The organism is Nocardia sp. NPDC006982 (genome assembly GCF_042869435.1).
Classification (GTDB): Bacteria; Actinomycetota; Actinomycetes; order Mycobacteriales; family Mycobacteriaceae; genus Nocardia.
The window spans coordinates 204,661-317,157 of record NZ_JBIAFV010000002.1 but is presented as its reverse complement, the minus strand read 5'-3'; the positions used below and the strand labels follow the sequence as shown (position 1 = coordinate 317,157).

Here is a 112,497-nt window from a genome sequence, read left to right as displayed (position 1 = left end):
CCGGGGTGGGCACCGGCGAGCAGGTGATAGGTGCCGGGCACCCGGACCGAACGTTCGTCGCTCCACATGGCCCGGATGACCGCGATGCCCTCGGCCAGCGCCTGGACCGATTCGCCCGCGCTCAGGTGGTAACCGCCCATGGCGGCGATGGCGGCCCAGAACGCGCCCGCGCCGAGTCCGAGATGGATCCGGCCGCCGGTCATGATGTCGAGGGAGGCAACGGATTTCGCGAGTACGGCGGGATTGCGCAGGGGCAGGTTGGCGACATCGGGGAAGAAGGTGAGTCGCTCGGTCCGCATGGCCAAGCCGGTGATCAGGGTCCAGGTGTCGAGGAAGCGTCGCTGGTAGGGATGGTCCTGGACGCCGATCAGGTCGAGTCCGGCGCTTTCGGCATATGTCGTCAGCTCGGTGAGCTGCTGGTAGTTGTCGGCCTCCGGAATCAGGAAGAGGCCGAATTCGGGTGGGCGCGAGCCCTTTTTGCGGGCGCTCACGCCTCCGCCTCGCTGGCGCTCGGCTTCGCTGTGCCAGCCAAGGCGGCTGTGTCTTCGGCTCGCTCGCTCACGCGCGACCTCACATGGCAAGCACGGTTTTGCCCCGCGCCCCCGTCGCGCCGATGACCGAGGGGCCCAGGTCCAGTGGGACGGTCGCGTCGATCGGCACGACCACATCGCCTGCCGCGACCCGATCGAGCAGGCGGGTCAGTTCCGGTCCGCGCCCGGAGGATTCGATATTTCCGCCTTTGATGCCTCGATCGCGCAGAGCGTCCGGATCGGCGGACCAGATGGTGGAGTAGACGGTGCCGCCGTCGCGGACCAGTGCGGTCAGTTCGGCCAGCACCTCGGGTGGACTCACCAGATCGAACAGTGCGTCGACGCCGTCGGGATGCGCGGCGGCGACCTGTTCGGCGACCGGACCGCGGGTGTAATCGATGGTCTCGGCAGCGCCGAGCCTGGTCATCTGATCGGCGACCGATCCGCGCGCCGTCGCGATGACGTGCGCTCCGGCGATATTCGCCAGCTGCACCAGGAAGGAGCCGACGCCGCCGGTGGCGCCGACGATCAATACCGTCTGGTCCGGTTCGATCTTGGTGGCGTCCACGATGTCCTGCGCCGTGATGCCCGCGGTCGGCAGGGCGGCCGCCGCGACGGTCGGCACCCGGTCGGGGATCGGGACCAGGGTGGCGTCCTGGGGCAGTACCGAGTACTCCGCGAAGCTGCCGTGGCCCGCGGGCGGGACCAGGAATTTGCCGACGACGCGGTCGCCGACGCCGAATTTGGTGACGCCGGGTCCGACCGAGGTCACCGTGCCCGCGCCGTCGACGCCGAGGATCATCGGGAAATCGTGCGGCAACTTGCCATCCAGAATGCCGCCTGCCATCTTCTGGTCGAAGGGGTTGACACCGGCCGCCTCGACCTGGATTCTGACCGCACCCGCGCCGGGTTCGGGGGTCGGCATTTCGGCCAGTTCGGGTGTTGCTCCGAAGCTTCGTACCACGATCGCGCGCATCCATCGCTCCTCGAGTCGGGCTGGATTTGATGCATCAACCAACGGCCAAGGCCATCGTAGGCATCGCGGTGTCGAAGGCCCGGTGATTGATGCCATTCGGCAGTGTCGCGGCGTAGCGTTCGAACCGAGACTGTTCGGGTGTCGAGCGATTCGCTCGAGAAATCAAAGTTGAGTGGAACAGACTCAACCTTTCGGGCGTTGGATAGTGCGAATCGACTAGTAGGAAGGTGACTTGTGGACTCGTTCAATCCCACCACCAAGACCCAGGCGGCCCTGACCGCCGCCCTGCAGGCCGCCTCGGCCGCGGGCAATCCGGAGATTCGTCCGGCGCACTTGCTGGTGGCGTTGCTGGATCAAACCGATGGCATCGCCGCCCCCTTGCTCAAGGCCGTCGCGGTAGATCCGGCGACCATTCGACGCGAGGCACAGGACATCGTGGATAAGCTGCCGCGAGCGACCGGTGCGACCACCACACCCCAACTCGGCCGCGAGGCATTGGCCGCGATCACCGCCGCACAGCGCCTGGCCACCGAACTCGGCGACGAATACGTCTCCACCGAACACGTCATGGTCGGCTTGGCCGAGGGCGATTCGGATGTGACCATGCTGCTGAAGAAGTACGGCGCGACCCCCGATGCGCTGCGCGAGGCATTCACCACCGTACGCGGCAGCGCGCGCGTCACCAGTGCCGATCCGGAGGGCAGTTATCAAGCGCTGGAGAAGTATTCGACCGATCTCACCGCGGCCGCCCGTGCAGGCAAACTCGACCCGGTCATCGGGCGTGATACCGAAATCCGCCGTGTCGTACAGGTTTTGAGCCGTCGCACCAAGAACAATCCGGTGCTGATCGGTGAACCAGGCGTCGGCAAGACCGCGATCGTCGAGGGCCTTGCCCAGCGCATCGTGGCCGGTGACGTGCCGGAGTCGTTGCGCGGCAAGTCCGTCGTCTCGCTCGATCTGGGCGCGATGGTGGCCGGCGCGAAGTACCGCGGTGAATTCGAGGAGCGGCTCAAGGCCGTACTCGAAGAGATCAAAAACAGTGCGGGACAGATCATCACGTTCATCGACGAGCTGCACACCATTGTCGGCGCGGGCGCGACCGGCGAATCGGCGATGGATGCGGGAAATATGATCAAGCCGATGCTCGCCCGGGGAGAGCTGCGCCTGGTCGGCGCCACCACGCTGGAGGAATACCGCAAGTTCATCGAGAAGGACGCCGCCCTGGAACGCCGCTTCCAGCAGGTGCTGGTCGGCGAGCCGTCGGTGGAGGACACCATCGGCATCCTGCGCGGTATCAAGGACCGCTACGAGGTGCACCACGGTGTGCGCATCACCGACTCCGCACTGGTCGCCGCCGCCACGCTCAGCGACCGCTACATCACCTCCCGGTTCCTACCGGATAAGGCGATCGACCTGGTCGACGAGTCGGCGTCGCGGCTGCGCATGGAAATCGACTCGCGCCCAGTGGAAATCGACGAGGTCGAGCGGGCGGTGCGCAGGCTGGAGATCGAAGAGGTCGCGCTGGAGAAGGAGACCGACGCGGCATCCAAGCAGCGCCTGGACAAGTTGCGCCAGGAACTCGCCGACGACCGCGAGAAGCTCAACCAGCTGATGACCCGCTGGCAGAACGAGAAGAGCGCCATCGACCAGGTCCGCGTCCTCAAGGAGGAATTGGAATCCCTGCGCGGTGAATCCGAACGCGCCGAGCGCGACGGTGATCTGGGCAAGGCCGCGGAACTGCGCTACGGACGCATTCCAGCGCTGGAGAAGCAGCTCGCCGAGGCCGAAAAGGCTTCCGCGACAGCCGCTGACGGCGAAGTGATGCTCAAGGAGGAGGTCGGCCCCGACGATATCGCCGAGGTGGTCTCGTCCTGGACCGGTATTCCGGTCGGCCGGATGATGGAGGGCGAAACCCAGAAGCTGCTGCGGATGGAGCAGGAGCTGGGCAAGCGCGTGGTCGGCCAGACCGAGGCGGTGCAGGCGGTTTCCGATGCGGTGCGCCGGGCGCGCGCAGGCGTCGCGGATCCGAACCGGCCGACGGGTTCGTTCATGTTCGTCGGCCCGACCGGTGTCGGCAAGACCGAGCTGGCAAAGGCGTTGGCGGACTTCCTGTTCGACGACGAACGCGCCATGGTCCGCATCGATATGAGCGAGTACAGCGAGAAGCACTCGGTCGCTCGGCTCGTCGGCGCCCCGCCCGGCTATGTCGGTTACGACCAGGGCGGTCAGCTGACCGAGGCGGTCCGGCGGCGGCCCTACACCGTCGTGCTCTTCGACGAGATCGAGAAGGCGCATCCGGATGTCTTCGACATCCTGCTCGCTGTGCTCGACGAGGGTCGCCTGACCGACGGCCAGGGCCGCACGGTCGACTTCCGCAACACCATCCTCATACTGACCTCGAATCTGGGTGCGGGTGGCGATCCGGAGTTCGTCATGAACGCGGTGCGCTCGGCCTTCAAACCGGAGTTCCTGAACCGCCTCGACGATGTGGTGATGTTCCACGCCCTCGATGAGGAGCAGCTGGAATCCATCGTCGATATCCAGCTCGACCAGCTGCAGAAGCGGCTGTCGCAGCGCAGGCTGAAGCTGGACGTCCGCGATTCGGCCCGGTTCTGGCTCGCCGTGCGCGGCTACGACCCGGTCTACGGTGCCCGCCCACTGCGCAGGCTGATCCAGCAGGCCATCGGCGATACCCTCGCCAAGGAACTGCTCGCCGGTGAGGTCACCGACGGCGACACCGTCGTCGTCAACGTGAGCCCGAACGGCGAAAGTCTCATCGTCGGACGGCCCTGACCGAGGTGGCCCAGCTTGCGATCAACCCGCAGCTGGGCGTCCCCGGTGACCGTAACGGAGCGAGTTTTACGAGCGACCGTTCGTGGCCCGTCTCGTGTTCGAGTCGTCGAAGCGCATGCGCCGCAGGTGACTGGGCGTCCGCGGTGACCGTAACGGAGCGAGTTTTACGAGCGACCGTTCGTGGCCCGTCTCGTGTTCGAGTCGTCGAAGCGCATGCGCCGCAGGCGCGAGTCTCGACGGCTCGGACGCGAGACACCAGGGGGCCGCGAACACGCCGCGCCGAAGGCGCGGCCAAAGACACAGAGCCTACGCTGGAGGCCATGAGTAGTCCCAACGATCCCTGGGCACAGCGACCGGAGGATGCGCCGACGGAACATATCGGGCCGTCGGGCAAGTCGGGATTTCAGCCTTCGTCGCCTACGACGGAATACACCGAGGCGTTCGGCCACGGCGATGCGACCTCGGTCTATCCATCGACCGAACAATACGAGCCGTGGGGGCCGCCGCCGGTCAATGCCACCAAGGAGTTCCCGCCGTACGAGAGCCAGGTCCAATGGGGCGGGCAGGAAAGTGGCGCGTGGCAGGAGCCGACCCAGGTCGGTGCATACGGCCAGCCCGGCGCGCAGTATCCGCCCGGCCCGCCGGGTGGATCCCTACCCCCGGATCAGCAACCGCCGCGCAAGCGGAATACCGGCCTGTGGATCGCCCTCGGAGTCGGTGTGATTCTGCTGATCGGCGCGGTCGGAGTGCTCGCGGGCGTGCTGACGGGCGGTAAGGACACCTCGTCGAGCTCCGCCGCGAGCACCTCGGCCTTCCCGACCGCGGGCCGATCCACCGGACCCTCGGGCGGTCCATCGTCCACCCAGGTCCTGCCGAGCATTCCGGGACTCGGCGGCATCGATAACCTCGGCGCGACCATGGGCACCATCAAAGCCAATGCCGGTGGCCAATTGACCCTCGACACCATCGGCGGATCCGCCGTGACGGTGCGCACCACCGACAAGACCCAGGTGATCTCGTTGACCGGGTCCAAGGCATCCGATCTTCCGGTCGGCGACATGGTCGTGGTGCAGGGCGATAAGGCCGCGGACGGTTCGATCGACGCGAAGATCATCATCAGTACCGCACTGCCCGGGGGCACGCGGTGAAATATCAGCGGGCAGTGATGCGCAATAGCCCTGTCGACTCTATAGGGTAGGCGACGATGACGGCAATGTGGTTCGGGTTGGCGGCGATCGCGCTCGTTGGTGCGATCGTGCTGCTGTATTTCGATCGGGTCCAGCGACAGCGGACCGGTCATGCGCGCCAGGTGTGGGCGAAGGCGCAGGGCTATACGTATGTGTCGGTGGAACCGGCGCTGGCGTCCACCTGGCGCCGCGGTGCGTTGGCCAAGCTCGGCTACCTGTCCGCGGTGGATGTGGTGTCCGGCATCCGCAAGGGCGAGAAATTCGTCCTCTTCGATCTGGAGGACGCGGCGACACTGGTCGCGGTGCGCAGGCAGATCGGCTCCGATATCGATGTGGATATGCGGCTCAAGACCGCGTCCCCGCCGAAGGACGCCGATCTGGAACTGCTCGGCGCGATCGGCGATCGGGTGGTATTCGCGACCAATCCGGAAATCGCCAGGCACGCGGTCGACCAGCGCATGGTCGCCTTCATCGAATCGCTGCCCGACAGCGTGCAGATGCTGTGGAGTGAGGGCAACTGGACCCTCGGCATGCTGAATGTCGGGACGGTGGCCAAGGATTGGGAGACCGCCATCGATGCGGTGCTTCGCCTGTCCGGTCTGTTGCATGTGCTGCCGCCGGTCAGCGATGCGCGCGGGGTGGATTCCGGTGGGCACGATCCGGGACGGCCGCACCCGCGCAAGCGGGCGGATGACCGGGAAGAGGCGGTCAGTCCGGTGGCCGCGCGGGTCGCGTCGGCGGATCTGCGCAAGGGCGAGGATTTCGACGACGACTACGAGGCCTCCGCCTACGACGAATCGTCTTATGACGAAGACGATTTCGACCGGCCGAAGTACCGCGAGTACTCCGACGACGACTATTACGACGACGAACCGGCCGCCGAACCGGTGACCCCTGAGCCGCCCCGCCGCCCCAGTCTCGCTGTCGTCCCCGACTCTCGCTCGCGGGCCCGCGACGAGCGCTGGGCAGCGGAACCGGAGGACGACTGGTCGCCGGAGGACCGCCCCGCCCAGCGCAAACCCGCCAAGTCCGAGCCCGCCCGGTCCGACCCGGATGCGGACGATTGGAAGTCGGCCGAGCACACACCGGAACCGCCAGGCGGTCCGTTCCACCCGGGATTCCGCCCGTATCAGGGACCCGTGCCGCAGTGAGCGGGCATGACGCCCTCTCGACACCGATTGTCCAACATGTGCGTCTGCCCGGTGCCACCCGCCCGGTCGCGCTGATCACCGGACCGACCTCCGGCATCGGGCGCGGATTCGCCGTGCGTTTGGCCACACTCGGTTATGACCTTGTGCTCGTCGCCCGCGACAAGGACCGACTGAACGCACTCGCCGCGGAATTCGAGCGGAAATTCGCGACCCGTTCGGAGGTGCTCGTCGCCGATCTGGCCAAGGCCGACGATCGGGATCGGGTGCTGGCCCGCGCCGCCGACGGTATCGAATTCCTGGTCAACAATGCCGGATTCGGTCAGTCGGGGGAGTTCTGGACGCAGCCGCCCGCCGAGGTTCAAGCCCAACTCGATGTCAATGTCACCGCGGTGGTGCAGCTCACCAGGGCCGCGCTGCCGTCGATGATCGCGGCCGCGAAGGGTTCGATCGTCAATGTGGCCAGCGTCGCGGGTCTGATCCCCGGACGCGGCTCGACCTATTCGGCTTCCAAGGCCTACGTCGTATCCTTCACGGAAGGGCTGGCGGGTGGACTGGCTGGAACGGGAGTCCGGGTCCAAGCCCTGTGCCCCGGATTCGTGCACACCGAATTCCACGAGCGGGCCGGTATCGAGATGTCCTCGCTGCCGAAAAAGCTGTGGCTGAGCGTCGACCAGGTGGTTGCCGGTTCGCTACGTGATCTGGAGAAGGACCGGGTGCTCAGCGTGCCCGGTGTGCAGTACAAAGTGCTCACCACCGCCGCCGGGATGATCCCGCGAGCCCTGGCGGCCCGACTGAATCGCGGCATGTTCAACGCACGCGGAAGGACTTGACAGACATGATCGACCAGGCGAACAAGGCCACCGTTTCGACAGACGACCGAGATAGATTGGCCGCACTCGTGCGCGAGCTCGCCGTCGTGCACGGCCGCGTCACGCTGTCCTCGGGCAAAGAGGCCGACTACTACGTCGACCTGCGCCGCGCCACCCTGCACCACGGTGCCGGACCGCTGATCGGCAAGCTGCTGCGCGAACTGGTGGCGGACTGGGATTTCGAGGCCGTCGGCGGGCTCACCATGGGCGCGGATCCGGTCGCGCTGGCCGTCATGCACGCACCCGGCCGTCCGATCGACGCCTTCGTGGTGCGTAAAGCCGCCAAGACCCACGGCATGCAGCGCCAGATCGAGGGCCCGGACATCGTAGGCAAGCGGGTGCTCGTCGTCGAGGACACCACGACCACCGGAAACTCGCCGCTGACCGCCGTGCGCGCACTGCGCGAGGCCGGTGCGACCGTCGTCGGCGTCGCGACCGTGGTGGACCGGGAGACCGGTGCCGATCAGGTAATCGCCGCCGAGGGCCTGGAGTACCGGTCCATCCTGGGATTGAAGGATCTGGCCCTCGGTTAAGCTGCGAATGCGGTCCTGGGTCGCAATCGCTGGTGATCGGCGCTTGGTCTTGCGCTGAAACGCCGACAGCGGTGCGACCCGATAACAGGACGTATACGTCGAGCGCGTCGAGGCGTTCGAGACAGTGAAGGGTCGTGGAGTTACCTGTGGTGAGCATTGCAGTCAATAAGAGCCGTGCGAATGTCGCGATGCTCGGCATCGGTGCTTACCGTCCGAAACGCCTGGTCAGCAATGAAGAGGTGTGCGAGGTTCTCGACTCGACCCCGGAGTGGATCTATGAGCGCACCGGTGTGCGCAACCGTCGGTGGATCAGCGGTGACGAAACGCTGCAGTCGATATCGGCGGCCGCCGGTGAGCGGGCGATCGTCAACAGCGGCATCGACCGCTCCAAGATCGGTGCGCTGATTCTGGCCACCTCGAGCTGGTTGACGCTGACCCCGCACGGCGCCCCCAAGGTCGCCAACGACCTGGGGATGAACGGGATCGCGGCCTTCGATCTAACCTCCGGCTGCGGCGGTTTCGGCTACGGCCTCGGCGTCGCCGCCGACCTGATCCGCTCCGGATCGGCCGAATATGTTCTGCTCATCGGTGCCGAGACGATGACGGTCGGACTCGATCCGACCGATCGCGGTACCGCGATGATATTCGGCGACGGTGCGGGTGCGGTGGTGGTCGGCCCGAGCGAGGAGAACGGCATCTCCCCGACGGTGTGGGGCAGCGACGGCGAGAATGCCTCGGCGATCGAGCAGGACGTCAACTTCCTCGAATACATGGAGAAGGCACAGCGGCTGCAGGGCATCGATCCGGCCGTCGAGCCCATCGGCCGGATGTCGCTGCGGATGGAGGGCCCGCGGGTATTCCGTTGGGCGGCGGTCACTTTGCCGCGCGCGCTGGCCTCGGCGCTCGAGGTCTCCGGTGTCTCCAAGGAAGATATCGAGGTCTTCATTCCGCATCAGGCCAATGCGCGCATCAACGAGCTGATGAAGAAGAACCTCGGGCTGGCCGATGACATCCCGGTGGCCAATGACATCGAGAACACCGGCAATACCTCCGCCGCCTCCATCCCGCTGGCGATGGAGGAAATGCTGGTGACCGGCAAGGCCAAGGGGGGCCAGGTGGCGCTGCTGCTCGGTTTCGGTGCGGGTCTGAGCTATGCGGGCCAGGTCGTCACGCTGCCGCCCGCCCCGAAAGAGCCGAGCTTTTGATGCGTCCGTTCCGAGCCGCATTTCTGGCGGCAGCGGCGGCGACCGTGTACGGCGCGGTCACCGGCCGTGAGAAGGTGCAGTGGGTGGCGAAGCCGCTGCTGATGCCGCTGTTGGCGGCGGATGTGGCGACCGATCAGGCGGTGTTGGAGCCGGTTGATCGGACGGTTCTGCTGGGTTCCCTCGGTGCCGCGACCATCGGTGATGTGCTGTTGATCGAGCCGGACAATGACCGGCGGCTGATCGCGGGCGCGTCTTCGTTCGCGGTGATGCAGACCGGATATTCGGTGCTGTGGTGGCGGCGCGGTGGGCGTCCGCGTCCGGAGATCGCGGTGCCACGGGTGCTGGCCTGGCTCGGTGCCGCACTGCTGATGCGGGCCAAGGCGCCTACCGTTGCGGCTCCGCTGACGGCCTACGGTGCGACACTGGGCAGTGCGGCGGTGCTCGCCTCCGATACCGGATTGGCTCCGGGCGCGAAAAATGTTGCCGGACTGAATATTCCGAGTGCCGATCCGCGTAGTCGGCTCGGCCTGGGTGCACTGCTGTTCACCGTTTCCGATGGTTTGATCGTGCTGCGCAGGCTGTTCGCGCGGAGCGAGCGTTCCCGGCGGGTCACCGAGGGCGTCATCCTGGCTACCTATGCGGCCGCGCAATATCTGCTCGCGGACCCGCGAGCGCACGCGCGGGACTGACCTCGCGCCCGTCGATCCGGGAGCGTGCAGTTGGTCGAGAGTTATTGCCCCAGAACGAGAATGATCCGATCGCGATTTTGCGGATCGACCCGGATGGAGATGGTCTCGCCGACCGCGAGCCGCGGCTTATCGGCCGGGGTGACATCGAAAACGATGGTGCCACGGTAACTTTCGGACCCCGGCACAACGAGCTCCAGATCGAGTTCGGTCAGTTCGGTGTGATGATCGGTGCGCTGCAGCGTATGCGCGCCCTCGATGGTCGCCCACCCCTCCAGCCCGTGCCGCCACAACTGCCGATCCGCGCGCGATGGCCGAGCCGCCAATAGCATTCCGACGCCCACGCATGATCCGAACAGCCCGACCAGCGCGACGATCTGAAATGGCTCGGTCCCCGGCGGCGTATGCGGTAGTAGCCAGCCCAGCCAGAATCCGAGCACGATCAAATACCCGGTGGTCACCCCGAGCACTGTGCGGAGAACGCGTGCGTGATCCATGCCAGCCTCCACCCGACTGCCCTGCACCTCCAGAATAGGACCGCTCACCCCACCGTGAACCCGCCTTGACCACAACCGTGACCTGCCCGTCCCACCGCGTCCCAACAGTGCATGCCGCATGATGGGCAACCGAATGGGTCGGCGAGCCCGGAATGCTTCTCGGTCGGTTCGGTCTCCCCTCGCAGTCTTGCGCGCAGCGGTGCCGTCGAACCCTCACGGTTGTGCCGAACACCCGGTACTGCCGCTGATCAATTGTCTGGCAATGCTTTTGATCATCTGATCGATACGGCAGGGGCAGGCTTATGCCTACAGCCCGGCGGCGCTGACCTGGTAGGCCGCCTCCATCAGCAGCCAACCCGACAGTTGCACCGACATATCGCGTTCGGGCACCCGTGAGGAGGTCACCGAACCGCCCGCGGTGAAATGTCCGGCACCGGACCGGCCGCCGGGTAACTGGGCGGGTTTGTTCCAGTCGTGCCCGAACAGCGGCTCGCCCTCGACCTGGAGCCGGTTCGCCCAGGCGGCCGCGGCGCTGGCGCGCACAATGGCCGCCGCGGTCCGCCGGTCGGCCACCTGTTCGCGCTCGTCGCCGGGCAGCATCAGCGCGACCACCGCGAGATAGCGGGCCAGGATTCCGTTGAACAGTCCGCCGTCGCCGCCACCGCCGCCATTGATCACCCCATCGGTGGTCATCTGCTCCTCGACCGCGGTGAGCAGCCGGTGCACCCGTTCACTGTGCCGCGGCTCGCCGGTGTGCACCGCGAGTTCGGCCTCCAGGCCGAGCACCACGCCCTGGCAATAGGTGAAGGTCGGGCTCTCGATCTCGCCGGAGGGCAGGTGGATGCCGTCCAGGATCAGGCCGGATTCCTTGTCGCACAACGTCGCGTCGATCCAGTCCGCCATTTCCTGTGCACGGACGTGGCGGCCGAGGCGCAGCAGCGCGATCGCGGCCGGTCCGTTGGCGGGAGCATTGAAATAGTCCGCGCCGACCCGCCACGGCACACCGCCGCCACGCGCCGGATCCCACGCGCCGTACAGCTCCTTCTCGAGTGCGATCAGACCGCCGCGCACCTCGGTGACGCCCTGGGTTCGCTCGGCACGCTCCAAAGCGATTGCCAGCCAAGCCATATCGTCGTAGTAGCTATTGGTCCAGCCGGTGATATTGCGCAGCCGATGCGCCCGCGCGATCGCGGCGATGCGGTTGCGTCGCGTCGGCGTCGGCACCCGGTTGGCGGCATCGACCGCACAGTCGATCAGATGGGCCTGCCACCAGTAGTGCCAGGATGCGAAGGCCCGCTCACGACGGGTCGCCGGCCAACCGACGACACCCAATTCGGTTCCCGGCACGGCCCATAGCGCGCGTAGGTGCCGAGAGACGATCGCGGATTCGGCCATATCCGCGCGCTCGGACCACAGCACGGGCGTGGGGGCAGCATCGCGCCCGGTTTCCGGGCTCCGCGAGGTCATGGGTCAATGGTGCCAGCTTCGAGCCGATCAATACCGATCTTTTCGTTACCAAGCTGACGTCAAATCGGCATGTTGCCGGATCCATGCGTGCATTGCGATGCCGGCCGCGACTCCGGCATTGATACTACGGGTCGAACCGAACTGCGCGATCGAAACCGTCAGTGCCGCCGCGCCCTTGGCATGTTCGGTGACACCCGGCCCTTCCTGCCCGAAAAGCAGCAGGCAGCGGCGCGGCAACTCGACGGTTTCCAGCGGAACCGACCCGGGCACGTTGTCCACGGCGACCACGGTCAGGTTTTCCCGTTCGGCGAAGGCGAGTAGCTCGCCGATATCGGTGTGATGTTCGATGTGCTGATAGCGGTCGGTGACCATGGCGCCGCGGCGATTCCAGCGCCGCCTGCCGACGATGTGCACGGCGGCCGCGGCGAAGGCGTTGGCGGTGCGCACCACGGTGCCGATATTCGCATCGTGGCCGAAGTTCTCGATGGCGACGTGGAACGGATGCCTGCGGCGGTCGATATCGGCGATGATCGCCTCGCGCTTCCAATAGCGGTAGGCATCGACGACATTGCGGCGGTCACCGCCGGCAAGCAGCTCCGGATCGTAATGCGGATCCTCCGGCGGGGCTTCCCCATGTTCCTGCGCCCATGGTCCGACACCGTGCGGGTGCTCGCCCCATTCGGTGGGTCCTGGCTGCTCGGCCGTATCCGGCGCGGGGTGGTTCACCCCGACGATGCTAATTCCGGCCGTTCCGACGGCACGATTCAGTACGTCGAGGACGAAGAGCCCAGGACGCCGACAGCGGCGAGGACCACCATCAGGATGACGAACAGAATGGTCAGGATCAGCAGTATCGAGGCGATCATGCCGCAGATATATCCGGCCTGGACGCTGCCGCGACCACCGATGGCGCCGCCGGACGCATCGATCTCGTTGAGCGCCTTCTTGCCCATCACCCACGCGACCGGGCCGAGGAACTGGCACAGCAGCAGGCCGAGAATGCCGAGGATCATGATCGTGATGGCTTGCGGATGATCCTGCGGCGGGCCATAGGCTGGGTAGCCGTACGGCGAACCGTACTGCGGTGGCGGCGGATAGTTCATGCGCAGGATGGTAGTTGGTGGTGTGGCTGGCCACACCTCCGTTTCGCCGGTCAGCTCGATCGAATGCCGCCGTGCCCGCGACAACCATGGAGTCCATGACCGAGACACAAACCCTCGTGCTCGACGCGCCCACCGGCAAGACCGGTCCGGACGCGCGAGAGGTGCTGCGCGCGGTACTGCGGGCGCCGATCCAGGCCCGGACCTGGAAGCAACTCGTCTATGTATTCACGGTTTTCGTGATCGGCATGCTCGCCGTCTGCTACCTGTTCTTCGGTTTCGGCGGCGGTTTGTACGCCTCGATCTTCCTGATCGGCATCCCGATCCTGGCACTGGTGATGCTGGGCGCGCGGCTGTGGGCGAAGGTGTATCGCGCGCTGGCCAGGGATCTGCTGGATACGCCTGTCGACGCGCCGCCGCCGTATGTTTCGCAGCGAGGCTTTTTCGGATTTCTGAAGAGCGCGTTCACCGATCGCGCGAGTTGGCGGGCCATTCTGTTCCTGTTCGCGCAGGCCGTACTCGGTGTGGTCGGCGGTTATCTCGTGCTGATCGTGGTGGCCGTGACGGTATTCACAGCACTCTCGCCCATCCCGTGGGTGCTGTTCAATCCGACGAATATCGACGACAACGGCGTAGAGCACCATTCGCTGGCCCAGTTCGGATCCTTCTATATCGACACTTGGCCAAGGGTTTTGCTGATGTCCGCGGTCGGCATCATCTGCTGCTTCGCACTGCCGTGGCTGCTGCGCGCGGTGTGCTGGGTGCACGAACTGCTCACCATCGCCTTGCTGTCGGCGACGGCGCGGGACCGGCAATTGGTCGAGTTGCGTGCGAGTCGGCGTGCGGCAGTTGAGGATTCGGCGGCGACGCTGCGTCGGGTGGAGCGCGATCTGCACGATGGCACGCAAGCGCGCTTGGTCACCATCGCCATGGCCCTTGGCCGGGCCGAGGAGCGGATATCTCACGGTGGTGACGCTCGCGACCTGATCGCCGACGCACACGCCAATGCCAAGGAGGCGCTGACCGAATTGCGGGAAATGGTGCGCGGAATCCACCCGCCCGCACTCGAATTGGGGCTCGAGCCGGCACTGGAAACACTGGCTTCGCGGTGTGCCGTTCCGGTGGAGCTGCGAGTCCATCTGCCGCAGCGGCCGAATCCCGCGATCGAGGCGATTGCCTACTTCTCGGTCGCCGAACTGCTCACCAATGTGGTCAAACATGCGAATGCCACCGGTGCGTGGGTGTCGGTCGTGCCGACCGATGCGCACACCATCGCGGTTTCCGTGCGCGACAACGGAATCGGTGGTGTACTGCAGCCGATGGACGGAGAACACGTCGCGGGCAGCGGACTTTCCGGACTGGCCGCGCGGGCGGGTGCGGTGGACGGCACGCTGACTGTACAGAGTCCGACCGGGGGGCCGACCGTGGTGACCATTCTGCTGCCGACGGCCGGGCCACGATGAGTACGCCGTTGCGGGTGGTCATCGCCGAGGACAATGCGATCCTGCGCGACGGACTGGCCGGGCTGCTGACCGAGCGCGGCCACGAGGTGGTCGCCATCGTCGGCGACGCCACCACCTTGAGCGATGTGGTCGGCACCCAATACCCCGACGTGGCCGTGGTCGATGTGCGGATGCCGCCGACCTTCACCGACGAGGGGCTGCTCGCGGCAATCGAGTTGCGCCGCAAATATCCGCTCACCGGCGTGCTGGTGTTCTCGCAGTGGATCGAAACTCGCTATGCCACCGAACTTCTCGCCGGTGGCGCGAACGGCGTCGGCTATCTGCTCAAGGATCGGGTGGCCGACGTCCGCGACTTCGTCGACGCCCTGGACCGCGTCGCCACCGGCGGTACCGCACTCGACCCGGAGGTGGTGAGTCAGTTGATGGGCGCCGCACGCCAACAGGATTCGCTCGCCCGGCTCACACCCCGCGAGCGTGAGGTCCTCGAACTGATGGCACAGGGACTGTCGAACAATGCGATCGCGACCGCACTCACGGTCACCGAGCGCGCGGTCGAAAAGCACATCGGCAATATCTTCACCAAACTGGATCTGCCACCCTCCGACACCCACCACCGCAGAGTCCTCGCAGTTCTGCGCCTGAAGGGCTGAACCGGCTCATCCGCGCTGATCGTAGATCGTCGGGCAGCGAGCGATGCTCTTGCGCGCGCAGACGTTAGGTGAACCGTGGTCTCGGAACCTCGGCGACGGCGTGCGGGAACTGCGATTCCACCTGCACCCACGGGAGATGCGCATCACCTACTGGCTTGCACCAGCCCGACGCTTCCCGGCTCGAGTCCGGCGGCGGCACACCCACCATCGGCATGCTGGACCGGTTGGCGCACGCACTCGAACTGCGGTTCGTCGCCCGGTTCGAGAAAACCGATGCCGCCTGATCCAGCACGGGGACGCGGGCAGTTGCGCCGGTCAGCGAGTCAAAGCGAGGCTGTTTTCGTATCGTCGCCAGCGGTTTCGAAATCGAAATCCTCGGCGGGTTTGGCGATCTCCTGGCGGTAGTGCCGGATGCCGATGGCGGTTCCGATGATCAGCCCGACCACCAGGGTGCCGATGACACCTGGCATCAGCCACGGCACCCGGTCCAGGAAACTGCCCGCGTAGTAGCCGATGAGCAGCAGCACCGGCGCCCAGATAATGGCGCCGACGGTGCTGGCGACGGTGTATTTGCGGTGATCCATCCGCGCCGCGCCCGCGACCATCGGGCACAGCGTGCGCACCCACGGGATCCAGCGCGAAATGAGTACCGCGAGGAAACCGTGCCGCTGTAGCAGTTCGGTGACCCGCTGCAGGTTGCGGGTGTTGATGTAGCGGCCGTTCTTCCTGGCCACCAGATGGTGGCCGGTGCGATGCCCGATGACATAGCCGACCTGGTTGCCCGCGATGGCCGCGACCATCGCGCCGATGGACAACGCCCAGACATGGGCTTCGCCCGCGGCGTTGGAGGCCATCACGATGCCCGCGGTGATGAGCATCGAATCCCCCGGCAGGAACAACCCGATGATCAACGCGCATTCGAGGAAGACGAAGGTCAGTACCACCGTCCAGACGAGCGCGGGCCCCGCCGAGGTCAGCGGATCGAAACTGCCCACTGCTAGGGGCAACTGCGCCGTGGACACCGGCTCAGTGGGTCGGCTCGTTCGTCGAGGCGGTCAGCGCGGCGTCGTCGTGCTGAGCGGCCTCGTCCGCACCGCGGTTGAGCACCTTCTTGGCCACCGCGATGATGCCGGGCAGGATCGAGATAAGGACGATGAGCAGGAAGATCGGCTCGATGTTCTTGCGAATGAATTCGATATTGCCGAGGAAGTAGCCGAGCACCGTGACACCGCCGCCCCACAGGACGGCGCCGACGATGTCGAAGGTGACGAATTTGCGGTAATCCATCTTGGACACACCCGCCAGCACCGGCATGAACGTGCGCACGATCGGCACGAATCGGGCCAGGATGATCGTCTTCGGTCCGTGCTTTTCGAAGAAGGCATGCGTCTGGGTGACGTAGTGCTTCTTGAACAACCGGGTGTCTTCCTTGTGGAACAGTGCGGGCCCGATGGCCCGGCCGATCCAATACGCGCATTGATCACCGGCGAAGGCGGTCACCATGACGGCGGGCAACAGGATCCAGATGGATACCGGCGGATTATCCGTCGCGGACAGCAGGCCGCCGGTGAACAGCAGCGAATCGCCCGGGAGGATCGGGAAGAGCAGACCGGTCTCGATGAAGACGATCACCAGGATCGCCGGGAGCACCGCGTTCTTGAGCCACGTCTCCGTAAGCAGGTGCATCGGGTCCAGCAACTGGGTCAATGCGACGTTGCTCGTCACCGATTCTGTCGCTGCCAGCAGAATCACGCGGCCTCCTGTCCCGGGTACGGCTGGCCTGCATTGCTTGCCACCGCATCGGAAGCTGCCAGCGCAATTACGCGGCCAACAGTACCTGTGTTTGATTTGCCGCGCCTGCGGCACGGCGAACGTCGCTCGTAAGACTCGCTCCGTGCGTGGCAGGTCGGGCACGGGCCTTGCGACTTAGTGCCTGGCCGTCAAACACGGCAAAAAGGCGCTGGCCTAGTCTGTGGACTGACAGAATTGTCTTTTGCCGCACAACACGGAGGTCTTCACAGTGCCCATCGCGACTCCGGAGGTCTACGCCGAGATGCTCGGTCGGGCCAAAGCGAACTCCTTTGCCTTCCCGGCCATCAACTGCACCTCCTCGGAAACCGTCAACGCGGCCATCAAAGGCTTCGCCGACGCGGGCAGCGACGGCATCATCCAGTTCTCCACCGGCGGCGCGGAGTTCGGTTCGGGCCAGGGTGTGAAGGATATGGTCGTCGGCGCGGTCGCACTGGCCGAATTCGCGCATGTGATCGCCGCGCGCTACGACGTGACCATCGCGCTGCACACCGACCACTGCCCCAAGGACAAGCTGGACACCTTCGTGCGTCCGCTGATCGCCGTCTCCCAGGAGCGGGTGAACGCGGGCAAGAACCCGCTGTTCCAGTCGCATATGTGGGACGGCTCGGCGATCCCGATCGACGAGAACCTGGAGATCGCCAAGGAGCTGCTCAAGGCGACCAACGCCGCGAACATCATCCTCGAGGTCGAGATCGGCGTCGTCGGCGGTGAAGAGGACGGTGTCGAGGCCGAGATCAACGAGAAGCTCTACACCTCGCCCGAGGACTTCCAGAAGACCATCGACGCGCTCGGCGCGGGCGAGAACGGCAAGTACCTGCTCGCCGCGACCTTCGGCAATGTGCACGGCGTGTACAAGCCGGGCAATGTGGTGCTCAAGCCCGAGGTGCTGGCCGAGGGGCAGCGCGTCGCCGCGGCCAAGCTGGGTCTGGCGGCGGACGCGCAGCCGTTCGATTTCGTCTTCCACGGCGGTTCGGGCTCGCTGAAGTCGGAGATCGAGGATTCGCTGCGCTTCGGTGTGGTGAAGATGAACGTCGACACCGACACCCAGTACGCGTTCACCCGGCCGGTGGCAGCGCACATGTTCAGCAACTACGACGGTGTGCTCAAGATCGACGGCGAGGTCGGCAACAAGAAGGCCTACGATCCGCGCAGCTACCTGAAGAAGGCCGAATCGGCCATGGCGGCACGTGTCGTCGAGGCGTGCAATGATCTGAAGTCCGCGGGTCGCTCGATCAGCGCCTGACCCTATTTACCCTTCGGGGGGCATTGAGCACATGGTTCTGGATGTGCGCGTGCTCGGGCCCGTTCGACTGCTCGTCGGTGGTGAACCGGTGGCGGTCGGCGGGCCCAAGCCGCGAGCGTTGCTCGCCGCGCTGACCGTCAATCGACGGCGTGCGGTGGCTTCGGCTGCGCTGGCCGATATGGTCTGGAACGAGGATCCGCCCGATTCCTACGCCGCCAGCCTGCAGGTATTCGTCTCGAATATCCGTAAGGCACTGCGTAACTCGGGTGTGGATCCGGCCATGGTGCTGCGCACCGAATCATCCGGTTATCGACTCGAGATCCCGGAGGATGCCTGCGATCTCGGCCGCTTCGAGGCGGCCAGGGATGCGGGCACGCGCGCCGCCGAGGTCGGCGACCATGTGGGCGCGTCGCAACTGTTCGGAACCGCGTTGCGCGAATGGAGCGGTCGGGCACTGGCTGATCTGGCCGGACTGCAGTTCGCCGACGGTTTCGCCACCGCGATGGACGAGGAGCGGCTGCAGGCCGCCTCGGCTCGTATCGATGCCGAAATCGCCTGTGGGCGTGCGTCATCGGTGATCGGCGAGTTGGTCTCGATGACCAATGAACATCCGCTGCGCGAACCGCTGTGGGGTCAGCTGATCACCGCGCTGTACCTATCCGGCCGACAGGCCGATGCGCTGGACGCGTGCCGTCGGGTGCGTACGGTGCTCGCGGACGAACTCGGTATCGATCCGGGCCCGGTCCTGGTCGATCTCGAACAGCGGGTGCTGCGGCAGGAACCGCTGAGCACGATGGAACTCAAGCGCACCGAGCGGCTGGCCGCGGCGATGACCGAGACGGTCACCGAGATGCCGCGTGCGGTCCGCAGTGGTCAACTGCGCATGCCGGACGGCCGGGTCACGGCAATCGCGCAGGGCGGCATGCGAATCGGCCGGATGACCGACAACGATCTGGTCCTCGACGATCCGAAGGCCAGTCGCTACCACGCGCACATCATGCCGAGCCGGGCCGGGTTGCTGATCAAGGATCTGCATTCGGCCAACGGCGTGTATGTCAACGACGAGGCGATCGAGAGCGGTGCGCTGCTCGCCGACGGCGACAATATCCGCATCGGCGCAACGGTTCTGGTGTTCCAGGCCGTGCAGTAATCGCTCAGTCGCAGGCGATGCCGTCCCCATCCGGATCCAGATACGGGTTGTACCCGGGCTGACCGCGATAGAGCGGCAACTTCCCCTCGGCCCGAACCTGATCGCAATCGGTGTAGTACCCAGGCGACTCCTCCTCCTTCGACTTCTCCGGCGGCGGCACATTCGACCCCTTCGGCCCCGGCCGATAGGACGGCACCGGAAGCGAACTATCGGGCCCGGCAACGAATTGGACGGCAGAGGAATCGGCGGTGGCGATCGGCGACGCGATCGCTATACCGCCGACCACCAGACAGGCGGCGCCGAACGCGGGTACAGCACGGCGATAGATCAGTGAAGCGTTCACATTCTCCATCCTGCTCCGCTTTCCACGCCGATGTCAGTGCGGTCGAATGAGAACCACCGGAGGCCCTTTGCTCCCCCGGTGGACGGCCACTCACCCCGACTCGAGTTGTCGTGTCGTGGACGCTAGCAGGCGGTTGGGCTGCGGTCCCGAAAATGGAGTAGGAGTTTCCTGTTAATTGTGGATGTCCGTGCGGCGCATGGGTTATTCGGTCGGTAAGTCGGGCGGGGCGAAGCGGGCAAAACGGGTAGGGTCGGGCGCTGGTGCACAACATCGCGCAGAGCATTGATGCGGCGGGTGTCCAATTTTGCGCGAGATATCAAGGGGTTGCGGATGGCTCGGCGGTGGGTTGCGGTGTTCGGTGTGGTCGTATATGCGGCCGGGGCGTTGACGTGCGCGGCACGAGCCGGTGCCGTGCCGGAGGAGGCGGGGCCGGTGGCCGGGCCGTGTGTGACGGATCCGCCCGCGACGCATGAAGGCTTGATACCCAAGACGCTCGACGTGCCGGTTCCGTATCCGGTGATCACCGTGCTGCCGCCGGATCGGCCCGAACCCGCGCCGGTTCGGACGCAGATGCAGTTGCCGCCGGATCCGTGCACGAATCCGTGCCCGGATCTGACCGACTTACCTTCGCTGCCGCCGAGTCCGGCGAGCCAACTCGGCATTCCGGAAATTCTGTTGAGCCCCAAGCCTTTCCACTTCGCGATTCCGGGACCGGGACCGGACCCCGGTCAGGTGCCACCGCCTCCGCCGCGGGTGGATCCATCGACCGAGCCCGCCCCTTTGGCCGCGGCTCGGCCGACGCCACGGGTCGGCGCGGTCACCGAGGTGGCCAAGCAGACCGGCGCGAATTCGGTCAATCGGACCGATAAGCGCTGGCAGGTCGATGGCACCGATCTCGGCATCATGTGGGAGAGCGCGCCGGGGGAGATCGCGACCGCCTTCGGTGACACCGTTGGACGCGGCTTCCACCCGCCGGGCGGAATGGGATCGGATTGGCGCAGCAATGTGCTCGCATTCAGCACCGATCGCGATCTCACCGACGGCATGACCTACGACCGGATGGTGACCGACGACCGCTGCCACGCGGCCGAGGTGCTTTCCAGCCGCAAACTCGACAATGTCGAGGTCACCACGATTCCGACCTCCGGATTCGCACTCGGTGCGCGGCAGTACCTGAGCTACATGTCGATTCGCACCTGGAACAGCATTCCGGGCACGTTCTTCACCAATTACGGCGGCATCGCCTATTCCGATGATCACGGTCAGACCTGGACCAAGGATCCCTACGCGCGTTGGGACAACATCTTCGGCCTCGCGAATTTCCAAGTGAGCGCGATGGTTCCGCATGACGACTACGTGTACATGTTCGGCACACCCAATACCCGCCTCGGCTCGGTCGGCCTTGCGCGAGTGCCGAAGGATCAGCTCCTCAACACCACCGCCTACCAGTACTGGCGAGACGGAAACTGGACTCCGGTAGGCGGATTCGGCTCCGCGAGCCCGATCGTCGACGCGCCCGTCGGTGAGTTGTCGGTGCGCTTCGACGCCTCCCGAAACGTCTGGCAGATGAGCTATTTGGATACCGCGAAAGCGGCACTGGTCGTCCGCGAAGCGAATTCACCGCAGGGCGTGTGGTCCGATGGCGCACCGACGGTGACGGTGCGCGAATATCCCGAGTTGTACGGCGGATTCATCCACCCCTGGTCCTCGGGTTCGGACCTGTACCTCAATATTTCGACCTGGAGCGACTACAACGTCTATCTCGTGCACGCGACCATCGAATGAGGTTGCGTCGCTAGGCGAAGCGAACCTCGGCGATGGCCCGGCCGAAGAGTTTGCGGCCCTCCGAATTACCCGCGAGCACAATGGTCGCGGTCCGTCGGCGCGGATCGAGCGATTTGATCTTCCCGCTGAATTCGACGGCGCTCGGCGCCTCGGCGGTCACCGGAACGAATCCGGCGAACCGCACGCTGAACTTTTCGATGGCCGTCGGATCACCGAGCCAGGAGGTCAGATAATCACCGGCCAGACTCATGGTCAGCATGCCGTGCGCCACCACTGTCGGCAGTCCGGCCAACTGGGCCGCGCGCTCGCTGAAGTGAATCGGGTTCGGATCGCCGGAAACGCCCGCATAGTTGGTCAGATCGCCGCGCGTCACATACGCGGTCTCGGCCGGGAGTTGATCGCCGACGGCCAGCCGGTCGAAGTCCGGGAGCGAGCGCACGGATGCGCTGCGCACCGCGGGCTGTCCGGGGGGCGGGGCATCCGCGGGTAAGGCGACCAGCGGGCCGCTGTCCGGCACCGTGATATCACCGACGGTGACCGGGCGCGCGTGCATCATGATGTTCTCGACGGCGGCCGCGATATTCGGATCCACTTCGACACCGCGGCGCGCCACGATGGTGGTCGAACCCGATACCACGATCTCGTCGTGCTGGTTGGTCAGCGAGAAGGTCACCAGGATGAAGTCGTTATCGCCGAACTGACGGATCGAGTCGATCACGATCTCGGTGCTGAGCCGGTCGCCCGCCAGGATCGGGCGGGTGAGCTCGAAGACCTGGTCGGTCTGCAGGATCTGGGACAGGTCGTATTCGGTGAGCACCGTGTCCAGTAGGACCCTGGTCGCATTGATGCCGATGACCGAGGCGAAGGTCGGCGGCGCGATGATCCCGTCGTAACCGAGCTCGAGCGCATCGGGTTCGGAGTAGTGCGCACCGTGGCGACTCTGCGTCGCGCGGGCGAACTCACGGACCTTCTCCCGGCCTACCGAATAGTGTTCGCGAACCCGGAACCGGCTTCCCGCCAGCGTGGCTGTCTGCTCGACCACTTCGACTTCCGGCTTTTCGATTGTCTGCTCCCTGACCATGATCCGGGCCATGCTACTGGCGAACCGGTCTGATGACCAGGTAAGTGTGACGTTCGCAACCGGTTAGAGGGCTTACCTTTTGGATATGCCCTGCTGGACTCGGCGTCACCGTTCGGCTAGGGCGTCCCGGCACTCGGCGGGTCACAGACCTTCCAGCCGTCGGCGGTCTGCTCCAGATCGAAAGTCCGCGCCGAGCGCTTCGTCGGATCGGCGTCGGTGTACACGGTGGCCTGCGCGATCGCCGTCTTGTCTGTGATCTTGATCGCATCGACGCTCGCCACCACGGGAATGTTCTTGCGATCCATCGACAGCTGGTGCACGCCCGCGAACTGGTCCGCCGCAATGCCCTGATAGAAGTCGTGCAACTGTCCGCAGGTGGTGTTGCGCAGCGCCGCGAGATCGCCGGATTTCAGCGCCTGGGTGTAATCGGTGATGGTGGCGCGCACTTTGGCCTCCGGGGAGTTGTCGCCCCGGCTCCCGATGAGCGCGACCGCGAGCGCGATCACCGCGATGAGCGCCACCGCGGCCGCACCGAGGAACAACCAGCGCTTCGAGCGCTCGGCCGGTGCCTCGCCGGCCGCCGGTTGCTGACCGGGCGGCGTGATCCGCTGCGGCTGGGCCATCGGTCGCGATCCGGTGACCGGCTGCGCGGGTCGAGTCAGCTGGGTGTCCGCAGGTGACGGGGCCGACGCGACCTGACGCGGCCGCCCTGGCCCGCGCGGCGCCGAGGGTGCGGTCTCCTCGACCCCCGGCCCACTTTGCGAAGGCCCTTGCGCCCCAGCCTGTTTCGGACCCGCCGCCGGACGTGGTGTGCTCGGCGGCTTGCTGATGGGACCGGGCCGCGCCGCGGGCGCAACGACGCGGTCGGTACCGGGCTTGGTCCCGGCATCGGTCCGCATTCGCTGCGTGGCGTCCTTGTCGGCCGGCTTCTGAATCGGCAGTGCGACGGTCTGCTCGGCATCCAGCTTCGAAACCACCGGCATGGCGACTGTCTTGTCGTCCGCGCCCGCCAAATCCGGCTCATCCTGCGCCGGAGCAGCAGTCGCTGCCTCGGCGGTCGACTTCGCCTTCGGATCGATCCGGCGCATCACCATGGTCGCCGCATCCGCACCCGCGGTATCGTCGACCTTGTCGGCCGCTGTCGCAGACTTGGCCGCAGCCGAATCCCGCTGAATTACAGCGGTTTCGGCAGCGGATCCCGTCGCCGATACTGGGGCGTCACCTGGTGACGGGGTTTCAGACGGTGGCTCAGCTCCCGTCGGAGTGGTCGATTTGGCGGCACTTGATGCGGTCGCCCCCGCGGTGGATGCCGCGGGCTCGTCTCCTACCGCGGCCTCAGCATCGGATCCTGCGGTGGCCGCAGCGGCAGTTCCACCGGCCGCAGCAGCAGCCGCGGCGGACCTCGCCGCACCACCAGCGGACTGAGCGGCGGGACCACCTCGTTTGATCACGACGGTCGGCGCATTCGGCCCGGAGCCAGTATCGGTTGCTCCCCCGGAGCCGCCAACCGGCGTCGCCGCACCCGGCGCCTTCGTGGAAGCCGTCTTGCCCTCGACGCCACTACGCGAGATCTCCGTGGTCTTCACCTCGGAGTTCGCGGCGTCACCGCCGGACCGTGTGGAATCGGCAGCTGCGCCCGGTTCCGCGGAACCGGGCGCAGACGACGCCGCGCCGCGATCTCGTTGACCCGCGCCACCCGGGTTGGTTCCGCCGCCCGGCGCTGCCGGTGAGGCTGTGCCGCTGTCTCGTCGGCCGACACCACCCGGCCCGGTTGCGCCGCCCTGCGCAGGTCCAGATGGAGCCGCGCCGCGCTCTCGCTGGCTTGTGCTGCCGGGCGCGGGAGCCGGTGAGGTGCCACCTTGCTGGGCCGCGCCGCCGGGGTTGGCGCTGCCGGGCGTTGGAGCTGGTGGGACTGTGCCGTTATCTCGTTGGCCTGCGCCGCCGGGCGTTGGAGCATGTGAGGCGTTGCCGCTATCTCGCTGGCCTGTGCTGCCGGGCGCGGGAGCCGGTGAGCTGCCACCTCGCTGGGCCGCGCCGCCGGGGTTGGCGCTGCCGGGCGTTGGAGCATGTGAGGCTGTGCCGCTGTCTCGCTGGCCTGCACCGCCTGGCTTGGTTGCGTTACCCGGTGTGGGAGCAAAAGGGGTAGCGCCGCCACTGCGTTGGCCTGCGCCGCCGGAGTTGGCTGCGCCGCCCAGCCTGGTTGTGTCGCCCAGCCTGGTTGTGTCGCCCAGCCTGGTTGTGTCGCCCAGCCTGGTTGTGTCGCCCAGCCTGGTTGTGTCGCCCAGCCTGGTTGTGTCGCCTGGCCTGGTTGCGTTGCCCGGCGTGGGAGCAGATGGGCTGCCGCCACCTCGCTGGGCCGTGCTGCCGAGGTTGGCAGCGCCGCCCGGCGCGGGAGTCGACGAGGCTGTGCCGCTATCTCGCCGGCTTGCGCCGCCCGGCCTCGATACGCCGCTCGGTGTTTGAACGGATGGTGTTGCGCTGCCACCTTGTTGGTCCCCGCCGCCCGGCTTGGCTGTGTTTTCCGGCGCAGAGGCAGGGGAGGCGCTGCCGCTGTCTCGTCGGCCCGCGCCGCCTGCGGCGGTTGCGTTGCCTGGCCTGGTTGCGTTACCCCGCGCGGGAGGCGAGGCTGCACCGGCATCGCGCTGGCCCGCGTTGCCCGACCGTGTTACGCCGGTCGGCGTCTGAGCGGATGGGGTTGCGCCGCCAGCCCGTTGACCTGCGCCACCTGAGGCGGAAGTTGATGACGGCGCATTGGCTGCTCCGCCCGACTGGCTGGGTGCCGCTGGCTTCCCGAGAGCGGCGATATCCCCGGTCGCCGCGCCCGACTGCCCGGCACCGGGCGACGGCTGCTTCGACGACGAACCTGCGGGAACTGGCCGCGTCGGTGCGCTGGCAGCCTCTTCTTTCGCAGCCGAACCGCTTCCCGATGGCGCACCGGATCCCCGGGATACGCTCGGCCCCGACGAGGCGGGGACCGGTCGAGTTGGAGCAGTGGCCGAGCCGGCGCCGCCTCCCGAAGCACCAGGCCCCGAGGGGGTGCCGGAGCCTGTGGCTGGACCAGGGCGTGTGGGGGCGTTGGATCCCGACGAGCTGGGTCCTGACGATGAGGGGAACGGACGGGTCGCGTCGGCCGCGCCTTCCTTCGCGCCGGTCCCGGCTCCCGACGAGCTGCCCGTTCCCGACGGGGAGTCTGTGGCCGGACCGGGGCGCGAGGGCGCACCCCGGTCGGAGGGGTTGTGCGATGTGGGTGTCCGGTCAGCGGGCGTGGCTGGCCGCGGGTCAGCTGCCGCTTCGGTGGGGCGGCCGGGATTTTGTGCCGGGCTCTTCTCGTCGTTCGGGTCGGACACCTATAACCCCTCGGTCGGGCGGAACAGTTGAACTCGACGGCCAGCCTAGCCAGCAATGCGGTCGACTGTGATGATTCCCCTGCGCCGTACGCCGCCTGGTCCGGCTCGACAGCGGCGGGTGGGCAGGAGAGGTGGGCTGGGCACTGCTCAGCCAGGGGAACGCCGTGTCGGCGCGACCCGCGCAGGCAGTGCACAATGAACCGCATGACCTCGTTCGGTGACTTGCTCGGACCGCAACCGGTACTCCTGCCCGAAGACTCCGATGCGGAGGAGGCGCTGCTGAACAATGCCGATCCGGTGCAGGTCGCGGCCGCGCATCCGTCGGCTTCGATCGCCTGGGCCCATCTCGCCGAGGCCGCGTTGGAGCGTGGCGGGGCCGAGGGCGATACGCAGGTGGTCAATCACGACATCGTCGCCGCGTACGCGTTCGCGCGCACCGGCTACCACCGCGGCCTGGACCTGTTGCGGCGCAATGGCTGGAAGGGTTTCGGGCCGGTGCCGTGGAGCCACGAACCCAATCGCGGTTTCCTGCGCAGTGTCGCCGCGCTGGCGAGGGCGGCCAGGGCGGTCGGCGAGACCGAAGAGTACGCACGCTGCCTCGATCTGCTGGAAGACTGCGACCCGCGCGCCGCGGGTGAGCTCGGCCTCGACTAACAGTTGATCGACCCGAATTCCCCGGTGGGTGTCGCCCGCGACAGCAGCATGGAGAAGCTGCGCAGCTCGTGGGCGCGGTTGCGATTGTCCGCGCTGCCGATTCTGCAATGCGCGGTCGGCGCGGCGCTGGCCTGGTTTATCGCGCACAAGATAGTCGGGCACACCCAGCCCTTTTTCGCACCGACCGCGGCCGTGGTCTCGATCGGCATTTCGTTCGGCGCCCGGCTGCGCAGGTCGGTGGAGTTGGTGGTCGGTGTGGCGGTCGGCATCGGCATCGGCGACCTGTTCATCACCCGCGCGGGCACCGGCGTCTGGCAGATCGCCCTCGTCGTCGCGGTGGCCATGGCGCTGGCGGTATTCCTGGACGGCGGTTCGATCATCACCATGCAGGCCGCCGGTTCGGCGGTGTTGGTCGCGACGCTGCTGCCGCCGTCGGCGGGCGGCGGCTTCTCGCGCATGATCGACGCGCTCGTCGGCGGGTTGGTCGGCGTGGTCGTGGTCGCATCGATACCACTGCATCCGGTGCGTCGGGCCCGCGAGCAAGCCGCGGAAGTCCTTGCGGTACTGGCGAAGTCGCTGCACGACTGCGCCGACGGTCTGCTCGAACAGGATCCGGAGAAGATCCGCACGTCCTTGACCGCGGCCCGCGCGACCCAGCCCCAGATCGATGGACTGCGCTCCACCCTGGAGGGCGGCCGCGAGATCAGTCGGATCTCCCCGCTCTATTGGAATTCCCGCCAGCGCCTCGACCGCATCCGCGCCACCGCCGACCCGCTCGACAATGCCGTCCGCAATACGAGGGTGCTGCTGCGCCGCTCCCTCACCCTGGTCCAGGACGACGAAATCCTCGACCCGCGACTGATCGAGGGACTGGAGCGCCTGGCCCAAGCCGTCGAGGTGGTGCGCCGGATGATGCTCGCCGATCCCGGCCAGCAGCCCGATCAGGCCGAGGCCGCCCGGGTGCTGCGCGGCATAGCGAAAGCCGCGCGACCGGAACTCGTTGAGGGCGCGGGACTTTCGGCCCATGTGGTCTTCGCGCAGATGCGCTCCATGCTGGTCGATCTCATGCAGGTCTGCGGCATGCAGCGCATCTCGGCGATGGCTCTGCTGCCCCCGACGGTCCCGAATCCACACGTGCCGCCCGAGGAATGAGCCGACTACTCAGCGGATTTCGGACATATTCCCGCCGCTGCGGAACCGCATGCTCCGCCCCGGCACCCGAATCATGATCTTCACGTAGTCCGCTACTCGTGTTCGCAGCTGCCTGCGGTCATAGCCTCGAGAGGCAACCGCGGTTACGAGGGGTAGCGCGGTTGGGACGCTTCGCCCGACGGCGAACCGCCCTACCGGCCATATGGTGTGGTGGCCGGGCGGTACGGGCGCGTAGCGGTCGTGCGAAGAGGTCGCCCGGTCCGGGAGGTCGGATCGGGCGGCCGGGACATCGGCTAGGTCCAGAACCGGGTCAGCCAGCTGCCGTACCGCGACCAGTCCGCATCGACCCCGGACAACTCGTAGAGCGAGTACACCGCATCGAAGAACACCTTGTTGATCGACGGCGTGAACAGCAGCGCGAAAAGGATCAGCATCCCGAACGGCTTGAACTGATCGAGCGCCCGCCGGGTCTGATAACTCAGCGACGGCTCGACCACGCCGTATCCGTCCAACCCGGGCAACGGCAGAATGTTCAAAAGCGTTGCGGTGATCTGCAGAAACGCCAGAAAGCTCAGGCCGTACCAGAACGCGCGATGCGAACTGTCACTGCCGAAAAACCGCACGACCACCAGCAGCAGCACCGCGCATACCGCATTCACCGCGGGCCCGGCGCCGCTGATGATCCGCTGCATGCGCGCGCTCACGTTATGCGTGTGCACGTACACCGCACCGCCCGGCAAGCCGATCCCGCCGAGTGCGATGAACACCATCGGCAACACGATCGACAGCAGCGGATGGCTGTATTTCAGCGGATTCAGCGTGAGATAACCCCGCAACTCCACCTCGCGATCGCCCGCCCGCCACGCCGTGTACGCATGCGCGAATTCGTGCAGACACAGCGTCACGATCCAGCCGAATACGACGAGCAGAAATACCCCGAACTTCGCCCGCGTCGACTGCATGTCGGCGTCCCATGCGAGCACGCCACCGGTCACCGCGATCGCGATCACCAGCAGGAATATCGGGCTCGGCCGCCGCGAAACACCCGATGCGGGGCGGCCTTCTCTCGGGAAACGCATCGTCAACGCACCAGCAGCCAGTTTTCGTGATGCCGATAGAACGACGAGCGCGGCAGCACCCGATCGTTGGCGATGCCGTCCCTGGTCACCACGGCTCCCGGTGTGCCGAGCTGCGCGGCCCGCCCTTCCAGCCAGCGGCGCCTGCGGATGATGTTCTTCTGCACGCTCGCCCGCACTCCCGGCATATCCAGCATGGGGGAGACGATCATCGCGTCGACCTTGCCGGAGAACAACTGGGCGTCGTCCACATAGGCTTCGCCCTCTAGCTTCTCGCCACCGGGCCCGGTGATCTCGGCCCGTCCGACCAGCACGGTTCCGGTGTCGTCGCGAATCAGCGGGGTTTCGACGGGCCGACCCTTCACCGCTCGTTTGGCGGCCGCATTGCCGGTGCCGGTCTGGTAGACACGCGAGCCGTAGGTCTTGTCGACGGGCACGTACCCGATCTCCACATGCAGTCGCTCGGTCCGCATCAGATGGGTCAGCACGGAGGCCAGGGCGGCATCGTCGCCGAGCACGATCAGCCGGGGCAGGCTGTCGGCGGCGAGGACGGGCAATAGCTCATCGATGACGCGTTTTTCCGGGATGGGGGTCGTCTGCGAGAGCGGCAGCGACGCGAGGGCGATGGGTACCGGTGCGCCGTCGCAACGGAGAACGTGGGTACTCAAACTGCCGTACACCCTCCTCGGTTCGGCCGACAACCCGTCGGTCACCCTCGCCACCTGTCGACGGACCCCTGGTCCGCCAGTGCCTCGCAACCATAGCTGTGTTTTTGGCCGCGCGGGCGCGGCGAACGGGTCGCTCGTAAGACTCGCTCCGTTGTGGGGACGTAGGTCGCGACGGTTGCCCGCGATCCGGTTCGATGCCGCCCCGAAGGACTTGGGTAGACTGTGCTTCCGGCCACCGCCTCGATACGGCAGGTAGCTGCAACAGATGGCTGTTGCGCGTCGAACCGTAGGAGACACGACCATGCCGGCAATCGTCCTGATCGGCGCCCAGTGGGGCGACGAGGGTAAGGGCAAAGCAACCGATCTGCTCGGTGGCAGGTTGCAGTGGGTGGTCCGGTACCAAGGCGGTAATAACGCCGGTCACACGGTCGTGCTGCCCAATGGCGACAAGTTCGCGCTGCATCTGATTCCGTCCGGCATTCTCACGCCGGGCGTGACGAACGTCATCGGCAATGGTGTCGTGGTCGATCCCGGTGTCCTGCTCGCCGAGCTGGCCGGACTGGAGGAGCGCGGCGTCGACACCTCCGGGCTGCTGCTCTCGGCCGATGCGCATCTGATCATGCCGTACCACGTGGCCATCGATAAGGTCACTGAACGCTTCCTCGGCAATAAGAAGATCGGCACCACCGGTCGCGGCATCGGTCCGTGCTACCAGGACAAGGTCGCCCGCGTCGGTGTGCGCGTCGCCGATGTGCTCGACGAGAAGATCTTGACCCAGAAGGTCGAGGCGGCCCTGGAGTTCAAGAACCAGGTCCTGGTGAAGATCTACAACCGTCGCGCCTTGGACCCGCAGCAGGTGGTGGATGAGGTTCTCGGACAGGCGGAGAGCTTCAAGCACCGCATCGCCGACACCCGCCTGGAACTGAATCTGGCGCTCGAGCGCGGCGAGACCGTGCTGCTGGAGGGTTCGCAGGGCACCCTGCTCGATGTGGATCACGGCACCTACCCGTATGTCACCTCGTCCAACCCGACCTCGGGTGGTGCGGCGGTCGGCGCGGGCGTCGGACCCAACAAGATCTCGACGGTGCTCGGCATCCTGAAGTGCTACACCACCCGCGTCGGCTCGGGTCCGTTCCCGACCGAACTATTCGACAATTTCGGTGAATTCCTGGCCAAGCAGGGCGGCGAGGTCGGCGTGACCACCGGCCGGGCCCGCCGCTGCGGCTGGTTCGACGCGGTCATCGCGCGCTATGCGACCCGGGTCAACGGCGTCACCGACTTCTTCCTCACCAAACTGGACGTCCTGTCGAGCCTCGAGCGGGTGCCGATCTGCGTCGCCTACGAAATCGATGGCAAGCGGGTCGAGCAGATGCCGACCACACAGACCGAATTCCACCACGCCAAGCCGATTTACGAAGAGATGCCCGGTTGGTGGGAAGACATTTCACATGTCGAGACGTTCGAGGAATTGCCCGCCAACGCCCAGGCCTATGTCTTGCGCCTGGAGGAGTTGTCCGGCGCCCGCATCTCCTGTATCGGCGTCGGACCGGGGCGCGACCAGACCATTGTGCGCCACGACGTGCTCGGTTAGGGGCTGAAACAGCGGAGCCGGTGCGCCCGTTCATGGTTCGTTGTCATCGATCATGATCCGTGACGAACTACAGTAAGAGCTATGGCTCGGAACTGGCCGATGATCGAGCGCGAGACCGAGTTCGAAGCGATCCGCGCAGCACTCACCGGAACCGAATACGTCGGTGCGGTATTGACGGGCGACGCCGGAGTCGGGAAGACGACGCTGGCGAGACAGGCGACGGCTGCGGTAGGCGGCAATGTCCGGTGGGTGGCGGGTACGGAATCGGCCCGCAGCATTCCGCTGGGCGTATTCGCCCATATGGTCGGCGTTTATACCGCACACGATCCGGTGACATTCATGTCGGCCGCGCGCGAGGCGCTGCTCGTCGACGGGCACGCGATCATCGGTGTCGATGATGCGCACCTGCTCGATCAGCTTTCGGCCACACTGCTGTTGCAGCTGGCCATCGATAAGGCCGCGCATATCGTCGCGACCGTGCGCAGCGGGGTGCAGGTGCCAGATGCGGTGACCTCGTTATGGAAAGACGGCCATCTGCTGCGCATCGACCTCACTCCGTTCACGCAGCAGCAGAGCGTCGATCTGGTCGAGTCGATGCTCGGTGGGCAGTTGGAAGGCTTCACCGCGAACCTGATGTGGGAGTCCTCCGGCGGAAACGCCCTGTTTCTGCGGCATTTGGTGGAGGGTGCGCTGGAGGCGGGCGCGCTGCGGCAGGTGAACGGCGTCTGGCAGCTGCGCGGCCGGGCCGCGGTGACCTCGGAATTGGCTGCGCTACTGGAGGATCGGGTCGAGCAGCTGCCGGAACCGGTGCTGCGGGTGCTCGAACTGCTCACCTTCTGCGAGCCCATCGATCTCGACGTGCTCTCCGAACTGGCGGGGGAGGAAGCCGTGGAGGCCGCCGAAACCCGCGGTCTCATCAGGGTTGTCGAGAACACCCACCAGTTGATCGTGCGCTACAACCATCCGCTGTTCGGTGAGGTCATCCGGCGCAGGCTCGGCATCGCCTCGGCCCGGCGGCTGCGTGGTCGGCTGTACTCCTCGCTCAAGGAACGCGCGATCAATTCCGCGCCCGACCGCATCCGGCTGGCCGAATTGGCCTTGGACAGTGATAAATCCGCCGATCTCGAACTCTTCGAGGCGGCCGCGGCCGATGCGATCGGGCTGGCCAATTTGCCGCTCGGTGAGCGTTTCGCCAGGGCCGCGGTGGAACGTCGCGGCGGGGTGGAGGCCGCGGATCTGCTGGCTCGGGCGCTGCTGTGGCAGGGCCACCGCATCGAGGCCGAACGCACCCTCGCCAGCTTCGATCCGGATCAGATGAACGAGGTGCAACTGGGCCGCTGGGGCAGCACCCGGGTCTCGAATCTGTTCTGGGCCATGGGCGATGCCGAGCGTGCCGACGAGGTGCTCGCGATGCTGCGCGGCAAGGTGCAGCATCCGAAGACCATCGCCACCTTCGAGGGCCTGGCCGCGGCGTGCGCGGTCCACGAAAATCTGCTCGAGGAAGCGTTTTCCGGGGCCGAATCGGTGATGGAGACCGAAGGCGCACCGCCGTGGGCGGTTTGGTGGGCTGCCTTCGGCGGCGGTCTGGCGCTGGCGCTGATGGGTAAGGGCGATGCAGCGCGGCAGTACGCGGCCCGAGGGCATCAGGTGGAGTCGCATATCGACGGACTCAACCGGTTCATCTCGACCCATGCCGAAGTGCTCGCGCTGATCTGCACCGGTGATCTCGAGGCCGCACGCCGGCGCGCCTCGGGGTATTTCGGCTACTCGGCACCGGGCCAGTACCTCGCGTGGGGCATGTCGAAAATCTTGCAGGGCACCGTCGACGTGGCGCAGGGCCGCTTCCTGGACGGGATCGAACATCTCGAACAGGCACTGGCCGCGCTCACCGCCGAGGGTGCCGCCGCTTGGCATATTCCGGCGAGAATCCGTCTGGCCGAGGCATATTCGGCACTCGGGCGCGCTCCGGAGGCGGCCGAATCCATTGCCGAGGCGGCCGCTCGCGGCGGCAGGCACAGCGCGGTCTACGACCCGCAGTTGGAGATCGCGCGCGCCTGCGCGGCCGCCGCGGAGGGCACCGTCACGCCCGCCATCCGACTTGCCATGGGCGCCGCCGACGCGGCGGCGCGCGCCCATCAGCACGCCATCGAGGCCATGGCACTGCATACGGCCGCCCGCTTCGGCGACCATTCGGTGGCAGGCCGACTCGCCGACCTGGCCGCCCGGGTCGACGGCGAACTGGTGCAGGTCCAGGCCCGCCATGCGGTGGCACTCGCGGCTCACGACGGACCCGGACTCGACGCGGCCGCAGCCGAATTCGAGCGCATCGGCGCCATGCTCTCCGCCGCCGATGCCGCCGCCCAAGCCGCATCCGCCCACGAACGCGCCGGTGACCGCCGCCGGCTCCTCGAATCCGCGGCCACCGCGAACCGTCTCGCCGCGGCCTGCGGCGGTGCAGGCACGCCCGCTTTGCGCCAGGCAGCCCAGCCCTTGCCACTGACCTCCCGCGAACGTGAAATCGCGAATCTCGTTGCGGCAGGTCTGTCCAACCGTCAGATCGCCGATCGCCTCACGGTTTCCGTCCGCACGGTCGAGGGTCACCTTTACCGCGCCTGCATCAAGATGGACGTGACCGACCGCGAGTCCCTCGGGGCGCTGATGCGTGGTGAGTCCTCCGGCGGGGGCGCGAGCTGACTTCCGTCGGTCTTCGGTGCGGGCTTTGGCATCGCGGCGGCATTATTCGGTGATGCGCCAGGTGATGGCGAAGTGGGCGAGGGCATCGAGGAGTTCTTCGGCATCGAAGGCTTCGGCGACGGACAAGGTGCCGGGCTTAGTGGTTCCCTCGGTCAGGCGGACCGCGATTTCTACCGCTTCCAATGCTGAATCGCGGTAGGAGTCGACGCCGCTGACGACGCCGCGGACCGAATGTCCGTTGGTGTCGTAGGCATCCACGACAACGTCGTAGCGGAGGTCGGAACTCGGCTCGTCCGGCAGCGATTCGATGATCTCTTCGGTGAAAGAGCCGAGGAGATCGAGGATGGCAGTGTCCAGGACGCCTTCCACATACGACACATCAGTGTGTCTGGGAATCGTAATCACCGGTGGCTGTGCGAATTTAGCGACCGTCGTAGCCGCGGTGTGGCCGGGGAAGGTCATCTCGGTGTGACGGGCGGTGCCGGTGCGTAGTTCGCCGTCCCGGAAGTGCCAGCCGCCGCTGCGGAACCAGTCGAGGCTGGCGAAGACCGTTTTCGCGCTGCCTTTGGAACCGTTGCCGCCGCTCTTGCTGAGGTGGCTCAGCACGATCTCGACCGGCCCGGTCAGGTGGCGCGCGGTGAGGTGGGCGAGCAGGTCGCCCGCCACATTGTTGTCGGTGACGCCGGGGATTACCGTGACTCCCGCGGCCTCGGCCTTCGCGCCGTACTCGTCGAAAACCCGCTTCAGGAAAAGCTGTTCACCGGACAGATCGGTGTAATGTGCCCCAGCCGCGATGGCTGCCGCCAGTACCGGCTCGCCATTGCGCACATACGCCGACAGGCTGCTGATGACGGCGTCCGCACCGGTGAAGGCGGCGACCAGGGCGTGGTGATCGGTGAGTGTGGCGACTCGGATATCGGCGTCCGGGATCCCCGCTGCCTCGGCTGCCGCCCGCATCCGAGATGCACTGCGGCCCACCAGGATCGGGGTAATCCCGCGCCTCTGTAATTCGGTGAGCAGGTAGCTGCCGGTGTGGCCGGTCGCGCCGTAGACGGCAATCTTCGTCGTGGTCATGAGTACGACACTATGGATAACGCATGAGTAAATGAATGGTCAATCAGCGCACGGTAATGTCTGAAACGCTCATTGAAGACGGTATGGTGCACGGGTGGATATCCTCAGTGAAACCCTCACCGCCATCCGCACCGGCAATCCGACCTCGGGCCTGTTCATCCGGCACGCGCCGTGGGGCCGCGCCTATCCGGTCGTCCCGGGCGCGGGTTTCCATGTGGTGCTACAGGGTTCGTGCGTGGCGGTGCCGTCCGGCGGCGAACCCATCGCCCTCGGCGCCGGTGACGTGCTGTTCATGCCGCGCGGCGCCGACCACGATCTGCTCGACCGGCTCGACAGCACGGTCACCGAGAAGGCGCAACCCGGCGAGCCGCGCGAGATCACCGGACCAGGTGCGCGTACCGCCCTGCTCTGCGGCGCATACGAACTCGGCAGGCAGCGCAGCCACCCGCTGCTCGATGAACTCCCCGAATTCATCCATCTCCCAGCACGTCCCGGGCGACATCCGTCCTTGCGCGCCGCCGTCGACCTGCTCGCCGCCGAGGTCGCCGAACCGAAACAGGGCAGCGATGCCGCCGTGCCCGCCATCCTGGAGACTCTGCTCCTGTTCATGCTGCGTGCCTGGTTCGACGAGCAGGCCGTAGACGAACCCGCCACTGGGTGGGCGGGCGCCTTCGCCGATCCGGCGGTCGCGGCAGCACTGCGCGCCGTACACGAAGCACCCGCCCGTACCTGGACGGTTCCCGACCTCAGCGATATCGCCGGCGTCTCTCGAGCCACCCTGGCCCGCCGCTTCGCCGCCACCGTCGGTGAACCACCCCTGGCCTACGTCACCCGCTGGCGCATGCTCACCGCCGCCCGCCTGCTCCGCGACACCGACAGCCCACTCGGCGCCATCGCCCGAAAGGTCGGCTACACCTCCGAATTCGCCTTCGCCAAGGCCTTCAAACGCGAATACGGCCAGGCCCCAGGCCAATACCGCCGCGCGAACGACCAGTCCGCTGCGGAGCTCGTGGAACGGCATCGCAAACTGCCGCGAGTAGATCATGCCCGGATGCGGCGGGAGGCCGACGAGTTCTTCGATACCGAGGACCGCATCGGCGGCGACGAAACATGGGAGTCTTGTCGATGACGAACCGGCACGTTTCCGGCGTCCTCGATACCTGCGCGTATCTCGATTTCGATGTCCTGGATCCGTGGGCTCGAGAGCGTGCTCGAGATCGTTCCGGTCTGATGAGGCCCAGGTAGAGTGGTCATGTCCCGCATCGATCGCATCACCTCGGACCCCGCCGTCTGCCACGGCAAGCCGGTGGTGCGCGGATTGCGGTGTCCCGTTGAGATGCTGCTAGAGCTGCTGGCGGCGGGCATGACTATCGATGAGATCCTGACCGACTACCCGGATCTGGAGACCGACGACATCCTCGCGGTGCTCGAATATGCTGCGATCGTGACTGCCCGTAGCACTACGATCCCGTTCAACGCGGCGTGAAATTCCTGACGCCCAGCTTCCTCGGAAGCTGGCGGTCCTTCTGAAGAATGCTGGGCACGATGTCGTGCACACGTCCACGATCGCCCAGGGAAATCGGACAACGGACGATGAGATCGCGGCGATCGCGGACCGCGAAGGCCGAGTCGTCGTCACCAAAGATCGGGACTTCTGGATTGGGCACATACTCGACCGGTCGCCCCGGTCACTGCTGATTGTGTCGACCGGCAATATCGCCAATGCTGTTCTGCTTCAACTGTTCACCGATCATCTCGTCGAGATTGTGCGATTGCTCGACGAGTGTGCGGTGGTTGAGGTCGGCCACGATCGGCTGGTCGCGCACAGCGACCCCCAGTGAGCGGACCAACGGCTGCGTCGTGCGTCAGCTGAACGGGGTGTTCGGGCGGTCCTGGAGTTCGCCGTCGAGATAGATATCGACCTTCTCGTTGTAGAAGCAGGCCAGGCCCGCGATCTTCTGGCTTTCCGGGAGCGGGGTGCGGTAGCCCCAGACGATGTCCGGGTATTCCTTGCCGTCGATGTGGACGGTCCAGTAGTCGGCGGTGCCCTTGTACGGGCAGCTGGTGTGGGTTGCCGAGGGCTTCAGCAGGTCCTGTCGGACATCGGTCAGGGGGAGGTAATACCTTGCGGGGAGGCCGGTTTCGAAGAGGATGCGGGGGGAGTGCGAGTCGGCGACGGTGGTGCCGTCGATTTCGACGCGGATATGCCGGGAACTCGCGAGGATGTCGACGCGGGTGTACGGATCGCGCGGGTGGACGTAGACCGGCTCGTCCTCTTCGAACCATTCGTCCATGGCGTTCCAGTCCAGGCGCACCAGCTCGTTCAGTTCGGTGAACGGGGAGTCGTGATAGCGCACCGCGGCTCCGGACGCGGTGGTGCCGTCGACGACCACGTCGTATCCGGTCGCGGTGCCGCGGCTCGGGGATTTCGCGCTGGTGCCGTTCGGCTCGAGTTTCGCGTGCAGATCCGCGACGGGCAGATAGTAGGTCGGGTAGTGCGGACTCTCCCAGACCAGGACCGGTCGGGCGGTATCGGCGACCAACTGGCCGCCGAGGTAGACCCGGACTCGCTTCTGGCTGGTCGCTACCTTGACTCGGCCACGCTTCTCATCGGTCATACTCTCCGACCGTACTCCGGTCCGACCAGCCGAGTCGGCTATCGCGACCTGGACAGATGCTGCGGCACCGACTTCTTCAGCGCGTCCAGCAGTTCCTTCATATCGCTTTCCATGCGGGCCAAACGTTCGATATCGAAACCGGTGAGCCCCGCCGCCATCGCCTCGCCGAAGGCGCCGCGGGCACGCCTCAAGCGACTGCGTCCGGCCGGGGTGAGCTCGACGACGACGGCCCGGGAATCATCCGGATCCTTGCATCGGGAGGCGTATCCGTCCGCAACGAGCTTGCCGATCAGCGCCGTTGCCGCCGGCTGTGAACATCTATCGATACGAGCGAATTCACTGACGCGCACCGCGCCGTGTTCGTCGAGCACCGCCAGTGCGCGCATCACGGCTCGCGGCAGATCGTCGCCGCTGATCACCCCGGCCAGCCGGGTCAGCCGGCCCGCGGTGACGAGGAGGTCGACCACGATGTCATCTGCTGTTGCCACCTGAGCCTGCTGCATAGAATATTATTACATACGCTAACTATGTATGGCGAGGGCGTGTACCAGATCTGTCCGAACGATAGCGCCCCGGCGACTCCGCCGGGGCGCGACCGTCAGGCGGTTGGTGTGAGCGGCCTGCGCGGCTGCCCGAACAACTCCGCATCACCATGTGCGCGCTTGAAGAACAAATGCGCGTCATGTTCCCAGGTGATGGCGATGCCGCCGTGCAACTGCACCATCTCGGCCACGATGGTCGTGAACGTCTCCGAACAGTGCGTCCGCGCCACCCAGACATCCTCGGCCGCGGACGGGCTGTGCTCCGCCACCGCGACCGTCGCCGCACAGGACGCGGATTTGGCCGACTCCACCAGCACATACATATCCGCCATGCGGTGCTTGAGCGCCTGGAAGCTGCCGATCGCCCGCCCGAACTGCACCCGGGACTTGGCGTATTCGACCGTCATCTCCAGGCACCGTTCGGCCGCACCGACCTGCTCGGCAGCCACTGCGGTCCAAGCGATTTCGTGCAGCCGTGCGATGAGCGCCGGATCCGCCGAAGCGAGCCGCCGCGCCGGAACCGCCGCAAACGTGATTTCGGCGAGCTTGCGAGTGGGATCCATAGTCGGGACGGCACGTCGGGTGACGCCCGCCGCTCCCGACTCGACCTCGAACAGTCCGTCAGGTGTCACCACGATGAGAGTGTCCGCATGCAACCCGTCGAGCACGTAATGCGCTGTGCCGGACAGTGTTCCGTCTTCCGAATGCACACCAGGCTCATCCCAGCCGCCGGTGCCCGCCCAGCACACCGCGATCGTGCGGGCGCCTTCGGCAACCTCGGGCAGCAGCCGCTCACACGCCGCACTGTCACCGGACAACAGCACCGCCTGCACACCGAGCACGGCCGAACCCAGCATCGGCACCCCGGCCAGCGTGCGCCCCAATTCGGTTACCACCAGCAGGGATTCGACCAGGCTGGCACCGAATCCGCCGTATTCCTCCGGAATCGCCAGCGCCGCGACACCGACCTGCTCGCACAGCAGCCGCCACAGCGTCTCGTCATAGCCGAGTTCGGTATCCATTGCCGCGCGCACGGCGGCGGATCCGGCGTGCTTGGTGAGCAGCGCCCGGACCGAGGCGATGAATTCTTGATGTTCGGTGCTGGGCCCACCCGTCGCCCGACCACCACCCCTCATCGAATCGCCACGCGATGCAGTCATTTCATACCTCGCAAAGCTCGGTCGCGGACAGCCTCGTCGCGCAGTGCGCGGGAAATCCGGGAACGATGCAGATCCGGTGTACCCCAGGCCGACCGCAGCGCGGTCACCCTGGTCAACCAGAGCGACAGGTCGTACTCGGCGGTGTAGCCGATCGCGCCGTGCACCTGCAGCGCCGCGCGCGCTGCCCGATAGGCCGCATCGCCGCAGGCGATCACCGCGGCCGAAACGTCGCGCCCGCGCGTGGTTTCACCCATCGTCAATGCCGCCCGATAGAGCAGCGGCTCGGCCAGATCCAGCCCGATCAGCACATCGGCCAACTTCTGCTTCACGGCCTGGAATTCGCCGATCGGCTTACCGAACTGCTTGCGCTGCTTGGCATATTCGGTGGCCGCGGCCAGCAATGCCCGTCCCGCACCGAGCAACTGCGCCGCATTGGCCAGCGCACCGGAATCGAAGGCCGCCCCAACCGCCTCGAGCACCTGCTCACCTTCGGCGACAACGGCATCGGATTCGATGACGAACAGTCGCCGCGCCGGATCGACCGATCGCACCAGACCCGCGCGATGTCCGGTGCGGAGCTGATTACCGTCGGCGATGAGCACGACGTCGGCGGTATCGGCATCCAATGCGACCGTGCCGTGTTCGGCCGAGGTGAATGCCAGCGTGCCGAGCGCCGCACCGTCCGCGAACTCGGGCAGCCAGCGCGCGGCCGGTGCGGTATCCGGAAGGGCTTGCAGCAGTGCGGGTATCGCGGCCGCCGTCTCGACCAGCGGGCCGGGCGCGGCGGCGCGGCCGATCTCCTGGAATGCGACGACGAGATCGATCGGCTCCGCACCGACACCGCCGTGCTGCTCCTCGACGGCAAGACCGAGCGCACCCGCACCGGCCAGGTGCCGAATGAGCGCGCGTCCGGGCCGGGGATCGCCCGCGGCCCAGCTGCGCACCGCGGCTGGTGTCCGTCCGGCGTCGAGCAGCTTGCGCAGGCTGGTGCCGAAGTCGAGTTGTTCCGGGCTGAGCGCGAATCTCATCGGCTGCTCCCTCTCGGTAGTCCGAGCAGCCGCTCGGCGATGATATTGCGCTGAATCTCATTGGTGCCTGCGTAGATCGGGCCGGACAGCGAGAACAGATAGCCGTCGGTCCACGACCCGGACCGCTCGGCCGCACCGCCGAGTACCTCCAGCGCGGTCTCGTGCATGGCGATATCCAATTCGGACCAGAACACCTTGGTGATCGAGGATTCCGCGCCCAGCTTGCCGCCCTCGTTCAACCGGGTGACCGTGCCGAAGGTGTGCAGCCGATAGGCCTCGCTGCCGATCCAGGCGTCCACCACCGCATCGCGCTGCGCGGTATTGGTGCGGTCGCCGGTGTCGAGCCAGAGATCGATGAGCCGCTGCGCGGTGGCGCTGAAGCGGCCCGGGGACCGCAGCGACAGTCCGCGCTCATTGCTCGACGTACTCATCGCGACCCGCCAGCCGTCGCCGGGCTCGCCGATCACATCGCGATCCGGCACGAAGACATCGTCGAGGAAGATCTCCGCGAAGCCGGGTTCCCCGTCCAACTGCGGAATCGGCCGTACCGAAACACCATCCGCGGAGAGCGGGAACATCACATAGGTGAGTCCGCGATGCCGCCCCCGGCGGCTGCGGTCAGGCCCGGAGGCGGCAGCCTGCGTAACCACGGAGGGCCCCGCATCCGCCGCATCGGACACAGCCTCGGGATCGCTGCGGAACAGCCCGAAGGCCCAGTCCGCGAATGTTGCTCGCGAACTCCAGGTCTTCTGACCGCTCAATAGCCAGCCGCCGGTGGTGCGTCGCGCGGTCGAGCGGATACCGGCCAGATCGCTGCCCGCCTCCGGCTCGGACCAGGCCTGCGCCCAGATATCGTCACCGCGTGCCATTCGCGGCATGATCCGTTCCAACTGCTCCGGCGTGCCGTGTTCGAAAAGTGTCGGCGCCAGCAGGAATATGCCGTTCTGGCTGACCCGCCCCGGTGCACCGGCGGCGTAGTACTCCTGCTCGAACAGCACCCACTCCAGCAGCGAGGCATCGCGCCCGCCGTACTCCTGCGGCCAGGCGACGACCGACAGCCGCGCCTCGGCGAGCGTGCGCTCCCACTCGCGATGCGCCTCGAACCCGGCCTTGGTATCCATCGAAGGCAGCGGCTTCGCGGGTTTGGCGGCGGCGAGGAATTCGCGGACTTCCCGCTGGAATTCCTGCGTCGCCTGATCGAGATCCAGATCCACTACGTTGTCCCGTTCTGCTCGGACGTCGAGGCCGTCGTCGCGTTGGCCTTCATCGACTTGGCGTTCATACCGCCGAGCGAATCCGCGCCGACCTCGGCATTGTGCGCATGTGCGAAGTGATGCAGGCCGAATACCGAATCCATGCCCGCCCGCATGCCCATCAGATCCTCGGCCTGGTTGACCGCCTTCTTGGTCAGCGCGAGCCCGAATTGCGGCATGGTGGCGATCTTTTCGGCCAGTTCGAGGGTTTCGGTCTCGAGCTGGTCGCGCGGCACGACGCGATTGACCATGCCCCACTCCTTGGCCTGCGCCGCATCGAAGCGGTCACCGGTGAACAGGAACTCCTTGGCCGCGCGCGGACCCATCACCCACGGATGGGCGAAGTACTCCACACCCGGAATGCCCATGCGCACAACGGGATCGGAGAAGAAGGCGTCATCGGAAGCGATGATCAGATCGCAGACCCAGGCCAGCATGAGCCCGCCCGCGATGCAGGCGCCCTGCACCATGGCAATGGTCGGCTTCGGAATTTCCCGCCAGCGTCGGCACATGCCGAGGTACACCTCGAGCTCGCGCGCGAAACGCTGGTCACCGCCGACCTTGTCGACGTGATCCCACCAGAGCGCGGCCTTGTTCTGGTAGCGCACATGGTGATCACGGCCGGGAGTGCCGATATCGTGCCCGGCGCTGAAGTGTTTTCCATTGCCCGCCAGGACGATCACGCCGACCTCGGGATCCTCGACCGCGCGCTCGAAGGCGGCGTCGAGAGCGTAGGTCATCACCGAGTTCTGCGCATTGCGGTAGTCGGGCCGGTTGAGCGTCACGATGGCGACCCGCCCGCGCCGTTCGTACGTGACGACGTCCGGCTCATAGGGGATCTCGGACATTACGACTTCTCCTCACGTAGTTCACGTTTCAGCACTTTCCCGGCCGCGCTATAGGGCAATTGGTCCCGGAATTCGATGAACCGCGGCACCTTGAAATTCGCCAGCACCGTGCTCGCATGTGCGCGCACCTGCTCCTCGGTGAGTCCCGCGCCGGGCTTGCGCACCACAAACGCCTTGCCCACCTCGCCCATTCGGGTATCCGGCACCCCGATGACCGCGGATTCGGCCACCCCGTCGAGCCGGGCCAGCGCCTGTTCCACCTCCGCCGGATACACATTGAATCCGCCGGAGATGTACATATCCTTGAGTCGATCGGTGATCTTCAGATAGCCGCGCTCGTCGATCGTGCCGATATCGCCGGTGTGCAGCCAGCCCTCGGTGTCGATGGTTTCTGCGGTGCTTTCCGGATCGTCGAGGTAGCCGACCATGACATTCGGGCCGCGCAGCAGCACCTCACCTTCCGGACTCAGCCGCAGTTCGAAATCGGCGATCGGCCGGCCACAGGTGCCCGCGATGGTCGCGGCATCGTCGTCCGCGCGGCACATCGTGCCGAATCCGGCGGCCTCGGACAGCCCGTAGCCGGTGATGACAACGTCGAAGTCGAGTTCCGAACGCATGCGCTCGACCAGCACCACCGGTACGGTCGCGGCGCCGGTGACGGCGACCCGCAGGGTGCTCAGGTCGAAGTTGTCCCGGTCCGGGAAGTCCAGGATGGTCTGGTAGATGGTCGGCGGTCCGGGCAATACCGTGATCTTCTCTTCGCCGACCAGTCGCATGGTCACCGGCACATCGAAGGTCGCCTGCGGAATGATCGTCGCGCCGGTCACCAGGCACGCGAGAATGCCTGCCTTGTAACCGAAGTTGTGGAAGAACGGGCTGACCACCAGATAGCGATCGGAGCTGTCGAGGGTGGTGCATTCGGCCCAGGCCCGCACCACCGACAGCGCCTGGCGATGCGCGACCAATGTGCCCTTGCTGCGTCCGGTGGTGCCGGAGGTGAACAGGATGTCGGAAATATCCTCGGGGTCGACATCTTCGGCACGCTTCACGGCATCGGCCGGCGGGACGGATTCGGCTACTTCCGCCAGCTGCGACCAGTTCAGCGCGGTGGGATCGTCGGTATCCGACTCGACCGGAATGACCACCACCGTATCGATGTGCAATTCCGGTGCTGCGGCACGCAATTCGGCCAACCGATCCCTGCCGAGGAAGGTCCCGGCAATGAACAGTGCCTTGGCCTCGACCCGCTCCAGCACATCGGCGGCCTCGTCCGCGACGTAGCGGGTGTTCAACGGCACCAAGGCGGCGCCCGCGTAGTGCGCGGCCAGGGCGGCGATCACCCAGTGGTAGGTATTCGGCGCCCACATGGCGACCCGATCGCCCGGCTGCACGCCACGGGCGATCAGCGCCCGCGCCACCTGCTGCACCGCCGCCAGCAACTGCGCCCAGTCCAGCCGTACGTCGCCGTCGCCGAGGGCGGGCGCGGTGCCGAAGGTGCGCGCGGCATCGTGCAGTGCCATGGGTGTCGTTTGTGCAGGGGTTGTCACGGGTGTCCTCACCGTCGGCGGGGTCTTTTGCTGCCTTTGCTCGATAAAAGCGGTCCGGCTCTAACAAAGCAAGTGCTTGGTAGGTTATCCTACCGGCGTGGTTGCTATCCAGGCGTCAGATTCCGACAAGGGGGGCGGGCCCGAAGGGCAGGGGGGTGGGAACAATACTGCCGCACAGGACGCGCGGTTTTCCGCAGAAGTGCGCGAGTGGTTGGCCGAGAACCTCGACGGCGAGTTCCGTGCGCTGCGCGGACTCGGCGGGCCCGGCCGCGAACACGAGGCCTTCGAAGAACGCCTCGCCTGGGACCGGCATCTGGCCGCCGCAGGCTGGACCTGCCTCGGCTGGCCCAAGGAGTGGGGCGGGCGCGAGGCCTCGGTGCGCCAGCAGGTGATCTTCCATGAGGAATACGCCAAGGCGAACGCGCCCGCGCGGGTTTCCCACGTCGGTGAGGAACTGCTCGGTCCGACGGTATTGGCCTTCGGCACCCAGGTGCAGAAGCAGCGGTTCCTGCCGGGGGTCCGGAATGTGACCGAGCTGTGGTGCCAGGGCTACTCCGAACCCGGCGCGGGCTCGGACCTGGCGGCCATCACCACCAGCGCCCAGCTCGACGGCGACGAATGGTCGATCAACGGCCAGAAGATCTGGACTTCGCTGGCCCATGTGGCCGACTGGTGCTTCGTCGTCGCGCGCACCGAAAAGGGTTCGACCCGGCACAAGGGCCTTTCCTACCTGCTGGTTCCGATGCATCAGCCCGGTATCGAGGTCCGCCCGATCATCCAGCTGACCGGCACCTCGGAATTCAACGAGGTCTTCTTCGATGACGCCCGCACCGCCGCGGACCTGGTCGTCGGCGAACCCGGTGACGGTTGGCGCATCGCCATGGGCACGCTCACCTTCGAGCGCGGCATCTCCACCCTCGGCCAGCAGATCCGATTCGCTCGCGAACTGGCCGATATCGAGGCATTGGCCCGCCGCACCGGCGCGGCCGACGACCCGTTGATCGCAGACCGTATCGATAAGGCATGGGTCGGCCTGCGTGTGCTGCGCGCGCACGCGCTGCGCACCATGCAGGACAGCACCGCCGACGACGGCGGCCAGGCCTCGGTTTCGAAGCTGTTGTGGGCCAACTGGCATCGCGGCCTCGGCGAATTGGCCATGGCCGTGCTCGGTCCCGCCGGTCTGGTGGCCGATGAGCACGATCTCAACGAATGGCAGCGGCTGTATCTGTTCACCCGCGCCGACACGATCTACGGAGGTTCGAACGAAGTGCAGCGCAATATCATCTCCGAGCGCGTGCTCGGACTGCCGCGGGAGGCTCGCCCATGAATGGACCGCTTTCCATTGCGCCGCAGCCCATTCCGGGGCACGGTCTGCTGACCGGACGCAATGCCGTGATCACCGCCGCGGCGGGCACCGGCATCGGCTCCGCGACCGCGCGCAGGTTGCTCTCCGAGGGTGCCGATGTCGTCGTATCCGACTGGCACGAGCGACGTCTCGCCGAAACCGAGGTCGAGCTGAAGGCCGAATTCCCGGAGCACCGGGTCGCCTCGATCGTGTGCGATGTGCAGAGCAGCGAACAGGTCAACGAGTTGATTCGCGGTGCCGCAACCGCATTGGGCCGCATCGACATCATGGTCAACAATGCCGGACTCGGCGGCGAGACACCGGTCGTCGATATGACCGACGAGCAGTGGGACCGAGTCCTGGACATCACCCTCAACGGCACCTTCCGCTGCACCCGCGCCGCCCTCGGCTACTTCCGCGATGCGGGCCACGGCGGTGTCATCGTCAATAACGCCAGCGTGCTCGGCTGGCGCGCGCAATACGGCCAGGCGCACTACGCCGCCGCCAAGGCCGGCGTCATGGCCCTGACCCGTTGCAGCGCCGTCGAGGCCGCCGAACTCGGCGTCCGCATCAATGCCGTCGCCCCGAGCATCGCCAGGCACGCCTTCCTCGACAAGGTCAGCTCGACCGAACTCCTCGACCGCCTCTCCGAACGCGAAGCCTTCGGCCGCGCGGCGGAGCCATGGGAGGTTGCCGCCACCATCGCCATGCTGGCCAGTGACTACACCACCTACCTCACTGGCGAAGTGGTCTCGGTAAGCAGCCAGCGCGCCTGATCTACGCTTTCGTGCCGCGCAGTGATGCGACGCCATTGGGCAACCGCATCTTGGGATTAGCGGTGCGAGCCAGCCGCAAGGCGAGATACCCGCTCTATCGACCCCAACGGAGCGAGTTTTACGAGTGACACCAGGGGGCCGCGAACACGCCGCGCCGCAGGCGCGGCAAATCAGACAGAGCCGTCTGATCAGGTAAAAAAGGCCGGGACGCGGGCCGTGCACCTGTGCAATGCTGGGAGTGGTCGAATCCCGCACTCCCCTAAGGGGCGATGGCTATGGGGCAGGATCGCCCACCGGCCCGCGAACAACTGGAACTCGAATTGGTGCGCGAAGTCGTGCTGGCCAGGCGACGTCTGGACAGCATGGTGCTCGCGGCACTCACCCTCGGTGCCGAACTCATGGACCACACGTCCGAGCGCGCGACCGCGACCCGGACCGCCCAGATTCTCGAGCGGTATGCGATCGATGAATCCGAGGTCGCCCGTGATCCGCGCGGTGCGTTGCGTGCCGATATGACACGCGATTATGAGCGCGCCTGCCGCGTCGGACTCAGCGCCGCATCGCTCGGATCCGAACAGGACCGCAGACGGCGGCGGCAGACGGCACTGTTGTGTGAGGTGCGAGCTGATCTGCTCGACGTCATTCGCAAATGCCGCAAATTCCGTTTCGATCGCGAGGCATTCGCCGACGAGATCGCCCAAGGTCTGTGTGCCGCGACGGACAAGCTGGTGGTCGGCGCGGATATGGATACCTATCGTGCCTGGCAGCGCGGCATGATCCTCAAACTGATCGAGGAGCCGGTCCCATTCGGCCCACCGCGCGTCATGGCTACCGTGGACGCGGGCCCGGACCGCAGCCCGCTGACTGTCGAATGGGACAGCTGTGAGCGCAGGCTCGCGCTGGTCGCCCGGATGGCGCGCGCGGGCGTCTCACCGGTCGTGATCTGCGACCGACTCCTTGCCGACCTGTCGGTGTCGTCACCACTGCGCTATTCGATGCGCTGACCAATCGAGGCACGCGGCTGGCCCAAGCAAATGCTTGGTTGTATTATGAGCCGTGTGACCGCACCAGACGCCTCGAAATCAGCTCGGCGCAATGAATTGCTCGCACTCGCGGCCCAACTGTTCGCTGAGCGTGGGCTGCGTGCGACCACCGTGCGGGATATCGCCGATGCGGCCGGGATTCTATCGGGGAGCCTCTATCACCACTTCGATTCCAAGGAGTCGATGGTCGACGAGATTCTGCGCGGCTTCCTCGACGATCTGTTCGGCCGGTACCGGGAGATCGTGGCCTCCGGGCTCAGTTCGCGAGATACCTTGGAAGCCTTGGTAATCGCGTCCTACGAATCCTTCGACCGCTCACACGCCGCAGTGGCGATCTACCAGGCCGAGGCCAAGCGCCTGCGCGATTCGGAGCGGTTCACCTATATCGCGGACTACAACCGCGAATTCCGCGAGCTGTGGCACCGGGTGTTGATCAATGGCGTCGAGGACGGCAGCTTCCGGCCGGAACTCGACGTCGAATTGGCCTACCGGTTCCTCCGGGACACGGTTTGGGTTGCGGTGCGGTGGTACGAGCCCGGCGGCTCGATCACCGTCGAGAATCTCGCCAAGCAGTACCTGACCATCGTGCTCGACGGCCTGACCGTGCCGTAGTCGATTTCGGCGGTCGCGTGGCCCAGCGTGGGCTACGCGAGCTACCGCCTCCAGGCCCGTCGCTCCCGCCGGGCAACACCAAGTAGGAGTTCTCCATGTCAGCACCATCCGCTCGCCGCCCGTACACCCCGCTGCGGGACGCCTATGTGATCGACGCGGTGCGTACGCCGGTCGGCAAGCGCAATGGCGCGCTGGCCGCGGTGCATCCGGCCGATCTCGGTGCGGCCGCATTGCGTGGGCTGCTGGATCGCAACCCCGTTGATCCGGCGGTGGTCGACGATGTGATCGTCGGCTGCGTCGACAATATCGGTCCGCAAGCGGGCAATATCGGTCGCACCATGTGGCTGGCCGCCGGCTATCCGGAGGAAGTTCCTGGCGTCACCGTCGACCGGCAGTGCGGATCTTCCCAACAGGCCATCAATTTCGGCGCGCAGGCGATTATGAGCGGCACGGCTGAGGTGATCGTCGCGGGTGGTGTGCAGAATATGAGCGCTATTCCGATCTCGGCGGCCATGTTGGCGGGCAAGGAATATGGTTTCGACGCACCCTTCGTCGGTGCGCAGGGCTGGGACCATCGCTATGGCACCGCGGAGGTTTCGCAGTTCAACGGTGCGCAGATGATCGCCGACAAGTGGAATATCAGCCGGGAAGAGATGGAGCGCTGGGCATTGCGCAGCCATGAGCGCGCCCGCGATGCCATCAAGAACGGCCGCTTCGACGGCGAGATCGTGCCCGTCGGTGATTTCTGGATCGACCAGGGACCGCGCGAGACCTCGCTGGAGAAGATGGCGTCGCTGCCGGTGCTCGCCGAGGGCAGCACGCTGACCGCCGCGGTCGCCAGCCAGATCTCCGACGGCGCGAGCGCGACCCTGCTCGCCTCCGAATGGGCCGTCGCGGAATACGGACTGCGCCCGCGCGCCCGCATCCACCATGTGAGCGCCCGCGGCGCCGATCCGATCATGATGCTCAGCGGCCCGATTCCGGCCACCAAGTGGGCGCTGGAGAAGACCGGTCTGACCATCGAGGATATCGATGTCGTAGAGATCAACGAGGCCTTCGCCCCGGTCGTGCTCGCCTGGCTGCGCGAGACCGGCGCCGATCCGGAGAAGGTGAACGTCAACGGCGGCGCGATCGCCCTCGGCCACCCCCTCGGCGCCACCGGCGCAAAGCTTTTCGCAACGCTTCTCAATGAACTGGAACGCCGCAACGGCCGCTACGGCCTGCTCACCATCTGCGAGGGTGGTGGCACCGCCAACGCCACCATCATCGAACGCCTCAGCTAGCCCAATCCCCATCGAGGGTAGGCAAATGGCGGCTGGCACCCCGGCCCGCAACCACCATTTGACTACCCTCGGCAAAGGAACGCTCGAGAATGCAACCACAGCTGGTGGACTGGGCTGGAAGCTGTGGGCCTGCCCGCCTTACTGCGGGAGGTAAGCCGGGTACGGCACACGACGTACCCAGCATGGCCCGGTAAACCACGGGACGGCAAGCCGTCCCAGGACAGCTGAACCCTGGAATGTCGGTGCAGAACAACAGCCCCACCGCAGCCTGATCAACCCAAACATGCCCACCGCAACCAAACCGTCATCGAGCGTAGTCATATGGCGGCTCAACCAATCGATCCCAACCGTCATATGACTACCGTCGACGGAATCCGGGGTGTCAGTGCGCAGTCAGCGCGGCGATGGTGTCGATCCGCGTGACGGCGTCGGCGACGATGCGGTCGATGAGTTCCTTACAGGTGGGGAGGTCGTCGATGATGCCGGTGGCCTGGCCTGCGGCGAGCACGCCGGCGTGGGTATTGCCCTCGACGAGTCCGGCGCGCAGCAGCATCGGGGTATTGGCGGCCATCACGACCTGAGACCAGCTGAGGTCCTTGGCCTTTCGCATGGCCAGACCGTCACGGACCATGGTCGACCACTTCATGCCGGTCATGCCCTTGAACTTCGCCGCATTGGAGACCGCGGCGGCCAACCCCCGCCAGCGTCCCGAATGTTCCAGGCGATCAACGAGTTCGGTATTCAGCACCCGGTGCGGCATACCGTCGACCTTGAGCGAGACCACGGTGTCCTGCAGCTGTCGCTTCAGGTATTCCTGCTTGACCGCGTCGGGCACGGTGCTCTCCTTGGTCAGCAGGAAACGCGTACCCATCGCGACACCCGCGGCGCCGTAGGCCAATGCGGCCGCCAGACCACGGCCGTCGAAGAATCCGCCTGCCGCGACAACCGGAATATCGACCGCGTCCAGCACCGACGGCAATAGCAGCGTGGTCGCGACCGGACCGGTATGTCCACCGCCCTCGCCGCCCTGCACGATCACCGCATCGGCGCCCCAGGACGCGACCTTCACCGCGTGCTTGGCCGCGCCGATCGATGGAATCACCACCACACCGGCATCTTTCAGCTTGGCGATGAGTTCCTGCTTCGGTGCCAACGCGAATGACGCGACGGCCACCTTCTCTCGGATCAACAGATCGATCCGCTCGGGCGCATCCGTGGCGTCGGCGCGGATATTCACGCCGAAGGGCTTGTCGGTATGCGCCTTGGTCTTCGCGATCGCGGCTTCCAATTCGGCGAATGTCATGGTGGCCGAGGCCAGAATCCCGAGCCCACCCGCCTCGGCCGTCGCCGACACCAGGCTCGGCCCGGCCACCCAACCCATACCGGTCTGCACGATCGGATGCTCGATGCCGACCAATTCGGTCAGCGGTGTCCGTAGCGAACTCATGACGGCACCTCCGATTCCCGAACCTTTTTGGGATCGAGCACATCCCGGATCAACCGCAGCTCTTCCGAGGTCGGCAGCCGGGTCTGGCCGGCCTCGGCCAGTCCGGCGATCTCGAACGAGGTGTTCTCGGCGACCTCGTCGGCGGTGACGCCCGGATGCAGACTGCGCGCCCGCATCGTATGGTCTGGTCCCTCGAAATCGAAGACGCCGAGATTGGTGACCACCCGGTGCAGGTGATGGAACCGATACGCCGGATTGGCCGGATCGACCTTGTCGTAGCCGACGCCCGAGACGATATCGACCTGATCCACGAACACCCGGCGGGTGTGCCGCGAAACCCAGTAGCTGGTCGGATGATTGATGGTGTTGCCCGGCGCGCCGCGCGAACCGAACATCTGCCGGGTCGGCTGCTGCAACGGACCGAATGCCGACAGATTCTGATTGCCGAACCGATCGAGCTGATTGGCCCCCATCACCACATGGCGCCGCCCGGAGGCGACCACATCGAACACCTTGCGGAACGGAATCCACCCCTCGATCGGCGCTTTGGCGCCCAGCGGGGGAGTGTCGGCGAAGAACAGCGCCTCGCCATCGGAGAGCAGCAGATCCGGTTCGGTGGTCAACTTGGCCAGCCGCGCGCCGATGATCGTCATCGGCGACATCGGCGAGGCCATGATTTCCCCTGCGCCGCTGAAGATCTCGGCGCAGGCAATGGCGCAGATCTCGGCCCTGGTGACAGTTTCGGTAGTAGGCCCGCTTGTCACCTGGCCACCACCCGTCACGGAATCGCTTCGCGATGCTGTCATTTCTGCGCCTCCTGTGCGAACTCGCGAACAGCGGCCTGATATTCGTCCTCGGAGACCGCCAGATACTTGTCGACGAACTGCTGCCAGGACTCCGGCGTCTTGGCCGACTCCACATAGTGCTTCTGGAACTTCTCGTCCCGGCCGTAGCTGTCGGCGGCCAGGGTGAAGTGCGCGCCGCCGGGCGCCTCGACCACACCGTCGACCAGCATCCGATTGAGCAATAACGACTGCAGCGGAACGGCTTTCACCAGTTCCTCGGTCTCCACCACCTGCTCCACCGACACATAGCGACGTTCGGCGGCCAGGCAGTACAGGTCGTCGAAGTACGGATCGACACCGGTGTAGGCGGCATTGCCGTGCTTATCGCCGATATTCAAATGCACGAGCGCCGCATCGAGATTCAGCGCGGGCATCGCGATCAGCGTCTCGGTTCGTCCGTCGCTGTCCGGATACGGTGACGCGACGGTCTTCAGCTCACCATCCCAAAAATTCACCACATCGGATCCGAGACCGGCGCGGATCGGCAGGAACGGCAGCCGCGCGGCCGCCGCCTCCAGCCCGCATTTCAACATGCCCTCGTCCATCTCCCGCGCCACCAGCGCGCCGGACGTCCGTGCCTTGGCGAACCACGGATCGTAGAACGGCGGCGAATCCAGCGAGACGAAGCCGTAGTACGCCTTGCGCACCTTGCCCGCCGAACACAGCAGACCGAGATCGGGTCCGCCGTAGCTGACCACGGTCAGATCGGTGATATCCGAGCGCAGGATGGCCCGCACCAGCGCCATCGGCTTGCGCCGCGAGCCCCAGCCGCCGATGCCGATGGTCATACCGCTGCGTAGTTCGCCGACGACCTCGTCGAGCGACATTCGCTTGTCCCGCATCAGTTTTCCTTGCTCTCTTCCTTGCGTGCGGCCAGATCGTCGTCGAACCGCGCACGGATCTCATCCGCGACACCGGCGAGATTCAGTTCGAAGGTGAAGCCCTGTTCGTAGCGGTAGCTGCGGTGCACGTCCTGCACATCGATGCCGTTGAGCGCCCGCTTGGCCGCCCGGATGACCCGGCTGTCCTTGGTCGCGATGTTCTTGGCGACCTCCAGCGCTGCGGCATCGAGTTCGGCGCGCGGCACCACCTGGTACACCGAGCCGAAGTGCTGCAACTGCTGTGCGGTGATGGTGCTCGCCGTATAGAACAGTGCGCGCATCAGATGCTGCGGCACCAACCGGGACAGATGCGTGGCCGCGCCGAGTGCACCGCGGTCGACCTCGGGCAGCCCGAAAGTCGCGTCATCCGAGGCGATTACGACATCGGCATTGCCGACCAGACCGATGCCGCCGCCGAGGCAGAAGCCCTGCACCGCCGCGATCACCGGCACCGGGCAGTCGTAGACGGCCGCGAACGCCTCGAAACAGCCGTGGTTCGCGTCGATCAGCGCCTGATGGCCGGGGGTGCGCTGCATCTCCTTGATATCGACACCGGCGTTGAAGCCGCGGTTCTCGGCGCGCAACACCACCACTTTGGTTTCCGGATCGCGCCCGGCCGCGCGGATCTCATCCGCCAGCGTGAACCAGCCGTCGGACGGTATGGCGTTGACCGGCGGGTAGTCGACCGTGACCACGGTGATGCCGGTTGATTCGGAGTGACGGTTGATCCCCATCGCAAGTCCCATCGTGTGTACGAGGTGGCAAAGCAAGCAGTTGCTTGGTAGGTTAGCACGGTGGCACTCGAAATAGACCTCACCGGCAACGTCGTCCTTGTCACCGGCGGTGTACGCGGGGTGGGCGCGGGCGTCAGCAGGGCTTTCCTGGCTGCCGGAGCGACCGTCGTGGCCTGCGCACGACGACCCGGTGAAGAGCTGGTGGAGCATGAGGGCCGGGAGATCGAATACCTGCCCTGCGATGTGCGCGATGCCGATGCCGTGCAGGGTTTGGTCGACGCGATCGTCGCGCGGCACGGCCGCCTCGATCACCTGGTCAACAATGCGGGCGGCGCTCCGTTCGCCCTCGCCGCCGAGGCCAGCAAGAACTTCCACAGCAAGATCGTCGAGCTGAATCTGCTTGCGCCCCTGCTGGTCTCGCAGGCCGCCAATGCGGTTATGCAGCAGCAGCCGGGCGGCGGCTCCATTGTGATGGTGTCGAGTGTGAGCGGGCATCGACCGTCGCCGGGTACCGCTGCCTACGGCGCGGCCAAGGCGGGCGTCGACAGCCTGACCTCCTCGCTCGCCGTCGAATGGGCGCCGAAGGTTCGGGTGAATTCGCTGGTCGTGGGCCCGGTTGTCACCGAACTGAGCGAATTGCACTACGGCGATCAAGACGGTATCGACGCTGTCGGCGCGACCATCCCGCTCGGTCGGATGGCCCGCCCCGAGGACATCGGCCGCTGCGCCGCCTTCCTGACCTCATCCCTGGCCGCCTTCGTCAGCGGCGCGACGCTGCTGGTGCACGGCGGCGGTGAGCGTCCGGCATTCCTCGCGGCGTCGAATGCGAAAGTCGGCGAGCAGACCGCTAAGGCCTGAACAATCGAACCTGAAAACGAAGAGGACACAACAGGTATGGACACCGAGCAGATCTGCGCGGGGCGCATTGTCATCGTCACCGGCGCCGGCCGCGGTATCGGCCGGGCGCACGCGCTCGCCTTCGCCGCCGCCGGAGCCCGCGTGGTCGTCAACGACCTCGGCTCCGCGCTGAACGGCGCGGCGACCGGTGAGACGCCCGCCGAACAGGTTGTCGCCGAGATCAAAGCACTCGGCGGCGAGGCCGTGGCCAATGGTGACGACGTCGCGGACTGGGACGGCGCTCGCAATCTCATCCGCCAGGCCGTCGACACCTTCGGCGGCCTGGACGTGCTGGTCAACAATGCCGGTTTCGTGCGCGACCGCATGTTGGTGAACCTGGGCGAGGACGAGTGGGATGCGGTGGTCCGGGTCCACCTCAAGGGCCACTTCGCGACTATGCGCCATGCGATCGAGTACTGGCGGGGCGAGTCCAAGGCGGGTCGGCCGGTCGATGCCCGCATCATCAACACCAGCTCCGGTGCGGGCCTGCAGGGCAGTGTCGGCCAGAGCAATTACGGTGCCGCCAAGGCTGGTATCGCGGGCCTGACCCTCACCGCTTCGGCCGAATTCGCGCGCTATGGCGTCACTGTCAATGCCATCGCCCCCTCGGCCCGCACGCGCATGACCGAAACCGTCTTCGCCGAGACCATGGCCGCCCCCGAGGACGGCTTCGACGCCATGGCACCCGAGAATGTCTCGCCGATCGTGGTTTGGCTCGGCAGTGCGCAATCCGCGGCCGTCACGGGCCGGATGTTCGAGGTCGAGGGCGGCAAGGTCGCGCTCGCCGACGGCTGGCGCCACGGCACCGCCGTGGACCGCGGCGCCCGCTGGAATCCGGCCGAACTCGGCCCGGTGGTCGCCGACCTGATCGCCAAGTCCGTTCCGCCGGAGGCGGTGTACGGCGCCTGAGCGCCGAATAGTTCCGGCGGCGCCGAAAGCTGGACGGTTGCTTCACCCGACATAGATCGGTACGGCCGTACTATTTGTCTCTCCGGTTCGGTGGGGTCGTGTCGGCGCGTCCCTCGATTCGTGTTCCGGCCCTAGGGGTGCGCGGATGCGGTCCGCAGCGGGTCTGTCGCCGGGCGAACGGACCGACCCGGGTTCTACTGTGGGCACGTCCGATTCGCCGCTGCGCGGCATCGACATACGTACTGGTCTGCCCGGTTAGTCCAGCGCGCGTTGGGGATCGACGCGGAAATGTGTTCGGGATTGCAGCCGAACTCCGATGGCATGATCTGGGCGGTCGACCGAGAACCGGCGTATGGCGGGTCGGGCGTGTCGAATACCCGGCGTGGCCCGAGCCACAGCGCGGATCTGGGCTGGGGTTTACTATGGGCTCCCGTTCGTTGAAGTCCCGGAACTGAAGTGTTGCGACCGGGCAAGAGATCTGCGCTATTTCGGATGAGGGGAAGGCTGGCGCATGGCCGTTGGTCGCACGTCGCGTGTGGTCGCAGTACTTGCGACTGTCGCCGGCTTTGCGCTACTCGGGGGTGTTTCGGCCGAGGCGCAGCCCGACGGCGCCTGCTCGCAGTGCACGGACCCGAATAATCCGACGCCGGATTCGAACGGCGATGTCTGGATGCCGCTGACGATTCCGGGCCAGTCGAGTGTCGGTTCGCCGATCGATCCGACCGACGCCGCAGCCGGTGTGCACCCCGCCGCCGGTCCCGGCTCGGCCGCCGCCAGTTCAGCCGCAGCTGGTTCAGCCGCGACGGGTCTGCTCGGCGCACTGCTCGGCGGTGGCTCGGTAGGCGTGGGCACCATCATCGGCACCGGCTCCGCGGGCGTCGGTGCGATCATCGGCACCGGCTCGGCCGGTGTCGCCACCATTCTCGGTACCGGATCCGCTGCCGTCGGCTCGGCGGCCGCCGGTACGGGTTCGGCTGTGCTCGGAACTGGTTCCGCCGCAGTCGGTTCCGCCGGCTCGGCGCTGGCGGGTACGGGTTCAGCCGCGGTCGGCTCGGCCGGTGTCGGTTCCGCGGGCGTCGGCTCGGCCGGAACCGGTTCTGCCGCTGTGGGTTCGGCAGCCGTCGGTTCCGCTGCGGTCGGTTCGGCTTCGCCGCTGCTGCTGCTCTTGATCCCGCTGCCGACACCGCCCGCGCCCGCGGTACCGTCCGGTCCGATCATTGTTCCGCCCGCACCGGGTGCACCACACCTCGCCCCGGTCCCGGTGGCCGCGCCACCCGCCCCTGCTCTCGAGCAGGCACCTCCGCCACCAGCGCCTCCGGGATCGCCTGCCGCGCCGCCGGCGGTGTCGGCCAAGCCGAATCCGGACGTCCGGCCGACCAGCGCAGACGACGGCCTGCCGAAGCCCAACGTACTGGGTGTCGTCGGCGGCCTGATCGCGCTCGCACTGGCCGGAACCGGCTCCGGCGCAGTGAGTTTCCAGAGCGCGTCGGCCGCGCAGGCCCGCATCGATGCCGCTCGTGCCGAATTCTTCGGACCGAGAACGTAAGGGGGCGTTCGATGACCGAAAGCAGGACCCAAAGCGGACTCCGGGCCTACCGCCGGGTCGCGGCCGCGGTCGACGCGGTATGCGCCGTCGCCGCGGATTCCGATGCGACCACCCTGGAGGAGGTCGTCGCCTCCATTGCCAGCGAGCGGCGTCGCGAAATCGAAATCGCCAGTGCCGAACTGGGTCCCGGTGTCTGCGGCCAGCGCCGGTTCTATCCGGACCGCGATGTCATCGTGCTCGCCACGGCACTGCCGAGCCGCGACCACACGCTCGCACACGAATTGGGCCATATCGTCTTCGATCACGAGGGTGCGCCCGCGCCGGAGGTGACGCTCGAGGCCAGCGACGATCTGATCGCCTACATGCTCAGTCAGCGGGCGCATCAGCAGATCGTCGACGACGGTGCGGACGAACTCGCCGAATGGGAGGCCGAAACCTTCGCCGCCATGTTGATGACCCGACTCCGCGTATTCAACAGCCGGGGCGCAGGCGTCTCGGTCCTTCGATTCGATGAGGCGCTGGGATGACCCTCTGGTTGACGGCCATGCTGGTCTGGGTTGCCGCCGGTGCGCGTGTGGGGCGCGTGCTGGTGAAGCCCGCGACGACCGCCCGGGTGGCGATCGTCGTCGCGGTCGCGGCGGTCGCACTCGCGGCCACCGTCGCGGTTCCGGAAATCGCGCTGGCGCTGGACAACCTGCTACCGCGCGGCCTGCGTTCGGGCATGCTCTCCGACGGCATCATCGCCTCGGCCTGGATCCTCTTCGCGGCCGCGACCTCGGTGGTCGCCTCGGCCGCGTGGCCGGTCGTGTCCCGCAGCAATCTGCGCCAGATCGCCTTGGCCATCTATGGCGTCGGTGTGCTCGTAGTGGCGGTGAATCTGTTCTGGTCCACCACCTTCGGCTGGATAGTCGTCGCACTCGGCTGTGTATTCGTCGTTGTCACCGGTGTGCGCAATCTGGACTGGACCACCCTCGGTCGCGGTATCGCGATCTATACCGCGGGCACCGCGGTCGTCGCGGTACTGGCCGCGCTGCAGGTCCGCCGGGCCTACATCGATGCGCCGGCCGCGCGGGCCGGCGAACCGGACTGGGCCTGGCCGATCTGGGCGGCGGGCGCGCTGCTCATCGCGTTCGGTGCGGTCTGGATCGTGGTGGAGTTGTGGGTGCGTGCGCGAATCCTGTTGCGGCAGATCAAGGTTCTGCACCGCATCATGGTCGGCCGGTTTCCGGAGGTGGTCGCCCACGAGCAGACCGGTACCTCGACGCAGCTCAAGGCATCCGATCAGGTCGCGCAGATCATGGACGCGCTGTATCTGCAATCCGGCGGCGGCGTCGAAATTGTCACCGCGGGCCCGCCGCCGCCACTGGTATCGGCGCGTGCGGACCGAGTTGCGCAGTGGGCGCGAAACCCATTGGGCGATGTAGTAGTAGACGCACGGTGGATTGCTCCGCCCGAGGGCATTAGTCCTCGCGGTTGGGTCCAGACAATCGCGCGCGCCTACGAAGCGGGTACCGGAGCCGCTGCCCGAAATTGATCGTGTGCAATCAAAACCGATCAGTCCGAAGCATTCCGAGGACTCGCTCCGGGTATTCAATACGGTTGACATAGCAAGGAATCCGGCAAGGCTCTGATGGCCTGCCGGATTCCATGTGTCTACCGACGTATCCGCACAACTGATTTCGTCACAACGCGGTCACTCGAGGCGCGCGCTTTTATCGCAACCCTGCACTTGTTGCCAAGCCCATAATTCATGGGTGGTGCAAGTCGAGAAGCATCCATACCCATGACGCAGTACGGTGCGACCCTGTGGGTCGCACCGTACTGCGCTGTGGGAGAACCTATTCGGTACCGTCCGGAGGGATTTCGGGCAGACCTTCGCTTGCCCGCAATTTCTCCGCCATGGAGGTGAGGAGGTTCTGTGATTCTTCGGACAGATCGAACGCCCTACTCGACAGCCGTCGCAGTCCGTAGCCCTGCAGCTGGGACAGCAACTCCAGATCGTGATCGATCTTGGCGGCATAGATGTCGTTGAAGAAGTAGTCCGGCTTGACCTTGAAGAACTTGGCCAGTGCAGCCACCGTTTCGTCCGACGGGTTGGTCCGCTGTCCCGACCGCAACTGCGAGAGGTACGGTTTCGAGATCGGATGCCCGGAGGCCGTCAGCGCAGCCGCAACCTCCGCGTTGGTGTGCGGCTTGCGCCCCGGGGGATGCACGGTTTCGAACAGCTTGTTCAGCCGCGCCGCGAAATCAGCCATTGTGAGCCGCCCAATTCCCTTCGCTGTACTAACAGTCGTTATCTCGGATACGTATCATTGATATTAGCGGCTCAGTAACTGAAAACCTACGCCTGATTCAGGATTTCCTTGAAGCTTCTAGGTACCGCTCCGGTGAAGTCACTGCGACGGTTGCGTTTGCGGGTCACGCCAACGGCTCTTGAGAAGGGGTGGTGTGAACCGGTTCTGGCCCGTCGCGAGGGTCTTCCCCGATAGGTCTATGATAGCGAAAAGATAGCTGATAGGTCATCTACGTGCCTGTACTGGAGTTTGTGTGGCGTACGACACGTTTTGGGCTCATTGGGATGAACGTTCAACTTTGGAGCAGAATTGGTTGAAACTGCTACAAGCGCTCGATGATGGTGCCTGTCGCCAATGCGCCACCTGCGCACATGAGCACCATCGCGGTGCTGCCGCCGGAACGCTCCAGTTCGTGCAAAGCCGTTGTGATGAGCCGAGATCCGGTTGAACCGACGGGATGTCCGAGGGCAATCGCGCCGCCGTTTACATTCACCCGGTCCATGTCTGGTTTGTGTACAGAAGCCCATGAAAGTGCCACTGCCGCAAAGGCTTCATTGATCTCGAAAAGGTCGATGTCGCCGATATTCATTCCGGAGCGCTCGAGCAGCCGGGTGCAGGCCTGCACCGGACCGTCGAGATGGAACTCGGGCTCCGCGCCGACGAGCACCTGGCTCACGATCCGCGCGCGCGGGCGCAAACCCGCTCGCTGCGCGGCCTTTTCGTCCATCAGCAGTACGGCGGCCGCGCCGTCGGAGATCTGCGAGGAGGTGCCCGCGGTGTGGATTCCGCCCTCGAGTACCGGCTTCAGCTTGGCCAGCCCCTCGGGCGAGGTCTCGCGCAAGCCCTGATCCCTTGTCACGTCCAGCTTTTCGCCGGTGAGCTTGCCTTCCTTGTCGACACCGGGCGCGGTCACGGTGAGCACCTCGCGATCGAAGCGTCCCTCGGCCCAGGCCTGGGCGGCCAACCGCTGCGAGCGGACGCCTAGTTCATCGAGATCGTCGCGAGTGAAGCCGCGCCGCTTGGCAATACGCTCGGCGGCCTCGAACTGATTCGGCAGATCGATATTCCAGGAGGCCGGGCGACGCGGGCCCGCGTTTTCGCCGACGTTGGCGCCCAACGGAACTCGGCTCATCGCCTCCACACCGCATGCCATGCCGATATCGATGGCGCCGGTCGCGATCAGTCCGGCGATCAGATGGTTGGCCTGCTGCGCCGATCCGCACTGCGCGTCGATGGTGGTTGCGCCGACCTGCCACGGCAGTCCGGCGTGCAGCCAGGCCACGCGGGTCACGTTGTTGGACTGTTCGCCTGCCTGGGTGACGCAGCCGCCGATGACCTGTTCCACCGCTGCGGGATCCAGGTGCGCCCGCTCGAGCAGTCCGCGCTGGGCCACGCCGAGCAGTTCGGCGGCGTGCAGACCGGCGAGCCAGCCGCCGCGCTTGCCGATGGGGGTGCGAGCGGCCTCGACGATGACGGGTGTGCCCATGTCCAACCTTTCTTTCGGGACAGAAACTGAAACGTGTGTTTACGCGCGATACGGCGGAATCTGTCCTGTTCTTCCCTCATTATGCAGCCTATGCTTCAATGATTGTAGAACGTGTTTCAGTTTGTCGAAGGAGACATCTGGTGGTAGACCAGCGCAATGCCCGGCCGAACCTGCCGGATGGGTTCGATGTCACGGACCCGGACATTTATGCCGAGCGTGTTCCGGTCGAGGAGTACGCCGAACTGCGCCGTACCGCACCGATCTGGTGGAATCCACAGCCCCCCGAGGTCGGCGGCTTCCACGACGACGGCTTCTGGGTGGTGAGCAAGCATGCGGACGTCAAGGAGGTGTCGCGTCGCAGCGAGGTGTTCTCCACCTTCGAAAACACCGCGATCCCGCGCTTCAACGACGACATCACCCGCGAGCAGATCGAACTGCAGCGCTTCGTCCTGTTGAACATGGACGCACCGCAGCACACCAAACTGCGCAAGATCATCTCCCGTGGCTTCACCCCGCGCGTGATCAACGGCCTGCGTGCCGAACTGAAGACCAGGGCCGAGGCCATCGTGAAGGAAGCGATGGAGAACGGCGCGGGCGACTTCGTCACCCAGGTCGCCTCCGAACTGCCGCTGCAGGCGATCGCCGAGCTGATCGGCATCCCGCAGGAGGACCGCAGGAAGGTCTTCACCTGGTCCAACGATATGACCGGCTACGACGATCCGGAGAGCACAGCCGATCCGGTCGCCGCCTCCGCCGAGGTGCTCGGCTACGCGTACCAAATGGCCGCGGCGCGTAAGGAATGCCCGGCCGACGATATCGTTACCAAGCTGATCGAGGCGGATGTCGACGGCGATGAGCTGACGCCGGAGGAGTTCGGCTTCTTCGTGATCATGCTGGCCGTCGCGGGCAATGAGACCACCCGCAATGCGATCACCCACGGCATGGCGGCCTTCCTGGAACATCCGGACCAGTGGGAGCTGTTCAAGAAGGAGCGTCCGGCCACCGCCGCCGACGAGATCATTCGCTGGGCCACCCCGGTCACCTCGTTCCAGCGGACCGCGCTGGAGGACACCGAACTCGGCGGCGTGCAGATCAAGAAGGGCCAGCGGGTGGTCATGCTCTACCGCTCGGCCAACTTCGACGAAGAGGTCTTCGAGAACGCGGAGAAGTTCGACATCATGCGAAAGGACAACCAGCACTTGTCCTTCGGCGGTACCGGCGCGCACTTCTGCATCGGCGCGAATCTGGCGCGGATGGAGGTCGATCTGATCTTCAACGCCATTGCCGACGCCATGCCCGATATCACCAAGCTCGGTGACCCCAAGCGGCTGCGGTCCGGCTGGCTCAACGGGGTCAAGGAATTCCAGGTCGACTACAAAGCCTCGGGCTGCCCGGTCGCGCACTGAATCGCCGGGGATCCAGGCTTGTGTCGGCAGCCTGGGTCCCCGGCCCTCGGTGACAGAAAAGGGCCCCCGCACCGGTTTGCCCAATAGCCGGTGCGGGGGCCCTTGTTGTGCTGCCCCCGAGGGGAGGGGCAGCGCGCTCAGGTGATCGGCTTGGCCGTAGCCATGGCGCGGTCGACCTCCCAGAAGGCCCGCAGCGCGGCGATTTTGCCTGATCCGTCGACCTTGTAGGTGAACACACCCTCGGCATCGATCTGGTGCCCGCCCATCTTGGTGCGGATCAGACCGGTGAAGGCGATCTCGTTACCGCAGGCGAAGGAGTCCTCGAACAGGAACTCGATCGAATCGGTCTTCGCGATCGCCATATCCCAGAAGGCCGCGATGGCCTCCTTACCGCGATGGCCCTTGCCCTCCGGATCGAAACCCGAAGGGCCGATGGGATCTTCGACAATGCCGTCGGTTGCGAACAGATCGACCCAGGCCTGCTTGTCCCTGGCCCGCACCGCGGCCTGCGAGGCGAGGCCGGCGGTCCTTGCTGGATGTTCGGAAGTACTCATACGCGTGCCTTCGCGACGATGGGGTCCTCGATATTCTTCGCGGCGAAGCGGCGCAGCGAATCCTGCTTTGCCGCCAGCTCACCGTCGAAGCCGATGCCGTCGGCCAGCCACGGGACCACGATCGCGTCGGTCACCCCAGCATCGGCCAGATCCTGATATCCGGAGCGCCCGAACTTGTCGATGCACACCGCTTGGATTTCGAAAGGCACACTCTCCCGGCCGAATTCGGTGCGCAGCGCGCCGAGCTTGCCGATGGTGACGCACAGTTCGTCGTAGGTCATCATCGCCGAGGTCCAGCCGTCGCCGACCTTGGCGGCCCGGCGCAGTGCGGGCGCCGTGTGGCCGCCGATGTAGAACGGCACCGGCTCGCTCGGCGCCGGGCTGATCTGCAGCGGCTCGAAGTCGAAGAACTTCCCGTGGTACTCGACCATGCCACCGCCGAGTACCAGCTTGATGACCTCGATCATCTCGTCGACCCGTGCGCCACGGTCGGCGTAGGGCACGCCGCACCATTCGAATTCCTCAGGTGCCCAGCCGATTCCGACTCCGAACCCGAACCGGTTACCGGACAGGTTGGCGACCGAGCCCACCTGGCGCGCAAGCAGCAGCGGATTGCGTGAGCCGAGCTTGAGCACGTTGGTGTAGAAGCGAATCCGGCTGGTCACCGCCGCCATGGCGGTCGCACCGATGAGCGGGTCGACCCATGGCGTGTCCGGGCCCCAGAAGCGGCTGCCGTCGGCGGTGTAGGGATACTTCGCCGCCGCCGACTTCATATAGAACAGCGAATCCGGTAGGGCGATCGACGAAAATCCGTACTCCTCAGCGGTTTTCGCCAATTCCGGCAGCTGCTCCAGCGGACTCAGCGCGATACCGACGGTGAACTTCAGCGGGGTCATCAGTTCGGCTGCTCCGAGCCGACCACCCACATCGAGAAGTACTGCGACCCACCGCCGTACGCGTGTCCGAGCGCCTTCTTGGCATTCGCGACCTGGTAGTCCCCGGCCCGGCCCATGACCTGCTTGGCGGCCTCGGCGAATCGGATGAGTCCGGAGGCACCGATCGGATTCGAGGAGAGCACGCCGCCGGACGGATTGACCGGCAGGGTCCCGCCGATCTCGGTCTCGCCCTTATCGGTGAGCTTCCAGCCGTCGCCCTGCGGGACGAAGCCCAGGTTCTCCAGCCACATCGGCTCGAACCAGGAGAACGGCACGTAGATCTCGGCGACATCGATTTCGTTGAGCGGGTCGGTGATTCCGGCGGCCTGCCACAGTGCGGCCGCCGCATCCTGTCCGGCCTGTGGATTGACCTGATCGCGTCCGGCGAAGGTGGTCGGCTCGGTGCGCATGGCGGTGCCGTGCACCCACGCGACCTTCTTGCCGGTGGCCTCGACGGCCTTCGCGGCATCCTCGTCACCGATCACCACGGCGCACGCACCGTCCGAGGACGGGCAGGTCTCGTCGAATCGGATGGGATCCCACAGCATTTGGGAGGAGAGCACCTTCTCCAGCGTGATATCGGGCTGGTGCAGATGTGCCAGCGGATTCTTCGCGCCGTTGCGGCGATCCTTCACCGCCACCATCGCGCCGATATGGCCCGGGGCATTCGAGCGACGGATGTAGGAACGCACGTGCGGTGCGAAGTAGCCGCCCGCACCCGCGCCGACCGGCATGGTGAAGGGCACCGGAAACGACAACGCCCACATGGCATTCGATTCCGACTGCTTCTCCCAGGCGATCGCGAGTACGCGCTTGTGCACCCCCGCCTGCACCAGATTGGCGGCGACGATACCGGTGGAGCCGCCGACGGATCCGGCGGTGTGCACGCGCAGCAGCGGTTTTCCGGTGGCGCCCAACGCATCCGCCATATACAGCTCGGGCATCATGACGCCCTCGAAGAAGTCCGGCGCCTTACCGACCACCACCGCATCGATATCGGCGATGGTGAGTCCGGCGTCGACGAGTGCACGATCGATCGCCTCGCGGCACATGCCCGCCATGGACACATCGGTTCGTTTCGTCACGTGATGGGTTTGTCCGGTGCCGAGCACCGCAGCAGGGAAACTCATCGGCTCGCCTCCGAATCCAAAACGGCTACCAGGTTCTGTTGCAGCGCCGGACCGCTGCTGGCATGGGCGAGCGCGCGATTCGCGGTACCCGCGATAATCGCCTCGGCCGCGAAGCCGATGCGCTCCAGACCCGCCGCGAACATCGGATTGGCGGCGAGTGCGCCGCCCGACGGATTCACCTTGGTCTCGGACCGCAGGCCGATGGCCTCGGCGAGAATCAGCTGCTGATGGCTGAACTGCGCATGCAGTTCGGCGATATCGAAGCCGCTGGTATCGCCGCCGGTAACCGACTGTGCCGCCGCGGAAGTCGACGCAGAGACGGTCAGATCGCGGGCGCCGAGATTGGGGGTGTCCACCCGATGCGCCATGCCGGTGATCCAGGCCGGACGTTCGCACAGTTCGCGCGCCCGGTCGCCGACCGCGAGCACGATGGCGGCCGCGCCGTCGGTGATCGGTGCGACATCGTGCGCGCGCAGCGGATCGGCGACATACGGTGCGGCGAGCAGAGTTTCGACATCGCCGGAATCACCGGCGGCCACCGCCGCCATATCGCGCTCGGTCCAGCGTCCCGCATCCAGTCCGGCCTGCGCCTGCAGACCCGCGATGGACAGTGCGTCCGGCCACAACGGAGTGACCAGATACGGATCGAGTTGCATGGTCAGAACCTGGCGCAGCGTACCTGCCGAGGACTTGCCGAACCCGTACACCAGCGCCGTCTGCGCTTGGCCGGAGCGGAGTTTCACGAATGCCTCGTAAAGCGCCCACGCGGCATCCATTTCGACATGCGATTCGTTGATCGGCGGCACCGCGCCGATGGCATCGACCGCCGAGATGAACGAGAAGGCTCGGCCGGCAAGGTAATCCGAGGAACCCGAGCACCAGAAGTCGATATCGGACTTGGTAATGCCGAGTCGGGCGTAGAGTTGCTGGAAGATCGGCACCAGCATCTCGACACCATTGGTGGTGCCGAAGGTCTCCGGCACATGCGGTGCGTGAGCGAAGCCCACAACCGCGATGTCGCAAGGGGGACGGTAGCCGTCGGAGCGTGCGGAGACGGCGGGGTGGGTAGGCAGAGCGTTGTTTGTCAACGTGGCCTCTCAGAGATGGTGCTTATAGGTCTCGTAGTCGGCATCCGGCTCGCCGGTGGGTCGGAAGTGGTCCACATTGCTGAGCCCGAAGCCCCACTCCTCGCGCGGTTTCCACACCGCCTCCACCCGCATGCCCATCCGCACCTCGCTCGCGTCGCATCCGAGCACCAGGTGCAGCACCGGGATATCCGCGCCGTCGAGCAGCACATATGCCGCCACGTACGGCGGCTTGATCCGCTGGCCCATGAACGGCACATTCACGATGCAGAAGGTGGTGACGATGCCGCGGTCGGGCAGTTCGACGATTTCGTCGGTCGGCCTGCCGTCGGTCGGATTGGCGCCGCGCGGCGGGAAGTACACCTTGCCCGCGGCGTCCGTGCGCCCGCCGAGCAGCTTGCCCTCGGCCAGACCGCGCAGGTAGATGGTCTCCTGCGGCGACGCACTGTGCATGTACTGCAGGTCGACCGGGGTGATGAGCACCTCGATCGGCTCGCCGTCCGCGCTGGATTCCGCCGGTGCGGTGGACGTCTCGCCCGGTTCGAAGCAGGCGATGTCCTTGATGCTGCCGACGGTCTCGTCGGCCCAGCGTGCGACCACGCGCAGTCCGGTGTGGATGTCCTCGGGTGTGGAAACATCGACGGCGTGCAGCAGCGTGGTGTCCGCGCCGTCGAGCTTGATCAGTGCCCAGGCGAACGGGCGGTCGAACGGCTGACCGGGCAGCGGATCGCGCACGAAGCTCCACGACTGGACGGTGCCGGTATCGGCCACATCGACGAATTCGGTCAGCGGCGCGGAGGTGACCGGATCGTATTCCGGCGGCGGCACCAATACCCGCCCGTCCGAGCCGCGCACACCGACGATCCGGCGGGCGCGCAGCTTGGCCAGGAAGGTGCCGATGGTCGGTCCGACCGATCGCGTGTAGTCGAATTGCACCCGAAGGGGTGCACTGAGTACGTCGGGCGCGGCAGTGTTCAATTCCGACCCTCTCTCATCCGCGATTGTCCCGGATGCGGTATGCCCACCCGTCGCCCGACCACCACCCCTCACGGAGTCGCTCCGCGACGCAGTATTTTCTTCAGCCACGAAATCGAGTAGAACAGGTTCTTATTCTGGTGGCAAGAAGTTGGCTGGAAAGAGGTCTCCCATGAAGTTCGGATTGCAACTCGGGTACTGGATGGCGCAGCCGCCACAGAATGCCGGTGAGATGGTGGTCGCCGCCGAAGCGGCCGGTTTCGACGCGGTCTTCGCGGCCGAATCCTGGGGATCGGATGCCTTCGGGCCGCTGATGTGGTGGGGCTCGTCGACGAATCGGGTGCGGCTGGGCACCTCGGTGGTGCAGCTGTCGGCGCGCACGCCCGCCGCGACGGCCATGCACGCACTGACGTTGGATCATCTCAGTGGTGGCCGGGCCATCCTCGGGCTCGGCGTTTCGGGGCCGCAGGTAGTGGAGGGCTGGTACGGCCAGCCGTTCGCCAAGCCGTTGCAGCGCACCAGGGAGTACGTCGGCATCATTCGCCGCATCCTGGAGCGGCAGGCGCCGGTCACCAATGACGGGCCGCAGTACCCGCTGCCCTACACCGGACCAGGCGCCACCGGACTCGGCAAGCCGCTCAAGCCGATTGTGCATCCGCTACGAGCGGATTTGCCGATCTGGCTGGGTGCGGAGGGGCCGAAGAATGTGGCGCTGACGGCCGAGATCGCCGACGGCTGGCTGGCGATCTACTACGCGCCGCGGCTGGCCGGCATGTACAACGACTGGCTGGACGAGGGCTTCGCCAGGGCCGGCGCACGGCGTTCGCGCGCGGATTTCGAAATCGCCGCGAGCTGTCAGGTGGTGATCACCGACGATCCCAAGAGCGAGTTGGAGCGGATGCGCTGGATCATGGCGCTCTACATCGGCGGCATGGGCGCACCCGAACTGAATTTCCATGCCCAGGTCTACCGCCGGATGGGCTATGAGCGCGAGGTCGACGAGATCGGCAGGCTTTTCCAATCCGGAAAGAAGGCCGAGGCCGCCGCCATGGTGCCGGATGAGCTGATTCTGGATACATCGATCATCGGCGACGAGGAGCATGTGCGTAAGCAACTCGGCGTGTGGGAAGCCGCAGGCGTCACCGAGATGCTGGTGTCGGTTCCAGATATCGAGCAATTGCATCGGCTCGCACCCCTTGTACAGATGTAGAACACGTTCTAGATTCGTAGGGGTGACTGATTCACCCACCCCGTCGGCTCCGCCTCCTCACCATCCCCCGCGGGAGTCAGTAGAAATTCTCGGTCTCTGGAACATCGCGAACGCGGAACCCGATCGGATCGCACTGGTGGATCCATCCGGCCGCGAGGTGAGTTATCGCGAATTGGCCACGCTCGCAAACCGCTACGGCACCGGACTGCGGGCGCTCGGCCTGCAGCCCGGCGACGTGCTGGTCAGCATGGTGCACAACTGCGTCGAGGCGGTAGCCGCCTACTTCGCGGCCTATCAGGCCGGGCTGTACATCGTCGCGGTGAACTGGCATCTGACCGGCCCCGAGGTCGCCTACATCCTCGGCGACAGCGAGGCCAAGGCCTTCATCGCCAGCGACCGGTTCGCCGCCGCCGCGATCGCCGCCGCGGATGAGGCGGGGCTGCCCGCCACCGCGCGCTTCGCGGTCGGCGAGATCGAAGGCTTCAAGTCGGTGTCGTGGCTGGGTGCCGCCGATACCGGTCGCCCCGATAACCGGACCACCGGCGCGCCGATGCTCTACACCTCCGGAACTACGGGGCGGCCCAAGGGCGTTCGGCGTCCGCTCACCGGTACCGACCCCGATGTCGTACCGCCGCATTCGCCCGCCTTCTTCGGCCTGTTCGGGCTGAAGCCCTACGACGATCACGTGCACATCTGCGGTTCGCCGCTGTACCACACCGCCGTGCTGAACTTCGCGACGATCTCGATCCAGTTGGGGCACAAGGTCGTTCTGATGGATCGCTGGGACGCCGAGGAAATGCTGCGGCTCATCGACAAGCACCGGGTCACCCACAGCCATATGGTGCCGACCCAATTCCACCGCCTGCTCGCGCTGCCCGCGGATGTGCGCGCCAAATATGACGTTTCGTCGCTGCGCAGCATGGTGCACGGTGCGGCGCCGTGTCCGGCCGAGACCAAGCGGCAGATGCTGGAGTGGTGGGGCCCGACGGTCACCGAGTACTACGCGGCCACCGAGGGCGGCGGCACGGTGATCAGCGGGACCGAATGGCTCGCGAAGCCCGGCTCGGTCGGCAAGGCTTGGCCCTGGTCGGTGATCAAGGTGCTGAGCGAGGAAGACGGCTCCGAAGTTCCCGCGGGCGAGACCGGTCTGGTCTATATGCGCATGGGCGCGTCCAGCTTCGAATACCACCACGCCAAGGAGAAGACCGAAGAGGCAAGGGTCGGCGACCTTTTCACGGTCGGCGATATCGGCCACCTCGACGAGGACGGCTATCTCTACCTGCACGACCGCCGCTCCGATCTGATCCTGTCCGGCGGTGTGAACATCTACCCGGCCGAGATCGAGAACGTGCTGACCACCCACCCGAAGGTCGAGGATGTCGCGGTCTTCGGTCTGCCCCATCCGGATTGGGGCCAGGAGGTCAAAGCCGTCGTCCAGCCGGTCGCGGGCGTCGAGGGCAACGACGAACTCACCGCCGAACTTTTGGCCTACGCCGCAACCCAATTGGCGAAGTACAAAATGCCCCGCTCCATCGACTACCTGGACGAACTCCCTCGCGACCCCAACGGCAAGCTCTACAAGCGCAAACTCCGCGACCGCTACATTCCGGCTTAGAGCGCTGTCGCATACTCAGCGACTATCGCGCAGAACGTATAGCTTCTGCGCGATAGTCACCGGTTATGCGGGAAGCTCGCAGGCTGTGCGGGACGGCTGCGCGGGTTCGGCCCACCTGTCCCTCCGGCAACCTCCCGCCCGACCCCCGGCTCTTCCCCCGCCTAGCCCTTCCTCCGAACATTCCCCTCCCGGACCCCAACCCCCTCAGGCAGTTTCGCGCAACTCCGGCGCCAAACCGAAGAGCGGGAACAGCTTTTCGGTGTCGAGGAAGAAGTTGAGTCCGGCGATCGAGTCGCCGTCCAACTCCAGCACGGTGATGGACCACGGCACCCAGACGCCCGGCGAGGTCTCGCTCGGCTTGTAGTGGCCGAATGCGGGCAACCCGTTGGCGCCTGCCAACCGGATCATGCGGGAATCGCGGCAGCCCTTGCCGTGGCCGAGCATGAACGCGGCCACATTCTCGGGGCCCGAGACCCAGAGTTCGATCGGCGGCATGGACAGCGCCACATCGGTTTTCAGCAGGGTAGTCAGAGTGTCCATATCGTAGGCCTCGAAGGCCTTGACGAAATCGTCGACGAGTTTGCGCTGATCGTCATCGGTTTCGTCATAGGTGTCGGTGGCGGTCGGCTGCACCTTCGACATGGTGGCCCTGGCGCGCTGTAGTGCGCTGTTCACCGAGGCGGGGGACATGGTGAGTGCCTCGGCCGTCTCGCTGGCCGAGAACCGCAGCACCTCACGCATGATCAGGATGGCGCGCTGGGTAGCGGGCAGATGCTGACAGGCCGCGACGAACGCCAGCCGCAATGTGTCCTTGGCCGAGGCGTGCTCGGCCGGATCCGATCCGAAGGCCAGTGCGTTCGGGATCGGTTCGATCCAGACGTAATCCGGTTGCGGCATCGGCATCGGCGAATCCGGCCGCGACGGACCGGACAGATCCATCGGCCTGGCCCGGCGCTGCGGGCCGTCGAGCATATCGAGGCAGACATTGGTGGTGATCTTGTACAGCCAGGACCTCAGGCTGGCGCGACCCTCGAACGAGTCGTAGGACTTCCACGCGCGAGTGAAGGTCTCCTGCACCGCGTCCTCCGCTTCGAAGGAGGAGCCGAGCATGCGATAGGCGTAGGCGCACAGTTCCCGCCGGTGTCCTTCGAAGGATTCGAGCACGTTCGGGGTGAGGCCGACGGAGTCGTTCATGGGTGTCACCCTGCCACAGCCCACCGACACATTCGAGACCTGAATTGCCTCTACCAGCGGTTTCAAGATCATCGCTGCGGTGTGGCAGATGTGTTCGGCCACGCAGTGCCTGGGAGCGATGAGTTTCGCGCGCTCGATCCGTCTCTACATAGAGACCGCCGAAGCCGACGTAAGGGATCCCGCATGCCCAGCAAGATGATCTTCATCAACCTTCCAGTCGCGGACCTGGGCCGGTCCAGAAACTTCTACGAGGCGATCGGCTGGAAGGTGAATCAGGACTTCACCGATGAGAATGCCGCGTGCATCGTCATCGACGACAACATCTGCGCCATGCTGCTGACCAAGGACTTCTATTCGAACTTCAGCAAGCGCCCGATCGCCGACACGATCGCGACCAGCGGCGGCGCTTACGCGTTATCCCTGGCCAGCGCACAGGAGGTCGACGCACTCACCAATGCCGCCCTGGCCGCAGGCGCCACCGAGGAAATCAACGACGATCGCCGCGCCCAGGAAGCCCAGGTCGGCATGTTCGGCCGCACGTTCATCGATCCGGACGGCCACCAGTGGGAGCCCTTCTGGATGGACTACCCCGGCAACTGATCGACGCCGATGCCGGTCGAATGGTGGCCCGAGTGATCCGGGTGGCACCACTCGACCTGCCTCGGCGCGAACGTAGTTCAGCTGCCGGTGAAGGTGGGCTTGCGCTTCTCGGCGAAGGCCTTCGGGCCCTCCTTGGCATCGGCCGAACGGAAGACCGACATGCCGAGTTTCGCCTCGATCTGGAAGGCATCCTCTTCCGGCATGGCCTCGGTCTCCCGAATGGTGCGCAGAATCGCCTGCACCGCGAGGGGACCGTTGGCCGCGATCTGCGCGGCGAGTTCGAGCGCCTTGTCCAAGGCGGTGCCGTCCGGGACCACATGCCCGATCAGCCCGATTTCCTTGGCCTCGCCGGCGGTGATGTGCCTACCGGTCAGCAAAATGTCGGCGGCGACGGTGTAGGGAATCTGGCGGACCAGCCGCACGGCCGAGCCGCCGAGCGGGAACAGTCCCCAACGCGCTTCGGATACACCGAATTTCGCGCTTTCGGCGGCCACCCGGATATCGGTGCCCTGCAGGATTTCGGTGCCACCGGCGATGGCCGGACCCTCCACCGCCGCGATCAGCGGTTTGGTGAGTCGGCGGCCCTTGAGCAGCGCCTCCAATTTGGTCGGATCGAAGCTGCTCGCGTTGTCGCCGGGGTGCCGCGCGGTCATCGCCTTGAGGTCCATGCCCGCACAGAACGCACCGCCCGCACCGGTCAGGATCGCGACACGGATGTCGGGATCGCTGTCCACCTGGTCCCAGGCGTCGCGCATGATCGCCATCATCTCGGCCGAAAGAGCATTGCGGGCCTCGGGCCGATTCATGGTGACGATGAGGACGTGATCGCGCTTCTCGACGAGGCAATCTGGCATTGGGAGATCTCCTGACTTTCCAGGGGGCCGGGGTGAGTCAAATTCAGCCTTGTCAGAAACAGTAACACGTTCTATTTTTAGCTCTGTGAGCTACAACATAGCGGACCTAGTCGAACACGCCATCGATCTGATGCCCGACCGCGTAGCGCTGGCCGACGACGGCCGCGAGGTGACTTACGCGCAGCTGGAGGAGCGGGCCAACAAACTCGCGAACTACCTGCTGCAACAGGGTGTCCAACCGGGTGACAAGGTGGGCATCTATTCACGGAATACAGTCGAGGCCGTCGAGGCCATGGTCGCGGTCTTCAAGGCGCGCGCCGTGATGATCAACGTGAACTTCCGTTACGTCGAGAACGAGTTGCAGTACATTTTCGACAATTCGGATATGGTCGCGCTGATCCACGAGCGCCGCTACAGCGACCGGGTGGCCGGGGTTCGCCCGAATACGCCCCTGCTGAAGACGGTCATCGTCGTGGACGACGATACGACCGGCACCATTGCGACGGCAGCCGATTCGGTGGAATACGAGACGGTGCTGGCCGAGTCCTCCGGTGAGCGCGACTTCGGCGAGCGCTCGGCCGATGACATCTTCATGCTCTACACCGGCGGCACCACCGGCCTGCCCAAGGGCGTCATGTGGCGGCACGAGGACTGGTGGCGCGTGCTCGGCGGCGGCATCAACTTCCTCACCGGCGAATACGTCGAGGACGAATGGCATCAGGCGAAGACCGGTGCGGGCAATCCGCAGATGGTGCGGTTCCCGATTCCGCCGATGATCCACGGCGGCTCGCAGACCGCGACCTTCCACAGCCTGTTCGACGGCGGTAAGGCCGTGATGATTCCGGAGTTCACCGGACACGGCGTGTGGCAGCACATCGACCGGCACAAGATCAACCTCATTTTCATCACCGGTGACGCCATGGCCCGGCCGATGATGGATGCGCTCGCCGAAGGCAATCCGGAAACCGGTGAGCCGTACGACCTTTCGAGCCTCTACCTGATCGCCAGCAGTGCGGCGCTGTTCTCGCCGACGCTCAAAGACCAGTTCCTGGAACGCCTGCCGAACCGGATGATCACCGACTCCATCGGCTCCTCCGAGACCGGCTTCGGCGGTCTCGCCGTTGTCGCCAAGGGCGCCAACCACACCGGCGGTCCGCGGGTGAAGATCGATGCCGCCACCCAGGTGCTCGACGATCAGGGCAATCCGGTGGCGCCGGGCTCCGGGCAGGTCGGGTTCCTCGCGCGCAGCGGCCACATTCCGGTCGGCTACTACAAGGACGAGGCCAAGACCAAGGCAACGTTCAAGGAGTTCAACGGAATTCGCTACTCCATCCCCGGCGACTACGCCCGGGTCGAGGAGGACGGCACCGTCACCATGCTCGGCCGCGGTTCGGTGAGCATCAATAGCGGCGGCGAGAAGATCTATCCGGAGGAGGTCGAGGGCGCGCTCAAGATCCACCCCGAGATCTTCGACGCGCTCGTGGTCGGCGTTCCGGACGAGCGGTGGGGACAGCGGGTGGCAGCGGTCGTGCAGTGTCGTGGCGACAAGCGTCCCACCCTTGACGAACTGCGTCCGGTGCTCACCCAGGAGATCGCGCCCTACAAGCTGCCGCGCAGCGTGTGGTTCGTCGATCAGATCAAGCGCAATCCGGCGGGCAAGCCCGATTACCGTTGGGCCAAGGCGCAAACCGAGGAGCGTCCGGCCGACGAGCATATCGAGGCGAGCAGCAAGTAAATTGGCTATTCGCCTGGGGTTTTTCGAGGAGACCGCACTCGGCTTCGAGCCGTTGCCGTTCGCCGCAAGTGCCTGGTCGCCGGATATGATCAACGGTCCTGCCATCTGTGGGCTGCTGGCGCAGGCGCTCGAACGTGAACACGGTCAGGATGGATTCGTGCCCGCCAGGCTTACCGTCGACCTGTTCCGGCCGACGCGCAGGCAGCCGGTCCAGGTGGTCACCGAATCGGTGCGCGACGGGCGGCGGATCCGGGTCGCGGATGCCGCGCTGATGCAGGACGGTGTCGATGTGGCCAGGGCGACGGCGGTCTTCTTGAAGAAGTCGGTACAGCCGCCGGGAGAGTTGTGGAACCGACCGGACCAACCCGCGCCGCCGCCGGTCGAGATCTCGCCGCCGACGGATCTGCCCCGTGCTCCGATGTGGGGCAGCGATGCCCATGCCGACGGCTGGTCGACGCGGATCGGTGAACACCAGAACGGCAGTCGCAAACGGACCTGGCAGGTGCCGATGCCGTTGATCGAGGGGCAGACGCCGTCCGCATTCGTCGGTGCGACCGTGATCGGCGAGGGGACCAGCATGATGACCAATTGGGGCAGCGCCGGAATCGGATTCATCAACACCGATCTGACACTGGCACTGGCGCGGCCCGCCGTCGGCACGGAAATCGGACTCGAGGCCGATATGCACATCAGTGCGGAGGGCGTCGCGGTGGGCACCGCGACACTGTTCGATCGGCACGGATCCTTTGGGACCTGCGTGGTGACCGCGCTGTCGAATGCCGAACGTCAGGTCGATTTTTCCAGCGGAACGAGTCACATCGAGGCCGCGAATAGGTAAGGCCCGCCGGGCACTTGCCGGGCGGGCCGCTTGTGCAGGGACTATCGGTTGGCGAGTTCCGCGAGGCGGAATGCCAGCTTGTTCCGGACCGCGGGGATGCTGGTCGCCACCGTCATAACGGTATTGCGGACGATGCGTGCCGGGAGCGGGCGCAAGGTGGCCATCTTCGTCATCCGATCGGTGAAGGCGACGACGTCGAGAGCCACTGGGCGACGGGTGGTTTCGTAGGCGTCGAGCACGCTGTCGGGCTCGCCGCTGACGACCCGGGCCAGCAGCGGACCGAGGAAGGCCGCATCCTGGATGCCGGTGTTCATGCCTTGTCCACCTGCCGGGCTGTGCACATGTGCGGCGTCGCCGGCCAGCAGCAGACGACCCGCGCGGTAGTGATCCGCGACGCGGTGGTGCACCCGGAAGCGCGAGCTCCACAGCACCTCACGTACTTTCACGGTGCCGCCGGGGCCGCGAGTGTCCAGGATGGCCTGAATTTCCTCGATGGTCGGGTGCTCGGGGGCCTCGTCGACGGTCGCGACGACCCGATACCGATTCGGATCGCTCTCGTCCGGCAGCGGCGCGACAACCGTCACGCCCTCCGGCGAAAGGTGCAGTGCCACTTCGTCACGCGCGATCGGCCAATCCATCCGTACATCGGCGAGGACGAAGGATTCCGGGTAGGTGTCGCCGGTGAAGCCGATACCCGCCTGCTCCCGGACGACGCTGTGCATACCGTCCGCGCCGACCACATAGCCCGCGCGGATCGTGCCGGTCGCGCCCGCGCTGTCGATGTATTCGACTGTGGCGCCGTCATTTTCATCGACGACCTCGGTGATCCGATAGGGCCGGTGCACATCCCCGCCCGCCTTGCGCAACCGTGCGAGCAGTACGGCCTCGGTGGTGTCCTGCGGAACCATCAGCGTGTACGGGTACTCGGTGGGCAGTCCACCGAACGGCACTGTCGCCAGTGTGCGGTTGCCGTCCAGCACTCGGAAGGTCGGCACCACGATGCCGCGGTCCACGAGTTCCTCGGCGATGCCCAGTTCCCGCAGCACCTCCAGGGTCCTGGCGTGAACCACCGCGGCGCGCGAGGTGTTCGCACCCTCGGCGAGCCGGTCCAGCAGAACGAAGTCGATACCGGCGTCGGCCAGGGTGATCGCGGTGGTCAGTCCGGCCGGACCGGCCCCGACGATGACGACGGAAGTGGTCTCCGGCAGCGGGGTGGTGTTCATTGGAACTCCTAGGTCAACACCTGTAGGCCAACGCTTGTTGGCATAACCGTAGCGCGAACGGCTTGCGGAAGTCAACAGTTGTTGGCCTACACTTGTTGGCATGAACATCGAGCCTGATCAACCACCTGCACGTCGCTCCGATGCCACCCGCGCGGCCATCCTGGCGGCGGCGCGCACCCGCTTCGCCGCCGAGGGGTTTCGCAAGGCGACCATCCGCGCCATCGCCGCCGATGCCGCGATCGATCCGTCGATGGTGATGCGTTACTTCGGCAGTAAGGACGGCCTTTTCGCCGCGGCCGTCGATGTGCGCCTCGACCTGCCGGATCTCGCCGCGGCCGAGCCAGATGCCCTCGGGGAGTTACTGGTTCGCCGATTCTTGGCGATCTGGGAGGACCAGGCCGATGACAAGGTGCTGGTGATCTTGCTGCGCTCGTCCATCACCGATGAGGGGGTGAGCCAACGCTTTCGGCAGATCTTCGCCGAACAGGTGCTGCCCGCGGTGCTGCGCTTCGGCGATCCGGCCGATGCGCAGCGCCGCGGGGGTTTGATCGTCACCCAGCTGCTCGGGCTCGCGCTGTGCCGCTATGTGCTCGAGCTGCCGCCGGTGGTCGGCCTGACGCGCGAGCAGATCATCGCCGATATCGCACCGACCCTCCAGCGCTACCTGACATCGGAGCCGATCAGTGCCTAGACGTGCGCGCCACCGTCGACGTGAATCGTTGTGCCCGTGATGAATTCGCCGTCCTTGGAAGCGACCATCGCGACCACGCCGGCGACCATCTCGGGTGCGCCGAGCAGCGGCCCGATGGCCGGAGCCATCTTGCTCATCAGGCCCGGATCGATATCCGGTGGCACATCGAGCAGGCTGTAGGTCATGGCCGTCTCGATGCCGCCGGGCGAGACGCAGACCGCGCGCAGATTCTGCTTGCTGTACTCCAGCGCCAGCACCCGCGTGAAGGCCTCCAGTCCGCCCTTGCTAGCCGCGTACGCCGCGCGATACGGCGCGGCATAGGACGCGGCATTAGAGCTGATATTGACCACCACCCCGCGCCCGGACTCCAGTAGTGCGGGCAGGGCGGTCCGGGTCACCAGGAACGTTCCGGTCAGATTGGTGCCGAGGACGGTATTCCACAGCTCGGTGGTGGTCTCGTGGGTATGCGACATGCGCACGATCCCGGCGGCATTCACCAGCACATCCAGGCCACCGGCTAGCAGTCCGGGCACCGTCTGCTCGACGGCCGCTTCGTCCGCGATATCCAGCGACGCGACGGTGATCCGGTCGCTCGACCCCTGATCCATGGCGAGCTGAGCGGTCTTGGCGAGGCCATCGCCGGTTCTGCTCACGCCGACCACCTCCGCCCCCTCGTCGAGCAGCCGCAAGACGATGGCCCGGCCGATGCCGGAACCCGCGCCCGTCACCAGCACTCGGCGTTGCGTGAAACGCTTCATACGCTCTGTACATCCCGCTCGGCCAGCACCTGCGCTATCTCGGGCAGCCGGTCGAGATCGATCGGCTCGGCAACCAATTCGACCGGAAAGGGCCGATCTGCGGGCTGTGGCAGGCCGGGGCCGAGGATGAGGCCACCGCGGATGCCGATGCGATCCATTTCCTGGATCAACGGCTCGTAGCGGGCGGACTGTAAGTTGTTGTGCAGCACGAAATCCCGGACATCTTCGGCGGTGGTCAAACTGCGCTGCCGCACCGGTGAGCAGACCGGGAATTTCGGATCGCGGAAGGTCATATCGTCGACGAATCCGCGCATGAAATCCGCTGCATGCTGTTGCAACGGAGAATGGAACGCGCCCTTGTACGCGTCCAGTACGAACATTTGGCGGGTGTCCGATGACGCCTCGATTTCGGCCAGGATCTCTTGCAGTGCCGTGAGATAACCCGAGATCACGAATGATCGGTGCACGTCATCGATCGGGCCGGTGTCGACGGCCAGATGCACACCGGGGCGGCGTGCACCGTAATAGTTCGCCGGATCGTCCTCGATCGGCGTGTACATCAGCCCCATCCCTTGTGCGGCAACACCTTCCGGCAATTCCGGCACCAGCCGGCGGTGATGCAGCATGCCGAACAATTCGTGCCGCTCCACGGCTCCGGCCACACAGGTGCTGATCAGCGCGCCCAGGCTGAGCCCACCAGCGGCCTCCGGCTCGAAACCGCGTGCGGCCAGGTCCTCGGCGAGACCGAGTGCGAATGCGGCCTGACGCAATGCGCCGAGGCTGTGCCGATCCTCCGGTTCGCTCGCCATTTCCGCGGCGGATTCCCGCGCGCGCAGTCGGTCCACCGATAATCCGGTCACCGCGGCGGCTTCGTCGTAGGCGAGTGCGATGGACGGGCACCGCTCGCAGAACTCATCGATGACTTCGGCGGTCAGACTGACCTGTCCACCGAACAGAAAAGAAACCCTCATTGCATGTCCTACCCGCGCCGGGGGCGCACCATGGCGACACCCACTGCGTATCTGTGAATCACGTTCGACCGGAACGGAATTGGCGGCGCCGCCGTATCGAATACATCAAGCGGGCGCCCCTGTGGGCAAGAGTTTCCCCGGACCAGGCATCGGCCACCCCCTGGCCGGTAGTACCCCCGGTCGGTAGTACTACCGGCCGAGTCGCCCGAGGAATTGCAGCATCAGCTGATCGATTTCACACGCGTGCGTGAGATTCGGTGTGTGCGCGGCGCCCTCGATGGTGTGGAATTCCGCGGGACCACCGAGTCCCTTTGTCAGTAAATCGATGGCGTCGTGATCGAAGGCCGGATCGGAGGCGCCGCGCACCAATAGCGCGGGGCAGGTGATATCGCCGATGAGATCGGAGATGTCGTCCACATTGATCAGACAGTCGGCCGCCGCGGCGACCCGTCCCCGGTCACCACTCAACCATTTGGCCAGCCACGGTTGATGATCGGACCGATCACCGCCGATGATCAAGCCCGCCACCATCTTCGCGATCACCGTCAGCGGACCGGTGCCGATCCAGGCATCGGTGACCTGGCGATAGCCGACCCGCTGCACGTCGCTGTAGGCCTGCGCCGAACAGCCGAGCAGGATCAGGCCATCCACTCGCGGCGGGCACAGCAGGGCCATGCGCAGCGCGGTGAACCCACCCTGCCCGACACCACCGACGACCACCCGGTCGATGCCGAGCTGGTCGACCACCGACCAGGCATCGCGGGCCAGATCCCAGAAACTGTATGCGCCGTGGTCGTGTTCGGTCAGTCCGTGGCCGCGCGCATCGATCGAGATCACGCGGTATTCCGGGGCAAGTGCGGCAATCTGGTTCGCGAACATTTCGTGATCCATGAAGAAGGCGTGCCCGAGGACCACCGCGGGCCCGGATCCTCCGCTGTCGACGAAGTGCACTTTCGCGCCGGCGGAGGTTACGAAGGGCATAACCGTGCTCCTGTCAGACTGCGTCCCCCGAAATAGAGCAGCCTAACAAGAACCGGTTATACCAACGGTTTTCACCACAGCACGGGCAACTCCTCGACACCGCCGGTGAAGCTGCTGGTGCGCATCGGCACCGCGGTAGGGTCGACGGCCAGGCGCATGGTCGGGAACCGGGTCACCAATTGGGTGAATACGGTGTGCAATTCGATGCGGGCCAGCGGTGCGCCGATGCAGTGCCGCGCACCGTAGCCGAAGGTCACATGGGAGCCGTCCTTTCGGGTCACGTCGACGCGGTCGGGATCGGTGAAGACCGTCGGATCGTGGTTTGCCGCGGTCAGATCCAGCAGGACGAGATCGCCGGTGTGCACCTCGTTTCCGTCGATCTCCATATCGGTGCGCGCATAGCGGGGCATCTGGGTGGCATCCGCCGTCCGCAGGAGTTCTTCGATCGCGGTCGGCACCAGTTCGGGGTTGTCGACCAGGGTCTGCCATTGGTCGAGGTTTTCCAGTAGCCGTTTAGCGCCGACCCCGATCTGGACCACCGTGGTCTCGTGGCCGCCGAACAATAGACCGAGGCCGAGCGTGGCAATGCCCTGATCGGACAGATCGTCTCGGGCGCACAGATGCGACAGCACATCATCGGTCTGGTCGTGCCGTTTGCGTTGGACCAATGCCATGAAGTACTCGAACAATCCGGCGACACCCTGCTGCACCTTCGCGGCGTCCTGCTGCTCGCCGAGGGCCTCGGTCCAGGCGCGGAACCGATCGCGGTCGGCGTAGGGCACACCGAGCAGTTCGCAGATGACCAATAGCGGCAGCGGCAGCGCCACGGCGGTGTGCAGGTCGGCGGGGGAGCCCTGCGCGGACATCTCGTCGAACAACCGCGTGGTGAGTTCTTCCACCCTGGGCCGCAAATCGCGCATCCGGCGCGGCGAGAAGAACGGCACCACCAATTCGCGCAGTCGGGCCTGATCGGCGGGTTCGGTCTCGAAATTGCCGAGCGGGCCGCCGAAGAACATCGAATCCGAGGCCCGCGCAGCGGTTTCCGGCGTTGGATGCGCGCGGCCTAGGCGCGGATCGGCGAATAATGTCCGCACCTGCGCGTAGCTGGTGGCCAACCAGCCTTCATGGCCGAGCGCGGTGCGCGTCCGTTGGATGGTGTCACCCGTGACGGGGCAGCCCATGTCCACGGTCACTCCTTACGTAGTTCTCGGTTCGGACTCATTCGGGCAAGCGCACCCGCAGCAGATTGCCGCTGGCGGTGCCGACCAGGAATTCCCTTTCGGTGCTTCGGGATACGGCGATCGAGGTCATCGGCTCACCCGTCAGGACGGTGCACGTCGAGTGATCCGCCGGATTGATGCGCACGAGCCGGCCCGAGGTGGTGGCGTCGTAGAGCATGCCGTCCGGACCGATGGCGAGATCGTCGGGCAGCGGTGGCGCGCCGGGTCCGGCGGCCAGATCCGCGATGACGGTGGCATGCGAGGGATCGTCGAGCGGGATGCGCAGGATGCGGCCGTTCGGGCTGAGATACAGCGTGACGTAGAGCGCGTCACCGTCGACCAGAATGCCGTCGACACCGAAATGCTTTGCTCGGTCGGACCATTCGGTGTCGACGCTGCCGTCCGGCCGGATCCGGACAACGCCGGTCGAGGTGTCGGCGACGAAAAGGTTTCCCGCGGTATCGAATGCGGCGCCATTGGCCATGCCCAGACCGGAGGCGAAGATATCGGCCTGCGGCATCTCGGCTGTGGGATCAATGCGGACAACGCCGCCACCCTTTGCACCGGGTACCAGATTGGTCGGGAAGTTCCCGTACGTCACGTAGATCAGCTGGTCTGGGCCGAGTTTCACCGCACCGGGATAGGCGACCGCGACCCTGGCGGTAACGCGGCCGGACGGGTCATAACGAACCACTTCGTTGCGTCGCACCCGCGAGACCCACAGGTCACCGCGCGCGTCATAGGCCAGACCCTCGGCCCAGTCCTCATCCCGAACGACCGCGGCCGCCGCGATCGTCGCGGTGGCTGTTTTGCACGAAACCGATTCGGCCGCTGCCGAAACCGGAATCAAGCCGACGAACGCGCAGGCGATCGCGGTGCCGACCACTATCGCGTTCACCATGCGACGGGCAACGAGGTCAGGCCCTTGGTGACAACGTTCTCGCGCACCTGCAACTCGTCCGGGTCGACGGTCAGATGCAGTGTCGGGAAGCGAGATATCAGCTGACCGAAGGCGACCTGCAATTCGATGCGAGCCAGCGGCGCACCGGTGCAGTAGTGCAGGCCGTAGCCGAACGCCAGATGCTGCCCCTCCGCCCGGGTCACGTCGAGTTGGCGCGCATTGGTGAAAATCTCCGGATCGTGGTTGGCCGAATCGACGTCCAGCAGCACCAGATCGCCCGTTCGGACGGTGACGCCGTCGATCTCCATATCGGTGCGCGCATAGCGGGCGAAGGCGGTGGAATCGTGTACGCGCAGCAGTTCCTCGATCGCGGCGGGCACCAGCTCCGGCTGGTCGACCAGCTGCTGCCACTGCGCCGGATTCCGCAGCAATTGCACGGTGCACAGGCCGATTTCGACGACAGTGGTCTCGTGCCCCGCCAAGAGCAAGCCCATGGCCAGCGTCGCGATGGCATCGTCGGCCAGGTCCGGCACCTCGCACAGCTTGGCGATCACGCCCTCGCCCGGTTCCCGGCGCAGCCGTTCGACCAGCGACTTGCAGTACAGGAACCATTCGGCTCCGGCCTGTCCCGACTTCGCGCCGTCGCTGGTGTCGAACAGCGCCTCGCTCCAGATCCGGAACTGCGCGCGATCCTCGTAGGGGACACCGAGTAGTTCGCTGATGACCAGCAGCGGCAGCGGTTCGGCGAAGGCCTTGTGCAGGTCGGCGGGCGAGCCCTTTTCGGCCATATCGTCGAGCAGCTGCGTGGTGAACGCGGCCACCCGCGGCGTGAGCTCGCGCATCCGCTTGGCCGAGAACAGCGGATTCAACAGTCCGCGCATGCGCGCGTTATCGGCGGGTTCGGTCTCGAAGTTCCCGAACGGGCGGCCGAAGAACACCGACTCCGACGACCGTGCCGCCGTCTCCGGCGTCGGATGGGAACGGCCCAGACGTACATCGGTGAACAGCTCTTTCACCTTGTGATAGCCGCAGACCTTCCAGGCCTCGTCGCCCGTCGCCGTGCGGACGCGGCTGATCGAGCTGGGTGCGGCGTCGGTTCCGGTGAAGGGGCATGCGAGTTCCGATGAGTCGGTGGTCATGGCTCACTCCTTGCTAACAAGCTCTTGTACAAGCAAGCTTAAACATAATTGCTTGTACTATTCCACTTGAACAAGGAGGTGATGTCGTGCCCGAAAGCCCAACGCCCGCCGAGACTTCGGCGCAACCCGTCCGGCGCATGCCGCGTGCCCAGCGGCGCGAGCAGATCCTCGCCGCGGCCACCCGCGCGGTGGCCCGCAACGGATTCACCGGGACTGGCCTGCCCGATATCGCTGCCGAGGCCGGCATTACGCACGTCATCCTCTACCGGCACTTCGCCTCGAAAGCCGATCTGTACCGGGCCGTGCTGGAACGGGCATACACCAGGCTCGGCGACGCCGTCGGCACCGAAAAGCTGGACGGCACAAGCATTTCCGCGCTACTGCGGGCAGCCGCCGCGGATCCCGACGCCTTTCGGCTGCTGTTCCGGCACGCCGTGCGTGAGCCCGAATTCCGCGATGTCATCGATATGGTCCGCAGCTATTCGACGATGATCGCGCAGCGGTATCTCACCGATGCCGTGCCTGCGGGGCCGTGGCAGGACTGGGCCGCGCAGGTCATCCCCACCTTCATCCTGGATGCGGTGATCGCCTGGCTCGATGCCGGACAGCCGGATCTCGACGATGCCGCCGAGCGGATCAATCGCGCGGCCCGCGCGCTCATCGAGGTCGCTGGTGGCGAATTGGTCCAGAAGGATTGAGCGGCAAGGCATAACGTCATCCATGGGCGGCGACCCGAAGGAGGAACATGGATGAACTACAGGTGCCGACGCTCGCCGAATTCGTGCGGATGCGGCGGCAGCGGCCGACCGCGGCACATCCGGGCGGCCTGAGCCGACAGCAGCTGGCCGAGGCGATCCACTCCAGCGTCGGCTATCTCGCCAAGATCGAGCAGGGCGGTGCGTTCAATCCGAGCCCATCGATTCTCGATGCGCTCGCCGAGGTCTTCGCACTGGATCCGGACGAGCGCATCCATCTGTATCACCTTGCGCAGCAAAGGTTAACCGACCGTGGATCGCAACATTCCGGTCCGCCCATCCGCGAGACGCTCGACGCCTTGACGCCGCATCTGGCGGCCGCCCTGGACGACGGCTGGCGCGTCCTCGAATGCAATGCGGCCTTCGACGCGGCATTTCCCGGCCTGCACCCCAACGGAAATGTGCTGCGGTGGATGTTCACCGATCCGCGGGCGCGGCTGGTGATCGAGGAGTGGGAACGCGAGGCCGATCTGATGGTCGGTCGCTTCCGCGGCTACGCAGGCCGGGCGGGCGACCGAGCCGATGTAAAGCTGCTCCTGCGAGAGTTGGGCGCACACCCCGACTTCCACCGTCTGTGGAACACCGGCCGGGTTTACGTCGGCCGCCGGGACCCAACCATTCGGCTCCGGAATCGCAAGACGGGCAAGCCGTTCGAGGTTCACGTTCAACGATTCCGCACCACATTGCCCGAGGCGACGCGTCAACTGTTCGTCGGACTGGTCGAGGACCTCGCGGCCGGGTAGCGGCATCCGCTCACTCCGGTCAACCACTGCGACAACGGCTCTCAGTGCAGGGGTGAAAAGGCTAATTACTTGGCGAGCGATTCAATCCGTCGGACTCAGCGTGCGTGCAAAGCATGGGCGAAGCGACCTGCATAAAGTAGATCGGGGATCGACAACAGGTGAGGCATCGGGGGAGCGCTTCTCGCCGCACTCGACGCTGTGACGAGCATTCGGCCCAGTTCGCATCGTTGGTCATGACGTCGAGTAGTACGCATGAATCGATCAGGACGACCGGTTCATTGATGGGCGTGGGCTACTCGCCACGGAGCAGGTGCATGATCTCGTCGGTGGTCATACCGTCGACATCCCGGCTAAGTGCGGTGCCATGCAGCCGACGAACGAGGCACTGCCCCTTGGTCGACGCGCCTTCGGCGCTCACGACCTCCACGTCATCGCCTTCACACAGATTGTGCTCAGCGCGTAGATTCGCCGGGATGGTCACCTGCCCCTTGCTGTTGAGCAGCATGTCGGCCTCCTTGTCACGACGCATACGTAATGTGGGTACTACGTACTGCTACCTCGAATGATGAGTAGAAGCTGCACAAGGGGGACGGTCGAGAGCGTGACAGCTCCAACATTCCCCATTCCCCACTCCCAACGTATCTCGAAGGCCGGTGAATGCCATAAGGCCACGCAGACCCAAGAACGGCAGCGGGACGGGCCACTGATTCGACTGACGCTTCCGTTCTTCCATGATTTTATTGCTTACCGAACGCTTCGAACCGTTGGACACAGCGTTCATATAAAGCGTGGAGAGAAAAGATCAGCGCTAAGTAGATCGGGATTGCCAAGATTTCCCCGTTCTCGTCTAGGAAAATGAGAACCGCTGCTGCCGCCACTGCGGCATATACGGTGAAGAACGCGCTGCGAACTACGACTAGGAGTCGCCCCTCAGGTGGCTCTCGTCGGCTGATTGCGATCGCAATCAGCATCACTGCCAATGCTGACCCGATCGCAACTCGCTGGACGATACCGACTCCCGCCCAATCGCCGACGAACGTGAACATGAGTCCGCACCCGATCAGGGTGGGCGGGGCAGCTACAGCAACGAGCCCGAAGAGGCGAACTCGTCGTTCCCATTTAGTCCTGCTCTGGGTCTCTTCATCGGACACGATTAGGTGATCTTCCAACCAGATTTGTTGTCCCCGTCAACCGATGCATCACTAAAACTCGATGCCTGGGAGTCGGGCCACTTCCCGTCAGGGAAGCCCCTATCGAGCTCACCAAATGCTTTTGCCTGTGTTCCGGCAAAGGTAGTCACCAGGGTGACTGCAGACCAAATCGCTGCTGTGGAGATACCGGCCGTCGCGGCAATATCGGCGATGCTGATACCTGCGCCAACGCCGGAGAGTAGCTCGCCGATCGCCCTGGCGAGACCGAGCAGGAATTCAGCACATATCGCCAGTATCCCGGCATAGAAAGCGAGGCCTCCCACTGCGGAATCCATCATCGCACTCCTCGCTTTCTCGGCGATGTCGGAAAATGTTCCTGCGGCGGTACTCTGGCTAGTGCACGTCTGCATATACGACAGCCGCGCAGCACCTTCCCAGTTTCGAAGTGCTTGCACATTGTTGGGGTCGAGCCCCTGCTTGACCGCAGTTGCGACATCCCGCACGTCTGCCCAGTCCTTGCTTCGCAGGTACATTTCGTACGGTGCGCGTACTCCATGGTATATTTCTTTAATCTTTTCCCATATCCATTTGCAAATCTCGATGATTTTGTCTGCGCAAGCCTTGATAACCCGCTGAAGTGAGGGAAGTAGTCTCACGTAAGGGAGATCGAGGGCATCGTCCTTCGCGTTCGGGACATCGCTTCTAATTGCGTTGTCAACCTTGTCGAAAAACTTGTCCAACCCATCGAGAACCGAATTGTATTGAGAAACGTCAAAACTCATTGTCAGCTTCCTGGTTTACCAGATATTGTCGATGCGATGCTTGCCAGCTGCGTCCTCGGCCTCATAAGTATCAGCGCAAACACGCAGCACGTTGGCCACCTCCGTGAAGCGTTGGGAAGCTTCGTCTGATCGGCTGGACAAGTCGGTGACGAGTTTGTCGTTCGCGCTGACGATTACCTGGAACAATCCCGCTTCAAGGTGGGTGAACGTCAGAGTCTGTATCTTTGTCTTGAGATCCGACATGGCCGTTGACTTGCCGTCCCAAACACCTGCGTCGGTACGCAATGAGCCAGTGGCAACCTTGAGTTTCTGCGGATCAGCACCCACTGGGTCCCCCTGTCGATTGATTTTGCATGTTCAGTAGAGTCCCATCACTGATGATGTAGCTAGTTATCGTCGAGTTGGCTTGCCTGCCGGAACATCTGAGTCGGCTCGCGGGGCATTGGGCAACCTTGAACTCCTGTGCAGTGGTGCTCACCATTTCTCCTCAGGTGATCGAATCTGCATGTTGGCAAGGGTTTGGATCGCGTCGTTGGCCATCGTGCCGAAGGTGCTTGCGGCACTGTCATTTCCAGTTGCGAGCCGCCGACGATGGGCCTGGTCATATGATTCCTGGACTGCCCACGCAATCGAGCCGCCTCCGGCCTCCATTCCCCATGGAATGCGGATGATGCAGTCGACAATACTGTTTTTGCTCAACGTGATCGACGCATAGAGTTCGTCCTCTGAACCGATCGTGCCCACGAATTCGCCGGACTTCGCTTCGTTGGGATTGCTGTTCAGCATTCGAAGTGCTGCCTCCAGCAGTTGCTCGGTGCCGACTGCCGAGGAGGGGGTAGGTTCTGGTGGGGTGAACTTGGTCGGTACGACATCGTTCATACTTAATGTTTCGAGTCTGTCGATAGTGCCGTTTTCGACGGCGGTGGTGCAGGTCGATTCGAAGCGCTTCTGTTCGGCGTCCTGGACAGCGTTGACAACGGCTGTGCCGATACCACTTGGATCGAGGTATCGTTGCCAGTTGTCCGATACGATAATTCGAGCGAGTTCTCCTGTGCCCGTGAGAATGACCTCCACTGCCCCCGTGGTATCGCGACCTGTGACGTGGGTCGGCCCGGCGGTGAAGACCTCTTGCATCAGACCTGATATTGCCTGCGTATACCCGTGGAACTGGGCAAGGTCGTTAAGTAGCTTGTCGAGTCCTCCTGAATCTGGTGTTCGCGGAGGCGTGGTATCGGAGGTTGAAACAGGCGACCCGCGCAAACTCGATGTCTGCGAAAGATCGGGATCTCCGGGAGCAGCAAGAGGAGGCGGGTTGAATGGGTGAGGTGGGGTGTCGGGACGAGCGGGCGTTGCCGGTGGAGCCGGACTTAGCGAAGGAGGCGGGCTCAGAGGATGGTGTGGAGTTGGCACCGCAGGAGAGGTTTTGGGCTTCGGTTCAAGGGGTTCTTCGTCCCAGAATTCGTCGGGGTCGTCGTAGTGGTTGTAAAACCCTCCGGCCATCATCGCACCTCGCGGTAACCGCTGGCCGTCAACGCGGACAGCGTTGTCTTCTCTGGAATCTGCATCAAACCCCCATTTGCGCTAGCTCCGCCATGAGGCGGACGCCACCACACTGTCTGGCATAGTTCGCATTGTCAAACGGAGCAGCTGGCGTGCTTTAGCAGGTGAAAGCCCTTGTGGACGAACACGCTTCATGCCGGATGCCGTTGGTTTGTGTCCGGCAGGTGAAACTCGTGGCAGAGTGTCCACGTCCATCGACAGCCCCTCCTCTCTGCTCGTTCGCCCAAAGTACTGGACGCATGAATCGGATGATCGGTTCCATTAGGACGCACAAACACTACGAATGGGATCGATCCTGGGGGTTCGAGTCGTGTGGTGCCGTGACGGGTGATAGTCGCCACAGCCCGACGTCAAGCTCGGCCGAGCGAGTCGGCACGCGGTGCACGGCGAACGTGATTGCGTGGGGCGAGTCGGGTTGTGAATCGCTGTGGGATGCAACACTTCCTGGGGTTATGCGCTGATTGCATGAGAATTCGTCATGTTGGGTCCAGGTGGGATTGCGGCGTGGTGTGCTGGGCCGTACAACGCGAAACCTGCAGGGAGGCGGGCATGTCGGAGGACGGATCGATGGACGGGTCGACGCTGGCGCGGCGGCAGCTGGGGAAGTATCTGCGCGATGGGAGGCAAGGGTGCGGGCTCTCGCTTCAGCAGGCGGCAGGGTTATTGGAGCGCAGCGCCAGCACGTTGCAGCGCATCGAGAAGGGGGTGGTTGCGAATCTGCGCGAGGTGGACCTCGACGCGCTGTGCAAGATCTACGAGTTCGACGCGATCCATACTGCTGCGATGAAAGGTCTTGCGGCACAAGGCAATGAACTGAGCTGGTGGTGTGAGTACGATGATCTGATACCGGCGAACTTCGACTACTTCGTCGGGCTGGAGGCGTCGGCGCAGCGCCTGACAACTTACGAGCCCGAACTTGTACACGGTTTGTTGCAGACCCCTGCCTATGCGAGCGTGCTGATCCGGTCCGTGTACCCGGATGACGGTCCGGAAGAGCACGCGCGCAGGGTGCAGTTGCGAATGCGCCGACAAGCCAGAATCACGCGCAAGTATCAGCCAGCGAAGCTCGATGTCATCCTGAAAGAGTCGGTTCTGCGGTGCATGGTCGGCGGGCCGAAAGTGATGGCAACTCAGATGAGGTACCTGGCAGAGATGGGGTGACGCCCCAATGTGAACGTGCAGATCCTCCCGTTCAGTGCGGGAATCCCGTTGGGTGTCGCGGTCGGCCCGTTCATCATCCTCGAATTCGGTGAGGATCGCCGGGGGCAGGTGATCGAGCCGCCGGTTGTCTATACGGAATCGGTTACCGGGGATTTGTATCTTGCAAAACCAAGCGCTCTTCAGCGATACCATGAGGCGTACGAGGGTCTGCGGCGCAGTGCGATGGATGTACCCGCCAGCCGAGCTCTCTTGAGGCAGATGGCGAAGGAGTACGGGTCCTGATGGTCGATCTTTCGAACGCGAAGTGGTTCAAGAGCAGCCGCAGTGGCGGTGACAAGGCTTGTGTCGAAGTCGCGTTCCTCTCGAACGACCGTGTCGGCGTTCGCGATTCGAAGAACCCATCCGGTCCGGCACTGACGTTCTCCTCGGCCGAGTGGTCGGCCTTCATGGCTGCTGCAACTCGTGGCGAGTTCAACGCCTGATTGATACCTCGTTGCTCCCGCCTCACGCGGGCGTCCCTGTCCAACGTTTCCGCACCGAGTCGTGTACCAGCGGCTGGCCTGAGCTTTCACAGCCGGTGAGCATGTCAGCGCACAATCGGCCCGCCGGTGGCAGGTCCGGCGGGCCGATTCGAGGCGCGGATTCCTGGGTCAGGCAGGAGTTTCCGCGAGCAGAGAGCCGATGGCCCGCAGGTGATCGGTGGCCCCGCCCAGTGCGAATTCATTGTGCTTCGCGGCGGTGAAGTAGTTGTGCACGATGTGGTCGCGGTCGATGCCGACGCCGCCGTGCACGTGAACCACGGTGTGCGCCACTCGGTGTCCGGCATCGGCGGCCCAGAACTTGGCTGTGTGTACGGCTTCCGCGCTGGCAAGATCCTCGGAAACCCGCCAGGCCGCCTGGGTGACCGCCAGCCGCAGCCCCTGAACGTCGATGTAGGCATCGGCGAGGCGCTGCGCTACGGCCTGGAAGCTGCCGACCGCCTTGCCGAATTGCTCACGCTCGCGGGCATATTCGGCGACCAGCTCGAGTGCGCGCTCCAGGGTGCCCAATTGCTGTGCGCTCAGGCCGAGCCAGGCGCGGGTCAGGATCCAGTCCAGGATTTCCGCACCGGAGTCGACCGTCGCGACCAATTCGGCCGGGGTGTCATGGAATTCGACGCCGAACTCGGCGCTGAAGTCGACCACGCGCTGTGCGGTCAGGTTCACCGTCGCATCGGTGGGATCCACCAGGAACAGTGCGGGAGCTCCGGAAACCGTGGCGGGGACCAGGATTCGGGCCGCACGATCGGCGTAGGGCACCGTGGTCTTCGCGCCGGTGAGTCGCCAGGTGCCGTCGGCCTCGTGCGCAACGGTGGTCGGTTTGGTCGGCTCCCAGTTGTGCTCCTCGGCGAGCCCGGCGGTGAGGATGATGCTGCCCTCGCCCGCCTGGCGTGCCCAATCCTGTTGAGCGTCCGAGCCGAAACGCGCGAGCGCACCCGCGCCAACCACGATCGACCACAGGTACGGGACCGCGGCGACGTGCTTGCCGAGTTCACGCAGCACGGAACTCTGCTCGAGCGCGCCGAAATCGCCGCCGCCCACCGACTCCGGCAGTGCGGCGGCCAAAACGCCGGTCTCCGCGAGCGACTGCCACAGTGGGCCGTCGAAGCGGCCCTCGGCATCGAGTTCGCGGATCCGGTCCGCGGTGACCAATTTGGCGCAGACCTCGGCGGTCAGGCGGGTCAGATCGAGCTGAGCTTCGGTGGGTGTGAAATCCATGGTGTCTACCTGCTTTCTGCGGTGCGAGCGACGGGCCCGGAGGCGGTAGCTTGCGTGACCACGTGGGGCCCCGGGAGCGCCGCGATCGAATACAGCTCAGCGCGCGGCGGCGGGTTGCTTCAGCGCGGTCATGGCGATGATGTCGCGCTGGACCTCGTTGGTGCCGCCACCGAAGGTGAGGATCAGCGCGGCGCGGTGGAACCGCTCCAACCGTCCGCGCAGCTCGGCGCCGGGCGAATCCTGACGCAGATAGGCCTGCGGGCCGAGGATTTCCATCAGCAGCCGGTAGGCCTCGGTGGACAGTTCGGTGCCGTAGACCTTGCAGGTCGAGGCGTCCCACGGCCGCGGTGCGGCATCCCCGCCCGCATCGGCGCGGCTGGCGATCTCCCAGTTCAGCAGCTTCAGATATTCGACCTTGGCCTGCACCCTGGCCAGATTGAGCCGCACCCATTCCTGATCGATGACCCGGGAACCGTCGCCTGCCTTGGTGTTGCGTGCCCATTCGGTGGTCTGGTTCAGCGCGACCATGAGCGGTCCGGCCGAGGTGAGCGCGACGCGTTCGTGGTTGAGTTGATTGGTGATCAGCGCCCAGCCGCCGTTCTCCTGGCCGACCAGCGAACTGGTCGGCACCCGGACGTCCTGGTAGTAGGTGGCGCTGGTATCCGGTCCGGCCATGGTGTGCACCGGGGTCCAGGAGAAGCCCTCGGCAGTGGTCGGCACGATGAGCATGCTGATGCCCTTGTGCTTCTTGGCAGTCGGATCGGTGCGGACCGCGAGCCAGACATAGTCGGCGTACGCGATCAGGCTGGTCCACATCTTCTGGCCGTTGATCACGTAGTCGTCGCCGTCGCGCACGGCGGTGGTGCGCAGGCTGGCCAGGTCGGTGCCCGCGCCCGGTTCCGAATAGCCGATGGAGAAGTGCAGTTCGCCCGCGGCGATCTTGGGCAGGAAGAACTTCTTCTGCTCCTCGCTGCCGTAGTGCATGATCGTCGGCGCCACCGAATTGATGGTGAGGAAGGGCACCGGCGCACCGGCGATGGCCGCCTCATCGGTGAAGATCAGCTGGTCCATGGTCGGGCGGTCCTGGCCGCCGAACTCCTTGGGCCAGGCCAGGGTGAGCCAGCCGTCGCGGCCCATTTCCTGGACCACCTCGCGGTAGACGTTGCCGTGGCCGTACTCGCCGGTGGTCGCGCTCAGCGCGGCTCGGCGCTCCGGGGTGATCAGCCGCGCGAAGTAGTCGCGCAGCTCCGCGCGGAGCTCTTCCTGCTGCGGCGTGTACGCAATGCGCATGGCAATACCTCTTGGGGGATGGTCAGCCGACGGAGCTTGCGGAGTCGGCGGGGTGGGAATAGTTCAGCCTTCGTTCGGTGTCGGTCAACCGATCATTGCATACGAACTGAAACATGTTCCAGTATTGCTACCGAATCCGCACAATGGCGGTACCCGATATGACCTGGTGTTGTTAGGCTTCGACCAGAGTCGCGTTTAAGGAGTTCCCATGAAGGTCACGGTCGATCTGGATCAGTGTGAGGCCAACGGAATCTGTGTCGGAATCGCCCCCGACGTGTTCGAACTCGATGACGAGGATGTGCTGCACATCGTGGAAGCCGACGTACCTGAGGATCGGCTCGCCGATGTCGAAGACGCGGTGGCCCAGTGTCCGAAGGCGGCGCTGAAGTTGCAGTAGCCGGCGCTTGCCGTCAGATAGGAACACGTTCTAGAGTCGGCCCGTGAGTGAGCGCAGCGAACGAACCGAAGACACAGCGTGTATCACACACGGCGGAACCGAGCGCAGCGAGGTGCAGCCGTGAGTGATGTAGACAACACGGATGTGAGCCTTGCTGGGCGGGTGGCCATCGTTACCGGTGGCGGCGCCGGACTGGGGCGCGCCGAGGCGCTGGCCTTGGCGGGGGCGGGCGCGTCGGTGGTGGTCAACGACCTGACGGAGTCGGATGCGGTGGCCGAGACCCTCGCCGATATCCGTGCGCTCGGCGCCAAGGCCGAGTTCGTCGCGGGCAGCATTGCCGAGCGGTCGACCGCCGATGCGCTCATCAGCACCGCCGAGGAAGCTTTCGGCAGCGTCGACATCGTGGTGAACAATGCGGGCATCACCCGCGACCGCATGCTGTTCAACATGTCCGACGAGGATTTCGACGCGGTGGTCGCGGTGCATCTGCGCGGCCATTTCCTATTGACTCGTAATGCGGGCGCCTACTGGCGGGCCAAGTCCAAGGCGGCGGGCGCGCCGATCTACGGCAGGCTCGTCAACACCTCTTCCGAGGCGGGCCTGCTCGGCCCGGAGGGGCAGGCCAACTACGGTGCGGCCAAGGCGGGTATCACCGCGCTGACGCTCTCCGCCGCGCGCGGTCTGTCCCGATTCGGCGTGCGCGCCAATGCGATTGCGCCGCGGGCGCGCACCGCGATGACCGAGGCGGTCTTCAGCGCGGCGCCGGAGGGCGGCATCGATCCGCTCTCGCCGGATCATGTGGCGCGCTTGGTCGCATATCTCGCTTCGCCCGCCGCCGACGCGGTCAACGGCCAACTGTTCGTGGTGTACGGGCCGATGGTCGCCTTGATGGCCGCGCCGGTCGTCGAGGAGCGCTTCGATGCCGCCGATGATCACTGGTCGGTAAATGATCTCGCCGCCACGCTCGGCGGTTACTTCGCGCAGCGGCCCACAGGGCGTACGTTTTCAGCGTCTTCTTTGATCGATCTGGACAACTGACACTGTGATGGCGGGTGCCATCGAAAACCAGCTGATCGCTCGTCCAGTTGTTGATCACCGGTGCGGCACTTGGTAGACATGGGAGTCGACGGTGCGTAACGCCTCACGAAGGTTAGGCCACCCTCAAATGACACCTGTTACAAATTCATGGGCCGAATTTGAGAAAAATGGCAGTTCAAATATGCCAAAAAGCTTCCTACAGCAATGTGAACATGTTCTAATCGTTGCGGCGATGTGGCCAGGGCGGGCCATCGTGCGATGAGCAGAATCAGCAGGATGAGCAAGGAGGATCGTGCATGAACGAGGTCCTTGCTGTGCCATTGCGGGCAGTCGGCGGATTCTTCGAACTCGTTGCCGACGTCGCGCGGGCCAGCATTCGACGTCCGTTCCAAGGGCGCGAGTTCATTGATCAGGCCTGGTTCATCGCACGCGTTTCGATCATTCCGACACTGCTGGTGGCGATTCCGTTCACCGTGCTGGTGAGCTTCACGCTCAACATTCTGCTGCGCGAGATCGGCGCCGCGGATCTCAGCGGCGCCGGTGCGGCATTCGGTGCGGTCACCCAGGTCGGGCCGATTGTCACCGTATTGATCGTGGCGGGCGCAGGCGCCACCGCGATCTGCGCGGATCTCGGGGCTCGAACCATTCGCGAAGAGATCGATGCGATGCGCGTACTCGGTATCGACCCGGTGCAGCGGCTGGTGGTGCCGCGCGTGCTGGCCTCGATGTTCGTGGCATTGATGTTGAACGGCCTGGTGTGCACCATCGGCATCGTCGGCGGCTTCCTGTTCTCGGTGCTGCTGCAGGACGTGAATCCCGGCGCTTTCGTCAATGGCATCACGCTGCTCACCCATCTGCCCGAGCTGGTCATCTCCGAAGTGAAGGCCGGATTGTTCGGGCTGATCGCCGGACTGGTGGCCTGTTATCTCGGCCTGAATGTCAAAGGTGGTCCCAAGAGTGTCGGTGATGCGGTGAATCAGACCGTCGTCTTCGCCTTTATGGCCTTGTTCGTGGTGAATGTTGTGGTCACCGCCGTCGGTATCAAGTTCGCGGCGCGGTGAGGCGATGGCATTCGTAATCCAATCCCGCTTCCCGCGTACCGTGCGACGAGTGCGTCGCTTTTCGAACTCGCTCGATTCGCTGGGTAAACATGCGGTGTTCTATGCGCAGACAATCGGTTCCATCCCACGCGCACTGATCTACTATCGCACCGAGACCATTCGTTTGATCGCCGAAATCAGCATGGGCACAGGCGCTTTGGCGGTTATCGGCGGCACGGTGGTCATCGTCGGATTTCTCACGCTGTTCACCGGTGGCACCATCGCGGTGCAGGGTTACAGTTCGCTCGGCAATATCGGCGTCGAGGCGCTGACGGGCTTCTTCGCGGCATTCATCAATGTGCGCATCGCGGCGCCGGTGATCTCCGGAATCGGTTTGGCCGCAACCATCGGCGCGGGTTCGACCGCGCAGCTGGGCGCCATGCGGGTGGCCGAGGAGATCGACGCGCTCGAATCCATGGCGATCCGGCCGGTGCCGTATCTGGTGGGCACCCGGGTGCTCGCGGGCATGATCGCGATCGTGCCGCTGTACGCGCTCGCGGTGATCTGTTCGTTCATCGCCAGCCGATTCGCCACCGTGGTCATCTACGGGCAGTCGGCGGGCGTCTACGACCACTACTTCTCCACCTTCCTGATCCCCAGCGACATCCTCTGGTCCTTCGCCCAGGCGATCTTCATGGCCTTGGCGGTCATGATGATTCACACCTACTACGGCTACAACGCCGCGGGCGGACCGGTCGGCGTCGGGATCGCGGTCGGCAATGCGGTGCGGGCCTCCCTGGTCGCGGTGGTCACGGTGACACTGCTGATCTCGCTGGCCATCTACGGCACCTCCGGCAACTTCCATCTCTCCGGGTAGAGCGGTATGGCAACGAAGCAATCGGGAAGCGGCCCAAACACTTCAGCCTGGGCCGTGGCACTGCGCGGCGGGCTCGGGCTCAAGCTCGCCGGGCTCGGCATGGTGATCGCGCTGGTCGCGGTCGTGTCCATCGCGATGGTCATGTTCTTCGGCGGATTCACCAAGACGGTGACCGTCACGGTGGACGCGCCGCGCAGCGGCCTGGTGCTCGATCCCGACGCCAAGGTGAAGATCCGCGGTGTGGAGATCGGTCGGGTCTCGGAGATCGAGCAGACCGCCGACGGTGCGAAGCTGACGCTGGCGATGGATCCCGAACTGCTGAAGATGGTTCCGTCCAATGCGACCGTGGATATCAAGTCCACCACCGTATTCGGCGCCAAGTACATCAATTTCACTGCGCCGGACCAGGCTTCGTCGGCCCCGCTGAAGCCGGGATCGACCGTGACGGCCGAATCGGTGACCGTCGAATTCAATACGCTGTTCCAGCATCTGACCGATGTGCTGCAGAAGATCGAGCCCGAAAAGCTCAATGCCACACTGTCGGCGCTGGGCACCGCGCTACAGGGGCGCGGTGAGAAGCTCGGTGATCTGCTCGCCCGCAGCGATGCCTACCTGCGCGATATCAATCCGAGTCTGCCCGCGCTGCAACGGGATCTGGTCTCTTCGACCGGTGTCACCAATCTGTATGCCGACACCGTGCCGGATCTGCTGCGCACCACCGATAACGCGACGGTGACGGCCAAAACGCTCGTCGAGGAGCAGGAGAACGTCGATGCGATGCTGGCCAACCTCATCGGATTGGCCGATACCACCGGCTCGGTGCTGCACGAGAACGAACAGCCGCTGGTGACGGCGCTGGACCTGCTGCGTCCGACCACCCAGCTGCTCAACGACTACAAGCCCGCGCTGTACTGCCTGGTCGTCGGCCTGGCCAATGTGCTCCCGATCGGTGAGGACATCTTCGGCGGACGGTTCGACGCGGTGCCGCTGAACGCGAGTTTCATGCCGGGCGCCGACGCCTACCAGTACCCGCAGGATCTGCCGAAGGTGAATGCCACCGGTGGGCCGCACTGCGAGGGCGTGCTGGACCGGGTGCCGGACAGCCACGCGAACTTCGTGGTCACCGATACCTCCGAGGGGCACGTGTGGACGCCGTCGACGACGGCGCATCTGAACGGGCCCAAGGTGTTCCAGCTGCTGTTCGCCGGATTGCCGGGGGTGGGGCAGCTGTGAGCATCAAACCCCGTGCGACAACGGTCAAGCTGACGATCTTCACGCTGGTGATGGCCCTGGTATTGGCCGGACTGGTGGTGGTGTTCAGCCAGATGCGCTTCGCCAGAGAGACCGGCTATCACGCGGTCTTCACCAACTCCTCCGGCATGTTGGACGGTGCGAAGGTTCGAATCGCCGGTGTGCCGGTGGGTTCGGTGACCGGTGTGCATGTCGGCAAGGACAATCTCGCCCACGTCGATTTCGATGTGGACAGCAGGTACCGGATCTACACCAGCACCAAGGCGACCATCCGCTACGAAAACCTGGTCGGGGACCGGTATCTCGAACTGCTGGAGGGGCCTGGCTCCGCGAAGGTGATGTCCAAGGGCAGCACCATCGGCCTCGATCGGACCTCGCCCGCACTCGATCTGGATATGTTGCTCGGTGGCTTCAAACCGCTGCTGCGCGGCCTCGATCCGGCTCAGGTCAACGATCTGACCGAGGCGCTGCTCCAGGTTTTCCAGGGCCAGGGCGGCACGCTCGTCGCGCTGCTGAACAGTTCCGGATCGTTCGCCAAAACCCTCGCCGATCGAGATGCGTTGATCGGCAGCGTGATCGAGAATCTGAAGACCGTGCTCGCCACGATCGATGACCGCGATCAGCAGTTCGCCACCACACTCGAGGAACTGCAGCGGCTGGTCAGCGGTTTGGCCGCCGACAAGGATCCGATCGGCGCCGCCCTGCCACGGATCGCCGGCGCGACAGGGGATCTGACCGATCTGCTGCAGCAGGCCCGGCCGGATCTGAAGACCACCATCGAGCAGACCGGCACCGTCGCCGCCACCCTCGACGACGGGTCCGACACCGTCCAGTGGGTGCTGGACCGACTGCCCGAAACCTACAAGAAGCTGGTCCGGATCGGTTCCTACGGTTCGTTCCTGAATATGTACGTGTGCGGCACGAACTTCATCGTCGACGGGCCGGACGGCAAGCCGATGCACATCACCCTGCCCGGTATGCAGACGACGGGAAGGTGTGCGAAGAGCCGATGAAGGAAACTCGATCACGCGCGGTCTCGCTCGGCATCATCGGCATTGTCGTCGCGACCACGGTCTCGCTGTCCGCACTGCAGGTCGACCGGCTGCCGTTCATCCGCTCCGGCGCGACCTACACCGCGTACTTCGCCGATGCGGGCGGACTGGTTCCCGGTGACAATGTGCAGGTCGCCGGTGTGAAGTCGGGACGCGTCGAGCAGGTGAAGCTGGACGGTGCGAAGGTCTACGTCCGGTTCACGCTGGACGAGGGAATTGTGCTGGGCAATAAGACGAGTGCCGCCATCAAGACCAATACGGTGCTCGGCCGCAAATCGCTCGAAGTGACCCCGTCGGGCAGCGGCTCGACCCGGACGAACGACACGATTCCGCTGGACCGCACCACCTCGCCGTATTCGCTCACCGACGCGCTCGGCGATCTGACGAATACCGTCAAGGGCCTGGACATGGACCAGGTCAACCGGACGCTGGACGCGCTGTCCACGACCTTCGCCGACACTCCGGCCCCGCTGCGGTCGGCACTCGACGGCGTCACCCAGCTCTCGCGCAGCCTGAATGCCAGGGACAAGGCGTTGACCGAGTTGCTCGGCCGGGCGCAGAACGTCACGAAGGTGCTCGCCGATCGCAGCAATCAGATCAACGCGCTACTGGTCGACGGCAATGACCTGCTCGGCGAATTGGATCGGCGGCGCGGCGCGCTGAGTCAGTTGATCGTGTACATCAACGGGCTGGCCCAGCAGCTGACCGGCCTCGTCAACGACAACGAGGCGCAGCTGAAACCCACACTGGACCGGCTGAATTCGGTGCTCGCACTGCTGCAATCCAATAAAGACAACCTGTCGAAGGCGCTCGATGGACTCGGTCCGTTCTCGGCCGCGCTCGGTGAGCAGGTCGGCAGTGGTCCGTACTTCCAGGCGTATGTCTCGAACGCGACCACGCGCGGCCTGCAGATCCTGGTCGACGCGCTGGTCTGGCCGCAGCATGTGCCGGACTCCTTCCGCGCCTATCTGACCGACCCCGCGTTGCCGTCGATCGAGCCCGCGATTCAGGAGCCGCCGCGATGAATGCATTGCGCACTGTTCGTTCGGCACCGCAATGGGTGCGGGTGCTCGCACTGGTCGTCATCGCCGCGCTGGTGATCGCCGGCGGGTGGGCACTGATATCGCGGATCGGAAAGACCTCGATCACCGCGTATTTCCCGTCCACGAACGGCCTGTACGCCGGTGACGAGGTGCGCGTGCTCGGGGTCAAGGTCGGCCGGATCGACTCCATCGATCCCGGTAAGGACCAGGTCCGGGTCGCGATGACACTCGATCGCGGCATCGAGATCCCCGCGGACGCCAAGGCGGTCATCATTTCGCCGTCGCTGGTGTCGGCGCGATTCATCCAATTGGCCCCGGCCTACACCGGCGGGCCGAAAATGCACGACGGCAGCGTGATTCCGATCGAGCACACCGCGGTTCCGGTCGAATGGGATGACATCAAGGCCGAATTGTCCAAACTGGCAACGACATTGGGGCCGGTCGGCGACGATAAGCAGGGCTCGTTCGGGCGGTTCGTGAATACCGCCGCCGACAATCTCGGCAATGGCAATGCGGAGGCGTTGCGCGATACCCTGCGCGAGCTGTCGCACACGCTGAGTACGTTGTCGGACGGGCGCACCGATCTGTTCGGCACCATCCGCAATCTGCAGCAGTTCGTGGATGTGCTGTCCAAGAGCAACGATCAGATCGTGCAATTCGGCGGTCGGCTCGCCTCGGTCTCGTCGGTGCTCGCGAATGTTTCCGGTGATCTCGGTGCCGGACTGGACAATCTCGACATCGCCGTCGGTGATGTGCAGCGGTTCATCCAAGAGCGCGGCGGTGCGCTGACCGAGGGTGTGCAGCGGCTGGCCGAGGTCACCCAGATCCTCGCGGATAAGCGGCCCCAGCTCGAGCAGGTATTGCATGCCGGGCCGACGTCGCTGGCGAACTTCTATCAGATCTACGACCCGGCGCAGGGCAGTCTCACCGGTGCCGTCGTCGCGCCGAACTTCGCCAATCCGTTCGCCTTCCTCTGCGGCGCGGTCGAGGCGAACGACGCGAACGGTTCCGATCAGAGCGCCGCCCTGTGCCGCCAGTATCTGGCACCGGTCATCCAGCAGCTCATGATGAATTACCCACCGCTGCTCGCGAATCCGGCCTCCAACCAGACCGCGTTCCCGCACCAGCTCGTCTACAGTCCGCCGAGTCTGGCCGCGCGCGGGCCGAGTGATTCGGTGCCGCAATCGGATCCGGTCACGGTGCCGAACGGTATCGCCGGGCTGGCCATTCCGGGAGGAGGGCGATGATGCGCATGCGAATGGCCGGTGCGGCAATCGGATTGGCCGTCGTGCTCGGAGTCAGCGGCTGCGAGTGGGACGGGCTCAATTCGCTGCCCATGCCCGGTACGGCCGGAAGTGACAACGCCTACGAAGTCAAGATCCAGATGCCCAATGTCACCACGCTGACCCGCAATTCACCGGTCCGCGTGAACGACGTGACGGTCGGCACGGTATCGAAGATCGAGGTCGAGGGCTGGCACGCGCTGGTCACCGTCTCGTTGAACAACGATGTGAAGCTGCCCGCCAATGCAACCGCCCGAATCGGGCAGACCAGTCTGCTCGGCAGCAATCATCTCGAACTCGCCGCGCCGAAAGATGTTCCGGCACAGGGTGAGCTGAAGAACGGCGATCTGATCCCGCTGGATCGGGCCGGTGTCTATCCGACCACCGAGCAGACCCTGTCATCGCTGTCGGTGGTGCTCAACGGCGGCGGCATCAGTCAGCTCGAAACCATTACCCACGAACTCAATGCCGCATTCAACGGTCGCGAGGATGCGATCCGGGATCTGCTGCCACAGTTGACCGAGCTGACCACCACACTGGATTCCCAGACCAAAGACATCATCGATGCGATGGGCGGACTGGACCGGTTCGCAGGCACACTGGCCAAGCAGAAGGATCGGGTGGCCGCGGCGATCGAACAGATCCATCCGGCGCTCACCGTGCTCGCCGATCGGCGCGAGGACATCACGCATACCCTGACCGCCCTGGGTGATCTGAGCGATGTGGTGCAGCGGATCATCGCGCAGGGTGGGGACAATCTCAAGGCGAATCTGGCGAATCTGGCACCCGTGCTGGAGACGCTGGCCAGCACCGGGAACAGCCTGGTCGAGGTCCTGAAGATACTCTTCACCTTCCCGTTCCCGATGAAGAATCTCGATCACGCGGTCAAGGGCGATTACATGAACCTGATCATGACCGTCGATATCACGGGCAAGCGATTGGATTCGAACTTCCTCACCGGCACTCCGCTCGGCGGTCGGTTCGGTGGGGTCGAGGGTGCACTCGGCGGTCTGGCCGGGACGGCGGAGGGCAACAGCAATCCGGCGACGGCACCGCTGCAGTCACCTGGCGCGACTCCGGCTCCGACACCGAGTATCCCTGGGCTGCCGCTGATTCCGGGTCTGCCCGCGATTCCCGGCCTCACCGTTCCGCCCGCCGGGCAGGAAGGTGCGGGCCGATGAAACTCACGCGATTCGTCAAGATCCAATTGGCCATCTTCTCGGTGCTGACGGTGATCGGCTTGGTGGTGATGGGCGGTACCTATGTGGGACTGCCCGCCATGTTCGGTATCGGCCGCTACGAGGTGACCGTCAAACTGTTGGCCACCGGCGGGCTGTATCCGACGGCCAATGTCGCCTACCGCGGCACGAATGTCGGCAAGGTGGAAGAGGTTCGGCTCACTCCGACGGGTGTGGACGCGAAGCTGTCCATCAAGAGCGATTACAAGATTCCGTCCGATGTCGACGCGTGGGTGCGCAGCGTCTCGGCCATCGGTGAGCAGTACGTCGATCTGGTGCCGGTCGCGAATGCCAAGGGCGGCAACCTTTCCGACGGTTCGGTGATTCCGGTGGATCGCACCAAGCTGCCCGAGGATATCGGCACCGTGCTCGACCGCTCCGATCGTCTGCTGTCCAGCATTGCCGATACCAAACTGCGGCAGGTGATCGACGATGCGTTCAAGGCCTTCAACGGGGCCGGACCGGATCTGCAGAAGTTCATCGATTCCGCATCGCTGCTGGTGCAGGAGGCCCAGGCGAATGCCGAGCCGACCAAGGATCTGCTGGAAAAGATCGGGCCGCTGCTGGATACGCAGAATCGGTCCGATGCGGCGATCCGGTCGTGGACCCAGGACCTGGCGACGGTCACCGACCAACTGCGCGCCCATGATCCGGCGCTACGCAATGTCATCGAGAAGACGCCCGGCGCGGCACAGCAGGTGAGTTCGCTGTTCCAGGACCTGCGCCCGACCCTGCCGATCCTGCTGTCGAATCTGGTCAGCGTGGGTCAGGTCGGGGTGACCTATCACTCGGGTCTGGAACAGATCCTGGTGATTTTTCCACCGCTGACCGCCGCGTTCCTGACGGCCATCCGCGGTCCCATCGAATACGGTGCCGTGGTGGACTTCCACCTGGAACTCAACGATCCGCCCGGCTGCACCACCGGCTTCCTCACGCCGGAACAGCGCCGCTCACCCGCCCAGCTCGACACCCCGGACACGCCGCCCGGGCTGTACTGCAAGGTGGCGCAGAACGCCAAGGAAGCCGTGCGCGGTATCCGCAATACGCCGTGCATGGAGGTGCCGGGTAAGCGGGCGCCGTCGCCGGAGCTTTGCCGCGACCCGAACGGCTATGTGCCCGAAGGCAATAACCCGGCCTTCGGTCCGCCGCAGCCGGTGACGCCCTCGGGTGACCCGATCGGCGGTCAGGGCTCGACCCACCCGGCCGCACACAGTACGACATTGGATCCCAGCAGTGGGACTTTCATAGGACCGGACGGACGCACGTACCGTCAGGGGGATATCGGAAAGGACGGATCCGGCACGATACCGTCGAGTTGGCAGGCGATGCTTCAGGAGCAGCAGCAGTGAGAGAGCGTAGCGAACGAACCATGTCACAGCGTGCTTCGCTCATGCCGGAACCGAGCGTCAGCGAGGTGCAGGCATGAGTGAATCCAGTGTGGTCAAGGCCCGGTCCAGGCGACGGGCGGTGCGTTCGGCGGGTCCGCCGCCGGAGGACACTCTCCCGCTCGAGACCGAAGGTGTCGAGCTGACCAAGGCCGTCGATGTCACCGTCAGGGTGACGAAGTCGGAGTCGGACAGTCCGAGCGAGGATGCCGAACCCGTGACCACGCTGGAAATACCCAGCGTCGCGGATGTCGTCGACGACGCTCCGAAGTCCGGGCCGCCGCGCTGGGTGCTCATCGCTGGTGCCGCCGCGGCCGCGCTCGTGGCGATCGCGCTGGTGATCGGCACCGGATTCTTCGCCTACAACCTGCACACCGCATCCGACCGCGATGCGCGGCGCGCGGACTACGTGCAGACAGCCAAACAGGCGATCCTCAATCTCACCACCATCAAGGACGACACCGCCAAGGCCGATATCGATCGCGTCCTCGCGGTGGCCTCCGGCGAACTCAAGGCCGAATACTCGCAGCGCAAGGACGCCTACGCGAGCGTTGTCGAACAGGCCAAGGTGAAGGCCACCGGTGAGATCATCGAATCCGCCATCGAGAGCGAAGACGGTGATTCGGCACGCGTGCTGGTCGCCGCCAAGCAGACCCTGACAAATGCGGGCATGGCGGATCCGCAGACGCGGTACTACCGATTCCGGGTCACCGTCACTCGTGGCGATAACGGGATCACCGCCTCACAAGTGGAGTTCGTGGCATGACAGCATCGCGTAGCGATTCGATGAGGGGTGGCGGTTGGGTGACGGGTGGGCGTAGGCGTCTGATTCTGGCGGCGTCCGCGGTCGCCCTCGTCATCGTCGCGCTGGCGGCCATCTGCGGCGTCACCGGATACAAGTATTGGAACGACCGCAAGAGCGAACAGGCGCGCACCCAGGCCGTCCCCGCGGCCCAACGCACCGTCGAAGCGATGTTCACCTACAACTTCAAAACGGTGGACGCCGAATTGCCGAAGGCCGCCGACAATCTCGGCGGCAGCTTCCGCGACGATTACCTGAAACTGATCAAGGAAGCCATCGCCCCCGGCGCCAAGGAAAAGGAACTCAACGTCCAGGCCACCACCCAGGCCACCGGCGTAGTCTCCGCCGAACCCGCCCACGCAGTAGTCCTGCTCTACCTGAACCAGGTAAGCACCGGCAAGGACTCCCCCCAGGCCAACATCAGCACCAGCCGAGTCCGAGTAACCCTCGACAAGAACGACAGCCGCTGGCTCGTCTCCGCGGTAACCCCGATCTAGTGGATTTCGCGGGGTAGGCGGACGGTGAAGGTGGTGCCTTCGCCCTCGGCGCTTTCGACGCTCACGGTGCCGTTGTGTGCGTCGACCAAGGCTTGGACGATGGACAGGCCGAGGCCGGTGCCGCCGCTGGCGCGGGTGCGGGAAGTGTCGGTGCGGTAGAAGCGTTCGAAGATGCGCTCGGCCTCCTCGGGCGGCAAGCCCTGACCGGTGTCGGCGACCTCCAGCAGGACCTCGTCGTCGGTGGGGGTCAGCCGGACCTTGACGTCGGCGTCCGGCGGTGTGTGCGTGAGCGCGTTGTTCAGCAGGTTGGCCAGGATTTGACGCAGCCGCGCTTCATCGCCGGTCACTTCCAATGTTCCTGTGCCCGAACGGATTTCCAGCTCGACAGAGCGGCGCGGACCGTCGTCGCCATTGGCCGCGGTGACGGCGCGGGCATTGTGCACGGCGTCGCTGGCGATGGCGAGCAGGTCGACCGGCCCCAATTCCAGCGGACGCTGTGCGTCCAAGCGGGCCAGCATCAACAGGTCCTCGACCAAGAGCCCCATGCGCTGGGCCTCGTGTTCGATACGGTCCATGAACATGGCCGGTTCCGCGGTCGCGCCCTGTCGATACAGTTCGGCGAAGCCGCTGATGGTGGTGAGCGGGGTGCGCAGTTCATGGCTCGCGTCGGCAACGAAGCGGCGCATCTTCGCCTCGGAGCGCCGGGCCGCCGATTCGGAGGCTTCCGTCGCGGCGAAGGCCCGTTGGATCTGGGCCAGCATGCCGTTGAGCGATTGGGAAAGCCGGTCGACCTCGGTGTTGGTGCCGCGCACCGGAACTCGGCGATGCAGATCACCGGCGGCAATGGCGGCGGCGGTCTTCTCGACCGCGCGCAACGGCCGCAGACTGCGTCGGATCACGAAGTAGGCGAGCACCGCCAGCGCGGCGAGCACCGCGGCACCGACCATGAGCTGCAACATGATCAGTCGATTGACCGTGTCGATGCTCTCGGTGAGCGGTATTGCGACCGTTGTCGTCGTATCGGGTGACACCGCAGTCATGGTCCGCCATTTGACCGTCGAACCGTTCTTGGAGCCGACGGTCATCGCTCTGGTGAGGACCTTGCTGCCCGGCGGATCCGTGGTCGGCCGCACATCGGGCAGTCGCGGCAGTTCCGGCTCGGCCTCCTCGTTGAACGGTCTGGTCTCGAGATAAGTCGTGCCGTTGCCGCCCGGGGTCGGCTCGATGTGGACATAGAAGGTGCTGGACGGATGCGACGGATTCGAAGGAGTCGGCGGCCGCGGCCGCGACCACGCCATCACCGCATCGCGAAGTTGCTGATCGGTGCGGTGCAGCAGTGAATTCTCCAGCGCCGAGGTGACGACCATGCCGGATGCGAACAGTCCGAGCGCGCAAAGCAGTACGAGCGCCAGCACCAGCGTGACCCGCAGCGGAATCGCCGAAGAAGCGCGTGCCAGTTTGCGACGGGTCTGTCCGAGCCGAGACGTGATCATTTCTCCGACTGGCGTGTGCGATTCGGCGCGCGCATCACGTAGCCCACGCCACGCAGCGTGTGAATCAAGCGCTGATCGCCCGTGTCGACCTTCTTGCGCAGATACGAGACATAGGTTTCGACCACGCCGACCTCACCCCCGAAGTCGTAGCGCCACACATGATCCAGAATGCGCGGCTTACTCAACACCGTCCCGGCATTGACCATGAAATACCGCAGCAGGGTGAATTCGGTGGGCGACAACGCAACCGGCTCGCCCGCCTTCCACACCTCGTGCGTATCGTCGTCGAGTTCGATGTCCTCGAACCGGAGTCGCGAACTCTCGCGCTGCGGCGCGGCATGACCGAAGCGGCGCAGGACAACTCGCAGCCGGGCCACCACTTCCTCGAGGCTGAACGGTTTGGTGATGTAGTCGTCGGCGCCGAGGGTGAGTCCGGCGACCTTGTCCTGCACATCGTCGCGCGCAGTCAGGAACAGCACCGGTGCGTCGATGCCGTCGGCGCGCAGTCGGCGCAGCAGCCCGAAGCCGTCCATGCCGGGCATCATCACATCGACGATCAGTGCCTGCGGCCGGAAGGTGCGCGCCTTGTCCAGCGCCTGCGCCCCGTCGATCGCAGTATCGACGGCGAACCCCTGATAGCGCAGGCTCACCGACAGGAGCTCCACGATCATGGGTTCGTCGTCCACCACCAGCACTCGGGCCTCTGGCGTGGACTCCGCAGGCGCACCACTCATTGCTTCATAGTCCGGCAATCGACTGGGAACTGTCTGGACCTTGGCTGGGTGATTCCTGTGAGTGAGGTGTGGCGTCAGCGACGGGGCGCTCGAGACTCCGGGTACACATCGTCGTCGGTGAGCAGTGCACTCCCGGCGACCTGGTCCTGAGCCAGCGCCTCCAGGAATGACCGCGCCCAGCGGTCCACATCGTGGGCGAGCACCTGACGGCGCAGGGAGCGCATTCGGCGGCGACGGGTATCGCGGTCGTCCTCCAGTGCGGAGATGACGGCATCCTTCACACTGTTCAGGTCGTGCGGGTTGCACAGATACGCCTGACGCAATTCTGCTGCGGCACCGGTGAATTCGCTCAGTACCAATGCTCCGTTGAGACCGCTGTGACAGGCGACGTACTCCTTGGCGACCAGGTTCATCCCGTCACGCAGCGGCGTCACCAGCATGACGTCGGCTGCCACGAAGAAGGCGACGAGTTCGTCACGCGGGATCGGGCGGTGCAGATAGTGCACGACCGGATAACCGACCCTGGCGAATTCACCGTTGATCCGGCCGACCTGGCGTTCGATATCGCCGCGCATCTGGATATAGCTCTCCACCCGCTCACGGCTCGGGGTAGCGAGCTGCACCATGACGGTATCGGCCGGATCCAGCCTGTTCTCCAGCAGCAACTCCTCCAGCGCGGCCAAGCGGATATCGATGCCCTTGGTGTAGTCCAAGCGGTCGACGCCGAGCAGGATATTTTTCGGATTGCCGAGTTCGGCGCGGATTTTCGCGGCCCGTTCGCGGACCGAGCGGCGCCGCGAATGCTCATCGAGTTCGGCCGAGGCGATCGAAATCGGGAACGCGCCGACCCGAACCGTGCGGAAGCCCACCTGCACCACGCCGAGCTTGGACCGCACACCGACGGTGCCGCGCGAGGTGGGCTGGCCTGCCAACCTGCGGGCCAGGTAGAGGAAGTTCTGCGCGCCGCCCGGCAGGTGGAAGCCGATCAGGTCGGCGCCGAGCAGGCCCTCGATGATTTCGGTCCGCCACGGCATCTGCATGAACAGTTCGACCGGCGGGAACGGAATGTGCAGGAAGAATCCGATAGTGAGATCGGGGCGCAGCATCCGCAGCATCTTCGGCACCAACTGCAGTTGGTAGTCCTGCACCCACACGGTCGCGCCCTCGGCGGCGACCTTCGCGGTGGCCTCGGCGAAGCGCCGGTTCACCGTGACATAGGCGGCCCACCAGGCCCGGTCATAGACCGGGCGCACGATCACATCGTGGTACAGCGGCCACAGCGTGCCGTTGGAGAAGCCCTCGTAATACTCGGAGACTTCCTCCGCGGACAGCGGCACCGGATGCAGTTCCAGGCCGTCCTCGATGATCGGATCGATATCGACATCGGGAACGCCGGCCCAGCCGACCCACGCCCCCTTGTTATTGCGGAGCACCGGTTCCAGTGCGGTCACCAAACCGCCCGGGCTGCGCTTCCAACGGGTGGAACCGTCGGGCAGTTTCTCCAGGTCGACCGGCAGCCGGTTGGCGACGACGACGAAGCCGGAACCGGCCCCGCTCATCTCGGCGAGGGCGGAAGGGACCACCGTGGTGTCGGGTTCGGATGGGGGCTCTAGAAAGGCGTGTTCGGAGTCCTCGGACGGCTGTTGGGTCATCTGGTCCACTCACGCATCCTTTGCGCGTCGCTTTCGGCGTTTGAAGTTGTGAATAGTCGACGGCCCCGTTGACGTCGAGGTGGTTACTCGCCCCGAGAGTTAGGCCCGATGCCCAGCATGGACAGCAGCATCCGGCATTCGTCCGCATCCTCCGCGTAGGCCGCGACAACTCGCTGCGCCTGACGGGCGGTCTCGTCGGCGAGTGGTTCCAGATCGTCGTCCGCGATGTCGTTCGCGCTGCTCTTCGCGGCCATCTTCTTGTCCTCCCGGCTCAGTACGCTCGTACGTGCGAATAGTCAATGGTATCTGGCCACCACCGCGGTATGCCGCATCCGGATCCGGGTGACCTCCGACACGTTCGGCGTCATACCCTTCGCCTGCTCGCCGAAAACCGAAGCCCTATACCGTGGGAACGCAGCACCAACTCCACGAAAGGGTCGATATGCCGCTGGCCACGGTGAACGGAATTTCACTCAACTACCAGGTCAAGGGCGACCGAACCAAGGGCACGGAGGCGAAGGGCACGGGTCCGCTGGTCGTCATGATCATGGGCACCGGCAGCCCGGGCCGGGTCTGGGAGTTGCATCAGGTCCCGGCGCTGGTCAAGGCCGGATATCGGGTCTGCACATTCGACAATCGCGGCATCAAACCGTCCTATGAGGCGGCCGACGGTATGACCATCGATCAACTGGTCGGCGATACCGCCGGACTCATCGAACTGCTCGATGAGGGTCCCGCACTGGTGGTCGGTACCTCGATGGGTGCGCGGGTGGCGCAGGAACTCGCGCTGGCGCGTCCGGAACTGGTGCGCAAGGCCGTGTTCATGGCCGGACACGGCCGCCTCGACCAGTTCCAGAAGACGCTCTCGCTCGGCGAACACGAACTCGACGCCAGCGGGGTCAGCTTGCCCGCGAAGTACGAGGCCGCCGTGACCGCGGTGATGAATATGTCGCCCGCGACCATGGCCGATCCGAACGCTGCCCGCGACTGGCTCGATCTGTTCGAATTCACCGGCGGTGCGGTGACGCCCGGTATCCGCGCCCAGCGCCGGATGGACCACGATTTCGACCGGGTGCAGGCCTACCGCGGCATCAAGGTGCCGTGCCTGGCCATCGGATTCGCCGACGATCGGATGATTCCGCCGTATCTGTCCAGGGAGGTTGCCGAGGCCATTCCGGGTGCGCGTTACCTGGAAGTTCCTGATGCGGGGCACTACGGCTATCTCGAGCGTCCAGAAGCGGTGAACAAGATCCTGCTCGATTTCTTCGCGGCCTGAGGTAACTGCCTACGCGTAACGTCTGCCTTGCTAGGGTCGACACAACGCTCGGGGAGCTTCCGGCGCTCGACAGCGTTGGACGAGCCAAGGGCGATCCCGTACATGCGCCAGTATCCAGTGAGGTGAAATTGAGCACCAACCCCTTCGATGACGAAGACGGTCGCTTCTTCGTTCTGGTCAACGATGAGGAACAGCATTCGCTGTGGCCGGCCTTTGCGGAGGTTCCGGCCGGATGGCGAGTCGTTTTCGGCGAGGACAGCCGCGCCGCGTGCGTGGAGTACGTCGAGAAGAACTGGACCGATATGCGTCCGAAGAGCCTGCGTGACGCAATGGCCGCCGATGACGCGGCCCGTCAGGGCGCCCAGTCCTGACCCGCGGTATCCGATACTGCGCCGGGCCCACTGCTGAACCGTCACTGCGTGGCACCGTAAGCCGGTGTCACGCAGCTGGCGTGCCCGGTTATGATTGGCACCGTTTTGTTGAGTAAGACACCGTCCGCCTCCTTAGCTCAGTGGTAGAGCACTCGCCTTGTAAGCGAAAGGTCGTCAGTTCAATCCTGACAGGGGGCTCCAATCGGGCGCGTCGGTTACGGCGCGCCCGTTCACGTGAAACGGGCGCGCCGTCAACGGCGCGCCCGTTCCTCGTCTTCGGCCGCACTGGCGACTAATTCAGACCACGCCGTGCCGACTCTCGTGAGCGCTCTTGGACGTGTGATCACCATGTCCTGGTTGAGGTGAACCCCGAGAACACCCCTCCACCAATGCATTCTCGGGGGCGCCTGGCGAGGTTAGTCGGGGACGTTGGATCCGTAGCCCAGGGAGCGGAGGGCGGATTTGATTTTGGTTTGGGCTTCGTCGAGGGATTCGGGGGTGGGGTGGGGGTTGGCGCCGGAGATGTCGAAGTTGCCCATGGTGAAGGCTGGGAAGACGTGGACATGGAGGTGGGGGACTTCGAGGCCGGCGATGAGTAGGCCGGCGCGGGGGGCGTCCCAGGCGTGGCGGACCGCTTGGCCGACTTTCTGCGCGACGCTGTTGAGCCGCGCGAAGGTGTCGGCGTCGACGTCCTGCCACTGATCGATCTCCTTGCGGGGGACCACCAGCGTGTGCCCTTGCGTCACCGGGGCGATGGTGAGGAATGCGACGAATTCGTCGTCCTCCCAGACGAAACGGCCCGGCAGCTGGCCTTCGATGATCGCGCTGAAAACAGAAGCCATGCACCGCAGGCTACGCCGAGAGTTCCTGATCGATGGTTCGGGTGTTGACCTCGCCATCAAACTGTGTCTATCGTACACATATCAGTTTCCATCGGACACAGTTTAGGAACGACATGATCACCATCGCCCTTGCCGCGACAGCCGCCGCCCCCGCGGGCTTGCTCACCCACCGTCAGCTGCGTCGCCGCAGCAATGCTCATGCGCTCCGTATCGACACGCCGAACGGCATCTCGGAGGCGGGCTTCGTCACCATCGGGGGCATCGAGCAGTGGATCGAAATCCGCGGTGAGGATCGGGCCAACCCGGTGCTGCTGGAACTGCACGGCGGCCCCGGCGCCTCGAACACCTACTTCGCCAATCGAACTCGGGCGTGGGAAAAGCACTTCACGATCGTTCGGTGGGATATGCGCGGCGCGGGAAAGACTTTCGGTCGCGGCACACAGGGCGAGATGACCTTCGACCGCCTCTACACCGACGCACTCGAGGTTACCCGCCACGTGCGCGACCGGCTGCACGCCGACAAGGTGGTATTGCTGGCCGCCTCCTTCGGCTCGGTGCTCGGACTTCGCCTTGCCCGCAACCACCCCGAGCTGTACTCGGCATACGTGGGCACCGACCAGAACATCACCGGCGGCGAACCCGACCACAGTGCCTTCTTCGCGATTGTGCAACGGTTACGCAAAGCCGGAAAGCGCACCGCGGCAGCGAAATTGGAGGAGATGGGGCCGGATGCCACGCGGTGGACCGCCGAGCAGTGGGGCCTGCACGCAAAACTGGCGACCAGCTCGGATCCCATGCTCACCGGAATCCTGAAGAAACTGATCGTGCCGTCGATGTGGTTCTCACCGCGGCATCGGCTGCGCGATCTGAAGGCGGGAGCGGACGGCATGAAGTTCTCCGAACGGGTCGGCGTCGAATCCGTGCACTTCGACGCCTGGCGCGACGGCACGCGATTCGAGTTGCCGTTCTTCATCTTTCAGGGCGAACACGACAGCCTGATGCCCGCGGCCAGGGCGCGCCGCTACTTCGACGATGTCGAGGCGCCGCACAAAGAGTTCGCGCTGATCGCGGACGCCAACCACTTCGCGGCATTCTGGCAGCCCGAGCAATTCCTCGAACTGCTGCTGACCCGGGTCCGGCCGGTGGTCATCAGCGGGCTCAGGTCATGCACTCAGGCGACGTAGTGCGAAAGGATGCTCTGCACTTCGTAGATGTCGACCTGGCGGTTGAACCGCTTCTGCACCGGTTCGTGGGTGCCGGAGATCCAGATGCAGAGTTCGGCATCCAGGTCGAAGGTGCCCGCGGTTTCCACCGAGAAGTGGGTGATGGCGCGGTAGGGGATGCTGTGATAGCTCACCTTGCGGCCGGTGACCCCCTGCTTGTCGACCAAAATAAGACGCTTGTTGGTGAACAGAATCGCGTCGCGGACAAGAAGATACGCGGCGTATACCTGCTCACCGCCGCCCATCAGTCTCGCGTATTCCTCTTGCGCCTTACCGGGATCGATCCGCCCGGCATTGCCCATCAGTCCGTCGATCAGACCCATAGTCAGCACGTCCTTTGCGCGGTGGAGGTCGGCTGTCGCGCCCCCTCTCATCAATCATCCACACCGGTCGGCGCCGCGGGGGAGTTGTGAACGGAATTCGGCGCGGGTCGATGTACAGGTGATGAACCACTAGTGGCGGGTCAACGGACTGCTGGTCAGCCACCATTGGCAACAACCTAAGCTGTTGCCCGTGCGCGTACTCGTCATCGGTTCCGGAGCCCGTGAACATGCCCTCGTCCTGGCCCTGCGCCGGGACCCCGCGGTGACCGCACTGTTCGCGGCGCCGGGCAATGCCGGGATCGCCCAGTACGCGCAGGTCAGAGCGGTCGATCAGTCCTCCGCGGAGGCAGTTGTCGCCCTGGCTACCGACCTGGACGCGGACCTGGTGGTGATCGGCCCCGAGGTGCCGCTGGTGCTCGGCGTCGCCGATGCGATCCGGGCCGCGGGCATCGCGTGCTTCGGTCCGTCCGCTGCGGCCGCGCGCATCGAGGGTTCGAAGGCGTTCGCGAAGGACGTCATGACAGCCGCCGGGGTCCGCACCGCGCACAGCGAGATTGTGGACAACCCCGCTGAACTCGATGCCGCGCTGGATCGGTTCGGCCCGACCTGGGTGGTCAAGGACGACGGTCTGGCCGCGGGCAAGGGCGTGGTGGTGACCGCCGACCGGCTCGCGGCCCGCGATCATGGTGCCGAACTGCTCGAGCAGGGCCATCCGGTGCTGCTGGAATCTTTCCTGGACGGACCCGAGGTTTCGCTGTTCTGCCTGGTCGACGGCGAGACCGTGGTGCCGCTGCTGCCCGCGCAGGATCACAAGCGCGTCGGCGACGGCGACACCGGGCCGAATACCGGCGGTATGGGTGCCTACACGCCGCTGCCGTGGTTGCCGGAGGAGACGGTCACCGCGATCGTCGAGGATGTCGTGAAGCCCGTTGCTGCGGAGTTGGTGCGGCGTGGCTGCGGCTTCTCCGGACTGCTCTACGCGGGTCTGGCGATCGGTGCGGACGGACCCGCCGTCGTCGAATTCAATTGTCGCTTCGGCGATCCGGAGACCCAGGCGGTGCTCGCGCTGTTGGAGAGCCCGCTCGGCGAATTGCTGAACGCCACGGCGACCGGCACGCTCGCTGAGGTCGCCGCACCGCGTTGGCGCGACGGTTCGGCCGTCACGGTCGTGATCGCCGCCGAGAACTATCCGGGTCGTCCCCGCGTCGGTGATGTGATCACCGGAGCGGGCGAGGGCAATACCGACGACTCGTCCGCCGTGCTGCACGCGGGAACCGCGTCGCGCGAGGACGGGGCCCTGGTCTCCGCGGGCGGTCGTGTGCTGAGCGTCGTCGGCATCGGCGCGGATCTGGCCGAGGCTCGCGCGCACGCCTATGACCGAATTGCCTCGATCAAGTTGCCGGGCAGCCACTTTCGCACCGACATCGGTCTCGCGGCGGTCGAGGATCGCATCAGTGTCTAATTGCCGCGCCTGCGGCGCGGCGTGTTCGCGGCCCCCAGGTGTCTCGCGTCCGAGTCGTCGAGACTCGCGACTTCGTCGCATGCGCTTCGACGACTCGGACGCGAGACGGGCCGCGAACCGTCGCGCGGAAGAC

The 112,497-nt window shown here is 65.4% G+C and carries 110 protein-coding genes, 1 tRNA gene and 1 pseudogene (1 of these 112 only partly in view); 58 read left to right on the top strand and 54 right to left on the bottom strand.

All coding sequences use genetic code 11. From position 1 onward, the window contains the following. Nucleotides 1-491, bottom strand: the 5' portion of a protein-coding gene (locus ACFYOW_RS10485) for an LLM class flavin-dependent oxidoreductase (protein WP_387286547.1). The gene continues 409 nt to the left of window position 1, outside the view; 491 of the gene's 900 nt are visible here — the first part of the coding sequence; the start codon lies at nt 489-491; its stop codon lies off the left edge, out of view. Between the two features lie 79 nt (nt 492-570). Then, the gene (locus ACFYOW_RS10480; RefSeq protein ID WP_387286544.1) at nt 571-1,506 is read right to left on the bottom strand and encodes an NADP-dependent oxidoreductase; all 936 of its coding nucleotides are present in this window, start codon (nt 1,504-1,506) and stop codon (nt 571-573) included. Nucleotides 1,507-1,740: 234 nt separating this feature from the next. On the opposite strand from ACFYOW_RS10480, the gene clpB reads away from it, so the two are divergent. The 7 genes from clpB (at nt 1,741) to ACFYOW_RS10445 (ending at nt 9,933) form a co-directional block, all read left to right on the top strand. Continuing rightward, a complete protein-coding gene (gene clpB / locus ACFYOW_RS10475; protein WP_387286542.1) occupies nt 1,741-4,299 on the top strand; it encodes an ATP-dependent chaperone ClpB in 2,559 nt (852 codons plus the stop codon). Between the two features lie 320 nt (nt 4,300-4,619). Beyond that, the gene (locus ACFYOW_RS10470) at nt 4,620-5,447 is read left to right on the top strand and encodes a DUF5666 domain-containing protein (protein WP_387286540.1); all 828 of its coding nucleotides are present in this window, start codon (nt 4,620-4,622) and stop codon (nt 5,445-5,447) included. Between the two features lie 56 nt (nt 5,448-5,503). Further along, the gene (locus ACFYOW_RS10465) at nt 5,504-6,637 is read left to right on the top strand and encodes a hypothetical protein (RefSeq protein WP_387286538.1); all 1,134 of its coding nucleotides are present in this window, start codon (nt 5,504-5,506) and stop codon (nt 6,635-6,637) included. A gap of 38 nt (nt 6,638-6,675) precedes the next feature. Next, nucleotides 6,676-7,467, top strand: a complete 792-nt coding sequence (locus tag ACFYOW_RS10460; protein ID WP_387286536.1) for an SDR family NAD(P)-dependent oxidoreductase — start codon at nt 6,676-6,678, stop codon at nt 7,465-7,467. 5 nt (nt 7,468-7,472) lie between these two features. Further along, complete coding sequence (gene pyrE, locus ACFYOW_RS10455) at nt 7,473-8,039, top strand: orotate phosphoribosyltransferase (protein WP_063044806.1); 567 nt, start codon at nt 7,473-7,475, stop codon at nt 8,037-8,039. A 146-nt stretch (nt 8,040-8,185) separates the two neighbouring features. Next, nucleotides 8,186-9,244, top strand: coding sequence for a beta-ketoacyl-ACP synthase 3 (locus tag ACFYOW_RS10450; protein ID WP_387286534.1), 1,059 nt, complete (start codon nt 8,186-8,188; stop codon nt 9,242-9,244). Next, nucleotides 9,244-9,933, top strand: coding sequence for a lysoplasmalogenase (locus ACFYOW_RS10445; RefSeq protein ID WP_387286532.1), 690 nt, complete (start codon nt 9,244-9,246; stop codon nt 9,931-9,933). Before ACFYOW_RS10450 ends, ACFYOW_RS10445 begins: the two co-directional genes overlap by 1 nt. Nucleotides 9,934-9,974: 41 nt before the next feature. On the opposite strand, the gene ACFYOW_RS10440 is transcribed toward ACFYOW_RS10445, so the two are convergent. The 4 genes from ACFYOW_RS10440 to ACFYOW_RS10425 all read right to left on the bottom strand — a co-directional run bounded on the left by ACFYOW_RS10440 (nt 9,975) and on the right by ACFYOW_RS10425 (nt 12,997). Beyond that, nucleotides 9,975-10,427 (bottom strand): hypothetical protein, encoded by a 453-nt coding sequence (locus ACFYOW_RS10440; RefSeq protein ID WP_387286530.1) that lies wholly within the window; start codon nt 10,425-10,427, stop codon nt 9,975-9,977. A gap of 306 nt (nt 10,428-10,733) precedes the next feature. After that, on the bottom strand, nt 10,734-11,822 hold the full coding sequence (locus ACFYOW_RS10435; protein WP_387287456.1) for a glycoside hydrolase family 76 protein: 1,089 nt from the start codon (nt 11,820-11,822) through the stop codon (nt 10,734-10,736). Nucleotides 11,823-11,939: 117 nt separating this feature from the next. Then, a complete protein-coding gene (locus ACFYOW_RS10430) occupies nt 11,940-12,620 on the bottom strand; it encodes a TrmH family RNA methyltransferase (RefSeq protein WP_387286528.1) in 681 nt (226 codons plus the stop codon). Nucleotides 12,621-12,658: 38 nt separating this feature from the next. Continuing rightward, nucleotides 12,659-12,997, bottom strand: coding sequence for a hypothetical protein (locus ACFYOW_RS10425; protein WP_063044812.1), 339 nt, complete (start codon nt 12,995-12,997; stop codon nt 12,659-12,661). Between the two features lie 95 nt (nt 12,998-13,092). Here ACFYOW_RS10425 and ACFYOW_RS10420 point away from each other — a divergent pair, with 95 nt between their 5' ends. The 3 genes from ACFYOW_RS10420 (at nt 13,093) to ACFYOW_RS10410 (ending at nt 15,391) form a co-directional block, all read left to right on the top strand. Beyond that, nucleotides 13,093-14,457 carry a sensor histidine kinase gene (locus ACFYOW_RS10420; protein ID WP_387286526.1) on the top strand — a complete coding sequence of 455 codons (1,365 nt, stop codon included), beginning with the start codon at nt 13,093-13,095 and terminating at the stop codon, nt 14,455-14,457. Further along, nucleotides 14,454-15,107, top strand: a complete 654-nt coding sequence (locus tag ACFYOW_RS10415; RefSeq protein ID WP_387286524.1) for a LuxR C-terminal-related transcriptional regulator — start codon at nt 14,454-14,456, stop codon at nt 15,105-15,107. The genes ACFYOW_RS10420 and ACFYOW_RS10415 overlap by 4 nt, the downstream gene beginning before the upstream one ends. Before the next feature lie 155 nt (nt 15,108-15,262). After that, nucleotides 15,263-15,391 (top strand): helix-turn-helix domain-containing protein, encoded by a 129-nt coding sequence (locus ACFYOW_RS10410; protein WP_387286522.1) that lies wholly within the window; start codon nt 15,263-15,265, stop codon nt 15,389-15,391. A 39-nt stretch (nt 15,392-15,430) separates the two neighbouring features. Here the strand turns inward: ACFYOW_RS10410 and ACFYOW_RS10405 are convergent, their stop codons facing one another. Both ACFYOW_RS10405 and ACFYOW_RS10400 read right to left on the bottom strand, forming a co-directional pair. After that, a complete protein-coding gene (locus tag ACFYOW_RS10405) occupies nt 15,431-16,114 on the bottom strand; it encodes a DedA family protein (RefSeq protein WP_387287454.1) in 684 nt (227 codons plus the stop codon). Nucleotides 16,115-16,133: 19 nt separating this feature from the next. Beyond that, entirely contained in the window at nt 16,134-16,793 is a 660-nt protein-coding gene (locus ACFYOW_RS10400; protein WP_084509133.1) for a DedA family protein, read from the bottom strand. Between the two features lie 334 nt (nt 16,794-17,127). Between ACFYOW_RS10400 and fbaA the strand changes: the two genes are divergently transcribed. Beyond that, a complete protein-coding gene (fbaA, locus tag ACFYOW_RS10395) occupies nt 17,128-18,162 on the top strand; it encodes a class II fructose-bisphosphate aldolase (protein WP_387287452.1) in 1,035 nt (344 codons plus the stop codon). Between the two features lie 31 nt (nt 18,163-18,193). Beyond that, nucleotides 18,194-19,312, top strand: a complete 1,119-nt coding sequence (locus tag ACFYOW_RS10390) for a BTAD domain-containing putative transcriptional regulator (protein ID WP_063044796.1) — start codon at nt 18,194-18,196, stop codon at nt 19,310-19,312. A gap of 4 nt (nt 19,313-19,316) precedes the next feature. Here ACFYOW_RS10390 and ACFYOW_RS10385 read toward each other — a convergent pair whose 3' ends face one another. Continuing rightward, nucleotides 19,317-19,655 carry an excalibur calcium-binding domain-containing protein gene (locus ACFYOW_RS10385; RefSeq protein WP_387286519.1) on the bottom strand — a complete coding sequence of 113 codons (339 nt, stop codon included), beginning with the start codon at nt 19,653-19,655 and terminating at the stop codon, nt 19,317-19,319. A gap of 330 nt (nt 19,656-19,985) precedes the next feature. Here ACFYOW_RS10385 and ACFYOW_RS10380 point away from each other — a divergent pair, with 330 nt between their 5' ends. Continuing rightward, entirely contained in the window at nt 19,986-21,440 is a 1,455-nt protein-coding gene (locus tag ACFYOW_RS10380; protein WP_387286517.1) for a DUF4185 domain-containing protein, read from the top strand. 10 nt (nt 21,441-21,450) lie between these two features. On the opposite strand, the gene ACFYOW_RS10375 is transcribed toward ACFYOW_RS10380, so the two are convergent. Together ACFYOW_RS10375 and ACFYOW_RS10370 are read right to left on the bottom strand one after the other, a co-directional pair. Continuing rightward, entirely contained in the window at nt 21,451-22,521 is a 1,071-nt protein-coding gene (locus ACFYOW_RS10375; protein WP_387286515.1) for a fused (3R)-hydroxyacyl-ACP dehydratase subunits HadA/HadB, read from the bottom strand. Nucleotides 22,522-22,637: 116 nt separating this feature from the next. Beyond that, nucleotides 22,638-24,107: a hypothetical protein gene (locus tag ACFYOW_RS10370; RefSeq protein ID WP_387286513.1), complete on the bottom strand. Its 1,470-nt coding sequence runs from the start codon at nt 24,105-24,107 to the stop codon at nt 22,638-22,640. 1,965 nt (nt 24,108-26,072) lie between these two features. On the opposite strand from ACFYOW_RS10370, the gene ACFYOW_RS10365 reads away from it, so the two are divergent. Both ACFYOW_RS10365 and ACFYOW_RS10360 read left to right on the top strand, forming a co-directional pair. Further along, nucleotides 26,073-26,522, top strand: coding sequence for a DUF3151 domain-containing protein (locus ACFYOW_RS10365; protein ID WP_040696903.1), 450 nt, complete (start codon nt 26,073-26,075; stop codon nt 26,520-26,522). A gap of 48 nt (nt 26,523-26,570) precedes the next feature. Beyond that, nucleotides 26,571-27,674 (top strand): aromatic acid exporter family protein, encoded by a 1,104-nt coding sequence (locus ACFYOW_RS10360; RefSeq protein ID WP_387287450.1) that lies wholly within the window; start codon nt 26,571-26,573, stop codon nt 27,672-27,674. 293 nt (nt 27,675-27,967) lie between these two features. On the opposite strand, the gene ACFYOW_RS10355 is transcribed toward ACFYOW_RS10360, so the two are convergent. Then, nucleotides 27,968-28,753: a site-2 protease family protein gene (locus ACFYOW_RS10355; protein ID WP_387286511.1), complete on the bottom strand. Its 786-nt coding sequence runs from the start codon at nt 28,751-28,753 to the stop codon at nt 27,968-27,970. A gap of 2 nt (nt 28,754-28,755) precedes the next feature. After that, entirely contained in the window at nt 28,756-29,430 is a 675-nt protein-coding gene (locus ACFYOW_RS10350; RefSeq protein ID WP_387287448.1) for a hypothetical protein, read from the bottom strand. Nucleotides 29,431-29,719: 289 nt separating this feature from the next. Here ACFYOW_RS10350 and ACFYOW_RS10345 point away from each other — a divergent pair, with 289 nt between their 5' ends. Both ACFYOW_RS10345 and ACFYOW_RS10340 read left to right on the top strand, forming a co-directional pair. Further along, on the top strand, nt 29,720-31,009 hold the full coding sequence (locus tag ACFYOW_RS10345) for an adenylosuccinate synthase (RefSeq protein ID WP_387286509.1): 1,290 nt from the start codon (nt 29,720-29,722) through the stop codon (nt 31,007-31,009). 81 nt (nt 31,010-31,090) lie between these two features. Beyond that, entirely contained in the window at nt 31,091-33,703 is a 2,613-nt protein-coding gene (locus ACFYOW_RS10340; protein WP_387286507.1) for a LuxR C-terminal-related transcriptional regulator, read from the top strand. 42 nt (nt 33,704-33,745) lie between these two features. Here the strand turns inward: ACFYOW_RS10340 and ACFYOW_RS10335 are convergent, their stop codons facing one another. Next, complete coding sequence (locus ACFYOW_RS10335) at nt 33,746-34,777, bottom strand: saccharopine dehydrogenase NADP-binding domain-containing protein (RefSeq protein ID WP_387286505.1); 1,032 nt, start codon at nt 34,775-34,777, stop codon at nt 33,746-33,748. Between the two features lie 94 nt (nt 34,778-34,871). Here ACFYOW_RS10335 and ACFYOW_RS10330 point away from each other — a divergent pair, with 94 nt between their 5' ends. From ACFYOW_RS10330 to ACFYOW_RS10320, 3 genes are all read left to right on the top strand, one after another. Continuing rightward, nucleotides 34,872-35,906 carry an AraC family transcriptional regulator gene (locus ACFYOW_RS10330; protein WP_387286503.1) on the top strand — a complete coding sequence of 345 codons (1,035 nt, stop codon included), beginning with the start codon at nt 34,872-34,874 and terminating at the stop codon, nt 35,904-35,906. Nucleotides 35,907-36,029: 123 nt separating this feature from the next. Then, nucleotides 36,030-36,263 carry a DUF433 domain-containing protein gene (locus ACFYOW_RS10325; protein ID WP_387286501.1) on the top strand — a complete coding sequence of 78 codons (234 nt, stop codon included), beginning with the start codon at nt 36,030-36,032 and terminating at the stop codon, nt 36,261-36,263. Further along, nucleotides 36,226-36,618 carry a DUF5615 family PIN-like protein gene (locus ACFYOW_RS10320; RefSeq protein WP_387287446.1) on the top strand — a complete coding sequence of 131 codons (393 nt, stop codon included), beginning with the start codon at nt 36,226-36,228 and terminating at the stop codon, nt 36,616-36,618. The genes ACFYOW_RS10325 and ACFYOW_RS10320 overlap by 38 nt, the downstream gene beginning before the upstream one ends. Nucleotides 36,619-36,642: 24 nt before the next feature. On the opposite strand, the gene ACFYOW_RS10315 is transcribed toward ACFYOW_RS10320, so the two are convergent. The 7 genes from ACFYOW_RS10315 to ACFYOW_RS10285 form a co-directional block, all read right to left on the bottom strand. Next, nucleotides 36,643-37,395 (bottom strand): DUF427 domain-containing protein, encoded by a 753-nt coding sequence (locus ACFYOW_RS10315; protein ID WP_387286499.1) that lies wholly within the window; start codon nt 37,393-37,395, stop codon nt 36,643-36,645. A gap of 38 nt (nt 37,396-37,433) precedes the next feature. Beyond that, nucleotides 37,434-37,883, bottom strand: a complete 450-nt coding sequence (locus ACFYOW_RS10310) for a MarR family winged helix-turn-helix transcriptional regulator (RefSeq protein WP_387286497.1) — start codon at nt 37,881-37,883, stop codon at nt 37,434-37,436. Nucleotides 37,884-37,993: 110 nt separating this feature from the next. Then, nucleotides 37,994-39,073 (bottom strand): acyl-CoA dehydrogenase family protein, encoded by a 1,080-nt coding sequence (locus ACFYOW_RS10305; RefSeq protein ID WP_387287444.1) that lies wholly within the window; start codon nt 39,071-39,073, stop codon nt 37,994-37,996. 20 nt (nt 39,074-39,093) lie between these two features. Next, nucleotides 39,094-40,125, bottom strand: a complete 1,032-nt coding sequence (locus ACFYOW_RS10300; protein ID WP_387286495.1) for an acyl-CoA dehydrogenase family protein — start codon at nt 40,123-40,125, stop codon at nt 39,094-39,096. Then, entirely contained in the window at nt 40,122-41,339 is a 1,218-nt protein-coding gene (locus ACFYOW_RS10295) for an acyl-CoA dehydrogenase family protein (RefSeq protein WP_387286493.1), read from the bottom strand. The genes ACFYOW_RS10300 and ACFYOW_RS10295 overlap by 4 nt, the downstream gene beginning before the upstream one ends. After that, nucleotides 41,339-42,226 carry an enoyl-CoA hydratase gene (locus tag ACFYOW_RS10290; protein WP_327095138.1) on the bottom strand — a complete coding sequence of 296 codons (888 nt, stop codon included), beginning with the start codon at nt 42,224-42,226 and terminating at the stop codon, nt 41,339-41,341. Before ACFYOW_RS10290 ends, ACFYOW_RS10295 begins: the two co-directional genes overlap by 1 nt. Beyond that, entirely contained in the window at nt 42,226-43,773 is a 1,548-nt protein-coding gene (locus ACFYOW_RS10285) for a FadD3 family acyl-CoA ligase (RefSeq protein WP_387286491.1), read from the bottom strand. Before ACFYOW_RS10285 ends, ACFYOW_RS10290 begins: the two co-directional genes overlap by 1 nt. A gap of 97 nt (nt 43,774-43,870) precedes the next feature. Here ACFYOW_RS10285 and ACFYOW_RS10280 point away from each other — a divergent pair, with 97 nt between their 5' ends. From ACFYOW_RS10280 to ACFYOW_RS10260, 5 genes are all read left to right on the top strand, one after another. Next, nucleotides 43,871-45,100 carry an acyl-CoA dehydrogenase family protein gene (locus ACFYOW_RS10280; RefSeq protein WP_387286489.1) on the top strand — a complete coding sequence of 410 codons (1,230 nt, stop codon included), beginning with the start codon at nt 43,871-43,873 and terminating at the stop codon, nt 45,098-45,100. Next, nucleotides 45,097-45,894: an SDR family oxidoreductase gene (locus ACFYOW_RS10275; RefSeq protein ID WP_387286487.1), complete on the top strand. Its 798-nt coding sequence runs from the start codon at nt 45,097-45,099 to the stop codon at nt 45,892-45,894. Before ACFYOW_RS10280 ends, ACFYOW_RS10275 begins: the two co-directional genes overlap by 4 nt. Nucleotides 45,895-46,169: 275 nt before the next feature. Next, nucleotides 46,170-46,898 (top strand): hypothetical protein, encoded by a 729-nt coding sequence (locus tag ACFYOW_RS10270; RefSeq protein ID WP_387286485.1) that lies wholly within the window; start codon nt 46,170-46,172, stop codon nt 46,896-46,898. 45 nt (nt 46,899-46,943) lie between these two features. After that, nucleotides 46,944-47,549: a TetR/AcrR family transcriptional regulator gene (locus ACFYOW_RS10265; RefSeq protein ID WP_040696837.1), complete on the top strand. Its 606-nt coding sequence runs from the start codon at nt 46,944-46,946 to the stop codon at nt 47,547-47,549. A gap of 95 nt (nt 47,550-47,644) precedes the next feature. Next, entirely contained in the window at nt 47,645-48,832 is a 1,188-nt protein-coding gene (locus tag ACFYOW_RS10260) for an acetyl-CoA C-acetyltransferase (protein WP_387286483.1), read from the top strand. Nucleotides 48,833-49,214: 382 nt separating this feature from the next. Here ACFYOW_RS10260 and ACFYOW_RS10255 read toward each other — a convergent pair whose 3' ends face one another. From ACFYOW_RS10255 to ACFYOW_RS10240, 4 genes are read right to left on the bottom strand one after another with little or no spacing between them, the layout of a single operon-like run. Further along, nucleotides 49,215-50,279, bottom strand: coding sequence for an NAD(P)H-dependent flavin oxidoreductase (locus ACFYOW_RS10255; protein ID WP_387286481.1), 1,065 nt, complete (start codon nt 50,277-50,279; stop codon nt 49,215-49,217). Further along, entirely contained in the window at nt 50,276-51,085 is an 810-nt protein-coding gene (locus ACFYOW_RS10250; protein ID WP_387286479.1) for a CoA-transferase subunit beta, read from the bottom strand. The genes ACFYOW_RS10255 and ACFYOW_RS10250 overlap by 4 nt, the downstream gene beginning before the upstream one ends. After that, nucleotides 51,082-51,966, bottom strand: a complete 885-nt coding sequence (locus ACFYOW_RS10245; protein WP_387286477.1) for a CoA transferase subunit A — start codon at nt 51,964-51,966, stop codon at nt 51,082-51,084. The genes ACFYOW_RS10250 and ACFYOW_RS10245 overlap by 4 nt, the downstream gene beginning before the upstream one ends. After that, nucleotides 51,966-52,739 carry an enoyl-CoA hydratase family protein gene (locus tag ACFYOW_RS10240; protein ID WP_063047705.1) on the bottom strand — a complete coding sequence of 258 codons (774 nt, stop codon included), beginning with the start codon at nt 52,737-52,739 and terminating at the stop codon, nt 51,966-51,968. Before ACFYOW_RS10240 ends, ACFYOW_RS10245 begins: the two co-directional genes overlap by 1 nt. Before the next feature lie 60 nt (nt 52,740-52,799). Between ACFYOW_RS10240 and ACFYOW_RS10235 the strand changes: the two genes are divergently transcribed. The 5 genes from ACFYOW_RS10235 to ACFYOW_RS10215 all read left to right on the top strand — a co-directional run bounded on the left by ACFYOW_RS10235 (nt 52,800) and on the right by ACFYOW_RS10215 (nt 57,625). After that, nucleotides 52,800-53,597, top strand: coding sequence for an SDR family oxidoreductase (locus ACFYOW_RS10235; protein WP_387286475.1), 798 nt, complete (start codon nt 52,800-52,802; stop codon nt 53,595-53,597). A 36-nt stretch (nt 53,598-53,633) separates the two neighbouring features. Then, nucleotides 53,634-54,545 (top strand): SDR family oxidoreductase, encoded by a 912-nt coding sequence (locus tag ACFYOW_RS10230; RefSeq protein WP_387286473.1) that lies wholly within the window; start codon nt 53,634-53,636, stop codon nt 54,543-54,545. A gap of 511 nt (nt 54,546-55,056) precedes the next feature. Continuing rightward, complete coding sequence (locus ACFYOW_RS10225) at nt 55,057-56,091, top strand: hypothetical protein (protein ID WP_387286471.1); 1,035 nt, start codon at nt 55,057-55,059, stop codon at nt 56,089-56,091. 11 nt (nt 56,092-56,102) lie between these two features. Then, a complete protein-coding gene (locus tag ACFYOW_RS10220; RefSeq protein ID WP_387286469.1) occupies nt 56,103-56,618 on the top strand; it encodes an ImmA/IrrE family metallo-endopeptidase in 516 nt (171 codons plus the stop codon). After that, nucleotides 56,615-57,625 (top strand): hypothetical protein, encoded by a 1,011-nt coding sequence (locus ACFYOW_RS10215; protein WP_387286467.1) that lies wholly within the window; start codon nt 56,615-56,617, stop codon nt 57,623-57,625. Before ACFYOW_RS10220 ends, ACFYOW_RS10215 begins: the two co-directional genes overlap by 4 nt. Before the next feature lie 304 nt (nt 57,626-57,929). Here the strand turns inward: ACFYOW_RS10215 and ACFYOW_RS10210 are convergent, their stop codons facing one another. Further along, entirely contained in the window at nt 57,930-58,346 is a 417-nt protein-coding gene (locus ACFYOW_RS10210) for a helix-turn-helix domain-containing protein (RefSeq protein WP_011207048.1), read from the bottom strand. Nucleotides 58,347-58,707: 361 nt separating this feature from the next. Next, nucleotides 58,708-59,871: a steroid 3-ketoacyl-CoA thiolase gene (locus ACFYOW_RS10205; RefSeq protein WP_387286465.1), complete on the bottom strand. Its 1,164-nt coding sequence runs from the start codon at nt 59,869-59,871 to the stop codon at nt 58,708-58,710. A 98-nt stretch (nt 59,872-59,969) separates the two neighbouring features. On the opposite strand from ACFYOW_RS10205, the gene ACFYOW_RS10200 reads away from it, so the two are divergent. Beyond that, nucleotides 59,970-61,277: a cytochrome P450 gene (locus ACFYOW_RS10200; RefSeq protein ID WP_387286463.1), complete on the top strand. Its 1,308-nt coding sequence runs from the start codon at nt 59,970-59,972 to the stop codon at nt 61,275-61,277. Nucleotides 61,278-61,414: 137 nt separating this feature from the next. Here the strand turns inward: ACFYOW_RS10200 and ACFYOW_RS10195 are convergent, their stop codons facing one another. From ACFYOW_RS10195 to ACFYOW_RS10175, 5 genes are read right to left on the bottom strand one after another with little or no spacing between them, the layout of a single operon-like run. Further along, the gene (locus ACFYOW_RS10195) at nt 61,415-61,831 is read right to left on the bottom strand and encodes a nuclear transport factor 2 family protein (RefSeq protein ID WP_387286461.1); all 417 of its coding nucleotides are present in this window, start codon (nt 61,829-61,831) and stop codon (nt 61,415-61,417) included. Beyond that, nucleotides 61,828-62,718: a TIGR03619 family F420-dependent LLM class oxidoreductase gene (locus tag ACFYOW_RS10190; protein WP_387287442.1), complete on the bottom strand. Its 891-nt coding sequence runs from the start codon at nt 62,716-62,718 to the stop codon at nt 61,828-61,830. The genes ACFYOW_RS10195 and ACFYOW_RS10190 overlap by 4 nt, the downstream gene beginning before the upstream one ends. Nucleotides 62,719-62,726: 8 nt before the next feature. Beyond that, a complete protein-coding gene (locus ACFYOW_RS10185) occupies nt 62,727-63,896 on the bottom strand; it encodes a thiolase domain-containing protein (RefSeq protein WP_387286459.1) in 1,170 nt (389 codons plus the stop codon). Beyond that, nucleotides 63,893-64,969 carry a thiolase domain-containing protein gene (locus ACFYOW_RS10180; protein WP_387287440.1) on the bottom strand — a complete coding sequence of 359 codons (1,077 nt, stop codon included), beginning with the start codon at nt 64,967-64,969 and terminating at the stop codon, nt 63,893-63,895. Before ACFYOW_RS10180 ends, ACFYOW_RS10185 begins: the two co-directional genes overlap by 4 nt. A gap of 24 nt (nt 64,970-64,993) precedes the next feature. Further along, nucleotides 64,994-65,959: a Zn-ribbon domain-containing OB-fold protein gene (locus tag ACFYOW_RS10175; RefSeq protein WP_387286457.1), complete on the bottom strand. Its 966-nt coding sequence runs from the start codon at nt 65,957-65,959 to the stop codon at nt 64,994-64,996. 169 nt (nt 65,960-66,128) lie between these two features. Here ACFYOW_RS10175 and ACFYOW_RS10170 point away from each other — a divergent pair, with 169 nt between their 5' ends. Beyond that, complete coding sequence (locus ACFYOW_RS10170; protein WP_387286455.1) at nt 66,129-67,166, top strand: LLM class F420-dependent oxidoreductase; 1,038 nt, start codon at nt 66,129-66,131, stop codon at nt 67,164-67,166. Nucleotides 67,167-67,251: 85 nt separating this feature from the next. Continuing rightward, nucleotides 67,252-68,781 carry an acyl-CoA synthetase gene (locus tag ACFYOW_RS10165; RefSeq protein ID WP_387287438.1) on the top strand — a complete coding sequence of 510 codons (1,530 nt, stop codon included), beginning with the start codon at nt 67,252-67,254 and terminating at the stop codon, nt 68,779-68,781. Between the two features lie 204 nt (nt 68,782-68,985). On the opposite strand, the gene ACFYOW_RS10160 is transcribed toward ACFYOW_RS10165, so the two are convergent. Next, a complete protein-coding gene (locus tag ACFYOW_RS10160) occupies nt 68,986-69,975 on the bottom strand; it encodes a sigma-70 family RNA polymerase sigma factor (RefSeq protein WP_387286453.1) in 990 nt (329 codons plus the stop codon). 183 nt (nt 69,976-70,158) lie between these two features. Between ACFYOW_RS10160 and ACFYOW_RS10155 the strand changes: the two genes are divergently transcribed. After that, nucleotides 70,159-70,575 (top strand): VOC family protein, encoded by a 417-nt coding sequence (locus ACFYOW_RS10155; protein ID WP_387286451.1) that lies wholly within the window; start codon nt 70,159-70,161, stop codon nt 70,573-70,575. A gap of 77 nt (nt 70,576-70,652) precedes the next feature. Here ACFYOW_RS10155 and ACFYOW_RS10150 read toward each other — a convergent pair whose 3' ends face one another. Beyond that, on the bottom strand, nt 70,653-71,429 hold the full coding sequence (locus tag ACFYOW_RS10150; RefSeq protein ID WP_387286449.1) for a crotonase/enoyl-CoA hydratase family protein: 777 nt from the start codon (nt 71,427-71,429) through the stop codon (nt 70,653-70,655). An 85-nt stretch (nt 71,430-71,514) separates the two neighbouring features. Here ACFYOW_RS10150 and ACFYOW_RS10145 point away from each other — a divergent pair, with 85 nt between their 5' ends. Together ACFYOW_RS10145 and ACFYOW_RS10140 are read left to right on the top strand one after the other, a co-directional pair. Then, the gene (locus tag ACFYOW_RS10145; protein WP_387287436.1) at nt 71,515-73,164 is read left to right on the top strand and encodes an acyl-CoA synthetase; all 1,650 of its coding nucleotides are present in this window, start codon (nt 71,515-71,517) and stop codon (nt 73,162-73,164) included. Nucleotides 73,165-73,171: 7 nt separating this feature from the next. Beyond that, nucleotides 73,172-74,002, top strand: coding sequence for a thioesterase family protein (locus tag ACFYOW_RS10140; protein WP_387287434.1), 831 nt, complete (start codon nt 73,172-73,174; stop codon nt 74,000-74,002). Between the two features lie 41 nt (nt 74,003-74,043). Here ACFYOW_RS10140 and ACFYOW_RS10135 read toward each other — a convergent pair whose 3' ends face one another. Further along, complete coding sequence (locus tag ACFYOW_RS10135; RefSeq protein ID WP_387286447.1) at nt 74,044-75,225, bottom strand: FAD-dependent oxidoreductase; 1,182 nt, start codon at nt 75,223-75,225, stop codon at nt 74,044-74,046. 100 nt (nt 75,226-75,325) lie between these two features. On the opposite strand from ACFYOW_RS10135, the gene ACFYOW_RS10130 reads away from it, so the two are divergent. After that, nucleotides 75,326-75,916 (top strand): TetR family transcriptional regulator, encoded by a 591-nt coding sequence (locus ACFYOW_RS10130; protein WP_387286445.1) that lies wholly within the window; start codon nt 75,326-75,328, stop codon nt 75,914-75,916. On the opposite strand, the gene ACFYOW_RS10125 is transcribed toward ACFYOW_RS10130, so the two are convergent. The 6 genes from ACFYOW_RS10125 to ACFYOW_RS10100 all read right to left on the bottom strand — a co-directional run bounded on the left by ACFYOW_RS10125 (nt 75,913) and on the right by ACFYOW_RS10100 (nt 81,886). Beyond that, on the bottom strand, nt 75,913-76,674 hold the full coding sequence (locus ACFYOW_RS10125; protein ID WP_387286443.1) for an SDR family NAD(P)-dependent oxidoreductase: 762 nt from the start codon (nt 76,672-76,674) through the stop codon (nt 75,913-75,915). The two genes, ACFYOW_RS10130 and ACFYOW_RS10125, sit on opposite strands and share 4 nt — an antisense overlap. Then, nucleotides 76,671-77,645: a hypothetical protein gene (locus tag ACFYOW_RS10120; RefSeq protein WP_387286441.1), complete on the bottom strand. Its 975-nt coding sequence runs from the start codon at nt 77,643-77,645 to the stop codon at nt 76,671-76,673. Before ACFYOW_RS10120 ends, ACFYOW_RS10125 begins: the two co-directional genes overlap by 4 nt. Before the next feature lie 189 nt (nt 77,646-77,834). Then, complete coding sequence (locus tag ACFYOW_RS10115; RefSeq protein WP_387286439.1) at nt 77,835-78,626, bottom strand: alpha/beta fold hydrolase; 792 nt, start codon at nt 78,624-78,626, stop codon at nt 77,835-77,837. Between the two features lie 71 nt (nt 78,627-78,697). Further along, a complete protein-coding gene (locus ACFYOW_RS10110; RefSeq protein ID WP_387287432.1) occupies nt 78,698-79,807 on the bottom strand; it encodes a cytochrome P450 in 1,110 nt (369 codons plus the stop codon). Nucleotides 79,808-79,844: 37 nt separating this feature from the next. Then, nucleotides 79,845-80,747, bottom strand: a complete 903-nt coding sequence (locus ACFYOW_RS10105; protein WP_387286437.1) for an SMP-30/gluconolactonase/LRE family protein — start codon at nt 80,745-80,747, stop codon at nt 79,845-79,847. Further along, on the bottom strand, nt 80,741-81,886 hold the full coding sequence (locus ACFYOW_RS10100) for a cytochrome P450 (RefSeq protein ID WP_387286435.1): 1,146 nt from the start codon (nt 81,884-81,886) through the stop codon (nt 80,741-80,743). The genes ACFYOW_RS10105 and ACFYOW_RS10100 overlap by 7 nt, the downstream gene beginning before the upstream one ends. A gap of 86 nt (nt 81,887-81,972) precedes the next feature. Between ACFYOW_RS10100 and ACFYOW_RS10095 the strand changes: the two genes are divergently transcribed. Both ACFYOW_RS10095 and ACFYOW_RS10090 read left to right on the top strand, forming a co-directional pair. Next, nucleotides 81,973-82,584, top strand: coding sequence for a TetR/AcrR family transcriptional regulator (locus ACFYOW_RS10095; RefSeq protein WP_357481616.1), 612 nt, complete (start codon nt 81,973-81,975; stop codon nt 82,582-82,584). A gap of 47 nt (nt 82,585-82,631) precedes the next feature. Then, nucleotides 82,632-83,384 carry a helix-turn-helix transcriptional regulator gene (locus tag ACFYOW_RS10090; protein ID WP_387286432.1) on the top strand — a complete coding sequence of 251 codons (753 nt, stop codon included), beginning with the start codon at nt 82,632-82,634 and terminating at the stop codon, nt 83,382-83,384. Between the two features lie 292 nt (nt 83,385-83,676). On the opposite strand, the gene ACFYOW_RS10085 is transcribed toward ACFYOW_RS10090, so the two are convergent. From ACFYOW_RS10085 to ACFYOW_RS10065, 5 genes are all read right to left on the bottom strand, one after another. After that, on the bottom strand, nt 83,677-83,889 hold the full coding sequence (locus ACFYOW_RS10085) for an AbrB/MazE/SpoVT family DNA-binding domain-containing protein (protein WP_387286430.1): 213 nt from the start codon (nt 83,887-83,889) through the stop codon (nt 83,677-83,679). 232 nt (nt 83,890-84,121) lie between these two features. Next, entirely contained in the window at nt 84,122-84,430 is a 309-nt protein-coding gene (locus ACFYOW_RS10080; RefSeq protein ID WP_387286428.1) for a hypothetical protein, read from the bottom strand. 107 nt (nt 84,431-84,537) lie between these two features. Continuing rightward, on the bottom strand, nt 84,538-85,317 hold the full coding sequence (locus ACFYOW_RS10075) for a hypothetical protein (protein WP_387286426.1): 780 nt from the start codon (nt 85,315-85,317) through the stop codon (nt 84,538-84,540). Between the two features lie 15 nt (nt 85,318-85,332). Then, nucleotides 85,333-85,644: a hypothetical protein gene (locus tag ACFYOW_RS10070; protein ID WP_387286424.1), complete on the bottom strand. Its 312-nt coding sequence runs from the start codon at nt 85,642-85,644 to the stop codon at nt 85,333-85,335. 147 nt (nt 85,645-85,791) lie between these two features. Beyond that, a complete protein-coding gene (locus ACFYOW_RS10065; protein ID WP_387286423.1) occupies nt 85,792-86,451 on the bottom strand; it encodes a hypothetical protein in 660 nt (219 codons plus the stop codon). 858 nt (nt 86,452-87,309) lie between these two features. Between ACFYOW_RS10065 and ACFYOW_RS10060 the strand changes: the two are divergent. Both ACFYOW_RS10060 and ACFYOW_RS10055 read left to right on the top strand, forming a co-directional pair. Further along, nucleotides 87,310-88,320: pseudogene (locus ACFYOW_RS10060) on the top strand (helix-turn-helix domain-containing protein). Further along, nucleotides 88,320-88,520 carry a DUF397 domain-containing protein gene (locus tag ACFYOW_RS10055; protein WP_387286421.1) on the top strand — a complete coding sequence of 67 codons (201 nt, stop codon included), beginning with the start codon at nt 88,320-88,322 and terminating at the stop codon, nt 88,518-88,520. Before ACFYOW_RS10060 ends, ACFYOW_RS10055 begins: the two are co-directional and overlap by 1 nt. A gap of 168 nt (nt 88,521-88,688) precedes the next feature. Here ACFYOW_RS10055 and ACFYOW_RS10050 read toward each other — a convergent pair whose 3' ends face one another. Further along, nucleotides 88,689-89,795, bottom strand: coding sequence for an acyl-CoA dehydrogenase family protein (locus ACFYOW_RS10050; RefSeq protein ID WP_387286419.1), 1,107 nt, complete (start codon nt 89,793-89,795; stop codon nt 88,689-88,691). Nucleotides 89,796-89,891: 96 nt separating this feature from the next. After that, nucleotides 89,892-91,085, bottom strand: coding sequence for an acyl-CoA dehydrogenase family protein (locus tag ACFYOW_RS10045; RefSeq protein WP_364357308.1), 1,194 nt, complete (start codon nt 91,083-91,085; stop codon nt 89,892-89,894). 208 nt (nt 91,086-91,293) lie between these two features. Here ACFYOW_RS10045 and ACFYOW_RS10040 point away from each other — a divergent pair, with 208 nt between their 5' ends. The 12 genes from ACFYOW_RS10040 (at nt 91,294) to ACFYOW_RS09985 (ending at nt 102,988) form a co-directional block, all read left to right on the top strand. Then, nucleotides 91,294-91,482, top strand: a complete 189-nt coding sequence (locus tag ACFYOW_RS10040; RefSeq protein ID WP_387286417.1) for a ferredoxin — start codon at nt 91,294-91,296, stop codon at nt 91,480-91,482. 120 nt (nt 91,483-91,602) lie between these two features. After that, the gene (locus ACFYOW_RS10035) at nt 91,603-92,520 is read left to right on the top strand and encodes a 3-oxoacyl-ACP reductase (RefSeq protein WP_063046665.1); all 918 of its coding nucleotides are present in this window, start codon (nt 91,603-91,605) and stop codon (nt 92,518-92,520) included. 296 nt (nt 92,521-92,816) lie between these two features. Next, nucleotides 92,817-93,581 (top strand): MlaE family ABC transporter permease, encoded by a 765-nt coding sequence (locus ACFYOW_RS10030; RefSeq protein ID WP_387286415.1) that lies wholly within the window; start codon nt 92,817-92,819, stop codon nt 93,579-93,581. 4 nt (nt 93,582-93,585) lie between these two features. Next, complete coding sequence (locus ACFYOW_RS10025) at nt 93,586-94,437, top strand: ABC transporter permease (protein ID WP_040686323.1); 852 nt, start codon at nt 93,586-93,588, stop codon at nt 94,435-94,437. 99 nt (nt 94,438-94,536) lie between these two features. Then, nucleotides 94,537-95,670 carry an MCE family protein gene (locus ACFYOW_RS10020; RefSeq protein ID WP_387287430.1) on the top strand — a complete coding sequence of 378 codons (1,134 nt, stop codon included), beginning with the start codon at nt 94,537-94,539 and terminating at the stop codon, nt 95,668-95,670. A gap of 2 nt (nt 95,671-95,672) precedes the next feature. Next, nucleotides 95,673-96,701 carry an MCE family protein gene (locus ACFYOW_RS10015; RefSeq protein ID WP_387287428.1) on the top strand — a complete coding sequence of 343 codons (1,029 nt, stop codon included), beginning with the start codon at nt 95,673-95,675 and terminating at the stop codon, nt 96,699-96,701. Next, entirely contained in the window at nt 96,698-97,765 is a 1,068-nt protein-coding gene (locus ACFYOW_RS10010; RefSeq protein ID WP_063046661.1) for an MCE family protein, read from the top strand. The genes ACFYOW_RS10015 and ACFYOW_RS10010 overlap by 4 nt, the downstream gene beginning before the upstream one ends. Beyond that, entirely contained in the window at nt 97,762-99,030 is a 1,269-nt protein-coding gene (locus tag ACFYOW_RS10005) for an MCE family protein (RefSeq protein WP_387286413.1), read from the top strand. Before ACFYOW_RS10010 ends, ACFYOW_RS10005 begins: the two co-directional genes overlap by 4 nt. Next, nucleotides 99,027-100,247 (top strand): MCE family protein, encoded by a 1,221-nt coding sequence (locus tag ACFYOW_RS10000; protein ID WP_387286411.1) that lies wholly within the window; start codon nt 99,027-99,029, stop codon nt 100,245-100,247. The genes ACFYOW_RS10005 and ACFYOW_RS10000 overlap by 4 nt, the downstream gene beginning before the upstream one ends. Beyond that, nucleotides 100,244-101,653, top strand: a complete 1,410-nt coding sequence (locus tag ACFYOW_RS09995; RefSeq protein WP_387286409.1) for an MCE family protein — start codon at nt 100,244-100,246, stop codon at nt 101,651-101,653. The genes ACFYOW_RS10000 and ACFYOW_RS09995 overlap by 4 nt, the downstream gene beginning before the upstream one ends. A 73-nt stretch (nt 101,654-101,726) precedes the next feature. After that, nucleotides 101,727-102,455, top strand: coding sequence for a hypothetical protein (locus ACFYOW_RS09990; RefSeq protein WP_387286408.1), 729 nt, complete (start codon nt 101,727-101,729; stop codon nt 102,453-102,455). Further along, nucleotides 102,452-102,988: a h domain protein gene (locus ACFYOW_RS09985; protein ID WP_387286406.1), complete on the top strand. Its 537-nt coding sequence runs from the start codon at nt 102,452-102,454 to the stop codon at nt 102,986-102,988. Before ACFYOW_RS09990 ends, ACFYOW_RS09985 begins: the two co-directional genes overlap by 4 nt. On the opposite strand, the gene ACFYOW_RS09980 is transcribed toward ACFYOW_RS09985, so the two are convergent. The 4 genes from ACFYOW_RS09980 to ACFYOW_RS09965 all read right to left on the bottom strand — a co-directional run bounded on the left by ACFYOW_RS09980 (nt 102,985) and on the right by ACFYOW_RS09965 (nt 107,121). Beyond that, a complete protein-coding gene (locus ACFYOW_RS09980) occupies nt 102,985-104,481 on the bottom strand; it encodes a sensor histidine kinase (RefSeq protein ID WP_387286404.1) in 1,497 nt (498 codons plus the stop codon). The two genes, ACFYOW_RS09985 and ACFYOW_RS09980, sit on opposite strands and share 4 nt — an antisense overlap. Continuing rightward, nucleotides 104,478-105,215 (bottom strand): response regulator transcription factor, encoded by a 738-nt coding sequence (locus ACFYOW_RS09975; RefSeq protein WP_387286402.1) that lies wholly within the window; start codon nt 105,213-105,215, stop codon nt 104,478-104,480. Before ACFYOW_RS09975 ends, ACFYOW_RS09980 begins: the two co-directional genes overlap by 4 nt. 74 nt (nt 105,216-105,289) lie before the next feature. Next, nucleotides 105,290-106,867, bottom strand: coding sequence for a trehalose-6-phosphate synthase (locus ACFYOW_RS09970; RefSeq protein ID WP_387287426.1), 1,578 nt, complete (start codon nt 106,865-106,867; stop codon nt 105,290-105,292). Between the two features lie 83 nt (nt 106,868-106,950). After that, nucleotides 106,951-107,121: a hypothetical protein gene (locus tag ACFYOW_RS09965; protein WP_169338030.1), complete on the bottom strand. Its 171-nt coding sequence runs from the start codon at nt 107,119-107,121 to the stop codon at nt 106,951-106,953. A gap of 188 nt (nt 107,122-107,309) precedes the next feature. Here ACFYOW_RS09965 and ACFYOW_RS09960 point away from each other — a divergent pair, with 188 nt between their 5' ends. From ACFYOW_RS09960 to ACFYOW_RS09950, 3 genes are all read left to right on the top strand, one after another. Beyond that, nucleotides 107,310-108,143, top strand: a complete 834-nt coding sequence (locus ACFYOW_RS09960) for an alpha/beta fold hydrolase (protein ID WP_387287424.1) — start codon at nt 107,310-107,312, stop codon at nt 108,141-108,143. A gap of 128 nt (nt 108,144-108,271) precedes the next feature. Then, on the top strand, nt 108,272-108,514 hold the full coding sequence (locus ACFYOW_RS09955) for an MbtH family protein (protein ID WP_011207082.1): 243 nt from the start codon (nt 108,272-108,274) through the stop codon (nt 108,512-108,514). Between the two features lie 126 nt (nt 108,515-108,640). Further along, a tRNA-Thr gene (locus ACFYOW_RS09950) sits at nt 108,641-108,715 on the top strand. A gap of 215 nt (nt 108,716-108,930) precedes the next feature. Here ACFYOW_RS09950 and ACFYOW_RS09945 read toward each other — a convergent pair. Next, nucleotides 108,931-109,356: an HIT family protein gene (locus ACFYOW_RS09945; protein WP_387286400.1), complete on the bottom strand. Its 426-nt coding sequence runs from the start codon at nt 109,354-109,356 to the stop codon at nt 108,931-108,933. 113 nt (nt 109,357-109,469) lie between these two features. Here ACFYOW_RS09945 and ACFYOW_RS09940 point away from each other — a divergent pair, with 113 nt between their 5' ends. Further along, nucleotides 109,470-110,540 (top strand): alpha/beta fold hydrolase, encoded by a 1,071-nt coding sequence (locus ACFYOW_RS09940; RefSeq protein WP_387286398.1) that lies wholly within the window; start codon nt 109,470-109,472, stop codon nt 110,538-110,540. Here the strand turns inward: ACFYOW_RS09940 and ACFYOW_RS09935 are convergent. Then, nucleotides 110,528-110,902: a PH domain-containing protein gene (locus tag ACFYOW_RS09935; protein ID WP_063046650.1), complete on the bottom strand. Its 375-nt coding sequence runs from the start codon at nt 110,900-110,902 to the stop codon at nt 110,528-110,530. The genes ACFYOW_RS09940 and ACFYOW_RS09935 overlap by 13 nt on opposite strands. A 190-nt stretch (nt 110,903-111,092) precedes the next feature. Between ACFYOW_RS09935 and purD the strand changes: the two genes are divergently transcribed. Next, nucleotides 111,093-112,364 carry a phosphoribosylamine--glycine ligase gene (gene purD, locus ACFYOW_RS09930; protein ID WP_387286396.1) on the top strand — a complete coding sequence of 424 codons (1,272 nt, stop codon included), beginning with the start codon at nt 111,093-111,095 and terminating at the stop codon, nt 112,362-112,364. Nucleotides 112,365-112,497: the final 133 nt, after the last annotated feature.

Excerpts from the sequence above, each read along its gene's own strand:
- ACFYOW_RS09990 (WP_387286408.1), top strand. The coding sequence starts at position 101,727 with ATGAGTGAATCCAGTGTGGTCAAGGCCCGGTCCAGGCGACGGGCGGTG.
- ACFYOW_RS10375 (WP_387286515.1), bottom strand. The coding sequence starts at position 22,521 with ATGGTCAGGGAGCAGACAATCGAAAAGCCGGAAGTCGAAGTGGTCGAG.
- ACFYOW_RS09940 (WP_387286398.1), top strand. The coding sequence starts at position 109,470 with ATGATCACCATCGCCCTTGCCGCGACAGCCGCCGCCCCCGCGGGCTTG.
- ACFYOW_RS10040 (WP_387286417.1), top strand. The coding sequence starts at position 91,294 with ATGAAGGTCACGGTCGATCTGGATCAGTGTGAGGCCAACGGAATCTGT.
- ACFYOW_RS10250 (WP_387286479.1), bottom strand. The coding sequence starts at position 51,085 with ATGACAGCATCGCGAAGCGATTCCGTGACGGGTGGTGGCCAGGTGACA.
- ACFYOW_RS10050 (WP_387286419.1), bottom strand. The coding sequence starts at position 89,795 with ATGGATTTCACACCCACCGAAGCTCAGCTCGATCTGACCCGCCTGACC.
- ACFYOW_RS10200 (WP_387286463.1), top strand. The coding sequence starts at position 59,970 with ATGATTGTAGAACGTGTTTCAGTTTGTCGAAGGAGACATCTGGTGGTA.
- ACFYOW_RS10045 (WP_364357308.1), bottom strand. The coding sequence starts at position 91,085 with ATGCGCATTGCGTACACGCCGCAGCAGGAAGAGCTCCGCGCGGAGCTG.
- ACFYOW_RS10130 (WP_387286445.1), top strand. The coding sequence starts at position 75,326 with ATGAACATCGAGCCTGATCAACCACCTGCACGTCGCTCCGATGCCACC.
- ACFYOW_RS09970 (WP_387287426.1), bottom strand. The coding sequence starts at position 106,867 with ATGACCCAACAGCCGTCCGAGGACTCCGAACACGCCTTTCTAGAGCCC.
- ACFYOW_RS10425 (WP_063044812.1), bottom strand. The coding sequence starts at position 12,997 with ATGAACTATCCGCCGCCACCGCAGTACGGTTCGCCGTACGGCTACCCA.
- ACFYOW_RS10240 (WP_063047705.1), bottom strand. The coding sequence starts at position 52,739 with ATGGGGATCAACCGTCACTCCGAATCAACCGGCATCACCGTGGTCACG.
- ACFYOW_RS10360 (WP_387287450.1), top strand. The coding sequence starts at position 26,571 with ATGGAGAAGCTGCGCAGCTCGTGGGCGCGGTTGCGATTGTCCGCGCTG.
- ACFYOW_RS10185 (WP_387286459.1), bottom strand. The coding sequence starts at position 63,896 with ATGAGTTTCCCTGCTGCGGTGCTCGGCACCGGACAAACCCATCACGTG.
- ACFYOW_RS10335 (WP_387286505.1), bottom strand. The coding sequence starts at position 34,777 with ATGACCACGACGAAGATTGCCGTCTACGGCGCGACCGGCCACACCGGC.
- ACFYOW_RS10010 (WP_063046661.1), top strand. The coding sequence starts at position 96,698 with ATGAAGGAAACTCGATCACGCGCGGTCTCGCTCGGCATCATCGGCATT.
- ACFYOW_RS10155 (WP_387286451.1), top strand. The coding sequence starts at position 70,159 with ATGCCCAGCAAGATGATCTTCATCAACCTTCCAGTCGCGGACCTGGGC.
- pyrE (WP_063044806.1), top strand. The coding sequence starts at position 7,473 with ATGATCGACCAGGCGAACAAGGCCACCGTTTCGACAGACGACCGAGAT.
- ACFYOW_RS10275 (WP_387286487.1), top strand. The coding sequence starts at position 45,097 with ATGAATGGACCGCTTTCCATTGCGCCGCAGCCCATTCCGGGGCACGGT.
- ACFYOW_RS10090 (WP_387286432.1), top strand. The coding sequence starts at position 82,632 with ATGGATGAACTACAGGTGCCGACGCTCGCCGAATTCGTGCGGATGCGG.
- ACFYOW_RS10440 (WP_387286530.1), bottom strand. The coding sequence starts at position 10,427 with ATGGATCACGCACGCGTTCTCCGCACAGTGCTCGGGGTGACCACCGGG.
- ACFYOW_RS09980 (WP_387286404.1), bottom strand. The coding sequence starts at position 104,481 with ATGATCACGTCTCGGCTCGGACAGACCCGTCGCAAACTGGCACGCGCT.
- ACFYOW_RS10000 (WP_387286411.1), top strand. The coding sequence starts at position 99,027 with ATGATGCGCATGCGAATGGCCGGTGCGGCAATCGGATTGGCCGTCGTG.
- ACFYOW_RS10255 (WP_387286481.1), bottom strand. The coding sequence starts at position 50,279 with ATGAGTTCGCTACGGACACCGCTGACCGAATTGGTCGGCATCGAGCAT.
- ACFYOW_RS10020 (WP_387287430.1), top strand. The coding sequence starts at position 94,537 with ATGGTGATCGCGCTGGTCGCGGTCGTGTCCATCGCGATGGTCATGTTC.
- ACFYOW_RS10105 (WP_387286437.1), bottom strand. The coding sequence starts at position 80,747 with ATGGTGAACGCGATAGTGGTCGGCACCGCGATCGCCTGCGCGTTCGTC.
- ACFYOW_RS10160 (WP_387286453.1), bottom strand. The coding sequence starts at position 69,975 with ATGAACGACTCCGTCGGCCTCACCCCGAACGTGCTCGAATCCTTCGAA.
- ACFYOW_RS10365 (WP_040696903.1), top strand. The coding sequence starts at position 26,073 with ATGACCTCGTTCGGTGACTTGCTCGGACCGCAACCGGTACTCCTGCCC.
- ACFYOW_RS10170 (WP_387286455.1), top strand. The coding sequence starts at position 66,129 with ATGAAGTTCGGATTGCAACTCGGGTACTGGATGGCGCAGCCGCCACAG.
- ACFYOW_RS09960 (WP_387287424.1), top strand. The coding sequence starts at position 107,310 with ATGCCGCTGGCCACGGTGAACGGAATTTCACTCAACTACCAGGTCAAG.
- ACFYOW_RS10325 (WP_387286501.1), top strand. The coding sequence starts at position 36,030 with ATGTCCCGCATCGATCGCATCACCTCGGACCCCGCCGTCTGCCACGGC.
- ACFYOW_RS10005 (WP_387286413.1), top strand. The coding sequence starts at position 97,762 with ATGAATGCATTGCGCACTGTTCGTTCGGCACCGCAATGGGTGCGGGTG.
- ACFYOW_RS10305 (WP_387287444.1), bottom strand. The coding sequence starts at position 39,073 with ATGAGGGGTGGTGGTCGGGCGACGGGTGGGCCCAGCACCGAACATCAA.
- ACFYOW_RS10120 (WP_387286441.1), bottom strand. The coding sequence starts at position 77,645 with ATGAGGGTTTCTTTTCTGTTCGGTGGACAGGTCAGTCTGACCGCCGAA.
- ACFYOW_RS10125 (WP_387286443.1), bottom strand. The coding sequence starts at position 76,674 with ATGAAGCGTTTCACGCAACGCCGAGTGCTGGTGACGGGCGCGGGTTCC.
- ACFYOW_RS10415 (WP_387286524.1), top strand. The coding sequence starts at position 14,454 with ATGAGTACGCCGTTGCGGGTGGTCATCGCCGAGGACAATGCGATCCTG.
- ACFYOW_RS10340 (WP_387286507.1), top strand. The coding sequence starts at position 31,091 with ATGGCTCGGAACTGGCCGATGATCGAGCGCGAGACCGAGTTCGAAGCG.
- ACFYOW_RS10220 (WP_387286469.1), top strand. The coding sequence starts at position 56,103 with ATGACCGAAAGCAGGACCCAAAGCGGACTCCGGGCCTACCGCCGGGTC.
- ACFYOW_RS10300 (WP_387286495.1), bottom strand. The coding sequence starts at position 40,125 with ATGAGATTCGCGCTCAGCCCGGAACAACTCGACTTCGGCACCAGCCTG.
- ACFYOW_RS10290 (WP_327095138.1), bottom strand. The coding sequence starts at position 42,226 with ATGTCCGAGATCCCCTATGAGCCGGACGTCGTCACGTACGAACGGCGC.
- ACFYOW_RS10465 (WP_387286538.1), top strand. The coding sequence starts at position 5,504 with ATGACGGCAATGTGGTTCGGGTTGGCGGCGATCGCGCTCGTTGGTGCG.
- ACFYOW_RS10270 (WP_387286485.1), top strand. The coding sequence starts at position 46,170 with ATGGGGCAGGATCGCCCACCGGCCCGCGAACAACTGGAACTCGAATTG.
- ACFYOW_RS10260 (WP_387286483.1), top strand. The coding sequence starts at position 47,645 with ATGTCAGCACCATCCGCTCGCCGCCCGTACACCCCGCTGCGGGACGCC.
- ACFYOW_RS10435 (WP_387287456.1), bottom strand. The coding sequence starts at position 11,822 with ATGGCCGAATCCGCGATCGTCTCTCGGCACCTACGCGCGCTATGGGCC.
- ACFYOW_RS09935 (WP_063046650.1), bottom strand. The coding sequence starts at position 110,902 with ATGGGTCTGATCGACGGACTGATGGGCAATGCCGGGCGGATCGATCCC.
- ACFYOW_RS10135 (WP_387286447.1), bottom strand. The coding sequence starts at position 75,225 with ATGAACACCACCCCGCTGCCGGAGACCACTTCCGTCGTCATCGTCGGG.
- ACFYOW_RS10055 (WP_387286421.1), top strand. The coding sequence starts at position 88,320 with ATGGTCGATCTTTCGAACGCGAAGTGGTTCAAGAGCAGCCGCAGTGGC.
- ACFYOW_RS10380 (WP_387286517.1), top strand. The coding sequence starts at position 19,986 with ATGGCTCGGCGGTGGGTTGCGGTGTTCGGTGTGGTCGTATATGCGGCC.
- ACFYOW_RS10065 (WP_387286423.1), bottom strand. The coding sequence starts at position 86,451 with ATGCAAGAGGTCTTCACCGCCGGGCCGACCCACGTCACAGGTCGCGAT.
- ACFYOW_RS10400 (WP_084509133.1), bottom strand. The coding sequence starts at position 16,793 with ATGCACCTGCTTACGGAGACGTGGCTCAAGAACGCGGTGCTCCCGGCG.
- ACFYOW_RS09995 (WP_387286409.1), top strand. The coding sequence starts at position 100,244 with ATGAAACTCACGCGATTCGTCAAGATCCAATTGGCCATCTTCTCGGTG.
- ACFYOW_RS10245 (WP_387286477.1), bottom strand. The coding sequence starts at position 51,966 with ATGCGGGACAAGCGAATGTCGCTCGACGAGGTCGTCGGCGAACTACGC.
- ACFYOW_RS10480 (WP_387286544.1), bottom strand. The coding sequence starts at position 1,506 with ATGCGCGCGATCGTGGTACGAAGCTTCGGAGCAACACCCGAACTGGCC.
- ACFYOW_RS10030 (WP_387286415.1), top strand. The coding sequence starts at position 92,817 with ATGAACGAGGTCCTTGCTGTGCCATTGCGGGCAGTCGGCGGATTCTTC.
- ACFYOW_RS10215 (WP_387286467.1), top strand. The coding sequence starts at position 56,615 with ATGACCCTCTGGTTGACGGCCATGCTGGTCTGGGTTGCCGCCGGTGCG.
- ACFYOW_RS10230 (WP_387286473.1), top strand. The coding sequence starts at position 53,634 with ATGGACACCGAGCAGATCTGCGCGGGGCGCATTGTCATCGTCACCGGC.
- ACFYOW_RS10470 (WP_387286540.1), top strand. The coding sequence starts at position 4,620 with ATGAGTAGTCCCAACGATCCCTGGGCACAGCGACCGGAGGATGCGCCG.
- ACFYOW_RS10080 (WP_387286428.1), bottom strand. The coding sequence starts at position 84,430 with ATGTTCACGTTCGTCGGCGATTGGGCGGGAGTCGGTATCGTCCAGCGA.
- ACFYOW_RS10025 (WP_040686323.1), top strand. The coding sequence starts at position 93,586 with ATGGCATTCGTAATCCAATCCCGCTTCCCGCGTACCGTGCGACGAGTG.
- ACFYOW_RS10265 (WP_040696837.1), top strand. The coding sequence starts at position 46,944 with ATGAGCCGTGTGACCGCACCAGACGCCTCGAAATCAGCTCGGCGCAAT.
- ACFYOW_RS10115 (WP_387286439.1), bottom strand. The coding sequence starts at position 78,626 with ATGCCCTTCGTAACCTCCGCCGGCGCGAAAGTGCACTTCGTCGACAGC.
- ACFYOW_RS10390 (WP_063044796.1), top strand. The coding sequence starts at position 18,194 with ATGGTTCTGGATGTGCGCGTGCTCGGGCCCGTTCGACTGCTCGTCGGT.
- ACFYOW_RS10205 (WP_387286465.1), bottom strand. The coding sequence starts at position 59,871 with ATGGGCACACCCGTCATCGTCGAGGCCGCTCGCACCCCCATCGGCAAG.
- ACFYOW_RS10210 (WP_011207048.1), bottom strand. The coding sequence starts at position 58,346 with ATGGCTGATTTCGCGGCGCGGCTGAACAAGCTGTTCGAAACCGTGCAT.
- ACFYOW_RS10100 (WP_387286435.1), bottom strand. The coding sequence starts at position 81,886 with ATGACCACCGACTCATCGGAACTCGCATGCCCCTTCACCGGAACCGAC.
- ACFYOW_RS10315 (WP_387286499.1), bottom strand. The coding sequence starts at position 37,395 with ATGACCGATGAGAAGCGTGGCCGAGTCAAGGTAGCGACCAGCCAGAAG.
- ACFYOW_RS10345 (WP_387286509.1), top strand. The coding sequence starts at position 29,720 with ATGCCGGCAATCGTCCTGATCGGCGCCCAGTGGGGCGACGAGGGTAAG.
- ACFYOW_RS10355 (WP_387286511.1), bottom strand. The coding sequence starts at position 28,753 with ATGCGTTTCCCGAGAGAAGGCCGCCCCGCATCGGGTGTTTCGCGGCGG.
- ACFYOW_RS10110 (WP_387287432.1), bottom strand. The coding sequence starts at position 79,807 with ATGGGCTGCCCCGTCACGGGTGACACCATCCAACGGACGCGCACCGCG.
- ACFYOW_RS10420 (WP_387286526.1), top strand. The coding sequence starts at position 13,093 with ATGACCGAGACACAAACCCTCGTGCTCGACGCGCCCACCGGCAAGACC.
- ACFYOW_RS10150 (WP_387286449.1), bottom strand. The coding sequence starts at position 71,429 with ATGCCAGATTGCCTCGTCGAGAAGCGCGATCACGTCCTCATCGTCACC.
- ACFYOW_RS09945 (WP_387286400.1), bottom strand. The coding sequence starts at position 109,356 with ATGGCTTCTGTTTTCAGCGCGATCATCGAAGGCCAGCTGCCGGGCCGT.
- ACFYOW_RS10075 (WP_387286426.1), bottom strand. The coding sequence starts at position 85,317 with ATGAGTTTTGACGTTTCTCAATACAATTCGGTTCTCGATGGGTTGGAC.
- ACFYOW_RS09985 (WP_387286406.1), top strand. The coding sequence starts at position 102,452 with ATGACAGCATCGCGTAGCGATTCGATGAGGGGTGGCGGTTGGGTGACG.
- ACFYOW_RS09975 (WP_387286402.1), bottom strand. The coding sequence starts at position 105,215 with ATGAGTGGTGCGCCTGCGGAGTCCACGCCAGAGGCCCGAGTGCTGGTG.
- ACFYOW_RS09965 (WP_169338030.1), bottom strand. The coding sequence starts at position 107,121 with ATGGCCGCGAAGAGCAGCGCGAACGACATCGCGGACGACGATCTGGAA.
- ACFYOW_RS10195 (WP_387286461.1), bottom strand. The coding sequence starts at position 61,831 with ATGAGTACTTCCGAACATCCAGCAAGGACCGCCGGCCTCGCCTCGCAG.
- ACFYOW_RS10085 (WP_387286430.1), bottom strand. The coding sequence starts at position 83,889 with ATGCTGCTCAACAGCAAGGGGCAGGTGACCATCCCGGCGAATCTACGC.
- ACFYOW_RS10225 (WP_387286471.1), top strand. The coding sequence starts at position 55,057 with ATGGCCGTTGGTCGCACGTCGCGTGTGGTCGCAGTACTTGCGACTGTC.
- ACFYOW_RS10445 (WP_387286532.1), top strand. The coding sequence starts at position 9,244 with ATGCGTCCGTTCCGAGCCGCATTTCTGGCGGCAGCGGCGGCGACCGTG.